Source organism: Actinomycetospora sp. C-140, assembly GCF_054796175.1.
Genome location: NZ_JBTWNF010000007.1, coordinates 1 through 111,059, shown reverse-complemented (window position 1 = coordinate 111,059; position 111,059 = coordinate 1). Strand labels below are relative to the sequence as shown.

The following is a 111,059-nucleotide window of genomic DNA, read 5'->3' as shown; positions in this document are numbered from 1 at the left end:
GCCCGGCGGGGTCGGGGTCGACGGCGACCACCCGGTGGGTCACCGAGTGCCCGCCCTCCGGCGGCCGGAAGGTGACGACGTCGCCCGCCGTGCCCTTGACGGCGGGGCGGGTCAGCACCACCGAGCCCACCGGGGCGGCCGTGCCCATCGAGGGGGTGGAGATGATCTGCCAGCGGCCCCCCGTGGGGTGCCAGGTCAGCGCCGCGCCGAAGACGGCGAGGATCGCGACGGCGACCAGCACGCCCGGCACCCGCGACGACGGTCGCCGGGCGGGGTCCTGCGGGGGGAGCGGCAGCGGGAGGGGAGCGGTCACCGCGTCGGGGTCGGTGCCGGGGTCGCGTGTACCCACAGCTGCTCTCAGTCGTGTCGGGACGTCGGGGTCGAGCTCGCTCTCGCTCCGTCTCCCGTCAGCTGGTGAGCGTCCAGGTGATCGGCTGCGAGGCGGACAGTCCCTGGTAGGTGTTGCCGGCCGTGCTGTCGAGATAGACGGTGAAGGTGAACGGGATCGTCGAGCCGGAGTTGGCGGCCGGGACGAGCGCCGCGGGCAGGGTGACCGTCGTGTTGGCCAGGGCCGAGGCGACCGTGTCGGCCTGCACGACCGTCGCGCCCGAGGTGACCTTGACGTGCAGCTTGCTGCAGAAATCGGTCGCCGTGCCCGCGCCGGCCGGGGCGGCGGGCTGCGTGCAGGCACCGAAGCCCATCGTGAACGCCGTCGCCGGGAGCGTGCCGGTGTTCTTGAAGTTCACCGTCGTGACGATGTTGTTCGTGGTCCCGGTGGCGTTCGACGGCGTCATGGTGGTGCTGCCGCCGTACTTGTTGAACGTCGCGCAGGTGGCGGTGTTGGTGCTGACGCCGCCGCCGTCGGAGCTGTTGCACGGGGTGGTGCCGGCCGCGCCGGACTCCTGCAGGACCAGGGAGCCGGCCGCGGCGGTGTCGTTGCTGTTCGTGATGGTCGCGACGAACGCCGAGAACGTGTTCGTCATCGCCAACGACATGAACAACGCGCCGACGAGACCGGCCCCGACGATCAGCCGGACGAACCGGCGCTGCTGCGGGGACGAGGAGTCCCGTGCCATCTGGATCACCTTCCGCACGACGGTCAGTACTCATCTGTCCGTCAGACGAAAGTCGATCTAGCCTTAACTCGTAAAGCCTAACGAGTGACGATCACGTCGGCGTGTCGCGCACCGACGCGCCCGTCATGCCCCCGCCGGGGTGATCGCCACGGCGAGCGAGAGATCGTCGGAGCGTGCCGCGGCACCCCCGTTGACGGCGCCCTCGGTCATCGACACCGCGAGCACCTCCTCGGCGATCGAACCGGCGTGGGTGCGCACGGCGTCCGCGACGTCGGCGCGGTCGGCGGCCCAGGTCAGCGCGATGCGGTCGGACACCTCGAGGCCGCGGGTCTTGCGGGCCTCCTGCACGACGCGCACGACGTCGCGGGCGAGCCCGGCGGCGCGCAGCTCGTCGGTGAGCTCGGTGTCGAGGCCGACCGAGAGGCCGCCCTCGGAGCGCACCGCCCAGCCCTCGCACGGGGTCTCCTCGACGAGGATCTCGTCGCCGGACAGCGCGATCTCCGCGCCGTCCACGACGACCGTCAGCGTCCCGTCGACCGGCGCGTCGGTGGACGCCTTGACGGCCTCGGCCACCACGGGCGTCTGCTTGCCGAAGCGCTTGCCGAGCGCGCGGAAGTTCGGCTTCACCACGACCTCGACGAGGTCCGACCCGGCCGCCTCGACGCGTCCGACGTTGAGCTCCTCGGCGATCTCGGCGAGCAGGCCCCGCCCCTGATCGTCGGATGCGAGGTCGGCGAACCCGGGAGCGGCCACGACGGCACGCGAGAGCGGCTGGCGCGTGCGCACGCCGCTCGCGGCCCGCGTCGAGCGGCCCAGCTCGACGATCCGCTGCACGAGCGCCATGCGCTCGGCGAGGCCCGGGTCGATCGCGGTCTCGTCGAGCACGGGCCAGTCGGCCAGGTGCACGGAGTCCGGCGCGCCGTCGACGACGTCGCCCTGCAGGAGCGTCCACAGGTAGTCGGTGGCGAACGGCGTGAACGGGGCCATGAGCCGCGAGAGCGTCTCGACGCACGTGTGCAGCGTCGACAGGGCCGCCGGCTCGCCGTGCCAGAAGCGGCGCCGGGAGCGCCGGACGTACCAGTTCGACAGGTCGTCGACGAACGCGGTGATCGCCCGGCCGGCGCTGGAGGAGTCGAAGTCGTCGAGCGCGCGGGTGACCTCGCGGACGCAGGTCGCGAGCTCGCCGAGCACCCAGCGGTCCATGGGGTGGTCGCTCGTGACCCGCTCGCCCGGCGTCCACCCCGACGCGTTCGCGTACGTGACCAGGAACGACGCCGTGTTCCAGTACGTCAGCAGGATCTTGCGGACGATCTCGCGCAGCGCCTCGTGCCCGACGCGGCGGTCGACCCACGGCGAGCCCTGGGCGAGCATCAGCCAGCGGACCGCGTCGGCGCCGTGGGAGTCGAACAGCTCGAAGGGGTCGAGCACGTTGCCCAGGTGCTTCGACATCTTGCGGCCCTGCTCGTCGAGCAACAGGCCCAGGCAGACGACGTTCTCGTACGAGGACCGGTCGAACACCAGCGTGCCGACGGCCATGAGCGAGTAGAACCAGCCGCGGGTCTGGTCGATGGCCTCGCAGATGTACTGCGCGGGGTAGGCCGCCTCGAAGTCGGCCTCGTGGTGGTGCGGCGCGCCCCACTGGGCGAACGGCATCGCGCCCGAGTCGTACCAGACGTCGATGACGTCGGTGACGCGGCGCATCGTGCCCGTGCCGCTCGGCGCCGGGAACGTGACCTCGTCGACGAACGGGCGGTGCGGGTCGAGCTCGGCGAGGTCCCGGCCGACCCACGCACCGAGCTCGGCGAGCGACCCGACGCAGACCATCTCGGACGGGTCGGCGTCGTTGCGCCAGATCGGCAGCGGCGTGCCCCAGTACCGGTTGCGGGAGAGCGCCCAGTCGACGTTGTTCTCGAGCCAGCCGCCGTAGCGGCCGTGCTTGATGTGCGGCGGGTACCAGTTCGTCCGCTCGTTCTCCTCGACCAGCCGGTCGCGGATCGCGGTGGTGCGGATGAACCACGACGGCAGCGCGTAGTAGATCAGCGGCGTGTGGCAGCGCCAGCAGTGCGGATACGAGTGCTCGTAGGACTCCGAGCGCCACAGCACGCCGCGGGCGCGCAGCTCCTCGACCAGCGTCGGGTCGGCCGCCTTGAAGAACATCCCGCCGATCAGGGGGACGTCGTCGTCGAAGTGCCCGTTCGGGCCGATCGGGTTGACCATCTCGAGGCCCTCGGCCTTCGCCACGAGGTGGTCCTCGGCGCCGAAGGCGGGGGCCATGTGCACCAGGCCGGTGCCGGCGTCGGTGGTGACGTGGTCACCGTGCACGACGCGGTGGGCGTCGCCGAAGCGCTCGTCGGGGATCAGGTCGAGCGGGCGGCGGTAGTGGCTGCCGAGCAGGTCGGCGCCGGTCGCGCGATCGACGACCTCGGCGCCCTCCCCGAGGACCGACAGCAGGTCCTCGGCGACGACGAGGTCGTCCCCGTCCCCGGTCGTCGCGCGGACGTAGGCGATGTCGCGGGCGACGGCCACGGCCGTGTTCGAGGGCAGCGTCCAGGGCGTCGTCGTCCAGACCAGCAGGTCGGCGCCCGCCCACGGGCCGTCGGTGAGCGGGAAGCGGACGTAGACCGAGGGGTCGAAGTCGTCCTCGTACCCGAGCGCGACCTCGTGGTCCGAGAGCGGCGTCTCGTCGCGGGGGCAGTACGGGGTGACGCGGTGGTCCTCGACGAGCAGGCCGTCGTCAAAGATCTTCTTGAGCGACCACCAGACGCTCTCGACGTAGCGCGGGGCCATGGTCAGGTAGGCCTCGTCGAGGTCGACCCAGTAGCCCATGCGCTCGGTCATCGCGGCGAAGGCGCTCACGTTGCGCAGCGCCGACTCCTTGCACGCCGCGTTGAACTCGGCGATGCCGTAGGACTCGATGTCGCCCTTGCCCGTGAAGCCGAGCTCCTTCTCGACGGCCAGCTCGACGGGCAGGCCGTGGCAGTCCCAGCCGGCGCGGCGGGGCACGTGGTAGCCGCGCATCGTCTTGAAGCGGGGGAAGAGGTCCTTGAACGCGCGGGCCTCGACGTGGTGGGTGCCGGGCTGGCCGTTCGCGGTCGGCGGGCCCTCGTAGAAGATCCACGGCTCACCGTCCCCGGTGCGCTCGAGGGTGCGACGGAACACGTCGCGGTCGGCCCAGCGGGCCAGGACCTCGCGCTCGATCGCGGGCAGGTCCACGCTCGCGGGGAGGGAGGCGAACGCAGGCTTGCTCCCGTTGCCGGGGGCGGGCGAAGAACTCACGTCTCGATCTTCCTGGTCGTGCGGCTGCCCAACTCACCCAGGCTACCGGGACGCGAGTCCGGGCTCTGACCTGCGGGGCCGTCGCCCCGGTCGGGGGGTGTCGAGTCCGGGGGAGCCGATGTCCTAGACTGGTCGCCGTTGCCGGGCGGGCCGATGTGTCACGCTCGGTGATCGCCATGGGGTATGGTGTAATTGGCAACACGGCTGATTCTGGTTCAGTTGTTCTAGGTTCGAGTCCTGGTACCCCAGCTGCGAGCGGTGGCGGACCGTGATCTAGAGTCGTCGCCGTTCTCCTAGGGCCCCGTCGTCTAGCGGCCTAGGACGCCGCCCTCTCAAGGCGGTAGCGGGGGTTCGAATCCCCTCGGGGCTACATCCACGAACGCGGTGCGCCGGTGACGGTGCACCGCGTTTCGTCGTTGCGGGGGCGGGTCGACCCGGTCAGCAGGTGACGTCCCCGGGCGGACGGGTGCCGTCGACGAGGTAGCGGGTGATCGGGTCGTCGACGCACGGTCCGACCTCGCGGAGGTAGGCCGTGTGGCCGTCCCCGCGGTACGTCACGAGCGTCGCGCCCGGCAAGGAACGCGCCAGGGTCACCGAGTTCTGGTACGGCGTCGCCGGGTCGTTGGTGGTGCCGACGACGATCGGACGGACGGCCGTCGTCGGGGGCGTCGCGTCCAGGGGCTGCGCCGGGGTGGGCCACGCCGCGCAGGTCAACGTCGAGGTCAGCCCGCCGCCCGCGAAGTGCGGCGAACCGGCCTCGATCGCCCGGGCCTGGTCGACGGCCTGGCTCCGGTCCCGTGTCCAGGTCGAGTCCAGGCAGTTCACGGCGTCGAGCAGCTGCAGGTTCGCCTCCTGGTCGTAGCTCAGCGCCAGGGCGGCGAGGGCACGGAAGTCCTGCCGGCGGTCGGCGAGGGCCAGCGACCGCTGCAGCAGCGGCCATTCCTCCTTCTCGTAGAGCGGGGCCCCGAGGGCGATCTCGAACTGGCCCTCGGACAGCGAGGACGGCGCCCCGGGGATCAGCGGGGCGCCGGGCACCGGGACCGGGCCCTGGTGCAGCCGGGCCTGCAGGCGGTTCACGACGCCGATCGGGTCCGGGCCGATCGGGCAGGTCGGGGTGTGCGTGCAGTCCGCGGCGAAGGCGTCGAGCGCGCCTTCGAAGCTGCGGGTCTGCGCGGTGGCCGCGTCCACACCGCTGGCCGACTGGTCCACGACGCCGTCGACGACCCAGGTCCGCAGCTTGTCCGGGTACATGCGGGCGTAGGTCTGGCCGATCGAGGTGCCGTAGGAGAAGCCGAGATAGCTGATCTGCGGCTGGCCCAGCGCGGCGCGGATGCGGTCCATGTCCCGGGCGACGTCGGCGGTCCCCAGGTGCGGCAGCAGGGCGCCGTTGCGCTGCCCGCACGCGGCGGTGTAGCGGTCGACGGCCTGCTCGGTCGCCGTGACGTCAGCGGGATCGTTCGCGTCGGGGTCGCCCTCCTGCAGGCTCGAGGAGGGGATCCCGCAGTCGAGGGCCGTGCTCCGCCCGACGCCGCGCGGGTCGAACCCGACGATGTCGAAACGCTGCCGCAGCTCCGCGGGCCACGGCGTCTGCTCGGCGAAGTCGATGCCGGACCCACCCGGACCGCCCGGGTTGACCAGCAGCGTCCCCACCTTGTGCGCCGGGTCCTGCGCGGGCAGCCGCACGATCGCGACGGGGATGGTGGGCCCGGCGGGATGCGCGGCGTCGACGGGCGCCGGCACGGTCGCGCACTCGAAGCCCGCCTGGTCGCAGGGTCGGAACACCGCGGCGGCCACCGGCGGCGTCGGTGGTGCGGGCTGCGGCGACGACGCCGAGGGTGTCGCCGAGGGGGTCCCGGACGGTCCGGCCGGGGAGCCACCGCACGCGCTCAGCACGGCGACGACGAGCGCGGCGACCGCGGCTCCGAACGGGCGATGGCGCCACACGACGGTCTCCTCTCCGGCGGGCGGAGGGATCCTCGCGCGCTGCCCCGAGGTCCGGCCCACCGGGATCGCGGGTCCTCGACGGAGTTCCCGTGACGACGTTCTGCACCGACCGCGTTCCTGTCCGTGCACCATTCTTCGGTGACGGCATCGGTGGTCGTGGGATACGTAGTCCTCGCGGAGCAGAACGGTCGGCTGCGGGGTCACGATTTCGTCGTCGCGGGCTTTCCGGTCTCCGTCCGGGCGCTACGATTTCCGCCCGGTCGACCATTCGACCCTGTCGCATTCCAGATCATCGGTCACCGTGAGGGGACGGTCCGATGTGGCGTCGCCTCGCACCACTCGTCGCCTTCGTGGCCACGCTGACGCTCACCGCCTGCGCCAACGCGGCCCCCGCGCCGCGCGGTGCCGCATCCGTCACCCCCGTCGCGGCGCCGGGCATGCGCGTGCTCGCCACGGGCCTGGCCGGGCCCTGGGAACTGACCTGGGGGCCGGACGGCTGGCTGTGGGTCACCGAGAAGGTCGGCAAGCGTGTCGACCGGATCAACCCGGCCGACGGCACGCGGACCGTGGCGGTGACGATCGACGACGCCGCCGCCAGCGGTGCGCAGGACGGCGTGCTGGGCCTCGCCTTCGCCGGTGACTGGGCCTTCGTCGCCTCCACCTACACCGTCGCCCACCCGCCGCCGGGCGAGAACCTGGCGGCCAGGATCGTGCGCTACCACCGCGATCCCGGCGGCACCCTGTCCGCGCCCACCGAGGTGCTGCACGGGCTCCCGGCCAGTACGGACCACGATGCGGGACGGCTCATCCTCGGACCGGACCAGAAGCTCTATTACTCCATCGGCGACATGGGCAACAACCAGTTCGACCGCATCTGCCGGCCCATCCGCTCCCAGGACCTGCCGACCGCGCAGGAGGTCGCCGCCCGGGACTGGAGCACCTACGCCGGCAAGATCCTCCGCATCGATCTCGACGGGTCGATCCCGGCCGACAACCCGCTGCTGAACGGCGTGCGCAGCCACGTCTTCACCTACGGCCACCGGAACCCCCAGGGCCTCGTGGTCGGGCCGGGCGGGCGCCTCTTCGCCGACGAGCACGGCCCCAAGAGCGACGACGAGATCAACCTGCTCCGGCCCGGCGGCGACTACGGCTGGCCGGACGTGTCGGGCTTCCGGGACGACCAGGCGTACCGGTACGCCGAGTGGTCGGCGGCGCCGGACTGCCCCCAGCTGTCCTACGACGACTACCAGGAGCCACCGAGCGTCCCGCGCGGACCGCTCGAGACCGACTGGACCGCGCCCGGCTACGTCGAACCGCTGCGCACGATGTACACGGTGCCCACCGGGTACGACTTCCAGGACCCGGCGTGCGGCGCGACCGACTTCTACCTCTGCTGGCCGTCGATCGCCCCGGCCGGCCTCGACTACGTGCCCGCGCAGGGCGCGCCGGACCCGGCGGTGGCCGACTCCCTGCTGGTCCCGGCGCTGAAGACGGGGTCGGTCTTCGTGTTCCGGCTGACCACCGACGGCGGCTCGGTCCGGGGCGACACCACCCAGCTCTTCCGCACCCGGAACCGCTACCGCGACGTCGCCCTCAGCCCGGACCACACCCGGCTCTACGTCGCGACCGACAGCGACGGACTCGCCGGGCCCCAGTCCGGCTCGCGCACCGGCACCCTCGACAACCCGGGCAGCGTGCTCGAGTTCCCCCTGACCGGCCTCAGCGCCGCGAGCCCCTGACGCGTCACACCGCGGCGACCGCGTCGCTCACGGCGGCGTCGACGACCTCGCGCCACGGCGTCGCGGGGCGCCCGAGCAGCCGCGCGAGATCGTCCGAGGGTGCGCTCAGCCAGCCGGCCACCGCGCCGCGGTCGGAGTCGGCGAGCACCGCGGCGAACGCCTCCGGCAGCCCCGCGCCGACGAGGGCCGCGGTGAAGTCGTCGACGGAGAGATCGGTGTAGGGCACGTCCCGGCCCGCCGCCCGGGAGATCTCGGCGGCGAGCTCGGCCCGCGTGAAGCCGGGCCCACCGAGCTCGAGGACGTCCCCGGCGGAGGCGGCGCCGGTCAGGGCCGCGACGGCGGCCTGCGCGTAGTCCGCCCGCGTGGCGGCGTCGAAGCGGCCCTCGCCGGAGGCCCCGACCATCCCCCGCTCGATGTCCCCGGCGATCCCGGCGAGGAAGTTCTCGACGTACCAGCCGTTGCGCAGCAGCACCGACGGCACGGCCGCGTCGGCGAGCATCCGCTCGGTGGCGGCGTGCTCGCCGGCGAGGACCATGTCCGAGGCCTGGGCGTGCAGGATGCTGGTGTACGCCACGAGCTCGACGTCGGTGGCCGCCAGCGCGTCGACCACCGCGCGGTGCTGGTCGAGGCGGGCGCCCGCGTCGCTGCCCGAGACGAACAGCACCCGCGTCGCGCCGGTGAAGGCCTCGGCCAGCGAGGCCGGGTCGTCGTAGTCGGCGCGACGGACGTCGACTCCGCGGTCCGCGAGGTCGGCGAGGGTCTCGACCCGCCGGCCGGTCGCGCGGACCTCGGTCGCGGGCACGCGCTCGAGCAGGGCCTCGACGGCCAGGCGGCCCAGGGCCCCGGTGGCTCCGGTGATGACGTACACGGTGACTCCCTCACGGTCGTGGGCCGCCGTCCGCGGCCCGTGTCCTCGGCAACCGCGCGGCCGGGGCCTCCGTTCCCGATGGAGAGTCAGCACCTTGAAGTACCCTGGGTATCCGAGAGATAGTGTTCTGGTGAGAGGCGACGTGTATGCCGCCGGCTGCCCCAGCCGGCAGATCCTCGACCGCATCGGCGACCGCTGGAGCGTGCTCGTGGTCGGCACCCTGGCCGAGCGGACCCTGCGCCACGGCGCCATCGCCGCGCGGATCGGCGGGATCACCCCGAAGATGCTCACCCAGACCCTGCGAGGCCTCGAGCGCGACGGCCTCGTCTCGCGCACGGCGTACGCGGAGATCCCGCCGCGGGTGGAGTACGCCCTCACCGACCTCGGCCGCAGCCTCCTGGACCTCGCCCGTGCCCTCGACGACTGGGCCGAGACCCACATCGAGGCGGTCGACGCGGCGCGCGCGGAGTACGACGCCCGCGTCGGGGCGCGGTCGCCCGTGATCGACCGGCTAGGGTGAGCGCCGACATCCGCCGGGCACGACGCGAGGACCGAATCTGATGGCCGTCTCGAGCACCGGTGGCGGTCGCGTCCCCGCGAACGTCGACACCAGCGTCGCGAGCATCGCGCGCGTCTACGACTACGCCCTCGGCGGCAAAGACCACTACGAGGCCGACCGGCAGACCATCGAGGCCGTCCGCAAGGTGGCTCCCGAGGTTGAGCTGCTAGCGGTGGACAACCGGGCGTTCCTCATCCGGGCGCTGCGGTTCCTGGCGACGCAGACCGACGTCACCCAGTTCCTCGACTGCGGCTCCGGACTGCCGACCGCGGAGAACACCCACCAGGTCGCGCAGCGGCTCCGGCCGGAGTCGCGCGTCGTCTACGTGGACAACGACCCGTCGGTCGTCGCGCACGGCCGGGCCCTGCTCGAGGACAACGAGTTCACGATGTTCAGCCCGGCGGACATCTTCCATCCCCGCAGCGTCCTCGAGGACCCGGCGGTCCGATCCTTCCTCGACTTCGAGCAGCCGATCGCGCTGATCCAGAACGGCACGCTGCACCACTACGACGACCCGGCCCGGTCGCCGCAGAGCATCATGGAGGAGTACGTCGCGGCGCTGCCGTCGGGCTCCTTCGTCGTGGTGGCGCACTTCTTCGACCCCGAGGACGACGACAGCCTGCTCGCGCGCCGCATGGAGGACGTCTTCGTGCACAGCCCCATGGGTAGCGGCGTGTTCCGCACGCGGGCGGAGATCGAGGGCATGTTCCCGGGCTTGGAGATGGTCGAGCCGGGCGTCGTCGTCTGCGCGAAGTGGTGGCCGGACGGCCCGGCACTCAAGCCCCTCGCCCCCGCCCAGCGGTGCATCGCCGGCGGGGTCGGCCGCAAGCCCTGACCGGGGTCAGGCCGGGTCGGGCGCGGTCGCCCGGAGCACGCTCCCCCGGCTGACGATGCCCGCGAGGCGGTCGCCCGGCCAGCCGACGTCGTGGTGGCCGAGGAAGTGTTCCGCATGGCCACCGCCGACGCGCCCGCATCGTGCGCGCCCGGGCCTGATCCGCGCGGTCGTCCCGACAGATCGGGGGTCCGGCGCAGAGACCCAGCCGCGATCCGGCGGACACCCGCCCTCCACGCATCGGGACCAGGCTGGTCGGACGCGGCAGGCGGGGTCCGCGGGGGACCTGCCGGGCCGCGGTCGGAGGGGGTCCGGCGTGGGCGCGGGGGCGTGCAGGGACGCAGGGCAGGGCAGTGGGCGGGCGAGCGAGATCTCGCGGCGCTCGCTGCTGGGGATGCTCGGGGTGGGGCTCGCGGCCTGGCTGGCGGGCTGTGCCGATCCGGCCGGGGCTGCCGAGCCACCCGTCCCGCCACCCGTCCTGCCCCCGTCCCGCCCGGCGACGGCCGCGGTCCGGGCGACGGCGCCTCCCGGGAGCGGTCCGATCGCCCTGACCGTCGACGACGGCTACGCGCCCGACGTGGTCGCGGGCTATGTCGAGTTCGCCCGGCGTACGGGCATCCACCTGACCTTCAGTCCCAACGGCGTGTACACGGCGGCGTGGGCGCCGCGGGCGCCGGTGCTGCGTCCGCTCGTCGAGGCCGGTCAGGTGCAGATCATGAACCACACGTTCAGCCACCCGTGGCTGACGCGGCTCCCGCCGGCGCGGGTGCGGGCGGAGCTGGAGCGCAACGAGGAGTGGATCGCGGCCACCTTCGGCACGACCTCGCGCCCCTACTGGCGTCCTCCCTACGGCGCGCACGACGCGGCCGTCGACGCGATCGCCCGCGACGCCGGGTTCCCGTCGACCGTGATGTGGACCGGCTCGTACGGCGACGCCACCCTGGTCACCCCCGCGTTCCTGCTCGAGCAGGCGCGCCGCTACCTGACGGCGGGGACGATCGTGCTCGGCCACGCGAACCACCCGACGATCCTGGGCCTGTTCGACCAGATCACCGAGATCCTCCGCGAGCGGGACCTCCGGCCCGCCACGCTCGCCGAGTTCTTCGGGTCGGGGCGGCACTGAGCGGCACCGCTACCCGCCGGGACCTGCCTGGTCCGTCGGGACCGCCGCCGTCGCGCGCAGCACGTCGCCCCGGCTGACGATGCCGGCGAGGCGGTCGTCGGCGTCGACGACGGGCAGCGTCCGCAGGCGGTTGTTCACCATCGAGTGCGCGAGGTCGTGCACCGGGCACGTGTCGCGCACGCAGACCACCTCGGTCGTCATCGCGGCGCCGACGGTGCTCGGCGGCGGGGTGCGTCGCCCCGAGAGGTTGTCGGGCACGAGGTCGGCCTCGCTGAGGATGCCGCGCACGCGGCGGTCGGCGTCGAGCACCGGCATCGCGCTGAAGCGGTGCGCGCGCATCAGGGCGGCCGCCTCCGCGACGGGCATGTCCTCGGTGAGGTCGTAGACGTCCACCGACGGGGTCATGATGTCGGCCGCCGTCGCGCCCGCGCGGACCTCGCCGTCCCAGAACTTCGGCGCGGTCCGGGGCCGCTCCTTCGTGCGCGACAGGATCCGGCCGATCGGCCCGAACGACGGCTCCGGCGTGAGCAGGTCGCCCCGCGACACGACCCCGGCGAGCATCCCGCCCTGCACGATCGGCATCACACGCAGCTCGCCGTAGTGGCGCAGGCGGTGGGCGATCACGGGCACGGTGGCGTCCGGCGCCAGGGAGAGGGGGTCCCGGGTCATCACGTCGCCCACCTCGACGGCCGTGCGCGACGAGCCGTCGGCCCGCAGCAGGTCGTACGTCGTGACGATGCCGACGAGGCGGTAGCGGTCGTCGACCACGGGGAGCGCGCTGAACCGGTTCTCGGTCAGCAGGTACCGGGCGCGCTCGATCGTCGTGTCCGGCCGGACCGACACCACGCGGCTGGTCATCACGTCACGCGCCCGCAGCACCATGCGCTCAGTGTGAGATATCGACACACCGATGTCGCCCGTTCGAGTGGATAAAGATCTCTTGTGCGCACGGATCGTGACACATACCGTGCTGCTCACGGGGGATCGCACTAGTCCGATCGCTCTACTCCACCTTCCTTTCGCCGACGACGCGCGCGTCGTCGCCGCGGCATGCCCCGCCACCGGAGAGGTACCGAGATGACCCACGACGAACTGATGGCCGAGGCGTGCCGACTCGCGAAGGAGTCGGTGGAGAACGGGTGGGGCGGCCCGTTCGGGGCCGTGCTCGCGAAGGACGGCGAGATCGTCGCGCGCGGCCAGAACAGGGTGCTGCTCACCGGCGACGTGACCGCCCACGCCGAGATCGAGACCCTGCGCAAGGCGGCGGCGGTGCTCAACCCCGAGGCGCCGTCCATCGCCGCGAGCCACCGCGACACCTCGACCCTGACGCTCGTGCCGCGGCCCGAGGGCTCGGCCGACGTCGTGCCCGAGCGCGCCCGGATGTTCATGGGCCACGGGATCTACATCAGCGGCGCCCCGTGCCCGATGTGCATGAGCGCCATCTACTGGGCCCGCCTGGACGCGGTGTACTTCGCGAACGACCTCGACGCCACCAAGGCGATCGGCTTCGACGACGCCTTCCAGTACGAGGACTTCACCCGGCCCCTGCACGCGCGGCGCATCAAGATCGAGCAGTTCCGCCCCGACCTGGGCGCCGACGCCTACGCGGCGTGGGCGGAGAAGGCCGACCGCCACCCCTACTGATCGCGCCGTCCCGGACGCAGGTGCCCTGATGAGCGAGACACAGGCGGCGACCCAGGCCGGCCCGGCCACCGTGGTGATCGGGCAGCGGGTGAAGGCCGGCCGCGACGAGCAGTACCGCCGGTGGCAGGACGGCCTCACCGCGGCGGCGGCGACGTTCCCCGGCTACCTCGGGACCGAGGAGACCCCCGCCGACCGGCAGGGCGACGCCACGGTCGTCTACCGCTTCGACGGCGTCGAGCACCTGCGCCGGTGGCTGGACAGCCCGGAGCGCCGGCGGCTCGTGGAGCAGGGCACGGACCTGCTCGACGAGCTCCCGACCCAGCAGGTGCTGGTGGGGGACGGCGAGGTGTCACGGCCCGCGACGGTGGTCGTCTCCCACCCCGTCGCCGCCCGGGACGAGGCGGCGTTCCTCGACTGGCAGCACCGGATGACCGTCGCCGAGAGCCGGTCTCCCGGTTTCCTCGGGTCGGAGCTGTTCCGCCCGGTGCCGGGCGTGCAGGACGAGTGGACGGCGGTCTACCGGTTCGCCTCGGCGGACGACCTCGCGCACTGGCTCGCGTCCGACGCCCGCCGCGACCTGCTCGCGGAGGGCGAACGGTTCCGGGACTTCCGGCTGCGCACGATCTCGGGCGCCTTCGGCAGCTGGTTCCCCGTGGGCGAGGGCGGCGGTGCGGCCGAGGGCCCGCCGTCGTGGAAGCAGGCCCTCTCGGTGCTCGTGGGGCTCTACCCGACGGTCGTGCTGCTGACCCTGGGCCTCGCTGCCCTGTGGCCGTCCGCGCCCCTGTGGGCGGGCCTGCTCGTGGGCAACATCGCGTCGGTCGCGCTGCTGACCTGGGTGGTCATGCCGAGGGTCACAGGGGCGCTGGGGTGGTGGCTCACCCCGCGGCCCGAGTCCGACCGGCCCCGCACCGACGTCCGGGGGCTGGTCGTCGCAGTGGCCTTCCTCGCGGTGGCCGCCGTGGTCTTCTGGCTGGTGACCGTCGTGATCTGGAGCCTGCCGTGAGCGCAGTCGCAGAGCTGCGGGCCGCCCTGGGTCCGCAGGTGCACGAGCCGGGGTCCGCCGGCTACCGCGACCGGCTCGGACGGGTCTTCTTCCCCGCGGCCTCCCGGCGGCACCCGTCGTGCGTCGTCACACCCCGCACCGTCGGCGACGTGGCCACCGCGATGACGGTGGCGACGGCTACCGGAGCCCGGGTCACCGTCCGCGGGGGCGGGCTGAGCTCGAACTGCGTCGCCGACGACGCCGTCGTGCTCGACCTCTCGGCCGGTCTGGACGGCGCCCGCCAGGACGCGGACCGGGTCGTCGTGGAGGGCGGGGCGACGATGGGGACGATGCTCGACGCGCTCGCACCGGCCGGCCGCGTCGTGCCGGTCGGGATCGTCGGCCACGCCGGTCTGGGGCTCGCGACCCGAGGCGGTGTCGGGTACCTGACACGGTCGCTCGGCCTCACGCTCGACCACCTCGTCGAGGTCGAGCTGGTGCTCCCGTCGGGCGACGTCGTGGAGCTGTCGGACCGGAGCGTGGGGGAGGAGTCCGACCTGTGGTGGGCCGTGCGGGGAGGCGCGCCGTCGGTCGGCGTCGTCACCTCCGCGGTCCTGCGGACCCACGAGCTCGGTGCCGTGTGGGTGGACCGGGCCGTGGTCGGGACCGACGCGCTGGCGACCTACTTCCGTGTCGCCCCGGAGCTGCCCCGGGACACCACGATGGGCGCGGTCCTCGGGTGGTCGCCCCTCGCGCCCGACGCCCCGGTGCTGTTCGTGTACACCGCGTGCGCCGGCGAGCAGGAGGCCGTCATCGCGCGGGCCCGCGCGGCGACCTCCGCGGTCGCCGGCACCGACCCGCTCTACCGGTCGGAGACGAGCGGGCGATACCTGGCGGGTCTGCCCGAGTTCGCGATCCCGGGCGCCGGCGGCGCCGAGCCCGATCCCGTCCGCCTGCCCCGGCCCGGCGACGGACCGCGGGGGTCGTTCTTCGGCAAGTCCGTCTTCACCGGCCCGACGCTCGACGCCGCCGTCGCCGACGCCCTCGCCGACCGGATCCGGGCGGCACCCACCCGGGCCTGCCGTATCGACTTCCAGCACACCGGCGGCGCCCTGGCCGACGTCGACGACACCGCCACCGCGTTCCGCGGCCGCTCCGGCGAGTGGAACAACGACGACGCCTGCCGGGGATGGGCCGGGGAGACGGTGCGCGCGCTCGCGGACCACACCCTGGGCGTCTACGGCGTCGAGGTGCGGCCCGGCCCCGACGCGGAGGCCGAGATCGCCGCCGCGTACGGCGACGACCTGCCGCGACTCCGCGCGCTGCAGCGGCGCCACGACCCGGACGGGGTGCTCGGGGTGCTGCGGCTCTAACCGGCCCGCATCCGCCGCACCGACCCCGTGGCGCCGGTCGCGACCATGAGGGCGACCAGCCCGCAGAGCACCGTCGCCACGGCGGGCAGGCCCCAGATCTCGACCGCCACCCCGGCGAGCAGGCTCGAGACCGCGGCAGCGAAGTAGCAGAACAGGTAGATCGCGGCGAGGGTGCCGGCGTGCGTGCCCTCCGGGCTCCGCTCCAACAGGACCCGCATGGCGCCCGCGAACGCCGCGCCGAAGCCCGTGCCGGCGACGACCGCGCCGACGAGGTACACCGCGAAGCTCCCGACGGCGATCGCCACGACGTAGACCGCGACGCCCAGCACGAGCACGGCAGCGCCGCCGGCGAGCGCCCACCCCGGTCGCAGTCGGCTCGACGCCAGCCCGGCCAGGGGCCCGACGAGGTGGAACAGGGCGACGGCCAGCGCGCCGCTGAACAGGTCGTGGCGACCCAGCACCGACACCGCGAGCGAGGGGGCCAGCGCCTGGGTGAAGCCGCCGAGCACGTAGGTCGCGGCGACGAGCAGGCACACCGCGGGGAACACGGCCCGGGCGGTCGGCGGGACCCGGACCACCGGGCGCAGCGAGCGGAGTGCGCCGGCCTTCGGGGAGACCGTCTCGGGCAGGAACGCGACGGCGCCGGCCGCGACGGTGAGGACGGCGGCGGTGACCACGAACGACAGCGCGGGTGCGCGATCGGGGGCGAGCTGCACCGCGACCCCCGAGGTGAGGGCGCCGATCGCGATGCCGCCCGGCGGCGCCCCGCTCGTGATCGCGCCGGGCAGGCCGGGGCGCGACGGGGGCGCCAGGTCGACCACGAACGCGCCGAGCGCGCTGAGGGCGAGCCCGATCGAGAGCCCCTGGATCGCCCGCCCGACGATCAGGGGAGCGGCCGAGTCCACGGTCGCGAGGACGAGGCAGCCGGCCGCGCCGACGAGGAGCGCGGGGACGGACACCCACCGCCGGCCGAGGTGGTCGGAGAGGCTGCCGCAGCAGAGCAGGGCAGCCAGCAGCGGGAGGATGTAGACGGCGAAGGCGCCGGTCAGCGCCACCGTCGAGACGCCGTCGGCCTGCTGGTAGACGACGTAGAGCGGGGCCGGGACCCCGGCCGCGGCGCAGACGGCGACGAGCGAGACGGACGCCGTGGTGAAGGTCGTGCCGGACGGTCGTCGGGCTCTGAGCACGGGCCTCAGGCCGTCCCGTCGTGGGTCACGAGGCTCCAGTCTAGGCCGCCGGAGCGCGTAGGGATCGGTCCGAGGACCTCGTCACGGCGATCGTCCGGCGCGGTCGGCCATGGCATCACTGATCAGAAGGGCGGGGGGTCGTCGGCCGGGTGCGTGACGGCGCCGGCCGGGATCGGCGGGGTGGTCGACGTGGCCGTGGGCCGGTGGCGTCGGTCGAAGGGGTCGCCCTCGTCCGGGTCCCACGTCGGATCGTCGGGCAGCGGGCGCGGGCGGGCGGCGGGACGGGGTGCGGGCAGCGGCTCGATGATGCGTTTCGGCCTGGTCGTGTGGTGGACGCCGGCGCGCGTGCGGATCGCGAAGTGTCCGGGCTGCGGCTGGCGCACCTGCCAGCCGGCGCGGTGCTTGGCGCGGTGGTGGTGCTCGTCCCAGACGCCGAGGTTCCACGACGCGGTCGGGCCACCGAGCGCGCGGTCCAGGGTGTGGTCGAGCTCGGCCTTGTGGGCGGGCTGTCGGCAGCAGGGCGCGACGCAGTGCCGGTCGCGGACCCGGAGCCAGCGGGCGACCTCGGCGCGGGGTCGGCGGCGGGCGAGATCGGCGGCCGACTCGGGCGGCGGCGACCCTGGTGCGCGGTCGCCGAGGTCACGGAGCCGCTGCTGGAGCTCGGTGAGCAGCGGGCCCCAGTCGCCGTGATCGTCGGGATTCAGGGCGGCCAGCACCGTCGTCGGGACCTGGAGCTCGACGATCGTGGTGCGAGGCTGTGCCCCTGTCCCCCGGTGCCGAGCATCATCACGGCTCCCGGGGCCGGGTGGTCGGCGCGGTCGTCGTCGGGCCAGCAGCAGGTGCTCGAGGCGGCCGTCGTCGTCGGTGAGCACGACGCGCCACTCGCCGGCGTGGTGTCGCTCAACCAGCGTCCGCGCGTCGTGGGCCAGCACCGTGCCGTAGCCGGGCACGCAGCCGGGGAACCGGTCGAGCCCGAGGGCGGTGGTGAGCCGCAGCCGGACCTCGCAGGTCCCGGTCCGGATGCCTCCCGGCCCGCGTTCCGACCCGATCACCGTGGGATCGGGGAGATCGGGAAGGTCCAGGACGCCCTGCCCGCGGGCACCCTCGAGCGGATCATCGCTCGGGCCAACGGATGTCGTGCCGTGATCGTCCGAGCCGTCACCGGGGTCGTCACCGGGGCTGTGGTCACCGGGGCTGTCGTCACCGGGGCTGTCGTCACCGGGGCTGTCGTCACCGGGGCTGTCGCCGGCGCCGCTGTCGGCGGCGCCGCCATCGGGGCCGCCGTCCGCGGGTCCGTCATCCGGCCCGGCCGGCCCGTGCGGGCCGTCGTCCGGCCCCTCGTCCGGTCCGTCGTCCGGCCCCTCGTCCGGTCCGTCGTCGGGTTCGTCGTCGTCCGGTTCGTCGCCGCTCGGTCCGTCGTCGCTCGAGTGATCGTCGGCCGGGCCCGGCTCGCCCTGCGCGTGGTACTCGGCGGCCAGGATCAGCGCCACGCGGTGGTCGTCGAGCCCGGCCATGGAGCCGTCGAGCAGGCGCTCGGCCACGGTGGCGCGCAGGGTGCCGACCGGGATGAGCACGCCCAGGGCCCGGACCGCGGCGGCCAGGGCGTCGACACGGTCGCGCATCGCCAGCCCCGCCGGCGCCGAGACGTCGCAGACCGACAGCGTCGCCGTACCCGTCGGGTTGGGCGAGAGGATCACCCGCGCCTGCTTCTCGGCCCGCTTCGCGCGACGCTCAGCCCACTCCGCATCGATGGCCGCGGCACTCTGCTCGATGCGCCGGATCAGCTCGCCGACCGGGAGCTCGGGGGCCTCGGCGAGCAGCTCCTCGCAGACGGCGCGGGCGTGGTCGTCGGCGAGGTCCCGCGTCCACTCGCAGAACCGCGTCGCCTTGGGCTCGTCGAGACGCCCCTCCCAGAGCGCGTCGCCGACCTCCGGGAGCCGGACCGCGAGGTCGTCGGCCAGGTCGAGCTTGCGGTTGGCCATCGTGCGCGACCACCCGAGCACCCCGCAGATCTCGTCGCCCGAGAACTCGTCGGTCGACGCGTGGCGCACGGTGGTGTCGGCGCGGGCGCGGCCCAGGTGGTGCATCGCGTCCAGGACCCGCGCGGTGCCCCGGCTCTGCTCCCGCGCGCAGGCACGCAGGTAGGCCGCCAGATCGTCGCCGGTGAGCGCGGCGGGCGAGAGACCCTCGAGCGCGGCGACCAGCTCAGCCCCGGGGGCGAGAGCGTCCAGCGCGGCCGGGAGGCCGGTCCGGACACCGTGGTCGATGCTCACGAGAAGACGGTAGATCCGACCCCCGACAACGGCGGCCGCGTGACGGCGTCGGAGGCCGGCTCGACGGATCACAGAATGGTGACGATCGAGCCATCACGAAATGCTGATGGGTTCATCGCGAATCCGGTATTGGTGGGGAACGGGAACGCCTCCCTAGGTTCCGTCCCATGACCGCGACGGCGCCGTTGCCACTCGACGATCCCGCATTCCTCACCGGAGATCGTCACGTCGAGTACCGCGCGCTGCGCGACCAGGGGGCGGCCGTCGCGCTCGACGGGACCTGGGTGATCACCCGGCACGAGGACGTCCACGCGGTGCTGCGGGACACGACCGGGCGCATGCAGCCCGCCGGGCAGGACGCGCCCGCCTGGATGGATCCCGGACCCGCGCGCCGGCGACTCCAGGCCAACATGGTGCAGACCGACCGGCCCGTGCACACCCGTCTGCGCGGCGTCGTCGCACCGCTGTTCACCGCCCGCCAGGTCGAGAAGCTGCGCGCCGCCGCGGCCGCGGAGGTCGAGGCCGAGCTCGGCGCGCTGCCGGCGGACGGGTTCGACGCGGTCACCGACCTCGCCGCGCGTGCCGCGGGGCGTGCTCCGCCTGCTGATCGGGATGCCCGACGAGGACCTGGCGCTCGGCTCCGAGGCCGGTCAGACCGGGTACGTCGGGCCCCGCGAGGCGGGGGAGTAGACCTGCGAGATCCCTCCTGCCACGCATCGTCATGGCCGGACAGGTCGACGACCTGCCCTCGTGACCCGTCCCCCGCGGCGCCACGACTTGACCGGGGGGCGGCGCGCCTGGTGTCTTAACCCTCGTTAGAAACATCGACGGGAGGTCGGGGCCGTGAGGACGTTCGCGTCGGTCGGGGAGATCGTCGCCGCGCAGGGCGAGACGCTCGGGCCCGGCGAGTGGATGACCGTCGACCAGCAGACGATCGACACGTTCGCCGACGCGACGGGCGACCACCAGTGGATCCACGTCGATCCCGAGCGCGCGGCCGCGGGTCCGTTCGGGCGCCCGATCGCGCACGGCCTGCTGACCCTCTCGCTGCTCCCCGTGCTGCTCAGCAGGCTCTACGCGATCGAGAACGTCCGCATGGGGATCAACTACGGCTTCAACAAGGTCCGCTTCCCGGCGCCGGTGCCCGTGGGCGCGCGGCTGCGCGCGACGGCACGGATCGCCGAGGTGACCGAGCTCGAGGGCGCCGCGCAGGTCGTGTTCGCGACCGTGCTGGAGATCGAGGGGTCGGACAAGCCGGCGTGCGTCGTCGAGAGCGTCGGGCGGTTCTTCCTCTGAACGCGGCGGCAGGCGCGGGCGGCCGGGGTACGGGAGCCGCGGGCCGGGCGACGTCGGCGTCCCCGACGTTGCCCGATCAGCCCGACGACTGGACGGCCCCCGGCGCGTACCCCGTCACGGCCGGGGTCTGGCGCATCCCGCTGCCGCTGCCCGCGATCGGCCTGCGCGCGGTGAACGTCTATGCCGCCGAGGGGCCGGACGGGATCGTGCTCGTCGACGCCGGGTGGTCGGGTCCCGACGGCCTCGCGGCCCTGCGCCACGGGCTGGGCGAGATCGGACGCTCGCTCGACGACGTCGCCGGTGTCGTGGTCACCCACGCCCACCACGACCACTACACGCAGGCGCTCGACCTCCGGGGCCGGTGCGGGGCGACGGTGTCGCTGGGCCGCGGCGAGCGCCACACCGTCGAGGCCTTCGCCCGCACGCCCGGCGAGCCGCCGCAACCGGCCATGCTGCGCCGGGCCGGCGCGCCGCGGCTGGCGGACCGGATGGCGGCGACGGCCGCGGAGGGCCTCGCCCACGACACCGCGCCCTGGGGCGCGCCCGACCGGTGGCTCGACCACCGTGAGGAGGTCGCCGTCGGCCCCCGCGCGGTCGAGGTCGTCGCGACGCCCGGCCACACCCGCGGGCACGTCGCCCTGCGGGACCCCGGTGCGGGGGCGCTGTTCGCCGGCGACCACGTCCTGCCGCACATCACGCCCTCGATCGGCTACGAACGGGCGCCCGAGCCCGCGCCGCTGCGCAGCTTCCTCGACTCGCTGCGCCTGGTCGGGGACCTGCCCGAGACCCTCCTGCTGCCGGCGCACGGCCCGGTCACGGTCGGCGTGCGGACCCGCGTCGACGAGCTCCTCGCCCACCACGAGCAGCGGCTCGCCGAGGCCGCCGCGCACGTCCGCGCCGGGGCGTCGACCGGGTACGAGGTCGCCGCGCGGATGCGGTGGACACGACGGGAGAAGCGCCTCGACGAGCTGGAGACCGAGCACGCCGCGCTGGCGGTGCTGGAGATCGTGGCGCACCTGGATCTCCTCGTGGAGCGGGAGGTGCTCGCCACCGCGGAGGAGGGCGGCGTCGTCCGGTACGCGGCGTGCCGATGAGCGAGCCCCTCGTCCTGCTCCACGGCGCCGCGATGTCGGCGCGGGCGTGGCGCCCCGTGCTCGGCGAGCTCGCCCGGCACCACGACGTCCACGTCCCGACCCTCGCCGGGCACCGTGGCGGGGTGCCGCTTCCCGACGGCACGCCGGCGAGCGTCGCCGCCCTCGTCGACGCGGTGTGCGCCGAGCTGGACGACGCCGGCCTCGCGACCGCGCACGTCGCCGGGAACTCGCTGGGCGGCTGGGTCGCCCTCGAGCTCGCCCGCCGCGGGCGGGCCCGCTCGGTGGTGGCGCTCTCGCCCGCCGGCGGCTGGGCGCGTCCGCTCGACCTGCGCCGGCTGGTCGGGCTCTTCCGGATCGGCCTCGCGCTCGGGGCGACCGACGGGGCGCGGCGCGCGGTGCACCGGCGCCGCGGACGCCGTGCCCTGCTCCGCACGGTGATGGAGCACGGGGACCGGGTCCCCGACGCCGACCTCGCGACGATGATCGACGACCTCGTCGGGTGCGCCGTCATCCGCCCGCTGCTCGCGGGTGCCGCGGCGCACGGGCCGCTGGGCCCGTTGACCCCCCTGCCGTGCCCGGTCCGCATCGCCTGGGCCGCGCACGACCACGTCGTGCCGTGGCGCCACTACGGCCGCCCGTTCCGGCGGACCGTGCCCGACGCCGAGTTCGTCCGGCTGCCCGGGGTCGGACACGTGCCGATGTACGACGACCCGGAGCTCGTCAGCCGGACGATCCTCCAGGTGACGGCGCCCGCGTGAGCACGTACCGACCGCCCGACGCGCCCCTGAGGCACCCGGTCCGCCGCCTCGCCGCCGACGACTGGCGCGCCGCCCGGGCGATCCGATTGCGGGCGCTCGCCGACGCCCCCGGCGCGTTCGCGTCGACCCTCGCGCGCGAGGAGGCGTTCGACGAGGCGACGTGGCGTACGCGGATCACCGACAACGCCTGGTTCGTGGCGGGCGACCCGGCGGTGGGCCTGGCCTGCGGCATCCCCGAGCCCGGCGACGCCGACGGCCGGCACCTCGTGGGCATGTGGGTCGAGCTCGTCCGCCGGGGAGAGGGCGTCGCCGACCTGCTCGTCGACGCCGTCGTCGCGTGGGCCCGCGCGGACGGCGGGCGACGGCTCGCGCTGTGGGTCGTGGACGGCAACCTCCGGGCGCGTCGCTGCTACGAGCGGCTCGGCTTCGCCCTCACCGGCGAGCGCCAGCCGTTGCCGACCGACCCGGCGGTCACGGAGTCGCGGATGCTGCGCCACCTCGGCTGACCAGGTACTGCAGGAGCGCGGTCGCCGTCGCGGCCCCGAGGATCCGGCCCTCGGCGACGAGCGACGGGATGCGGTCGAGCTCGACCCACGTCGCGACCCCGTCCTCCTCGGGATCGATCGGACCGCCGGTGGGCTCGGCGCCGTGCCACAGGTAGGCGTCGATCCGCGCCCGGACCTGACCGGGCAGGGGCTCGATCGTGATCACGTGCTCGGGCTCGCCGAGCACCCGCCGGCCGGTCTCCTCGGCGGTCTCCCGCGCCGCGGCGTGAGCCGGGTCCTCGCCCGCGTCGACCATCCCGCCAGGCAGCTCGTAGCCCCACTGCGCCACCGGGAAGCGGTACTTCCACAGCAGCAGGACGCGGTCGGCCGGATCGATGACCATGGCGACGGCGATCCGGTTGAGGGCGACGACGTGGTAGTCGAACCGGGCCCCGTCGGGCGCGTCGACGTCGGCGAGCCGCACCCGCACCCAGGGGCTGTCGTAGACCGATCGCTCGCCGTGGACCGTCCAACCGCCGTGGGTCTCGGGCACGCCCGCGACGGTAGGCGATCTACGCCTGGAGCACCGGTCCGGGGAGCACCGGGGCGTCGAACGCGTCCCGGGCGAACGCCGGGTCGCCCCAGCCGCTCTCGGCGCTCTTCGCCGTCCAGGACGCGTACTCGTACATCGAGACGATCGCCCCGTCGACGACCTCGAAGACGAACACGAAGTGGTTGGCGACGTCCTCGCCGCCGAGGTTCCCCTCGACGCGGGCCTCGATCGAGACGAGCGGTCCGTTCGCGGTGACGCGGTGCCCCTCGAGGCGCGCGCCGCGGACCTGCTCCTCGTGGTGGGAGCCGAACATGGCCTCGGCCGTCGCTTTCCCGCGCAGCACGCCCTCGGGGGCACCGGGCTCGGTGGACGGCACCGGGATCATGATCCGCACGTCGTCGGCGAGCAGGTCGACGAAGTCGCCCCACGCGCCGGTCGCGGCGCCGCGCTGCAGGCCGGCGAACGCGGCCCGCGCCGTCTCCAGGGCGCCGGGGTCGGGCGGCTGGACCTCGAGTCGCGGCACGGCCTCTCCTCCGGGTCGGGGACGTCCGGTGGCGACGTCCGCGGTCACGCCACGCTGGCACGGCGGTCGCCGCGTCACGGCGTGCGGATCCCGCTGAGCGGGACGGGTCAGGCCGGCCCGAGATCGGGGTCGGTGAGGTAGCGCGCCAGGGTCGGTCCGATCCAGGCGCGGACCGCGGCGCGGTCCATCGCGACGAGCGCGGGGGCGCCGAGGACGAAGCGCACGAACGCGAAGCCGAGGATCTGCGAGCCGACCAGCGCCGCCCGCTCGGCGGGACGGTCGACCGCGGCCGTCGCGAGCGCGGGGCCGGCCTGCTCGAGCAGGACCGCGAGGAGACGCTCGGCGGCCTCGGCGCTGGTGGCGGCCGCGCGCAGGAGGACCAGGAAGGTCGGGCTGTCGTCGAAGAGCTCGAAGAAGCGGTCGACGAGCGCGTCGGCGATCGCGTCGGGCCCGAGACCCGTCAGGTCGGGCAGCACCACCTCGAGCGCGGCGGCCTCCGCGAACAGCCCGGCCTTGTTCGTGAAGTAGCGCATGACCAGCGCGGGATCGACGCCCGCCTCCGCGGCCACCGACCGGATCGTCACGCGCTCGAAGCCGTCGCGGGCGAACTGCGCGCGCCCCGCGTCGAGGATCACGCGGCGGGTGCCGGCGGCGTCACGGGGTCGCGGAGTCACGGGTCGATCCTAAGTCCACGCATGTTGACTTGCTCGACCGAGCAGGCCTACCGTTCAAGTCAACAAGCGTTGACCCACGAGGAGGGGCCATGGACGTGACCGATGTCGTGGTGGTCGGCGGCGGCCCGACCGGGATGGCGGCGGCGGGGGACCTGGCGCGGGCGGGGCGGTCGGTCGTGGTGCTCGAACGGTGGCCGCAGCGGAACCCGGCGAGCCGCGCGTTCGCCGTCATGGCGCGCACCCTTGAGGTGCTCGACAGCCGCACCGTCGGCGGGCGCAGCGTCACCGCCGCGCTGCTCGACCGGGGTGCGCTCGTGCCGCGGGTCGACCTGTGGCCCGGGGCGGCCGTCCGGCTCGCGGACCTCGACTCCCCGTACGCGGGCGTGCTGGTCACCCCGCAGACGACCGTCGACCGGCTGCTCGAGGACCGCGCCCGGGAGGCCGGGGCGACGATCCTGCGGGGCCAGGAGGTCGTCGACCTCGCGCAGGACGCCGACGGGGTGACCGTGACGGCGCGGGCGGGGGACGGGGCGACGACCTGGCGCGCGTCGTACGTCGTCGCTTCCGACGGCGCGCACAGCACTGTGCGTGGGCTGGTCGGCGTCGACTTCCCGGGCCGCGCGGTGCTGTCGTCGGTGGTGCTCGCCGACGTCCGGCTCGCGCACCCGCCGACCGGCCCCGGCCTGACCCTGGGCAGCACCCCGGACGCGTTCGGGTTCCTCGCGCCCTACGCCGACGGCTGGTACCGGTCGATGACCTGGGACCGCCGCCGGCAGCTACCCGACGACGCCCCGATCGACGACGCCGAGGTCGGCGAGGTGCTCGGCCGGACCATGGGCCGCGACGTCGGCGTCCTCGACGTCAGCTGGCGCTCGCGCTTCCACTGCGAGGAGCGCCAGGTCGCCCGGTACCGCCACGGGCGGGTCCTCCTCGCCGGCGACGCCGCGCACGTGCACTCGCCGATGGGCGGGCAGGGCATGAACACCGGCATCCAGGACGCGGTGAACCTCGCCTGGAAGCTCGACGCGGTGCTCGGCGGCGCCGGCGACGCGGTGCTCCACAGCTACCACGCCGAGCGGCACCCGGTCGGCCGCCGCGTCCTGTTCCAGAGCGGCGCGATGATGCGCGCCGTCACCCTGCACCCGCGCCCGGCGCGGGCGGTGCGCAACGCCGTCAGCGGACGGCTGCTGCGGTGGCGCCCGTTCGCCGACCTCGTCGCGGGCAGCTTCTCCGGCGTCGGCCTGCGCTACCCGCGCCGCCGCGGCGAGCACCCGCTCGTCGGCACGCGCGCCGCGACCGTGCCGCTCACCGACCGCACCGTCGCGGCCCGCCTCCGCGACGGCGGGTTCCTGCTCGTGCGCGAGCAGGGCACGCCGGCGCTCGCCACGACGGCCCTCGCGCAGGCGGAGCGCGCCGACCCGGGGCCCGCCCTGCTCGTGCGCCCCGACGGCTACGTCGCCTGGGCGGGCCGCAGCAGCGACGACGGCTGGCGCCGCGCCCTCGCGGCGTGGACCGCACCGACCACCAGCAGAGAGGCCCTGCGATGACCATCCGCGTGCTCCAGACCGGGCTCGACCCCGCCGTGATCGACTTCGGCTCGCCCGACTTCGCCCGCTTCGAGGGCCTCACGCCGGAGGCCCTGCGCCGCGCCAACGACGACAACGTCGCGGGCCTGCGCGCGGCCGGGTTCGCCGTCGACAACATCCTGATCGACGCCGGCGAGACGGCCGTCGACGTGCTCCGCGACGCCGTACGCGCGACCCCGTACGACGCCGTGCTCATCGGGGCCGGGGTGCGCCTCGTCGCGGCGAACACCCAGCTCTTCGAGGCGATCGTCAACCTCGTGCACGCCGAGCTGCCGCACGCGCGCTTCGTCTTCAACCGCGGGCCGGACTCGACGCCCGACGACATCGCGCGCTGGTTCGCGTCGGCCGAGGCCGCGGGGCCGATCCGCTAGTGACCCGCCGGTCAGGGTGTGGCCGGTGCGACGAGGGAGACCGCGGCCATGGCGGTGTCGATCGTCGGGAGGTCCGCGTGGAGCCATCGGTCGCGCAGCGCGGCGAGGCGGTTCGCGGGCAGGGGCGGGTTGTGGGTGTCCTGCTGCGGCTTCGCCTCGCTGTGGATCGCCCACGCGAGCGCGATGTCACGGACGAGCGCTGTCCAGCGGTCCGCGTCGAGGCCGAGGACGATCATGCCGCGGCTCATCACGTACCAGCGCCGGTAGCCGATGGGCGGGTCGGTCGGACCCGAGATGTCCATCATGTGGACCTTGGCGTCGACAGGCCGGCGGTCGTCGAAGAGGTCGCCGTAGCCGAAGTGCTCGAACGCGAGCTGCAGGTCGTCAGCCGAGGCGAGATGCTTGTCGATGATTGCCAGCTGCGCCGTGGAGAGGGTCCGGAGAGATTCCTTCCTCGGGGAGATGGCGTGCGCGAACGACTGCTCGAACGTGCTCGTGGTCAGGGCGGCCCGGAAGGACGCGAACAGCACGTCGAAGTTGAACCCGAGTGCGACGTACGCCGCGGTCACCTCGTCAGACGGGTTGAAGTGGAACGCGTCGTCGAACTCGAACCAGAACTGCGTGAGCTCCTCGGGTGTGAGCGTCGTGGGCGTCGGCGCGGGCGTCGGGATCGGGTCGGGTGCCGGCAACTCGTTGCGCACGGGCGTCGCCGGGTCCAATGCGTCGATCGCGGCGAGCGTCGCCGCGGCGATGTCCGGGTCGAGGTCGGCCGGGACCTGGTCACCGAGCGCCGCGGTGGCCGCCTCGGCCTCGTGCACGAGAGCACGCAGGATGCGCAGCGTTCCGGCGAGGTCGTGTCCGGGCGCGTATCCCATGCTCAGCGGATCGAACGGCATGCCGACACCGAGGGCGGCGATCGCCTCGCCGAGCGGCAGAAGAGCGGAGGTCATGTTCTGGCGCGACTGGCTCCCGGGCCCCGGGTCCCCGCTCCGGTAGCTGAGGTCGAGGAGCATCAGGACGATCCAGTAGTGCAGGTCGGCGAGCCAGGCGAGCTTCCGTCGGCCCCCCTCGTCGGAGAGCTCCTGCGGGTGACCCGGGATCGCGCTGGGGTTCGAGCCGATGTCGCGGGCGGGGTACTGCGGATCGTCACGCGGCAGCCCCCAGGGGTTCGCGACGCCCGTGAAGCCCGGATGCGTGCCGAGGAAGACGGCCTTGAAGAACTCGAAGTGGCCGTGCTCGCCCTCGTCCCGAATCTTCTCGAGCGTGTCGGGCCACCGGGTCAGATCGGGAAGGCCCGGCGCGCCCGCGTCGATCACGGCCTGGGTCCGAACGATGATGTCGTGGTAGAGGCTGCCGATGTGGTTGAGGTGCTCGCCGGTCAGTAGTCCGTCGAGTGCGTCCAGGAAGGTCTGGGCCTCCGGTGTCGCGTTCCGGGGATCGGTCCGGTCGAGCGCCCAGGCCGGGGCTTCGGCGTAGACGTACTTGGCGAGCGTCACCCGTGACAACGGTTCCAGGGTGAACGCGAACGGATAGATGTCGGGCTCGTAGGGGAAGTCCTGCCGCACGAGATTCGGGGCCGCACCCAGATCGGCGAGCATGCGATTGACCTTCGCCAGGTGCTCCATCTCCTGGATGGCGACACCCATGAGGTGGTTCGCACTGCCGAGCGGGAATCCCTTGATCTTCGGATAGGCCGGGCTCACGGAGAACATCGCGTACAGGTATTGCACGAGCAGCGCATGCTCGATCTCCGAGGCCTCCCGCAGGAGCCGGATGAGCTCGAGGTACGGATCGGTGAAATCGCGGGCGATGGTGACCGTCCATGTCTCGGCTCCCTCGCCGGCAACAGCGGGCGGCGCGGATACAGCCTGGAGATGCAGCACAGCGGGCCTCCTTCGACCCTCGGGCGAGCGCCGGACCTGGCGCCCCGCGGCGGAGTCAGGGCAGCGTGACCGGGATGGGGTCGTTCGGGACGAGCGTCGCCACGGAGACGTGGGGCCAGCTGAGCCCGTTGAAGTTGAGGAGGACCTGCTGGGTGTACTGGATTTGGGTGTAGACGACCTCCTTCTCGGTGGGTGCCGAGGTGCCCTCCGCCGAGGTCACCGAGAAGGTCGCGACGGGGTCCCCGTGGCTCGCGTCGCCGTCGACGATCACCGGCTGGCCGGGATCCAGGGCCGGTACGGTGATCGTCTCCCGGATCACCTCGACCCAGAAGATCGCGCCCATCTGCGCCGCGTTCGCGTTCGCCTTGCTCGCGTCCGTCGCGTCGCCGAGCAGGAACGCGATGTTGTCCGTGCCGCCACCGAAGAGCGGAGCGTTCGGGTTCGTGTCGATGACGATGACCGTGGTCGCCGTGATGTCCTGCTGCTCGGCCCGCTGACGCATCGCGAAGGTCGGATCGGTGAGCAGCTCCTGGGTGATCCGGCCGGTGTCGATGAAGGCCTTCAGGTCCTGGGGGAGCCTGAAGGTGTTCGCGTTCGCGGCGGTCTGGCTCGGGAACTCGATCCCCTGCGTCTTCTGGTCTCCACCGATCGGGAACGGCGTGATGCTCACGGTGGCGATCTGCGGACGGCCAGACGGGGACGGGAAGGCCGTGCCCTGCGCCTCGATCGTGGTGCCGTGCGGGATGGACGCCATGCGCACGAACGACACGGCGTCGACGGCCGGGACCTCGGTGGCCGGCACGGCCAGCCAGACACCCGGCTCGAAGTGGATGCTCAGCGGCGTGTCGGGATCGTTGACGTCATTGATCGTCTGCACGTAGGGGATGCCGTTCAGATCGATGTCCCCCTGGGAGAACCCCCGGTTCGGAATCTTCCCGAGCGCGGGCGAGAACGACAGCAGCTCCTCGGTGAGGTTCAGCTCGAGGATGTTGTCGGCGGGACCTTCGGCGCCGGTCAACGTCGGGGTGGCGGCGTTCTGCGGACGGAAGATCGTGTTGAAGCCGGAACCCCGGAACTTCCCGGAGAAGCTCGAGATGGCGCCCAGGGGCGGCGGCGGGTCCTCCGCGGCCTGTCGGCGTGCGGCACTGTCCTGCGCCACGGGCACGGCGGTCCACTTGAATCCGCGGATCTGGTCGAGAACCGGTTCGGTCGAAACAGGGTTCGTCATGGTCGATCATGTCCTTCGTGGTGGCCGGCATCTCAATGCCGAAGGGCGCGCGAGAGCCCGACAAGAGCCTTTCGTTGCGCGCGCGAAACAACAGGCGCGCTGCGCCGAGAAAATTCCCCCCGTCGGACCGACGATTTCGATCGGTCGCTACGAAGCGTTCTCCCGATCTCGAGAACGCCGCAAGATGGATAACTCCATCGGAGCAGCGGTCGTCGAGAACCCGGCGTCCGGTGTGAACACCGTCGGTGGCGATCTCGTCACGCGTGGCCCCGGACAACGAGGCAATTCGGCGATTGTCGGCACACCGTTCCGCCCACCGGCGGATTCAGTGCGCGAATCGGACGCCGCGAATCAGAAGACGATCGTCGTCCCGCCCGTGACCACGACGCGGTCGTCGCAGTGCGCGGCGACGGCGCGGGCGAGCACCGTGCGCTCGACGTCGGCACCGCGGCGGGTGATGTCGACGACCGTGTCGCGGTGCGAGATGCGGGCGACGTCCTGCTCGATGATCGGCCCCTGGTCGAGGTCCTCGGTGACGTAGTGGGCCGTCGCGCCGACGATCTTCACGCCGCGGGTCTTCGCCTGCGCGTACGGAGCGGCGCCGACGAAGGCGGGCAGGAACGAGTGGTGGATGTTGATGGCCGGCACCCCGAGCGCGTCGAGGAACCCGCCGGTGAGGATCTGCATGTACCGCGCGAGGACGACGAGGTCTACCCGGCCGGCCAGCAGCTCGATCTGCTGCTTCTCGGCAACGTCCTTGGTCTCGGCCGTCACCGGGACGTGGGCGAACGGCACGCCGAAGCGGGCCACCTCGTCGGCGAGGTCGGGATGGTTCGACACGACCTGCACGATCTCCACCCCGAGCTCGCCGCGGCGGTGGCGCCACAGCAGGTCGAGCAGGCAGTGGTCGAGACGCGAGACGAAGATCGCGACGCGGGTGCGCCTTGCGGCCGCGCGCAGGCGGAACGTGATCTCCAGCGGCGTGGCGACCTCGTCGGTGAACTCCCGGGTCAGCTCGTCGAGCCGCGTCAGGAGCCCGGGCAGGCGGAACACGACCCGCGTGACGAACAGGCCGCCCGACGGGTCGGTGGTGTCCTGGTCGGACTGCACGATGTTGGCGCCGCGGGCGTGCAGGAACGCGCTGATCGCCGCGACCAGCCCGGGCCGGTCCCGGCACGAGACCAGCAGCCGGCCGAGGTCGGCGTCGGGAGCATCGGGTGTGGTCACGCGAGCCCCCGGAAGCCGGTGACCTCGAGACCCGGGAGTCGACGACCGGCGTCGAGGAGGGCGTCGGCCAGGTAGCGGCCGGAAGACCGCTCGCAGTGCAGGAGGTAGGAGCGCACCCCGCCATTGTCCGACGCGGCAGCTCCGCTGCGCTGCGTGCCGCCGAGGTCGTCACGCACGACGTCGGTGACCACCCCCGCGACCGACGTGCGGAACGCCGACCCGTCCGGGGTGACGGCGTCGGCGAGGTCGATCGCGCACACGCCCGAGAGCACTGTCGGCGCCGCGGCGCCGTGGAGGCGTACGAGGGCGCGGCCGTGGGTGAGGTCGAGGACCGACGTGAACTCGCCGGTGCCGGCCAGCCGCTGCTCGACCGCCGCCCGCAGCGCGCCGGCCGTCCCGGGGGCACCCAGCACGAGCCACTCGCCGGGCCCGGAACCGACGACCAGCACCTCCCCGGTGCGGAGGTCCACGCGGCGGGTGCGCCGGAAGCCGACGCCGAGCGCCTCCCGGCTCGCCCCGTCGAACGGCGCCCGCACGTGGATCTTCGCGAGCGGCGTCTCGTCGGAGAGGGTCAGCGGGCCGCCGGGCACGCGCGCGTCGACCTCCCAGCCGTCGCGCTCGGTCGCGGGCCCCGGCGGGATCGGGCTGCGGGCAAGGGGACTAGACACGCTGCCGGTCTCCTTCGGGGTCGACGTGGACGAGGCCGGTCACCTCGGCGGCGACGTCCCGTCCGTCGGGCAGGCGCACGGTGACGCGGGTGCCGACCTCGGCGAGCTCGCGGTCGAGCTGCGCCAGGCCGATCGCGCGCCCGAGCGTCGGGGACATGCGGCTGGACGTCACCCGACCCGCGATGCCCCCGTCGGCCCGGAGGATCTGGCTGGCCTCGGGCGGGACCACCGTCCCGTCGAGCGGACGCAGCCCGACCAGGCGCGGGTGGTTGTCGCGGCCCTGCTGCCAGCGCAGCTCGGGGAGCCCGACGAAGTCGTCCTTGTCGAGCTTGATCAGCCCGTCGAGGGCGGCGCTGAAGCCCTGCGTGAGCCCGTCGGTGTCCTGGGCGACGATCGCGTGGCCCTTCTCGAGGCGCAGGATGCGCTGGGCCTCGACGCCGAAGGGGCGCACCCCGAGGTCGGCGCCGTCGGCCACGAGCCGCTCCCACACGTGCAGCCCGTAGGACGCGGGCACGTGGATCTCGTAGGAGAGCTCGCCGGTGAACCCGATGCGCCACAGCACGCAGTCGGCGACCCCGGCCACGGTGCCGGTGCGCACGTTCATGTAGCCGAAGGCGTCCGCGGAGAGGTCGACATCGGTGAGCCGGGACAGCAGTTCCCGGGACCGCGGCCCGGCGACGTTGATGCTGGCGTAGGCGGTGGTGACCGGGGTGACGTGCACCTGCCACTCGGGGTGGGCGGTCTGCAGCCAGTTCTCGACCCACTCCCACACCGTCGCCGCGCCGGAGCTCGTGGTCGACATCAGGTAGTGGTCCTCGCCGAGGCGGCCGGTGACCCCGTCGTCGAGGACGACGCCGTCGTCGGCGCACATGACCCCGTAGCGCACGCGCCCGACGCCGAGCTTCGACCACTTGTTGACGTAGAGCAGGTTGAGCAGCTCCGCGACGTCGGGGCCGCGCAGGTCGAGCTTACCGATCGGGGTGACGTCGATGATCCCCACCGCGGTGCGCACGGCGGTGACCTCGCCCGCCGGGTCGCCGTAGTGCTCGGGGCGGATCCACTGCCCGGCCACCAGCGGCGTCGCGCCGTGGCGCTCGTGCCAGGGCTGCATCGGCGAGTAGCGCACCGGTTCGCGCGGCCGCCCGGCCAGCGCGCCCAGGGTCACCGGGGCGTAGACGGGACGCCAGGTCGTGGTGCCGGTCTCGGCGATGCTGCGGCCGGTGGCGTGCGCGACCAGCGCGACCGCGTTGACGGTCTCGAGCTTGCCCTGGGTGGGGCCCATGGTGACCGTGGTGTAGCGCTTGGCCAGCTCCACCGAGTCGTAGCCCTCGGCGACCGCGGTGGTGATGTCCTTGGCCGAGACGTCCTCGCAGAAGTCGACGAACCCGCCGGTGCCGGCGGCGAACAGCTCGGGGTGGGGGCCGGGTCGCAGACCGGGGACGGTGACGGCGGCGGACCCGCCGGTCGCGCGCCGGGCGGCCTCGCGCCCCACGGCGTCGGCGTGCTCGACGAGCTGGTCGACCGTGCCGTCGCCGACGATGCCGCCGGCGGCGAGGACGTTCGCGGGCATCCGGTCGGGGTCGGGCACGAAGCGGGCGGCGGCCGGGTCGTAGACCGGGCGGTCGCCGGACTGGTTGAGCAGCGAGGTCGGTGCGGTCCAGCCGGTGGCGGTGACCAGCAGGTCCGCCTCGATGCGCCGGCCGTCGGTGGTCTCGACCGCCCGCAGCCCCCCCCGGCCGTGGGCGCGCGCGACCCCCTGCTGGCGGCGGGCGTCGAGGACCGCGGCGACCTCGACGCCGGCGGCCTCGAGGTCGGCGACGGTCGCGTCGCCCTCGGGGTTCGCCGACATCACCACGGCGCGCGCGCCGGGGCGCACGGCGTAGAGGTTGACCAGCCGGCGGGCCGCGGTCGAGAGCATCACGCCGGGCAGGTCGTTGCCGGCGAAGACGTAGGGACGCTCGATCAGCCCCGGCGCCACGACCAGCATGCCCGCGCGGGCCTTGACCAGGCGTTCGGTGATCCCGGGCAGGCTGCGCTGCACGATCGGGATCCAGTTGTCGTCGAAGCGGCCGGTGACCACGGCGTCGGTGAGCACCTCGATGCCCGGCTCGGCCGCGACCTGCGCCCGCAGCTCGCGCAGGCGGGCGAGCGCGGCGCCGTCGCCCCACCGCAGGTGCCCGCCGAGCTGGTGCTCCTCCTCGACCAGCATCACCGACGCCCCGGCTCGCGCCGCGGCGACGGCAGCCGCCATCCCGGCCGGGCCCCCGCCGGCGACCACGACGTCGGGGTGGGCGTGGCGCTTGTCGTAGTACGCGGCACCGGGGTCCGGGGTGATCGCGCCGGCGTGCACGAAGGTCCGCAGGACCTTCTCGTAGAGCGGCCACAACGGCTCGGGCTTGATGAAGGTCTTGTAGTAGAAGCCGGTCGCCAGGAACCGCCCGGCCAGCCCGTTCGCGGCCTTGAGGTCGAAGCGCAGCGAGGGCCAGGTGTTCTGCGACGACACCGCCATGCCGGCCTGCAGCAGCCGGTGCGCGCCGCGCACGTTCGGCTCGTCGCCGACCTGGAGGAACGCGCCCGGGTCGAGGAAGTCGGCGGTCAGCAGGCCCCGCGGCCGGTGGTACTTGTAGCTGCGCGAGAGCACCCGCTCGCCCGCGGCGGCCAGCGCCGAGGCGATCGTGTCGCCCGGGTGCCCGGACAGCGGCCGTCCGTTCCAGGTGAACGACACCGTCCGCGTCCGGTCGATCACCTCGCCCGCGCGGTGTCCCAGGCGCTGCGAGGTCGGGGCCGCGGTGCGACGCGTCGTCGGCAGGATGCTCATCAGGAGATGCCCTCCGCAGTCGTGCCGGTCGCCGTGTCCTTCGCCGCGCGGACTTCGTGGGTCACCGTGTGCCGCTCGACGGTGAGGAACCGGCGGCAGCCCGCGGCGTGGTACCAGGTCTCGGTCGACCAGCCCGCGGGGTTGGTGTGGAAGTACAGGTAGCGCCGCCACTCCTCGGGCGACGCCGTGGCGGGGTCGGGCCGCCGCCCGGCCTCGCCGCCGAAGCGGAACTCGGTGGCGTTGCGGGGCCCGCACCAGGGGCAGGGGAGCAGCATCACGGTGATCGCCTCCGGCGACGCGAGGGGAGGGTGCCTAGTGGCCGACGGCGGCGGCGCCCTTCTCGCCCACCAGCCGGCCCGAGAGGAACCGGTCGAGCCCGAACGACGAGATGATCTCGGGGGGCTTGCCGGTGGCCAGGCACGCGGCCATGGCCTCGCCGGACACCGGTCCGGCCTTGAACCCGTAGGTGCCCCAGCCGACGTCGACGTAGAAGCCCTCCACCGGGGTCGGACCCATGATCGGCGAGTAGTCCGGGGTCATGTCGCACAGCCCGGCCCACTGCCGCAGCAGGCGCATCCGGTGCAGGGCGGGCATCAGCTCGAGCACGTGCCCCGCGATGCCCTCGGTGAACTCCAGCGAGCCCCGCATCGAGTACGACGCGAACGGGTCGACGCTCGCGCCGAACACCAGCTCGCCGCGGTCGGTCTGGGACACGTAGACGTGCAGCGTCCCCGAGACCACCACGGTGTCGAGGAACGGGCGCACCGGCTCGGTGACCGCGGCCTGCAGCGGCGAGGTCTGCACCGGCATCGCCACCCCGGCCATGTCCGAGATCAGCGTCGACCAGCCCGCGGTCGCGTTGAGCACCACCGGCGTCGCGATCCGCCCGCGGTTCGTCTGCACGCCCGTCACCCGGCCGCCGGAGACGTCGATCCCGGTGACCTCGGTCTGCTGGTGGATGTGCGCCCCGTGCGCGTCGGCGCCGCGCGCGTAGCCCCAGACGACGGCGTCGTGGCGCACGATCCCGCCCGGCGGGTGGTAGAGCGCGCCGAGGATCGGGTAGCGGGTCTCGTCGGAGACGTCGAGGTAGGGCACGAGCTCGGCGATCCGGTCCGGCCCGATCACCTCGGAGTCGACGCCCTGGAGCTTGTTGACCTCGGTGCGCCAGTGCATCGTGCGCAGCGAGGCGTCGTTGTGCGCCAGCGTCAGGTGCCCCCGCTGGGAGAACATGACGTTGAAGTTCAGGTCCGCGGCGAGGTGCTCGTAGAGCTTCACCGACCGGTCGTAGAACCGGACGCCCTCGGGCGTGAGGTAGTTCGAGCGCAGGATCGCGGTGTTGCGCCCCGACCCGCCGCCGCCGACGTAGGACTTCTCCAGCACCGCGATGTCGCGCATGCCGTGGTCGCGGGCCAGGTAGTACGCCGTGGCGAGGCCGTGCACCCCGCCCCCGATGATCACCGCGTCGTAGCTCGACCGCAGCTCGTGCTCGTGCCAGGCGCGCGGCCAGTCCTCGTGCGTCAGACCCCGCCGCAGCAGGCTCCACGCCGAGTAGCCGCGCAGCTTGTCGGGATGTCCGTGTCCGTTGCCGCCGCTCAACCGGGTCTCCTCAGGCCTGCGTCAGGTAGCGCCGGACCTCCCAGTCCGAGACCGCCGCGTGGTAGTCGTCGAACTCCTGCTGCTTGACCGCCGCGAAGTAGTCGACGAAGTCGCCGCCGGAGGTCTTGCCGAGCGCGGCGCGCAGGACGTCGTCGGCGACGAGCTCCTCCACCGCGCGGTCCAGGGTCTTCGGGAGGTGCTCGATGCCGCGGGCGCGGACCTCGTCGGTGTGCACCGTGAAGAGGTTGTCGTCGGTGCGCGAGCCCGGGTCGATCTCCCGGTCGATGCCGTCGAGGCCGGACGCGAGCAGCACGGTGGCGGCGAGGTAGGGGTTGGCCGAGCCGTCGACCCCGCGGTGCTCGATGCGCCCGCCCTCGGGGATGCGCAGCATGACCGACCGGTTGTTGCCGCCGTACGCGACGTAGGCCGGCGCCCAGGTCGACCCGGAGGTCGGGGCGCCCACCCCGATGCGCTTGTACGAGTTGACCGTGGGGCAGATGATCCCGGCCGACGCACGTCCGTGCTCGATCAGCCCGCCGAGGTAGTGGTAGCCGAGGCGGGAGAGCCCCATCGCATCGGCGCCGTCGTCGAAGAGCTCCCGGCCGTCCGAGGTCCACAGGCTCTGGTGGATGTGCATGCCGTTGCCGGTGATGTGGCGCAACGGCTTGGGCATGAACGTCGCGACGTAGCCGGCGTCGTGCGCCAGCATGTGGACCATGTAGCGGAAGAAGATCGCGCGGTCGGCCGTGGTCAGCGCGTCGGCGTACTCCCAGTTGTTCTCGAACTGGCCGTTGCCGTCCTCGTGGTCGTTGGCGTAGTTGCCCCAGCCCAGCGCGTTGAGGTTGCGGGACACCGTCGAGAGGTGGTCCCACATGCGGGTCAGGCCCTTGACCTCGTAGCAGGGCTTCTCCGCGGTGTCGTCCGGGTCGGCCGGGCCCAGCGTCCCGTCCTCCCCGCGGCGCAGCAGGCTGTACTCCAGCTCGGTGCCGGTCTTGAACACCCACCCGCGCTTCGCGGAGAGCTCCTCGAGCGCGCGGCGCAGGATGACGCGCGGCGCGTACGGCCACGGCTGCCCGTCGACGTGCGGGTCGCAGTGCACCACCGCGACGCCCGGCTTCCAGGGCAGCGGGGTGTACGACGCCGGGTCGGGCACGGCGAGCACGTCGGGGTCGGCCGGCGACTGGCCGAGGTCACCCGCGGCGAAGCCCGCGAACCCGGCGCCGCCGTCCATGAGCAGGTCGAACGACGAGAACGGCACCGCCTTCGCGCACGGCTTGCCGTGGAGATCGACGAACAGCGCCAGGAAGAACTCGATGCCGTCGGCCTCGGCGCGTTCCCGCAGGTCGTTCCGTGCATCGGCCATGCCGACCTCCCAAGGTTTGGACTTGGAACCATTGGTCAGGCAACACGGCCGCGCGGTCGAGTGTCAACCCCGTCACACCTGCCTGCGGAGCGTGGTCGGCGCTCCAACACGCACGGTGACGGGGCGCGGTACCCTCGCGCCATGGCCCGGCAGGTCACCACCACGACGCTGGCCCAGGCCGTGGCGGATCACCTGCGGATGCGCATCCACCGCGGCGACGTCAGCCCGGGCGAGCGGCTGCCCCCCGAGCGCGATCTCGCCGAGCAGCTGGGCATCGCGAGGATCAGCCTGCGCGAGGCGATCCGGCTGCTCCGCGAGGACGGCTACGTGGAGGTCCGGCGGGGGTCGACGGGCGGCACGTACGTCACCGAGCTGCGCCGCCCGGCGGAGGCCTGGCGGTCCCGGATGCGCGAGCAGGCCGGCGAGATCGACGACATCGTCGACTTCCGCATCGCCCTGGAGACGCGCACCGCCGCGCTGGCCGCCCAGCGGCACACCGAGGCCACGCTGGCCCCGATCCGGGAGTCCCTCGGCGCGCTGCGCGGGGTCATCGGCCGCACCGCCTTCCGCCAGGCCGACTCGCGCTTCCACGTCGCGCTGGCCCGCGCCGCCCGCAACGAGCGCCTCGCCGACGCGGTCGAGACCGCCCGCGGCGAGCTGTTCAGCCCGCGCGACCTGCTGCCGTTCCGGGAGCCGGTCGAGGAGACGCTGCGTGATCACCAGGCGATCTACGAGGCGGTCCGGGCCGGTGACGCCGAGGCGGCGGCCGAGGCGATGCGCGCCCACCTCGAGGGGGCGCGCCGCCAGCTGCGGATCATCGTCTTCGGGGTCGAGGACGGGCTCGAGGACGGGGCCGGGAACGGTGCCGGCGACGACGGCGGGTGGCCGCCCGCCTGACCGGCGGTCCTTCATGTGGGCTTGACACGCTGTGGCGTGGGTCTCGTACTGTCCCTCCGTCCTTGGTCTACCGATGAGACCAAACAACGGACCCGTCCTCGAGCCGTGCCCCACGACGGGCACGGACTGCGACCGCACGACGCCGGAGCACGCCGCCGCGACCGTCCCCGGACGCGCCGCCCGCGGGCAGCCGCCGTCCGCGGGTGCGCAGCGAACGGAGGCACGATGAAGAGCCTCGACGACCGCATCGCGGCGCTGGTCCGCCGCGACCGACTCCTCGCCCTCGGCTGCACCGTCGCCATGTGGGTGGTGCTGGTGTTCGTCCTCGTCGCCGCGGCGCCCACGGTGCCGGGCACCCCCTTGTTCGTGGTGCTCACCGTCGCGCTGGTCGCCCTCGGCGGGCTGAACACCGCCTCGGCCGCGGCGCTGATCCGGCGCTACCGGGCGGCCCGCGACCAGGTCTACCGCCCGGACATCGAGCACCTCGACGCCCGCAAGGCCGCCCGCGCGGGGGGCACGTCGTGAGCGGGGAGGCCGGCGACGCCGGCACCCCGCCCGCACCGCCCACGCCGTCCCGGAGCGCGCCCTACGAGCCGCCCCGGCAGTCCGTGCGCGGCCAGCTCCTCGACGCCGTCGTCGTCCTGGCCCTCATCTTCGTGACGCTCTTCGCGACGACCTACATCAGCGGGTCCGAGGACGAGACCCAGACGCAGACCCGGCCGCTGGCCGAACTGCCGGTGACGCCGGGCGAGCGCACGCAGTACCAGAAGATGATCGACACGGGGGTCGCCGACCTGCCGACGATCTCCGCGGGCGTCGAGGCCAACCAGCCCTCCGCCGACAAGTACGACATCGACGTCCTCGCGCTGCTGGGGACCGTCGTGCTCCTCGCCCTCTACCTCGGCTTCGTCTACCGCGTCTCGTTCCGCGAGTACCGCGAGGTGGTCGAGGAGAAGTTCGGGCCCGGTCCGACGGGAGGCCGCTCATGAGCTCCGTGGCCGTGGTGGAGCTGATCGCGTGGGTGCTCAGCGCGCTCATCGCCGGCTGGCTCGTGCTCGACATGCTGAAGGTCGGCCGCCGGCACGACGAGGCGTCGCTCGTGAACGCCCCCGACCCGCTGGACGACCCGCCCGCCGCTGACGGGACGGAGGTGAGGTCGGCATGAGCGCCACCGAGGACGTCCCGACCACGGCATCGGCGACCGAGGCCGCCCCTGGCGCCGAGCGCCCCGCCCTGCGCAAGGTCCTGGCCCCGATGCACATCTGGGCGCTCGGCGTCGGCATCGTGCTCGTCGGCGAGTTCATGGGCTGGAACTTCGCGGTCGAGAAGGGCGGCATGTACGGCGCCCTGGTCGCCTGCTGGGTGGTCGGCCTGCTCTACACCTGCATCGTCATGATCAATTCCGAGGTCACCTCGGCGATCCCGGCGGCCGGCGGGCAGTACGCGCAGGCCAAGCACACCGTCGGGCCGCTGATGGCGTTCAACGTCGGGCTGTACCTGACGCTCGCCTACACGATGCTCGAGGCGGCCAACGCCAACGTGATGAGCTCGCTGCTCACCGCGCTGTCCGGACTGCTGGGCAGCGAGCAGGAGCTCTCGCCGTACCCCTTCGCGGTGCTCGCGGTCCTCGCGCTCGCGTTCCTCAACTACCGCGGGGTGTTCGCGTCGCTGACGCTCAACCTCGTCATCACGGGGTTCGCCTTCGTGACCATCCTCGTGCTGTTCGTGGGCCTGCAGGGATGGTCGCCGGGCGCCGAGCTCGACCTGGCCGGCCTCGCGGGCGACGTGACGAACTCGCTGCCGTACGGCTGGATCGGCGTCATCGCGGCCTTCCAGTTCGGCATGTGGTTCTACCTCGGGATCGAGGGCACCGCGCAGGCCGCCGAGGAGTGCCGCTCCGCGCCGCGGTCGGTGCCGCTGGGCAGCCTCGCCGGGATCATGACGCTGATCATCGCCGCGTCGCTGACCTGGTACGTCTGCGCCGGGACGCTGCCGTGGCACTATCTCGGGACGGCGATCACCCCGCTGTTCGACGCGGCGCTGGTGTCCGGTCACGGCGTGCTCGTGGTGCTGCTCCTGTTGGGCACGCTGTGCGCGACGCTCGCCTCGGCCAACGGCTGCATCAACGACGCCTCGCGGGCGTGGTTCTCGATGGGCCGCGACCGCTACCTGCCGGAGTGGTTCGGCGCGGTGCACCCGCGCTACCACACGCCGTTCCGGTCGATCGTGTTCCTCGTGCCGGTGGCGATCGCGTTCGCGCTGCTCCCGGTGCTGCTCGACCAGCCGACGCTGCTCTCGACGGTGATCACCTTCTCGATCCTGTCGGGGCTGCTGATGTACAGCTTCATGGGGCCGAGCTTCATCCGGTTCCGGAGGCTGTGGCCGCTCGGCACGATCCCGCGGGCCTACACGCTGCCGCTGCACCCGGCACCGGCGATCGCCCTGGTGGCGCTCGCGGCGGTCGTGTTCTTCGCGACCTTCCTCGGGTACGGCGTCGCGCTGCTCTCGATCCTGTCGTTCTACCTGCTCGCGTCGATCTGGTTCGTGCTGCGCCGGTACAAGTACGTGCGGCGCGGCGGGCAGTTCACCGCCGACCTCCCGCGGCCGCAGGGGTACTGATGGGCACCACGGTTCTGCTGGTGGTCGCGGCGGCGGTCGCGGCCCTGGTCGTGCTGCAGCGCCGCGCGCGGCGGCGCGACGCCGCGGAGCGGATGCGGCTCTTCGACCGGGTCGTGCCCCTGCTCGACGGGGCCCGGAGGCACGGCGACGGCGTCGACGGCCACCCGGTGCTGACCGGGCGCCTCGACGGGCGGCCCGTGACGCTGCGGCCGATCCTCGACTCCGTCGCGCTGCGCAAGCTGCCGGTGCTGTGGGTCGAGGTCGTGGTGCACCGCTCGCTCGACGTCGGGGGCACGCTGAACGTGCTCCTGCGGCCCCAGGGCACGGAGTTCTTCTCGCCCGACGCCGGGTTCGCGCACGAGATCCCCGCGCCGCCGGACGTCCCGCGCCCGGTGCGGGTCTCCTGCGCCGCCCCCGAGGGCGTGCCGCCGACGCGGGTGCTCGCCCCGGCGGCGGGCCTCCTGGCCGACCCCGCGTGCAAGGAGCTCGCCGTCGGGCGGGGCGGGGTGCGGGCGGTGCTGCGCGTCGCGGAGGCCGAGCAGGCGAGCTACCGGACCACCCGCCGGGTGGTCTTCGACCGGCCGCGCCTGGAGCCGCAGGCGCTGGTCGAGGCGGTCGCCGTGCTCGACGCGGTCGGGGACGCGGTCGCCGAGGTGAGCCGCGAGGAAGTGAGGTCGTCATGAGCGTGCGTCCGTGGATGGTGCTGCTCGTCGCCGTCGTGCTGCCGGGCTGCGGCCAGGTCCTGCTCGGGCTGCCGCGGCGCGGGCTGATGTTCGCCTTCTACACCGTCCTGATGGGTGTGATCACCTGGCACCTCGCCCCGCCGACCGCGTCGTTCGTCGGGCACCTCGCCGGCGGGCTCTTCGTCTACGCGATCAGCATCCTCGACGCCTATCTGTGGGCGCAGCGGCGTGCGACGGCGTCCGCTCTCGACGTCTCCCGACAGGCAACGTAGTTTCGTCTCGGTACGCCCATCCCGGTCCTCCGACGCAGGAAGGCTGAGCTCTGCATGTGCGGCATCATCGGTCTCCACCTCCGCGACCCCGCGCTCCGACCGGAGCTCGGCCGGCTGCTCGACGACATGCTCTGCGGTGTCTCCGAGCGCGGACCCGACTCCGTCGGCGTCGCCGTCTACGGCGACGAGACCCGCAACCCTCCGGGGCAGGAGGCGGTCTCGGTCCTGCGGGCGCCGGGCGATCTCGACCGGGCGGTCGCGGCCCTGCTGCCCGGCAGCCCCGCCGTCACGGCGACCCCGGCCGGGGACACGACGGTGCTCACCGCGCCGGTCGGCGGCGAGGCCCTCGCCGCCGCGGTCCACGCCGCCGCCCCCGACGCGCTCGTCGTCGGCCGGGGCGACGACGTCGTGGTCTACAAGGGCGCGGGCCACCCGTCGGACCTCGCCCGGACCTATGGCCTGCGCGACGTCGCGGGCTGGCAGGGCCTGGCGCACACCCGCATGGCCACCGAGTCCGCGATCAACCCCGAGGGCTGCCACCCGTACTCGGTGGGTCCGAACCAGTGCCTCGTGCACAACGGCTCGTTCTCCAACCACGCGACGATCCGCCGCGAGCTCGAGCGCCAGGGCGTCACGTTCGACTCGGAGAACGACACCGAGGTCGGCGCGCGCTTCGTCGCGTCCTGCCTGGCCGAGGGCGACGACCTCGAGAAGGCCCTGCTGCGGCTGGGGGAGACGTTCGACGGCTTCTACACGCTGCTGGTCACCACCGCCGACGGCTTCGCCGTGGTCCGCGACGAGATCGCCTGCAAGCCGGCGGTGATCGCCGAGCACCCGCGCTGGGTGGCGATGGCCTCGGAGTTCCGGGCCCTGGCCGAGCTCCCGGGCATCGGCGAGGCCCGCATCTTCGAGCCCGACCCGGGCAGGGTCTACACGTGGCGGCGCTGAGCCGCGCCGAGGCCGGGGAGCGGGACCCGGCCCGGCCCGTGACGATCGACCTGCACGACGTGGGGGTGCGCGCGCTCAACACCGAGCTGCACGCCCCGAGCGCGTCGTCCTACGAGGTGCTCAACCCGCAGGGCGCGCACTCGATCGCCGCCGGCATCCACGACGAGATCGACGTGCACGTGCGCGGCCACGCCGGCTACTTCTGCGCCGGGATGAACCAGCGCGGTCACGTCGTGGTCGACGGGTCGGTGGGCACGGGCGTCGCCGAGAACATGATGTCGGGCTCGGTGCGGGTCCGCGGCGATGCCTCGCAGTCGGCCGGGGCCACCGGGCGCGGCGGGCTGCTGGTCGTGGGCGGCAGCGCCTCGATGCGTTGCGGGATCTCGATGAAGGGGATCGACATCGTGGTGGGCGGGTCGGTGGGCCCGATGAGCGCGTTCATGGCCCAGGCCGGGCGGCTGGTGGTCTGCGGTGACGCGGGCGACGGGCTCGGGGACTCGATCTACGAGGCGCGCCTCTACGTGCGGGGCAGCGTCGGGGCGCTGGGCGCGGACTGCGTCGAGAAGGAGATGGGCGACGAGCACCGCGCCGAGCTCGCCGAGCTCCTCGCCGCCGCCGGTCTCGACCACGACCCGGGCGAGTTCCGCCGCTACGGCTCGGCCCGGCGCCTGTACCACTTCACCAGCGAGCACACGGGGAGCTACTAGTGCAGGATCCGTCGGAGCGGGGGCTGCGGGAGTCGGCGACGTTCGACCGCGCGAGCATCGCCGCGATCCAGCACGCCGCGCGGACCGGGGTGTACGACATCCGGGGCTGGGGCGCGAAGCGCGCCGTGCCGCACTTCGACGACCTGTTGTTCCTGGGGGCGTCGATGTCGCGCTATCCGCTGGAGGGCTACCGGGAGCGCTGCGACACCGATGTGGTGCTCGGTGATCGGCACGCCACCCGTCCGCTGCACCTCGACATCCCGGTGACGATCGCGGGGATGAGCTTCGGGGCGCTGTCGGCGCAGGCGAAGGAGGCCCTGGGGCGGGGTGCCTCGGAGGTGGGGACCTCGACGACGACCGGCGACGGCGGGATGACCGACGAGGAGCGCGGCGAGTCGAAGACGCTGGTCTATCAGCTGCTGCCCAGCCGGTACGGGATGAATCCCGACCACCTGCGCGCCGCGGACGCGATCGAGGTGGTGCTGGGTCAGGGCGCCAAGCCCGGCGGGGGCGGGATGCTGCTCGGGCAGAAGATCTCCGAGCGGGTCGCGGGGATGCGCACCCTGCCCGCCGGGATCGACCAGCGCTCGGCGTGCCGGCACCCGGACTGGACCGGCCCCGACGACCTCGCGATCAAGATCGGTGAGCTGCGCGAGATCACCGACTGGGAGAAACCGGTCTATGTCAAGGTCGGCGCGACCCGCACCTACTACGACGTCAAGCTCGCCGTCGCTGCCGGCGCCGACGTGGTGGTCGTGGACGGGATGCAGGGCGGCACCGCGGCCACCCAGGAAGTGTTCATCGAGCACGTCGGCATCCCCATCCTGGCCGCCATCCCCCAGGCGGTGACGGCGCTGCAGGAGCTCGGGATGCACCGGAAGGTGCAGCTGATCGTCTCCGGGGGCATCCGCACCGGCGCCGACGTCGCCAAGGCGATGGCGCTCGGCGCCGACGCCGTGGCGATCGGGACCGCGGCGCTGATCGCGCTCGGCGACAACGACCCCCACTACGCCGCGGAGTACGAGGCCATCGGGTCCGCGGCGGGGTTCTACGACGACTTCCAGGACGGCCGCGACCCGGCCGGGATCACCACCCAGGACCCCGAGCTGTCCGCCCGGCTCGACCCGGTCGAGGGCGGGCGGCGGGTCGCGAACTACCTGCGGGTGCTGACCATGGAAGCCCAGACCCTGGCCCGGGCGTGCGGCAAGGCCCACGTGCAGCACCTCGAACCCGAGGACCTCGTCGCCCTGACCATCGAAGCCGCCGCCATGGCCCGCGTCCCCCTCGCGGGCACCGACTGGATCCCGGGCCGGGGGTTCTGACCAGGGCGGTCACGCACCCACCGCGGCGCCGGTCGGACGCCAGACTGTGCCGCGCCGCTCGAGTCGGATGATCTGTTCCACGGCGTGGGCGACCTGCGGGCCGACCTCCCGCTCGAGCAGGTGGAGGGCCATGTCGATGCCGCACGTGACGTTGCCGGCGCTGACCAGGTCGCCGTCGTCGACGACCCGCGCGTCGATCGGCCGGGCCGCGGTGCCCGCGAGGTCGGCGCCTCGCTCGTGGGTGACCAGCGGCCGGCCGTCGGCGAGCCCCGACCACGCGACGATCAGCGACCCGCCGCAGACGGTGGCCACGGTCGTGCCGTCGCGATGCGCGGCCTCGCGCAGGGGGCCGGCGAGCGGGCCCGCCGTGGCGCGGGCGAGCAGCTGCCCGATGCCTCCGTCGGCCTCGGGGTCCAGCGTGATCGTGCCGGCGACGCCGGGGATGACGACGACGTCGGCGGACGGGTCGAGCGCGGCCGTCGCGGCGAGCGCGACCCCGGCCAGCCCGCTCTCGACCTGCCGTGGCCCCTCGGCGCTGACGAGCTCGACGGTGACCGCACCGCCCGACACCCCGGCGCCCGCGCGGAACACCTCGAAGGGACCGAGGACGTCGAGGGGATCGAACCCGTCGATGAGCACCACCTGGACGCGCATGCCGCCTCCCGCTGTGTTTCAGCCTGGCTGGAACTAGTTACAGTGCGACTGTAACCGACGAGCGAGGGACCCGTGAGCGAGCCACCGATCAGCCCGGCGTTCCTGCTGATGAACCTCGGCCGCCACATCCGCGAGCGGGTCGAGGACGGCCTCGCCGCGGAGGGCATCGCGATGCGCCATTTCTCGGCCCTCGGGCACCTCGCCGCGCACCCGGGGGTCTCCTACAGCGAGCTCGCCCGCCGGGCCGGCGTCACGCCGCAGAGCATGCAGTCGACGCTCACCGCCCTGGAGCAGCGCGGTGCCGTCGCCCGCGACACCGACCCGGGCCGCGGACGGACGGCGGCGCTGCACGTCACCGCGGAGGGCCACCGGCTGCGCGAGGCCGGGCGCGAGGTCGTCGCGGGCGTCGACGACGACCTCCGCGCCCAGCTCGACGACGAGCGCCTCCAGGTCATGACGGAGGCTTTGCTCGCGCTGTTCCGCGGCGACGGCGACTGAGCCCGGCGCAGCACGAGCACCGCGAGCCCGGGAAGCGTCGAGACCAGCGTCAGCACCCCGAAGGCGACCGACACCGCGAGCCCGGTCCCCGCGCCGAGCCCGGCGGCGCCGAACGCCACGGCGGCGGTGGCCTCGCGGGGGCCCCACCCGGCGAGGTTCAGGGGCAGCCCCGCCGCGAGGAGCGACAGCACCAGCAGCGGCACCAGCTCCCCGGGCGCCGCCCGCACCCCGACCGCGGACGCCGCGACCGCCAGCAGCCCGACGTGGCCCGTCATGGCGACGAGGGACAGGCCGGCGACGGCCGGCCCGGTCCGCAGGGTGCCGAGGCCCTGCCTCGTCCCGGCCCGCGGGCCGGCGGCGAGGGCGAGCAGGCCGCGCCGCAGGCGGGGGACGCCGGCGAGGCCGAGCAGGGCGACACCGACCGCCGCGACGGCGACGGCCGCCGGCGCCGATCGCCCGATGTCGGCGAGGACGTCGCCCGCCGTCCCGGTCAGCACGTCCCGGACCGGCCCCGGCCTCGCGAGCACGACGGCCGAGCCGACCACGACGACGACCACCTGCCCGGCCGTCCGCTCGAGGACCACGGCCCGGGCCGCGCCGCCCCCGTCACCCACGCGCCGGCCGTGGTCGACGGCGCGGTGCACGTCGCCGAGCGCCCCGCCCGGCAGGACCGCGTTGAGGAACTGGGCGCGATAGCAGTCGCCCAGCGCGGCGCCGAAGCGGATCGGCAGACCCAGCCCGCGGGCGACCACGCACCACCGCGCCGCCGACGCCGCGGTCGTCACCAGTCCGACCCCGAGGGCGGCGACGACCGCGCCGGGTGACACCGCGTCGACGCCCGCGAGCACCGCCCCGGTGCCGAGGTGCGCGACCACGGCCAGGACCACCGCGATCCCGGCGACCAGGTGGAGCACACGGAGCGGCACATCCCTGATCACGGCCTCCGTGCCCCGGTGGTTCAGCGGGGCCGGCGAGCACCGCCCGGGTGGGCGGGCGGGGCCGTCATCGCCCGGTCCCGGTGACGAGCCGCTGCGTGCTGCGGCGGAACGCCCAGAAGACGACGAGGCCGGCGAGCACGGTCAGCGGCAGGCCCATGGCGATCTTGGCGACCGCCAGCCAGCCGGTGGCGTCGGCGAGGTAGAGCCACTGGGTCACGACGAAGCGGGCGGCGAACACCGCGGCCGCGGCGAGGGTAGCGACGTCGTGGGCGCGCCGGGTCGGGCGGTCGTCGCGCCACGCGTGCCGCCGGCCGTGGACGAGGTTCCAGACCACGCCGGTGATCGGGCGCCGGATCAGCACCGAGCCGAGGGTGACGACCGTCCCGGCCAGTGCCGCCCAGATGCCCACGAGGAAGAAGCCCGATGCCGACCCGACCCACGCGGCGATGCCGCTGGCGACGGCGACGGCGAGCACCCCGCCGATCGCGGTCGAGAAGGCCTCGCCACGCAGCAGCCGGATGACCGTGATGAGCACCGCCGCGCCGACGGAGACCGCGATCGCGAGCGTCAGGCCGGCGACCGCGTTGGCCACGGCGAACGCTGCGACCGGCACGTTCGACCAGAAGAAGCCCCACTTCCCGCCGAGCTGGTCGAGCACGGTCGGCCGGGGCGCCGGTATCCGCTCGGTGGCGGCGATCTGGTCGATCGGCGCAGCCGGGACCGCCACGGGCCGGGTGACGTCGGCACCGTCGGGGGAGGGGCAGGCGGTCCGGCGAGCGTCCTGGCAGAGGTCGTGTCCCATCGGTTCCGGCTCCTTCGTGGTCGGCAGGTGAGCTGCGACCAGCGAAAGGTGTGCCGTGGCGGCATGCTCAAGGCCGACGTGACCGCCGTCACCGCAGGAGCGACCGGACGATCAGGGCGGTCCGAGCGGTCCGTCGGGTCCCCGGCCCGCCCACGTCCACGCGTAGCGCCCGTCGTCGGCGGCGAGCCCGCCCTCGCCCAGCTCGAGCGGGCGGAAGGTGTCGACCATGACCGCGAGCTCGTCGAAACGCTCCGCGCCGAGCGCCCGCTCGGTGGCTCCCGGCTGCGGGCCGTGGGAGTGCCCGCCCGGGTGCAGGCTGACCGAGCCGAGCCCGATGCCCGAGCCCTTGCGGGCCTCGTAGTCGCCGCCGCAGTAGAACATGACCTCGTCGGAGTCGACGTTCGCGTGGTAGTAGGGCACCGGCACCGCGAGCGGGTGGTAGTCGACCTTGCGTGGCACGAAGTTGCAGATCACGAGGTTCGCGGCCTCGAACACCTGGTGCACGGGCGGGGGCTGGTGCACCCGCCCGGTGATCGGCTCGAAGTCGGCGACGTTGAACGTGTACGGGTACAGGCAACCGTCCCACCCGACGACGTCGAACGGGTGCGTGGGCACGACGTAGCGGGTGCCGGCGATCCCGCCCCGCGCGTCGCGGTGCTTGACCAGGACCTCGACGTCGGCCTCCTCGACCACCACCGGGTCGTCGGGTCCGTGCAGGTCGCGCTCGCAGTACGGAGCGTGCTCGAGGAACTGCCCGTACCGCGAGAGGTACCGCGCCGGCGGCCGGACGTGCGAGTTCGCCTCGATCACGTAGCAGCGCAGGGGCGCGTCGCCCGACGGCAGCCAGCGGTGCGTCGTCGAGCGGGGGAGCACGACGTAGTCGCCGGCGGTCACCGCCAGCGTGCCGAACACCGTCTCGACCCGGCCCTCGCCGGCCTCGACGTAGACGCACTCGTCGCCGACGGCGTTGCGGTAGAGCGGCGAGGTCTCGCCCGCGACGACGTAGGAGATGCGGACGTCGGCGTTGCCGAGCACGAGGCGCCGGCTCGTCACGGGGTCCGCGGACTTCCACTCCTGGCCCGGGAACAGCTCGTGCAGGGCGAGGTGGCGCGGGAGCAGCGGCTGGTTCATCGAGGTGGTCAGGTCGCCCGGTGTCCACGGCGTCGCGTCGACCACCGCCGAGGGGATCGCGACGTGGTAGAGCAGCGACGAGTCGGAGCTGAAGCCGTCCTCGCCCATGAGCTCCTCGGCGTAGAGGGCGCCCGAGGGGGCACGGTGCTGGGTGTGCCGTTTCTCCGGGACGTCCCCGACCCGTCGGTAGAAGGGCATGTCCGTCTCCTCACCAGCGCAGGGGTAGGCGCGTGACGCCGTGGATGAAGTTCGAGGTGAGCCGGCGGGGCTCCCCGTCGAGGCCCACCTCCGGGAGCGCCCCGACGAACGCCGTGAAGAACGCCCGCAGCTGCAGGCGGGCGAAGTGGGCGCCGAGGCAGAGGTGCGGACCCTGCCCGAACGCGAGGTGGTCGCACGGGTCGCGGGTGACGTCGAAGCGGAACGGGTCCGCGAAGTGCCGCTCGTCGTAGTGGGCCGAGACGTAGTAGACGACGACCTTGTCGCCGGCGGCGATCTCGGCCCCGCCGAGGGTGGTGTCCCGCGCGGCGGTGCGGCGGAAGGTGAGCACCGGCGGGTGCCAGCGCAGCATCTCCTCGATCGCGGTCGGGAGGAGCTCCGGCTCCGTCCGGACACGGCGGTACTGCTCGGGGTGCTGCACCAGCGCCAGCACCCCGCCCGGCAGCGCCGAGCGCACCGTGTCGTTGCCCGCGATCGTGAGCAGGAAGAAGAACATCTGCAGCTCGGTGTCGTCGAGGGATTCCCCGTCGACCCGGGCCTCGACCAGGGCGGTCATGACGTCGTCGGCCGGGTGGCGGCGCTTGTGGTCGGCGAGCTCGCCCGCGTACGCGAACATCTCGGCGAGCATCGCCGGCGACCGCGGGTTCACGGGCTTGCCGTGCTCGTCGCGGACGACGTCGGCGTGCTCGGGGTCCTGGTAGCCGATCACGCGGTTGGTCCAGGCGAGCAGCAGGCCGCGATCGGACTCCGGGACGCCCATGAGCTCGGCGAGGTTGGTCAGCGGGAAGTCGTCGGTGACCTGGGACGGCAGGTCGCAGCGGCCGTCGCCCGCCACCTCGTCGATCAGGCGGCGCGCGCGGGCCGCGACGTCGTCGGCGAAGCGCTCGAGCCGGCGGCGGGTGAACGCCGCGGTGACCAGCTTCCGGAGCCGCCCGTGCTCGGGCGGGTCCATGTTGAGGATCATCCGCCGGATGAACGGGAGGTCGCCGGGCTCGGGGTCGCGGATCTGCGTCGCGCCCAGCGAGGAGCTGAACACCTCGGGCGTGCGCAGCACGGAGCGGACGTCGTCGTAGCGGGTGACGGCCCAGAACCCGGGCCCCGCCGGCCACTCACCGACCGCGTGCTCGTCCTGCCACGCCACCGGCTCCTCGTCGCGCAGCCGCCGCAGCGCCTCGTGCGGGACGCCGCGCGCGAACACCGCCGGGTCGAAGACGTCGACGTCGCTCACCCTGCGATCGTGGCAACTCGCCGACCGAGGAGGAACCCATGAGCGAGAAGGTCGTCACGGCACGCCGGGAGGTCGACGCCGCCCCGGACGCGATCTTCGAGCTGATCGCCGACCCGGCCCGCCAGCCCCTGTGGGACGGCAACGAGAACCTGGCCGAGGCCGCGCCGGGCCAGCGGGTCGGCGCCGTCGGCGACACGTTCACGATGCTGCTGACCAACGGCGGGCTGCGCGAGAACCACGTCGTGGAGTTCGCCGAGGGTCGGCTGCTCGCGTGGCGCCCGTCGGAGGCCGGGTCGCCGCCGCCCGGGCACCTCTGGCGCTGGGAGCTCGAGCCCCTCGGGCCGGGCCGCACCGCGGTGACGCACACCTACGACTGGACGCACCTCACCGACGAGGGCCGGTTCGCGCGGGCCCGGGCCACGACGCCCGAGAAGCTGCAGGCGTCCCTGGACCGGCTGGCCGCGCTGGCCGAGGGCTGCTGAGCCGCGTTCCGCGGTGATCACGAGTGCGCTGTGCGCTCCTGATCTCCACCACGACGGGAACGCCTGTGGTCTAGGAGTCCGCGAGCACGCCCTCGGGCGGGGTCACCGCCACGACCGGGTCCGCGTGCCGGTGCACGATCCGCCAGACGCCCTGCTCACGCCGGAAGACGTGGGTGACGCGCAGCGCGAGCTCCTCGGGCTCGTCGTGGCCGGCGAGCGTGACGTGCCCGCGCTCGATGCCGACCGCGTACCCGAGGTCGCCGCTGGATCCCGAGGTCATCAGCTCGTAGGTGATGTCACCCCCGGCGAACCGCGCCGCGGCCCACCCGAGCCGGCGCACCATCTCGTCGTGTCCGACCACCCCGGCCCCGAAGCCACCGAAGATCGACACGTCGTCGGCGGGCGACAGCAGCGCGACCATCCCGTCCGGGTCGCCGGAGACGAAGCGTGCGGACTCGGCCGCGGTCCGCTCGATCATGTCCTGCAGCGACGGTTCGGTGTCCACGGCGACCCCCCTGGTCGAGCAACCCGACCCGGAACGTACCGCCGGGCCCGCGGGCCGGACCCGTACATCCGTGGCCGGACGATCCCGGCGCCGCGGCTCAGGCAGCGTGGCTCAGGGCAGCGCGGCTCAGGGCAGCGTGGCGATCGCGGCGTAGCCGCCGGTCGGCCGGGCGCCGGGGGCCGGCGTGGGCCAGTCGACGATGTCGACCATGCCGGGCGGGACGAGGTCGTGGCCGCCCAGGAGCTCGTGGATCTGCGGGCGGCTGCGCAGCACGACCTCGGTCGCGCTGCCGCGGTAGCCGTCCTGGATGGCCCGCGTGCTCGCTGCCAGCTCGGGGTCGTCGTGGTCGGCGCTGCCGTGGGTCATGACGTGGACGCTGCCGGGGGCCAGCGCCTCGCGGTAGCGGGCGAGGATCGACGGCAGCTCGGGATCCGGGACGAAGTGCAGCACCGCGACCGTGAGCAGGGCCGCCGGGCGGCTCGTGTCGATCAGGTCGCGGATCCCGGGCGCGTCCAGCACGGCCTCCGGGTCGCGCATGTCGGCACGGGTGACGCTGACGTGCTCGAAGCCCTCGATCATCTCGCGCGCGTGGGCGACGGCGACGGGCTCGAAGTCGACGTAGGCGACCCGGGCGTCGGCGCCGTGGGACAGGGCGACCTCGTGGATGTTCCCGACCGTCGGCACCCCGGAGCCCAGGTCGAGGAACTGCGTGATGCCCTGCGCGAGGCACCACTCGACGGCCCGGCGCAGGAAGTCGCGGTTGGCGCGGCACACGTAGCCCATGTCCGGGTTCTGGGTGAGGATCTTCGCGGCCTGCTCGCGGTCGACCGCGAAGTTGCACGCCCCGCCGAGCAGGTAGTCGTAGATGCGGGCGGCGTTGGCGCGGTCGAAGTCGATCCCCGCCTCCAGCGCCCGTTCCGGCTCCGCCCAGGGAGCGCCGGTCGGGACGTCACCGTCGTCGGATCGCGCGGTCACCCTGCCGCCTCCCTCGCTCGCGCCGGCTCCCCCGATCGTAGGCGGGCCGGCGCGTCAGCCCGACGCCCGCGGCGGGCGCATCGCCGGGGGCGGGGGCGCGTCGGCGTTCTCCCCGTGCTCGAACAGCGAGGCCGCGGGCCCGACGACGTGCGGATCGGGGGTGCCGACGACGTCGTGGTCCTTCTCGGGGTAGTCGAACCGGGAGAGCACCGAGCGCATGGCCTCGAGGCGGGCGCGCTTCTTGTCGTTGCTCTTGACCACCGTCCACGGCGCGTCGGCGGTGTCGGTGTAGAAGAACATCGCCTCCTTCGCCGCGGTGTACTCGTCCCACCGGCCCAGGGACGCGAGGTCGGTCGGGCTGAGCTTCCAGCGCCGCACCGGGTCGACCTGGCGGATGAGGAAGCGGGTGCGCTGCTCGTCGCGCGACACCGAGAACCAGAACTTGACGAGGCTGATGCCGCTGCGCACGAGCATCCGCTCGAGGTCCGGCGCCGCCCGCATGAACTCCATGTAGTCGCGCGCCTCGGTGTAGCCCATGACGCGCTCGACGCCGGCGCGGTTGTACCAGCTCCGGTCGAACAGGACGATCTCACCGGCCGCGGGCAGGTGCTCCATGTAGCGCTGGAAGTACCACTGGGTGCGCTCGCGCTCGGTGGGCTTCTCGAGGGCGACCACCCGCGCCCCGCGCGGGTTGAGGTGCTCCATGAACCGCTTGATCGTGCCGCCCTTGCCCGCCGCGTCGCGGCCCTCGAACAGCACGACGACCTTGTTGCCGGACTCCTTGACCCAGCTCTGGAACTTCAGCAGCTCGATCTGGAGCAGGCGCTTCTGCTCCTCGTAGTCCACGCGCGAGAGGCGCTCGGTGTACGGGTAGCCCTGCCGCCACGTGTCCACCGGGAGGCCGTCGGCGCCCAGCAGCTGCGGGTCGTCGTCGCCGTGGTCCTCCACGGACACCCCGTCGAGGTCGATCACATCGTCGGGGCCGTCGGTGTCGCGGGTCATCGGCGCATCGTCGCCGGGTCGGATGGCGTGCGGGTGAACGGCGGGCAGCTGACCGGGAGTAAGTGATTCGTCGTAGGTGTGCGTATTTCGCTGCTCTATCGAGGTGAAGGAATCGCTCTCGCCATTGGTTCGATCTCACTGCGGGTGCACTCTGTGGCTCAGATCACGTCCGAGTGGGGGGAACCATGGCGACGACGACACGCCGGAACGTGCACGAACTCGGTGACGAGTGGGCCGATCCGATTCTCTGGTACGCACGCGGCGTCCGGGCGATGAAAGCCCGGCCTCTCGACGAGCCGACCGGCTGGCGTTTCTACGCCGCGATCCACGGCATCACCGGGACGCAATGGCGACGCCTCGGAGCGCTGAGCTCCTCGGACGCCATTCCGGACGCGTCGGTGCAGCAGGAGTTCTGGCAGCAGTGCCAGCACGGCAGCTGGTACTTCCTGCCGTGGCACCGCGGCTATCTGCTCGCGTTCGAGGCCGTGGTCCGCGACGCCGTCGTCGGGCTGGGCGGCCCGGAGGACTGGGCGCTGCCGTACTGGAACTACTTCAGGGCGGGCCAGGACGTCCTGCCGCCGGCGTTCGGCTCGCCGGACTGGCCGGACGGCACGGGCGACAACCCGCTGTTCGTGCGGCAGCGCTACGGGCCCTCCGGCGACGGTGACGTCCGTGTCCTGACGGACTTCACGAACCTGGACGCGCTCGGCGAGCCCGTCTTCACGAGCGTCGGGGGCGGCGGGAGCACGGGGTTCGGCGGGATCGACACGGGGTTCCTGCACGGCGGCCCGACCCACGGGCGGATCGAGTCCGAGCCGCACGACAGCGTGCACGGCATGGTCGGCGGCGCGCGGTCCCAGACCGACCAGGGTGTGATGAGCCGCCCGGACACCGCGGGGCTCGACCCGATCTTCTGGCTGCACCACGCCAACATCGACCGTCTCTGGGAGTCCTGGCTGCGGGACACCACGGTCTCGCACCTCGACCCGTCGAACGCGCGATGGCTTGGGGGGCCGACGGTCACCGGCGAGCGGGCGTTCGTGCTCCCCCTGCCGGCCGGGAAGACCCTCACGTACACGCCCGCCGACATGCGCGAGCTCAAGCCCCTGGGCTACGAGTACGACGACCTCACCCCGGGTGAGGCGCCCCCGCCGAGCCCGGTGGTGCGACTGGAGCGGCTGGGTGCCGACGGGCCGACGGCGGCGGCCGCCGGGGGAGGAGAGGCCGTGGCGGGCGGGGACGTGGAGCTGATCGGCGCGAACCGGGAGGCGGTGCGGGTCGTCGGCGACGAGGCGCGCACGTCGGTCCGCCTCGACTCGTCGGCGCGCCGCAAGGTCTCCCGCAGCCTCGAGCGTGCCGCGCGGGACGCCGCGCCGGACCGCGTGTTCCTGGACCTCGAGAACGTCCGCGGGGTCAGCGACGCGACACTGCTGCGCGTCTTCGTCGGCCTGCGCGCCGACGACGACCACACCGAGCGTCACGACCGCCTGGCCGGCGGGGTGTCGCTGTTCGGGGTGAGCGCCGCGAGCGATCCCGCCGGCGAGCACGCGGGGAGCGGGCTCGACATCGTCCTCGAGATCACGAGGATCGTGGACGCGCTGCACCTCGACGACGCGTTCGACGTCGACGACCTCGAGGTGCGGATCGTGCCGGTCACCCCGGTGCCCGAGGACGCCGACATCACCATCGGCCGCGTCGGCCTCTACCGCCAGGGCCGATGACCCCGGCCGCCCGGGGACGCCTCCGGGTCCGGGTCCCGCTCCTCGTCGTCAGCGGGGCCGCGTGGCTGCTGCTGGTCGTCGCCGTCGGCGGGGGTCACGGCGGGTATCCCGCGCCGTCCCACGACGGGACGGACATGGCGATGCCGATGGCGCCGACCACCGGGGTGGGGCTCTCCGCCCTGCTCTCCGGCGCCGTGCTGATGGTCGGCGCCATGATGCTGCCGCTGCTCGTCCGGCCGCTGCGCCACGTCCTCGACCGCAGCCTGGCCCGGCGCCGGTCCCGGGCCGTGGCGGTCTTCCTGCTCGGCTGGGGCGTGGTGTGGATCGCGGCGGGCGCCGCGCTCATGGCGGCGGCGCAGCTCGTGACCACGGCAGCCGGTGTGACCACCGTGCTGCTCGCCGCCGCGGTCTGGCAGTGCTCGCCGGCCAAGGGGCGCTGCCTGACCCGCCTGCACCACCACCCCCGGCTCGCCGCCTTCGGCCCGGCGGCCGACCGGGACGTCCTGGCCTTCGGCACCGGCCACGCGCTCTGGTGCGTCGGTGCGTGCTGGGCCGTCATGCTCCTGCCGATGCTGGCGCCGCAGGGGCAGGTCGCCGCGATGGCGGCGGCCACCTGCTGGATCGCCGCCGAGCGCCTCGAGCGCCCGGAGCCGCCGCACTGGTGCCTCCGGTTCCCGCGCCGAGCCCTCGGCCTCACCCGGCGTCTCCGCGGGCGCCGGTCCGTACCGCTCGTCTTCCTCACGCAGACAGGACCCGGTCATGACCACACCGACCAACCGACCCCGCCGCAACATGTGCTCGACCGTGAGCATGCACCAGATGCTCCTCGAGCAGAATCCGGAGCTCCGTGAGCGCCGAGCGGAGGTCTACACCGAGATCGGACGGGCGATCGAGAGCGGCCGGGCGGCCCGCGTCGCCCAGGAGGTCGTCACGATCCCCGTCGTGGTCCACGTCGTGGCGGCCACCGACGAGCAGGACATCTCCGACAAGCAGGTCGCGAGCCAGATCGAGTCGCTGAACCTGGACTACCGCCGGAAGAACCCCGACGCGAAGCTCGTGCCCGACGTCTGGGCCGACCTCGCCGCCGACACGAGGATCGAGTTCGAGCTCGCGACGAAGGACCCGTCGGGAGCGGCGACGGACGGCATCGTCCGCGTGCACACCGACCGCACCTCGTTCCGCGACGTGGACAACCCCGTGAAGTTCGACGAGACCGGCGGCAGCACGGCGTGGCCCAGCGACCGCTACCTGAATCTGTGGGTGTGCAATCTCGCCGGCGGACTGCTCGGCTACGCGCAGTTCCCGGGAATGCCGGCCGAGACCGACGGCGTCGTCATCCTCTACACGGCGTTCGGGACGATCGGGTCGCTGACGCCGGAATACGACCGGGGCCGCACCGCGACCCACGAGATCGGACACTGGCTCAATCTGCGGCACATCTGGGGCGACGAGAACAACTGCAGCGGCACCGATTTCGTCGCCGACACCCCGAAGGCGCAGCTGCCCAACTACGGGACGCCCTCCTTCCCGCACGTCTCGTGCGGCAACGGCCCGAACGGCGACATGTTCATGAACTACATGGACTACACCGACGACGTGGCGATGTTCATGTTCACCGCGGGACAGTCCGAGCGGATGAACGCCACCCTCGCCGGCCCGCGCAGCAGCTTCCGGGACGCGGCGGCACCCTCTCCTGCATGAGCGCGCCGATCACGCCCGACCGTCTCGTCGGCCGGTGGCTGCACGCGCACGAGGAGGACACCGGGCAGGTCATGGTCTACCGGCCGGCGGACGGTGCCTTCCCGCCCTCTCGCGGGCGGGCGGGGTTCGACCTCCGGCCCGACGGCTCGGCCGCCGACCTCGGCCCGGGCGCCGACGACCGGCCGGGCAGCGTCCCGGGCCGGTGGGCGCTGGAGGACGGGGACCGGCTCGTCGTCGACACGACGGCGGCGGGCGGCGGCCGCCGGGCGCTGGAGGTGGTGTCGGCGACGCCGGAGGCGCTGACGTTCCGCGACCCGCGTCGCTAGGTCACGGACGCCGCGACGTGTCCCACTCGGCGACGTGCACCTCGGCGACCTCGTTGGGGCCGACCTTCCAGCTGGGGTGCCGGTCGAACACGAGGGTGTCGTGGCCCGGCACGATCCGGTCGATGTCCCCGCCGAGGTACTGGTGGATCGCGCCGTAGGTCATGAGCATCGAGTACGTGTTGCCGTTGGTGTAGCCGCTCGGCCACATCTCCTCGACGTTCGAGTACCACATGACGGCGTCGCCGGCGACGACGTAGTGCCCGCCGGAGGTGTCGACCGAGACCCACTGGGTGCCGAAGGTGTGCCCGTCCTTCGAGAGGTGGCCGCGGATGCCGGGCGCGAGCTCGTCGCCGTCGCCGACGAAGAGCAGCCGGTGGTCGCGGGCGAGCTCGCCGAAGACCCGGGCGTCGTCGCGGTCGAACGACGAGGTGATCCAGCTCTCCTCGCCCAGCGGGGTGTAGAGGTCGGGGAGGGCGAGGGCCTTCAGCCAGCCCTGGTACTCGTCCCACTGCACGTAGACCTCGGCGTTGACGAACGCGCCGACGTTGTTGGCGTGGTCGAAGTGCATGTGGGTCAGGAAGACCTTCTCGATCTGCTCCGGCGCCACCCCGACCTTGGCCAGGACGGTCTCGGGCGGCTCCCAGTCGTAGAAGCCGAACCGGTGGATCCACTTGTCGGCGTGGAAGCCCGCGTCGACGAGGTAGTGGTGGACCGTGCCGTCGTCGTCCTGCCCGGAGACGAGGACGTAGATCATCGGCGAGGCGGACACCCCCTCGCCGCTGTGGATCGGGACCCCGCCGAAGAACTCGCGCGGCAGGTCGACGTGCGAGAAGCACAGGGGGCGGATCGAGTAGTCGGGCACGGCGGGCTCCACCTTCCGGTCGGACGCCCCCCGTCCGGGACGAGACGATCCCAGCCCGGGCGGGCCGGTCCAGGCCCGTGTCCGGCGGAGCGGGACACCGACCTCAGCTGACGAGGCCGGTGCGGAAGGCGAGGGCGACGGCCTGGACGCGATCGCGGGAGCCGGTCTTGGCGAGGACGTGCCCGACGTGGGTCTTCACGGTCGCCTCGGAGACCACGTGCTCGGCGGCGATCTCGGCGTTGGTGTAGCCGCGCCCCATGAGCTCGAGGACCTCGCGCTCGCGCGGCGTGAGGGCGTCGATCCCGGCCCCGGCGGGGGCCGTGCCGAGCAGCGGCGCGGCCTGCCGCAGCAGCCGTCGTGTGGAGACGGGGTCGATGACGGCGTCGCCACGGCGCACGGTGCGCACGGCGTCGACCAGTGCCTCGGGCCCGACGTCCTTGAGCAGGAACCCGCTGGCCCCGGCGGCGATCGCGCCGCGGACCGACTCGTCGAGGTCGAAGGTGGTGAGCACCAGGACCCGCAGGTCGGGGTGGGTGGTGATCGCCCGCCGGGTGGTCTCGATGCCGTCGAGGCCCGGCATCCGCACGTCCACGAGCATCACGTCGACCGGCGTGGTGGCGAGCGCCGCCAAGGCGTCCTCGCCGCTGCCGGCCTGGGCGACGACGGTGAGGTCGTCGGGGGTGTCGAGCACCATGGCGAAGCCGGCGCGGACCATCTGCTGGTCGTCGACCACGAGCAGCCGGGTGGGGTCGCCGGTCATGCCGCCGGAGCGTAGGGAAGATCGACACGGACGGCGAAGCCGCCGTCCGGTCGGGGTCCCGCCGCGGCCCGGCCGCCCTGCAGCGCCGCGCGCTCGCGCATCCCGACGAGGCCGAAGCCGCCCTCGGGCGGGCGGACCCGGGCGGGACGGGACGGGCCGTCGTCGTCGACCTCGAGGCGCAGCTCGTCGTCGCCCCACGCCAGCGCCACCCGGGTGGTCGTGCCGGGCCCGGCGTGCTTGATCACGTTGGTCAGGGCCTCCTGGACGGCGCGGTAGACGGTGACGCCCGCGCCACCGGGCAGGGGGCGGGGCGTGCCGGTGACGGTCACCGCGACCGGGAGCCCGCCTGCCCGGACCTGTTCGACCAGCGCCGCCACGTCGTCGACGCCGGGCGCGGGTCCGTCGGCGCCCTCGTCCGGGGTGTCGCGGAGGGTGCCGAGCAGCCCGCGGATGTCGCCGAGGGCCTCGCGCCCGCTGGCCGCGATGCCCTCCAGGACCGGGAGGGCCTGTCGGGGATCGCGCTCGCCGGCGAAGCGGCCGCCGTCGGCCTGGGCGATGATCCCGGACAGGGAGTGCCCGACGATGTCGTGCACCTCCCGCGAGATCCGCGCCCGCTCGGCGAGGAGCTCGAGGCGGACCTCCCGGCGGCGGCCCTCCTCGAGCAGCCGGGCACGCTCGCGTGTCTGCTCGCCCGCGCGGCGCTGGGCCCGGCGCAGGGCCCCGGCGAGCCAGGTGCACAGGGCGACGAGCGCGGCGATCACGACACCGGCGAGCAGCGCGCCCCCGGGAACCTCGCCGCCGCCGAGCACGACGGCGCTGAAGAACGGCAGCATCGCGCCCAGCGCCAGCACCGCGGCGGCGACCGGCCCGATCCAACGGGGCCCGTGGACGATGACCGAGTAGGCCATGACCAGGGCCGGGAGCTCGATGCCGACGCCGTTGACGATCAGGACGGACGCCGCGGCGAGGACCGCGGTGACGATCGCCGCCGGCAGCGGGTAGCGGCGGCGCAGGACGATGGGCACGCAGGTCACGAGGACGGCGACGGTGCTCTCGTCCTGCAGGGCGCGGACGTTGTGGGTGCTGCGGGCCTCCAGCACCCCCAGCAGTGCGACCAGCACCGCCAGCGCCGTGTCGGTCGCGATCGGCCGGGCGCGGGTGGAGTCGAGGAACCGGTCGAGGAGGGTGCGGGGCTCGCCGGACGTCATCGGCGGTCCCCGGCCGCCGCGACCGCCAGGGCGACGTGCGAGGCGACCAGGGCGACGACGCCGACGGCCGCACCGATCCACAGCGTTCCCTCGCCGTGCAGCGGCATCGCGATCCCGAGCGTGAGCGCCACGGAGAGCGGCCAGGCGAGCGTGCCGAGCCAGCGCCACGCGAGGTTCCAGCGGGGCCCGTTCCACAGCAGCGCCACGCCGACGACCCACCCGACGAGCGGGACGACGAGCCCGCCGACCGCCAGGGCGAGGACGGTGCCGACGTCGTAGACGATCTCGGCGGTCGTGCGGGCCGGGCGGGGGAGGGCGGGGTGGGCGTGGATCGCGTCGACCGTGGTCATGGCGGGAACGATGCTCCCGCACCGGCGCCCGCCGCGTCGGAGCACGGGCGGAGATCCCGTCTCCGACCGTGGGTGGAGACGGGCGGGTCAGACCGCCGGCGTCAGCAGCGGGGTGCGCCGGTAGAGGTCGAGCGAGACGAGCGCGAGCCACGTCCACGCGACGATCAGCGCGACCCAGAAGCCGAGCACCACCGTCGGGGTGGCGCTGCCGCTCGCGAGTCCGGCGAAGGCGACGAGGAACAGCACGCCGGTGACGCGGGAGAACCAGGCCATGGCGGTGCGGCCCCGCTCGGCGTAGCCGCGGGCGATCACGAAGCACGCCACGATCAGGGCCAGGAAGCCGAGGCCCCCGAACACGAGGTGTCCGATCCCGCTCGCGGTGACCGTCGTCGCCGGGCCGTCGGGGGTGCCCGGCGGGAAGCCGTTCATCGGGTCGGCGACGAACGCGCCCGCGCCCACCATGCCGACGCCGAAGCCCGCGACCAGGCGGGGACCCCAGACGCTGCCGCGGCCGTCACGCAGGACCCGCATCGCCCGGCGCATGCCCACCGCGGCGGCGATCACCATGAGGCCGGTCAGCACGAGGTTCGCGATCTGGATCCAGCCGAGGGACCCGTTCGCCAGGAGGCTCAGGTCGTGGCGGGTGAGGTCGAAGCCGTCGCGGGTGAAGGCCTGGACCAGCCCGATGACGACGTAGAAGGGGCCGGCGAGCAGCCCGTAGCCGAGCAGCGAGCGGGTGATCGCCGCGGTGCGGTCGGCGTCGCCGCGGCCGACGAGCGGGCTCCCGGACGGTCCGGTGGCGGGAGTGGACTGCCCGGTACTCATGGACCGAACGGTACTGCTCTCGGTACTGTCCGGTCCAGTATCGACCGGGAGGTGGCCGTGACCGATGCCGAGGGGCTGCTCGTCCGGGTCGCCCCGGGCCCACCGGCCGGTCCGGCGCGGGTGCCCAAGCGGGCGGCGATCGTGCAGGCCGCGACCGCCCTGTTCCTGCGCCAGGGCTACCAGGCGACGAGCACCGAGCAGATCGCCGCGGCGGCGGCCGTCTCCAAGCAGACCGTCTACAACCAGTTCGCCGACAAGCAGACGCTCTTCACCGAGATCGTGCTCGGGGTGTCCGCCACCGCCGAGGCGTTCGTCGAGGAGCTGGACGCGGCGTTCGCCGCGGTCTCGGCGGCCGGGAACCTCGAGCAGGCCGTGCGGGCGATCGCGCGGCGCTACCTGGCCGCCGTCGGGCACCCGCAGGTGCTGGCGCTGCGGCGGCTGGTGATCAGCGAGGCCGCGCGGTTCCCGGAGCTCGCGGCGACGTACTACGCGCGGACGCCGTCGCGGGTGCTGGCGGCGCTCGCGGGGCACCTCGCGGAGCTCGACCGGCGGGGCCTGCTGCCGGTGGGTGATCCCGCGGCGGCCGCCGACGATCTCGCGTTCCTGCTCGTCGGTCGGGTGCTCGACGAGGGCATGTTCCACCCCGACGCGCCGGCCCTCGACGACGCCGCGGCGGCGCGGCGTGCGGACCACGCCGTCGACGTGTTCCTCGCCGCGCACCCACCGAGGACGTAGTCGGCGACGACCGGCGGGCCGCGGACCGTGCTGGCGGGCCACGCCGAAGGAAGATCGCTCTGGGTGCTCCTCTGACCCGATGACATCGGGTCAGGGGAGCACCTGGAGCGATCATGCTGTGTTCGGGGCTCCTGACATCTCGCGAGAGCGACCTCCGACGGTCCGCTCCGCGGTGCGCCGCCTCATCGCGCGGCCGGGGGCTCGAGGCCCGGGGGCAGGCCGTACATCGGGTGCTGGACGACGTCGACGACGGCCGGCCCGTCCTGCGCGAGCGCCGCGTCCAGGGCGGGTGCGAGGTCCTCGTCGCGCTCGACCCGCACCCCGAACGCCCCGAGCGAGCGCGCGAACGCGGCGAGGTCGGCGTTGCCGTAGAACACCCCGAGATAGCGGCCGTCGTGGGCCAGGCGCTGGCGGTCGCGGGTGTTGCCGTAGGCGTTGTTGTTCATGACGACGGTGACGACGCCGAGGCCCTCACGGACGCAGGTCTCGAGGTCCTGGGCCACCATCCAGAAGCTGCCGTCGCCGCTGACGCACACCGGGCGCAGCTCCGGGCGGGCGAGCGCGAGGCCCATCGCGGCCGGGAACCCCCAACCCATCGCCCCGCCCGCCGACCCGGCGAACCGGTCGGGCCGGGGGAGCCGCAGGTAGCGGTGGGTCCACGGCCCGAAGCTCGGCGCGTCCTGCACCAGCAGCACGTCGCCGCGGGCGGCGAGCGGGGTGAGCGCCGCGATCGCCGCGCGGCTCGACACCAGGCCGCGGGGCTCGTCGTCGTCGAGGACGGGGGAGTCGGGCGCCGAGGCCTTCTCGTACTCCGCCCGCAGCGCGGTCCGGCGCCGCAGACGCGCGTCGTCGGGTGGCGGGAGCGCCGCCGCCAGCGCCCGGGCGGCCGTCCCGGCTTCGGCCACGAGGCCGACGTCCGGCACGTACACCCGGCCCAGCTCCACGGGGTCGACGTCGACGTGGACCAGCCGGGTGCCGGGGCGGAGCAGCGTCCAGCGCCGCGTCGAGAACTCGGAGAACCGGCACCCGAGAGCGACGACGACGTCGGCCTCCTGGACCGCCCGCCAGGTGACGTCGTGCACGCCGTAGCCGAGGGCGCCCAGGAAGGCCGGGTGGTCGTGGGAGACGGCGCCCTGCCGCAGCCAGGTCGTGACCAGCGGCGCTCCGGCGCGGTCGGCGAGCGCGGTGAGGTCGTCCGGGGCGTGCACGGCGCCGCCGCCGACGATCACCACCGGCCGCGCCGCCGCCGCGAGGACCCCCGCGGCCTCGGCGAGCCCGGACGGGTCCGGCGCCGGCGGGAAGGGGCGCCACCGCCGCGCCGGGACGACGTCGTCGCCGACCGCGTCCTGCAGGACGTCCAGCGGCAGTGACACGACCACGGGACCCGGCCGTCCCGAGACCGCGGTGCGGACCGCGCGCTGGAGCAGCTCGGGGATGCGGTCGGCCCGTCGCACCTCGACCGCCCACTTCGTCATCGGCCGGAAGGTGGCGACGACGTCGGCCTCCTCGAAGGCGCGGCGCTCGACGATCCGGTCGGCGACCTGACCCACGAGCAGCAGCATCGGCACCGACTCGTCGTAGGCGTTCTGCACCGCGATGGCCGCGTTCGCGGCGCCCGGTCCGCGGGACACCAGCACCGCCCCGAGCCGCCCGCCGCGGGACGCGCCGTCGGCGAGGAACCCGGCGACCTGCTCGTGGCGGGTGTGCAGGTAGCGGACGTCGTCGCGCCGCGCGATCGCGTCGATGACCTCCATGACCGTCGTGCCGGGGACGCCGCCGACGAGGTCGACGCCCTCGGCCGCGAGACAGGCGACGACGAGGTCGGCGCCGGTGCGGGGGCTCGCTGTGACGGTTGACACGGGTCGAGCCTGCCAGACACTCTTCTTCACCGCAGAGAAGGTTTCTGCTCTGAATCCGGGGAGCGATCACCGTGTCCATCCACGTCATCGGGATCATCGGTCTCGTGCTGATCTTCGTCATCGGCACGCTGCGCCCGGTCAACATCGGGGTCCTCGCCCTGATCGCCACGTTCCTCGTGGGAACGCTCGTGGCCGGCGAGAGCGTCAAGGACGTGCTGTCGGGCTTCCCGCCCGACCTGTTCGTGCTGCTCGTCGGCGTGACCTACCTCTTCGGGCTGGCCAGCGTGAACGGCACGCTGCAGTGGCTGGTCGACCGGGCCTGCGGGCTGCTCGGCGACCGCCCGGCGCTGGTGCCGTGGATGCTCTTCGTCTTCGCCGCGATCCCGACGATGGCCGGCGCGCTCGGCCCGGCGGGCGTCGCGATGCTCGCGCCGCTGTGCATGGGGATCGGCGAGCGCTACGGCGTCGACCGCAGGCTGTCGGCGCTCATGGTCATCCACGGGTCCTCGGCCGGGAACTTCTCGCCGCTCAACGGCCTCGCGGTGATCGTGAACCGGGCCGCGGGCGCCGCCCACCTCGACCTCTCGGCGGCCGAGCTGTTCTTCGGCAACCTCGCGGCCAACCTCGTGCTCGGCGCCGTCGCCTACCTGCTCTTCGGCGGCCCCGCCCTGATCCGCGAGGGCCGGGCCGAGCCCGCCGTCGACGGCGCGACGGTGACCGGTGCCGGGCCGGGGACGGCGCCGGCGCCGTCGACCCCGCCCGCCGCGCCCGAGGGCGGTGGCGGCACGGCGACGGCGGCCGGGCCCACCGAGACGGTCACGACGGCCACCGCGACCGTCGCCGACGCCCCACTGCGCGAGGCCCTGCGGATCGACCAATGGATCACCCTGATCGTGATCATCGGTGTGGCCGTCGGCGCGCTCGTGTTCGGCGCCGAGATCGGTTTCCTCGCCCTGGGCGCGGCGGCCCTGCTGCACCTGGTCTTCCCCGACCGCGTCGCGGGTGCCGACAAGCGCATCGTGTGGACCGTGGTGCTGCTGATCTGCGGCGTCGTCACCTACATCGCGGCGCTGCAGCGCTTCGGGACGATCGACGTCGTCGGGCACGGCATCTCGTCGCTGGGCACGCCGCTGCTGGTGGCGTTCCTGCTCTGCCTGGTCGGGGCGGCGACGTCCGCCTTCGCCTCGAGCGCGGGGCTGCTCGGGGTGCTCATCCCGCTCGCGGCGCCGTTCCTCCTGAGCGGGCAGATCGCCGCCGGCGGCGTGATCGTCGCGCTGGCGATCTCGGCGACGGTCGTCGACTCCACGCCCTTCTCCTCGGTGGGCGCGCTGACGCTGGCGAACGCGCCGGAGGAGGGGCGACCCCAGGTGTTCCGCACCCTGCTCGCCTGGGGCCTCACGCTGATCCTCGTCGCCCCGGTGGTCACGTGGCTGGCGTTCATCCTCCCGGCGTCGTGAGTCCCCACGTGAGCGAACTTCCGGGCCATAGCCCGGAAGTTCGCTCACGTACACGGGGGATCTTCTGCACAGCAGAGAGTCCGTAGGCTCGGGGCATGGACCGCGCCGCGGCGCCCGAGTTCGGGCCGACGCCGCAGTACCCGATCGACTCGGTGGACAACGCGCTCAAGGTCCTCCTGCTGCTCGGCGACCGCCCGCGGCTGCGGCTCACCGACGTCAGCACCTACCTCGGGGTCGCCACCTCGACCGCGCACCGGCTGCTCGCGATGCTCCAGTACCGCGGGTTCGTGCGGCAGGACGCCGCCACGCGCAGCTACGTGCCCGGCCCCTCGCTCGACGGCGTGGCGCTCGGCATCCTGCGCCGCCTCGACGTCCGCACCCGCGCGCGGCCGGTGCTGGAGAAGCTCAACGTCGAGCTCGAGGAGACCGTGCACCTGGGCCGGCTCGAGGGCGACCAGGTGCACTTCATCGACTCGATCGAGAGCAGCCGGGCGCTGCGGGTCGGGGGCCGCCTCGGGCGCTCGGTACCGGCGCACTGCACGTCGAACGGCAAGGCCATGCTCGCGACGCTCGACGACGAGGAGGTGTGCGCCCTCTTCCCGTCCGAGGAGCTGGAGCGGATGACGGCGCACTCGATCGGCACCCGCACCGAGCTGCTGGCGGAGCTCGCCGCGATCCGCGCCGCCGGCTACGCGACCAGCGCCGAGGAGAGCGAGGAGGGCGTCGGATCGATCGCCGTCGCGCTCACGGGCGCCCGGACCCCGCGCCACGCGATCAACGCCTCGGGCCCGACCGGGCGGCTCGCCGAGCCGCGGTGGTCGGCGATGCTCGAGGCCGTCCGCGAGGCGGCGCGCGAGATCGACACCCTCCTGCTCTGAGCGCCTTGACGGCGCCCGACCGCGCCCGTCAGTCTCTCCTCAGAGGAAAGACCCTCTGCTGAGCAGAGAAGAGGTCGGGATGAGTGACCAGACGGCGGTCCTCGAGGACGTCCGGCGGGGGATGGTGCCCGCGCACATCTACAACGACGACGAGATCTTCGCTCTGGAACGCGAGCGGGTGTTCGGGCGCTCCTGGGTGTTCGTCGCCCACGAGTCGGAGATCCCCCGGCCCGGCGACTACGTCGTGCGCCGGGTCGTCGAGGACTCGTTCATCGTCAGCCGCGACGAGTCCGGCGTCGTGCGGGCCATGTTCAACATGTGCCTGCACCGCGGGATGCAGGTGTGCCGCGCGGAGATGGGCAACGCGTCGCACTTCCGCTGCCCGTACCACGGCTGGTCGTACAAGAACGACGGCCGGCTCGTCGGGCTCCCGTTCCACACCGAGGCCTACGGCGGCGAGGAGGGCTTCCGGCGGAAGGGCCAGACGCTGCTGCCCGCGCCGTCGCTCGGCATCTACAATGGCCTGGTCTTCGTCAGCCTCGACCCGGACGCGCCGCCACTGCGCGAGTACCTCGGCGACTTCGCGTTCTACCTCGACCTCTACACGCAGCAGAGCCCCGAGGGCATCGAGCTCGTCGGCCCGCAGCGCTGGCGCGTGAAGGCGAACTGGAAGATCGGCGCGGAGAACTTCGCCGGCGACAGCTACCACACCCCGCACACGCACTCGAGCGTCGTGGAGATCGGCCTGTTCCGGGAGCCGAAGGCCTCCAAGCGCAAGGAGGGCGCCCTGTACTGGGCGGGCTCCGGCGGCGGGACGACCTACAAGCTGCCGCCCGGCACGCTCGACGAGCGGCTGCGCTACGTCGGCTACCCCGACGAGATGATCACGCGGATGCGTGCGACGTGGAGCGACGCGCAGCTGCGGATGGTCGGCGACGACGGCTTCATGGTCTCGGCGGCCTCGGTGTTCCCGAACCTCTCCCTCGTGCACAACTGGCCCAAGGTCACCGGCGGCGAGGACGACGAGGTCGTGCCCTTCATCTCGCTGCGCCAGTGGCAGCCGGTGTCGGCCGACGAGACCGAGGTGCTCTCGTGGTTCGCCGTCGACCGGAACGCCCCGGAGCGGTTCAAGGAGCTCTCCTACAAGGCGTACCTCATGTGCTTCGGGTCGACGGGGATGTTCGAGCAGGACGACGTGGAGAACTGGGTCTCGATCACCTCGACGGCGGCCGGCTCGATGGCCCGCCGGCTGCGTCTCAACAACCGCATGGGCCTGCTCGCCGACGACAAGCCGGTCTCGCCGCCGCTCGCCCACTTCTCCGGGCCGGGCGTCGCCTACGTCGGCTTCGGCGAGTACAACCAGCGCGCCATGCTGCGGGCGTGGGCCGACGCCCTCGAGACCCCGCCGCCCGCGCCGGGTCCCGTCGACCTCGGAGGTGTGACGTGAGCACGCTCGCCCCCACGCCGCGCACGATCAACCGCTGCCTGCCCTTCGGCGACGCCCGCCACCTCGAGGCGCACCAGTTCCTCGTCGACGAGGCGGCGCTGCTCGACACCCAGGACTACGACACCTGGCTCTCGCTGCTCACCGCCGACGTCCGCTACCTCGCGCCGGTGCGCGTCACGACGGCCCGCGGCGCCGGCTTCGACACCGCGCCGGGCATGTCCCACTTCGACGAGGACCACTACTCGCTGTCCCGGCGCGTCGCCCGCTTCGCCACCGAGCACGCGTGGACCGAGGACCCGCCCTCGCGGCTGCGTCACCACGTGTCGAACGTGCGGACCTTCGCCCTCGACCACACCGACGACGAGGTCATCGTCGAGTCCGCGGTCCTGCTCTTCCGCAGCCGCGGCGACGTCCGCGAGCCCTCGATCATCTCGGCGGGCCGGGAGGACCGGCTGCGTCGCGACCCCGCCCGCCGCGTCGCCTCGGTCGGGCACTGGATGCTCGCCGCGCGCACGGTCAGCCTCGACGAGTCCGTGCTGCGGACCCAGAACCTGGCGATCTTCCTGTGAGCGCGGCACAGGACGACCCGGAGCCCATCACCCTGGCCAACGAGTTCGCCGAGGTCCGCGTGCGGCGGGTGGCGACGCGCAACGGCGCGCGGCTGCTCATCGAGTCGCCGCGCTCGGGGCAGTGGGTGTCGCTGTGCCCGCTCGAGCTCGAGGCGCTGACCTGGCAGTCCGACGCCGTGTTCTCGGCGATGATCGGCAATCCGTACGGGCCGTTGCTGACCGACGACGATGACTGACTGGCTCGACGGGCGGCGCGCGCTGGTCGTCGGCGCCGGGTCGGGCATCGGGCGCGCGGTGGTCGACGCGTTCCGGGCGGAGGGCGCGCGGGTCGCGGTGCTGGAGAAGGACGCCGACAAGGCCGAGGCGCTGCGAGGCGTCGGCGTCCCCGTCGTCACCGGCGACGCCACGACGCGCGAGGACAACGATCGCGCGGTCGCGGCGACGGTCGAGGCCTTCGGCGGCCTGGACCTCTTCGTCAGCTGCGTCGGGATCTTCGACTTCTACCGCGGTCTCGGCGACCTCGACGCCGACGTCATCGACGACGCGTTCGCCGAGATGTTCGCCGTCAACGTCAAGAGCCACCTGCACGGCGTCAAGGCCGCGCTGCCCCAGCTGCGTGCGCACCGGGGCTCGGTCGTGCTGACGACGTCGACGTCCGCCCACCACCCGGGCCGCGGCGGGGTGCTCTACGTGTCGTCGAAGTTCGCGGTGCGCGGCCTCGTCACCAGCCTCGCCCATGAGCTCGCGCCCGAGGTGCGCGTCAACGCCGTCGCCCCCGGCGGGACGCTGCACACCGACCTGCGGGGCGCGGCCAGCCTCGGGCTCGACCGGGAGCGCCTGGACGGCCCGGACCGCGCCGCCGCGCTCGCCGCGCGCACACCGCTGCAGGTCGCGCTCGACGGCGCCGACCACGCCTGGAGCTACGTCTACCTCGCGAGCGAGCGTGCGCGGGGGATCACCGGGGAGGTCAGCCACCCCGACGGCGGGATCGGGGTGAAGGGCTGATGCCCGACGACCCGCGGGCTCTGATCGCCACCGCCTGCCGTGTCCTCGCCCACCGCGGGCTCGCGCCGGGCTATCTCGGCCACGTCAGCCTGCGGGTCGACGACGGGACCTGCCTGGTGCGCTGCCGGGGCCCCGAGGAGCGGGGGCTCGCGTTCACCGAGCCCCGCGACGTGCGGCTCGTGACCCTGGACGGTGAGTTCGCCGACGGCCCGGCCGGCGGGTGGGCCGTGCCGGCCGAGCTCCCGCTGCACACCGAGGTGCTGCGAGCCCGCCCCGACGTGGCGGCCGTGGTGCACGCCCACCCGCCGTCGACCGTCGCCGCCGACCTCGCGGGCCTCGCGATCCGCCCGATCGTCGGCGCCTTCGACATCCCCGGCGCGCACCTGGCCGCCGGCGGGGTGCCGGTGCACCCGCGCGCCGTGCTCGTCCGTACCCGCGCGCTGGCCGCGGAGATGGTCGCGTCGCTGGGCGACCGCCCGGTCGTGCTCCTGCGCGGGCACGGGCTGACGGCGACCGGGGCCTCGGTTCCTGAGGCGGTGCTGCGGGCCCGCAGCGTCGACACCCTCGCCGCGATGGCGCTCGCGGTCGCCCAGGCCGGCGGCACGCCGCGCGACCTGCCCCCCGAGGACCTCGCGGAGCTCCCCGACCTCGGCGCCGGCTTCACCCACGACACCGCCTGGCGCCACGAGGTGGCCGCCCTCCCCACGCATATGTGAGCGAACTTTGGGCCTATAGGCCCAAAGTTCGCTCACATACGCCGGTCAGCCCCAGATCAGCTCGGCCGCCCGGAGCAGGACGTCGAACTTGCGCCACTGGTCGTCGGCGGTGAGGTCGTTGCCCTCGAGCGTCGAGGCGAAGCCGCACTGCGGGCTGATCGCGAGTTGCTCGAGCGGCAGGTAGGCCGAGGCGCGCTCGACGGCGGCGGTCAGCTCGTCGACCGTCTCCACCCGCGCCGACTTGGTGCTCACGACGCCCAGCACGACCACCGCGCCGGGCCGGACGAAGCGCAGCGGGGCGAACGTGCCCGCCCGGTCGGTGTCGTACTCGAGCAGGATCCGCTGGTGGGCGAGGCCCGAGAACAGCTGCTCGGCGATGGCGTCGTAGTGCCCCTCGCGGTGCCAGTGCCCCTGCTCGTTGCCGCGGCACACGTGCACGCCGAACGTCGTGTCCGGGAAGCCGGCCACCACCGCGTTCTCCGCTGCGAGGGTGCGGGTGAGCAGCTCGGCCGGGTCGAGACCCTTGGCCCGGAACCGCTCGATGGACGGTGCGTCGACGTAGGCGGTGAAACCCGGCGCGTCCATGTGGACGTACCGGCAGCCCGCGCCCACGAGGCCCGCGACGATGTCGCGCTCGACGGCGACGACGTCGTCGAGGAACGCCCAGCGATCCGGGTAGACGTCGCGGGAGCCCGCGATGTCGAAGGTCTGGAACACGCGGTCGGGCCCCAGCACCGTCGACTTCACCGGACGATCGGTGCACCCCTGCGCGAACCGGAACTCCTCGAGCGGCACGTTGCGCACCAGCCGCAGCGGCTCGGTGGCGACGGTCGCGCTCGACGCCGACGGCGCCTCCGCCCGCTCCGGGGCGTCCCGGTCGAGCGCGCGGCGGGCGTGCGCCCGCCACAGGTTGTCGCCGAGCTCGGTGTAGCCCGCGACCTCGGCGAAGCTCTCCATGAACGTCGAGCGCCGGAACTCGCCGTCGGTGAGCACCGGCAGCCCGACCTTCTCCTGCTCGCCGATCACGTCGCGCACGGCCTCGTCCTGGGCGACGTGCAGCGCGGCGTCGTCGATCTCCCCGCGGCGGTGCCGGGCGAACGCCTCGCCGAGCGCGGGCGGGCGCAGCAGGCTGCCGACGTTGTCGACCCGCAGCGCGTCGAGCGCTCCTGTCACCGCAGGCCCGCCTCGACGATCATCGGGTAGACCTCCTGCTGGAAGCGCCGCATGTCCTGCACGTACCGGGGGAACGACAGGATGATCCCGTCGAGCCCGGTCGCCACGAGGTCGCCCAGCGCGCCGACGATCTGCTCGCCGGTCCCGACGATCGGGTAGCCCGCCCAGCCGGCGATGAAGTGGCGCTTCATGTCCTCGATGGTCGACAGGTCGTAGGACTGCGAGTTCACGCCGAGCGACGTGACGAGGTTCGACGCCGCCTCCCAGTCGCCGAGCTCGTCGACGTAGTGGTGGAGGAACCGCTGCGCGTCGGCCTCGGTGTCGCCCTGCACGATGTAGGCGTTGATCCAGACCTGGATCTCGCGCCCGTACTCGGTGCGGGCCAGCTCGCGGAACTGGTTGACCTTGTCCTTCATGCCCTCCGGGGTCTGGTTCTTGATGTCGGAGGACGCGAACACGACGTCGCAGTTCTTCGCCCCGAAGTGCCGGCCCTTGGGTGAGCTGCCGGCGTTCATCGTCACGGGGTAGGGCGACTGCACGGGCAGCGGCGAGATGCGCGCGTCGACGACGCGGTAGAACTCGCCGTCGTAGTCGAACGTCTCCTCGGCGGTCCAGAGCCGCTTGACGATGTCGAACCACTCCTGCGACATGTCGTAGCGCTTGTCGTGCTCGAGCTGGGCCGCCCCGAACATCTCGATCTCGGGTGTGTGCCAGCCGGTGACGATGTTGAGCGCGACGCGGCCGTTCGTGATGTGGTCGACGGTCGCGGCCTGCTTCGCGGCCATCAGCGGGTGGATCGTCGGGACGTGCGAGGTGACGAACACGCCGGCCTCGCGCGTCGTCGCGCCGATGCCCGCGGCCCAGGTGAAGCACTCGAACCCGGTGCCGTTGAAGTTCGTCGGGCCGCCGAAGCCCCGCCAGCGCCCGACGGGCACGAGGGCCTCGAAGCCCATCTCGTCGCCCATCTGCGCGAGCGTCGACGTGTTCTCCCAGGTGGCCTCGAGCGCACCCTCGACGGTCGAGATCGAGCACCCTCCCGACAGGTTCGTCGAGAACGTGCCGAGGTGGAGCTTGCGGTCGTTGTAGACGGGGTGCTTCGCCGCGCGCAGCTGGTCGGCGCGGGTCTCGGTCGTGGTCATGCGGGTCCTCGCCAGTGTCCGGGGTGTCAGCGTCCGTAGTTGATGTGCACGTTCTTGAGCTGCGTGTACGAGAGGAGCTCGTCGAGGTCCTCCTCGCGGCCGATGCCGCTGTCCTTGACCCCGCCGAAGGGCGTGCCGGGGACGTGGCGCCCGACCTCGTTGACCCAGACGTAGCCCGCCTCGAGCTCGTCGGCGAAGCGGTGCGCGGTCGCGAGGTCGCGGGTGAATACGCTCGCGGTCAGGCCCAGCGAGACGCCGTTCGCGATCCGCAGCGCCTCGTCGGCGTCGCCGAACGGCATGACGGCGAGGACGGGTCCGAAGATCTCTTCCTGGGCGAGGCGCGAGCCCGGGTCGACGCCGTCGAAGACGGCCGGGCGGACGAACAGCCCGTCGCCCAGCGCCCCGTCGGTGACGCGGTCGCCGCCGGTGCAGAGCCGGGAGCCCTCGTCCTGGCCGAGGCGCACGTAGGACAGGACCTTGTCGAGCTGCCCGGGGTTGACGATCGCGCCGGTGTCGGCGTCGGGGTCGTCGGGCAGGCCGGGACGCAGGGCGCCGACCTTCGCCACGAGCCGTTCGACGAAGGCGTCGTGGACGTCGCGGTGCACCACGACGCGCGACAGCGATCCGCACGACTGGCCCTGCCACGTGAAGTTCATGCCGCGCACGGCCGCCGCGACGACGGTGTCGAGGTCGGCGTCGGGGAAGACGACAAGCGGGTTCTTGCCGCCGAGCTCGAGCGTGACGGTCTTGACGCCGACCTCGGCCGCCCGGCGCTGGATCGCGCGACCCGTGGCGGCGGAGCCGGTGAACGCGAGCCGGCGCACCCGCGGGTGGGCGACGAGCGCGTCACCGGCCCGCGCGCCCGTGCCGGTGACGACGTTCAGCACCCCCGGCGGCACGATGTCGGCGGCGAGCTCACCCAGGCGCAGGGCCGACAGGCTCGTGTACTCGCTCGGCTTGATCACCACGGCGTTGCCTGCCGCCATCGGCGCCGCGATCTTCGACGCCGCGAACATCAGCGGGTGGTTGAACGGGATCAGCCGGCCGACGACGCCGTAGGGCCGGCGCAGCGAGTACGTCAGCGTGCCCGGCTCGCTCGGCACGGTGTCGCCGTGCATCTGGAGCGTCAGCCCGGCGTAGTAGCGCAGGTAGAACTCGGCCATGTCGACGTCGCGGCGCATCTCGCGCAGCAGCGAGCCGTTGTCGTCGGCGTCGATGCGGGCGAGCTCGTCGGCGTGCGCGGCGACGACGTCGGCCAGCGCGGTGAGCACGGCGGACCGCTCGCCCGGCGCGACCCGCCGCCAGGAGTCCGACGCGGCCTCGGCCGCGACGACCGCGTCGTCGACGTCGGCGGGCGACGCGTCCGGGAACGTCGCGAGGCTCAGTCCCGTGGCGGGGTTGGGGGTGTCGATGACCGCGCCGTCGGCGGCCGGGCGGAGCTTGCCGTCGATGAGCATGCCGGGGCTGTTCATGCCGGGTCCTCCAGCGCACGGACGAGGTGGTCCCACACCGCGGTCAGCGCGCCGCGGGAGTAGATGTGCTCGCGCTTGGCGAGCGATTCCTCCGGGCCGGACCAGGTCGGCCACCCGCCCGCGGAGTGGGTGAGGATCTGCTGGGCGCAGGCGCGCTCGAGCAGGACGGCCGTGACGACCGCCGTCGGCAGGTCCGGCCCGACGGTGACGATGCCGTGGTTGACGAGGAAGAGGGCGTGGTGGCCGCCCAGCGCCGCCGCGACGCGCTTGCCGAGCTCCTCGGTGAGGATCAGGTCGGCGGTGTCGGTGAAGCGCGGCACCTCCGGCGGCACGAAGTGGTTCGCCGCGTGGCTCACCGGCCGCAGGGCCTGGCCGGTCGCGGCGAGCGCGACGGCGTGGGGCGGGTGGGTGTGCACGACGCCCCCGACGTCGGGGCGGGCCGCGAGGATCTCGGTGTGGATCGGGTACTCGCTGTGCCGCTGGCCGCCCGAGCCGTCGACCACGGCGCCGGCGTCGTCGACGCAGTGCACCCGGTCGGCGGTGACCTCCGCGAGGCTCCACTCCCCGGTCTTGAGCCAGGCGCCGCGGCCGTCGGGGTCCCGCACCGAGGCGTGGCCCCAGATGAGGTCCGCGTGGCCGTTGGCCGCGAGCACCCGGGATGCGGTGGCGACCAGGTCCGCGATGTCCTGCATGCCTCTCCTCCGTCGTGCGACGTGGGTCACGTCCGCTGAGGAGAGTTGTAGTCCGCCCACCAGACACCGTGGGCATGGATTCTGCTGAGAAGAACAGCGATCCGGAGAGCGGGACCTTAGGATCGCCGCGTGGCGTCACCCGAGGAGCGTCGGCCGCCGCAGTACCCGATCGAGGCCGTCGACCGGACGCTGCGGGCTCTGACGTTGCTCGGCGAGCGCCCGGAGGTGCGCCTCTCCGAGGTCCGCGCGCACCTCGACGTCGGCCAGTCCACGGCGCACCGGCTGATGGCGATGCTCGTGTTCCACGGGTTCGCGGTGCAGGACCCGGCCTCGCGCACGTACCGCGCCGGGTCCGCGCTCGCCGACCTCGGCATCCGGGCGCTGCGCGCCGACCTGTGGCCGGTCGCGCGACCGACCCTCGTCGCCCTGGCCGCGTCGAGCGGCGAGACCGTGCACCTGGGGCGGCTCGAGGGCGCGACGCTCCGCTACGTCGACGCCGTCGAGAGCGAGGCGATGCTGCGGATCGGCTCGCGCGCCGGGCGCACCAATCCCGCCCACGCCACCAGCCTCGGCAAGGCGATGCTCGCCGAGTGCTCCGACGCGGAGATCCTCGCGCTCTACCCGGACCGCGAGCTGGAGCGCGTCACCGACCGGACCACGGCCGACCGCGACGCGCTGCTCGCCGAGCTCGCCGCGATCCGTACCCGGGGCTGGGCGCGCAACGACCAGGGCGCGGAGCGCGGCGTCTGCTCGGTCGGCATGGCGGTGGTGCACCCGGTGCGCGGGCTGCTCGGCGCTCTCTCGATCGCCACCCCCAGCGCCCGCTCCGACGCGGGCACCGAGGAGAAGCACGCGGCGCTGCTGGGCGACGCCGTGCGCGCGGTGCTGGCCGCCTTGCCGTAGACCTGCCGTGGCGATCAGGCGCCCAGCTCGGCCAGGAACCGCGGTACGCGGCCCGTGCCGAACTCGAACCAGCGCGCCCACCGCGGGACCACCGTGATGCGGACCATCTGCCGGTAGAGCGCCCGCACCGCCTCCTCGAACCCCGCGTACTCGTCGCCGGTCATGCCCTTCGCCGCCGCGGCGAGGTACTCGGGCGCGACGCCCTCGACGGTCTCGAGGGTCGCCGTGCCGCGTACCGAGACGCTGCGGGCCGTGGCGGGCGTGTCGCCGGCGTCGATCACCAGCGCCACCTCGGGCCGCCGCGCCAGCGCCGTGACCTTCGGCGAGGTCGGGACCGTGCAGACGACGATCGCGGTGCCGGTCCACAGGAAACCGATCGGGATCACGCGCGGCAGCCCGTCGGGCCCGTCGTAGGCGAGGCGTGCCAGCTGACCGGTCTCCAGCAGCTCCCGGGCCCCCGGCTGCGCCAGCTCGGTCGCGACGTCCTGCTCGTCCATGATCGTTCCCTTCTCCGTGCTGCTCCGTCGTCCCCGGGGACGGAGCCGGCGCCGCGTTCTCGACACGACCGGCACGTCGGGCGGGCGGTCCGCGAAGATCAGCAGCGCCGCAGGCACTTCCGGCGGCCCGCGCAGGTGCGTGGCGCGCTCCTGATCTCCCGACGCTCAGCCCGGTGCCTCGAGGTCCCGCCCGATCCGCCGGGCCGTGGCCGTCAGCAGGCCGGCCCACTCGGTGAGGCGGCGGCGTTCGTAGCGCGCGGTGGGCATCGAGATCGAGATGGCGCCCGCCGAGCCGCCGGGCACCGCCGCGCCGACGGCGGTCACTCCGGTCTCGGTCTGCTGGTCGTTGAGCGCGAAGCCCTGACGCCGGATGCGGCGCAGGTCGCGGAGGAGCGCCTCGACGTCGTCGACGGGGGAGTCCGGGCCGGCGTAGAGCGCGCGGACGTCGTCCTCGTCGCGGGCGGCCAGGGCGGCACGCCCGCCCGAGGCCAGGTGGGCGGGCAGGATGCGCCCGCCGCGGTCGCCGACGCGCAGCACCTGGCCGCACTCCACCGAGGCCACGAACCGCGCCTGGTCGCCGACCACGAGCAGGAGGTTCGTGGTCTCGTCGACCCGCTCGGTCAGCTCCTCGAGGTGGGGCAGGGCGGCGCGGCGCAGGTCGGCGGCCGGTTCGGGCAGGGCCTGGCGGCGCAGTACCGGGCCCGCCACGTAGCGGCGCTCCTCGTCCTGCTCGGCGAAGTCGCGGTAGACGAGCATCGCCAGCAGCCGGTGTGCCGTCGAGCGCGCGACACCGAGCCGTTCGGCGGCGTCGCGCAGCCGCAACGGGCCCTCCTGCTGCAGCAGCGTCGCCAGGTGCAGCGCGTGATCCACCGACTGGATCCCGTAGGAGGGCATGTTCTTCACAGCAGAAGGCTAACGTCCCGCGCTGCGGAATCTCTCTAGTCTGCCGTCATGGCCCAGTTCTACGTCGACGGCTACCGCGTCGGCGACCCGTTCGTCGCCGAGCCGCACCCCGCGGTGGCCGAGCGCCCGGACGGCCTGCCGGAGAGCGCGGACGTGCTGATCGTCGGCTGCGGGCCCGCGGGCCTGGTGCTCGCCGCGCAGCTCGCGCAGTTCCCCGAGCTGCGCACCGTGGTCGTCGACCGGCACGAGGGTCCCCTGCAGGTCGGGCAGGCCGACGGGGTCGCGTGCCGGACCGTCGAGATCTTCGAGGCGTTCGGTCTCGCCGACCGGGTGGTGGCCGAGGGGTACCGGGTGAACGAGGTCGCGTTCTGGCGCCCCGACCCCGCGGACCCGTCGCGCATCGTGCGGACCGGGCGCGTGCAGGACGTCGAGGACGACCTGTCGGAGATGCCGCACGTCATCGTCAACCAGGCCCGGATGCTGGCCTACCTGCGCGAGCACATGGCGCGCTCGGCCGCGCGCCTGACGCCCCACTACGGGCTGGCGCTGACCGGTCTGACCGTCGGCGACGACGACGTCACCGTCACCCTCGCCCACCGGGCGGACGGCACCGAGACCGGCGAGACGTCGACGATCCGGGCGCGCTACGTCGTCGGGTGCGACGGGGCGCGCAGCGCGACCCGCGCGGCGATCGGGCGCCGTCTCGTCGGTGACGCCGCGGACGTCTCGTGGGGCGTCATGGACGTCCTCGCGGTCACCGACTTCCCCGACATCCGCCTGAAGTGCCCCATCCAGTCCGCGACCGAGGGCAGCCTGCTGATCATCCCGCGGGAGGGCGGCTACCTGGTCCGGCTCTACATCGAGCTCGACAACGAGCGCGACGCCGCGATGCTGCGCGACCGCAGCGTCACCCCGGAGAAGCTCGCCGCCGTCGCCAACCGGATCCTCCACCCGTACACGCTGGAGGTGCGCGACGTCGGGTGGTCGTCGTACTACGAGGTCGGCCAGCGGCTGTGCGCGCGGTTCGACGACACCCCCGACGACACCGAGGACGACGACGCCGAGCCCCGCGTCTTCATCGCCGGGGACGCCTGCCACACCCACAGCGCGAAGGCAGGCCAGGGCATGAACGTCTCGATGGCCGACGCGTGGAACCTGGGGTGGAAGCTCGCCGGCGTCCTGCGGGGCACGGCCCGCCCGGAGCTGCTGGGCACCTACTCGCGCGAGCGTCAGGCCGTCGCGCAGGAGCTGATCGACTTCGACCGCGAGTTCGCGGCGATGTTCTCCGGTCACGGGCACGCCGACGATGCCGAGCCCGACCCCGAGAAGTTCCAGCGCTACTTCCGCGACCAGGGCCGCTTCACCGCCGGCGTGGCCGTCCGCTACGCCCCGTCGATGATCACCGGCGATGCGACGTCCCAGCACCTCGCCACCGGCCTGGAGATCGGGACCCGCTTCCACTCCGCGCCGGTCGTGCGGCTCGCCGACGCCCGGCCACTGCACCTCGGGCACGTCGCCCGCGCCGACGGGGCCTGGCGGCTGTACCTGTTCGCCGACCGGACGCGGCGCCGCCTGGACGCCCTGTGCGACCACCTCGGACCGGTGCTCGCCCGCTTCACCCCGGCCGGCGCCGAGCCCGACGCCGTGGTCGACGTCCGCGCCGTGCTCCAGCAGCACCACCGCGAGGTCTCCGTCGCCGACCTGCCCGCCGCGCTCCTGCCGCGCAAGGGCCGCTTCGGTCTGGTCGACTACGAGAAGGTCTTCTGCCCCGACCCGGCGGCGCCCGACGTCTTCGACCTGCGCGGCATCGACCGCGACGCCGGGGCCGCCGTGCTCGTGCGTCCCGACCAGTACGTCGCGCACGTGCTGCCGCTCGACGGCCACGACGAGCTCGCCTGCTTCCTCGGGAACGTCCTGCGGGAGGCCCGCTAGCCGGTGCGGTGCGCGTCGCCCACGAGCGACCGCAGGTAGGTGAAGGCGTCGCGCACGGCCCCGTCGGTGTCGAGGGAGTACCAGCGGTTCCGCCCGTCGCGGCGCTCCCGCACGATGCCCGAGGTGCGCAGGATGCGCAGGTGGCTCGAGATCGTCGTGCGCCCGACCGTGCCCACGCGCTCGGTGATGCCGGTGACGGTGAGCTCGCCCTCCTCGCCCAGGGCGCTGAGGATGCGGCGCCGCACGCGGTCCGCCAGGGCGTCGAACGCGAGGTCCTCGTTCGGCTCCACGCCCGGACGATAGCACCAGTCGATGACTGTCGACATCTCGCCGTGCGACAGGGCTCTTGACGGTGTCGTCCATACCGTCTAAAAATCGACGCCATCGTCAAACGCGTGGCTCGGGTCACGCGCGGAACTCAGCGAGGAGCAGGCGCATGGCCTACGTGATCGGCGTGGACGTGGGCGGGACCTTCACCGACGCGGTGCTCGACGACGACTCCGGGTCCGTCATCGCCGCCAAGGCCCCGTCGACCCCTCCGGACTACTCGCGGGGCGTGCTCGACGTCCTGGAGCTGCTCGCCGAGCAGCTGGGGCGGTCGGTGGAGGAGATGCTCGCCGACACCCACCACGTCGCCCACGGCACCACGTCGAGCCTCAACGCGCTCGTGACGCGCCAGGTCCCCGACGTCGGGTTCCTCACTACCCGCGGCCACCGCGACTCGATCTTCATCATGAACGTCGAGGGCCGCTACCTCGGCCGGAGCCCGCACGAGCTGCAGCACGTCCTCGCCCAGGACAAGGACCACCACCTCCTGCCCAAGCGGCACGCCCTCGAGGTCACCGAACGCGTCGACCGCGACGGCGACGTCATCGTCGCCCTCGACGAGGACGAGGTCCGCCGCCAGGTGGAGGTGCTGCGGGCCGACGGCATCCGGGCCATCGCCGTCTCGCTGCTGTGGGCGTTCCGCAACCCCGTCCACGAGCGGCGGATCCGCGAGATCGTGCACGAGATCGACCCCGACATCTACGTCGCGCTCTCCAGCGAGGTCAGCCCCCGGATCCGCGAGTTCGCCCGCCACTCCACGACGATCATGAGCACGCAGGTCGGTCCGGGCCTGCGCGACTACCTCACCAACCTCGAGACCAGCCTCAAGGACCGCGGGCTCTCCGGCCCCCTGCTCGTCATGCAGTCCAACGGGGGCGCGGTGGCCGCCTCCGAGGCGCCGGCCCAGGCCATCTCGACCGTCGGGTCCGTCCTCACCGGCGGCGTCGTCGGATCGTCGCAGCTGGGCCGCCGGCTCGGCCACGAGAACATCATCTCCACCGACGTCGGCGGCACGACGTTCCTCGTCGGGCTCATCGTCGGCGGCGAGCCCGAGCGCGACACCACGACCGTCATCAACCACCACCCGATCAACGTCCCGACCCTCAAGGTGCACGCCATCGGCTCCGGCGGCGGCGCCATCGCGTGGGTCGACCCCGGTGGCAACCTGCGCATCGGCCCGCACAGCGCCCAGGCCGTGCCCGGCCCGGCGTGCTACGACCAGGGCGGCACCGAGCCGACCAACACCGACGCCAACCTCGTCCTCGGCATCCTCCCGGCGTCCGGGCTGCTCGGCGGCCGCAAGGCGCTCGACGTCGGACGAGCGCGCGAGGCGATCCGCACGAGGGTCGCCGAGCCGCTCGGGCTCTCCGTCGAGGACGCGGCCGCCGCCATCCACGCCGCCCAGAACGCCCAGACCGGCGACCTGCTGCGCAAGAGCGTCGTCGAGGCGGGCCACGACCCGCGCGACTTCGTGCTCTACGCCTTCGGCGGCTCCGGCCCGGCGTTCTGCGCCAAGTACGCGACCCACCTCGGCGTCTCCGAGGTCGTCGTGCCGCTCGGTCCCGTCGCCTCCGCGTTCTCCGCCTACGGCCTCGCCGCCTCCGACATCGCGCTCGCCGGAGAGCTCTCCGACCCCGCCCAGCTCCCGGTCGACCCGGTGCGCGCGGAGAAGAACTTCGCGCAGCTCGAGGACCAGGTCCGCCAGGGCCTCGACCGGCAGGGCCTGACGTTCGACCGCGTCGAGATCGTGCGCGAGGTCGACATGCGCTACGCCATGCAGCTCGCGGAGGTCACCGTCGGCGTCGGCGACGGCCCGCTGGACGAGAACGCGATGAACGACGCCGCGCAGCGGTTCGAGCAGAAGTACGCCGAGCTCTACGGCCAGGGCTCCGGGTTCAGCGCCGCCGGCATCCAGGCCATCACCTACCGCGTCCGCGGCCGCGGCGTCCTCCCGTTCAGCCCGGAGCTGCCGCCGCTGGAGAAGGCCGACGGCGCGCCGCCCGCCAGCAGCCGGCGTCCCGTCTATCTCGAGATCGGGCAGGGCTTCGTCGACACCCCGATCTACGACTACACCGCCCTGCGCGCCGGCCACGTCCTCACGGGCCCGGCGGTCATCGAGGTGCCGACCACCACCGTCGTCGTCCCCGACGGCCGCACCGGCACCGTCGACGACCTCGGCAACCTGCACATCACGCACACCCAGCAGACCGGAGCCTGAGAGATGACCATGGCCGTCCCCGGCTCCGAGAGGTTCTCGAGCCGCCCGATCGACCCCGCCACGCTGGCCGCCGGTCTCCCCGCGAGCCTGCCGGTCCACACCGTCACCCAGGAGCAGATCGACGCGGTCGACCCGCTGACCTACGAGGTCGTCCGCCACCGCCTCTGGTCGGTCACCGACGAGATGGGCGAGGCGCTCAAGCGCATGTCCGGCTCGCCGATCGTCACCGACGCGAACGACTTCGACTTCGCGGTCAGCGACGAGCTCGGCCAGGAGGTGCAGGTCGGGCTCTACAACACGATGCTCGTCGGCGCCGTCGACCTCGCCATCTACTGGACGCTGCAGCACCGCGCGACCAACCCCGGCATCGCCGAGGGCGACATGTTCCTCACCAACGACCCGTGGGTCGGCGGCGGGCTGCACCAGAACGACGCGATGGTCTACCAGCCCGTGTTCTGGGAGGGGGAGCTCTTCGGCTGGACCTCGGCGATCGCGCACCAGCCCGACCTCGGCGGCGTCGGCCTCGGGTCGTTCTCCCCGGCGGCGCAGGACGTCTTCTCCGAGTCGCTGCCCACCCCGCCGATCAAGGTCGTGCGCGACGGGCTGCTGCAGGACGACGTCGCCGATGTCTGGGTCCGCCGCTCGCGCGTGCCGATGATGATCGGGCTCGACCTGCGCGCGAAGGTCGGCGCCAACACCGTCGGCCGCGACCGCCTCCTCGCCGTCATCGAGCAGTACGGCGCCGACACGGTCAAGGCCGTCATGAAGCGGATGATGGCCGACGCCGAGTCGCGCCTGCGGGGCAAGCTCACGACGCTGCCCGACGGCACCTGGCGGGCCACCGGCTACCAGGACCAGTCGCACACCGGCGACCGCGAGCTCCACAAGATCACCGTCGCGATGACGAAGACCGACGACCACATCACCTTCGACTTCACCGGCACCGACCCGCAGTCCGGCGTCGTCAACTGCACCTACGCCGGCATGCGCGGCGGGGTGATGCTCGCGCTGCTGCCGATCCTCGCGGGCGACATCCCGTGGTCGGCCGGCGGCCTGATGCGCTGCTTCGACCTCGTGTCGGAGGAAGGCACGATCAACAACGCGAGCTTCCCGGCCGCCGTGGGCCGCGGGCCCATCGGCCCGGCCTGGCTGACCGGCAACCTCGTCGCCGAGTGCCTGTCCCAGATGCTCGACCAGGCACCGAACCTCGACGCGCACGTCCAGGCCACCTGCTGCGGGACGTGGGACACCGCCGTCATCGCCGGGCTCGACCAGCGCGGCGCGGTCCCCACCCCGTTCCTGTCGATCATCATGGACCCGATGGCGGGCGGCTACGGCGCCCAGCCGCAGGCCGACGGCATGGACACCGGCGGGCTGTTCTGCATCCCGCTCGGCCGCGTGCCCGACGTCGAGATGACCGAGTTCCTCTACCCGGTCCTCGCCCTGTGGCGCCGCGAGGAGCCGGACTCGGGCGGGCCCGGACGCCGGCGCGGTGGTGTCGGCGCGTCGCTCGCGATCACCCCGCACGGCACGAGCTTCCCGATCGGGCTCGTCCTCGCCTCCAACGGCAAGGCGGTGAGCCAGAACAACGGCCTCGCCGGCGGCTACCCCGGCAACACCGGGGTCGAGTGGATCGCCCGCGGCGGCGACGTGAACCAGCTCCTCGGGGCCGGCCGGATGCCGACCGAGCTGGCCGACGTCGGCGGCACCGCCGAGCTCCAGCCCTGCTACGGCGAGACGTACGTGGCGCCCGGCGAGGTGTTCACCATGTTCTGGCAGGGCGGCGGGGGCTACGGCGACCCGCTGGTGCGCGACCCCGCCGACGTCGCCCGCGACGTGCGCGAGGAGAAGGTCACCGCGTCCACGGCCGCGCAGGCCTACGGCGTCGTGGTCGACGCGTCGGGCACGGTCGACACCGCGGCGACCGAGGCCCGGCGCGCCGCGCTGCGGGACGGCCGTCGGGCGCGGTCGGAGAGCGACGGCGACCGGTCCACCGTCGACCTCACCGACAGCCGGCGCCTCGACGACAACCTGGTGGCGGTGGGCGACCAGGTCGCGTGCCGGCACTGCGCGACCGTGCTGAGTCATCGGTCCGGGGGGTCGGGCGCGGTCGGCGAGCTCGACCTCGTGCGCTACGAGGGCCCGGTGTCCGACGCGGGCCCCCAGGTCGTCGACGGCGCGGGAGAGTACGTCGACCGGGAGGTCCACTTCCGGCAGTACTGCTGCCCGGGATGCTTCACGGCGGTCTCGACCGCGGTGGTGCCGGTCGACCACGTCGACGACGTCACCCGCACGAGCCGCGTGCTCGCGGACGCCCGGCGGTAGGGCCCTCGATGCGACTGAACCGTGTCGCCGTGCTCGGCGGGGGACCCGGAGGTCTCTACGCCGCGCGGCTGCTGAAGCTCGCCCAGCCCGAGTGCGAGGTCGTGGTGCACGAGCAGGGCGTGCCCGACGAGACGTTCGGGTTCGGCGTCGGTCTCGCCGCGCGCACCCAGCGCCGGCTGGCCGAGGCCGACCCCGCCTCGCTCGACGACATCCTGGCCGCGTCCTGGTCCCACGACATGCGGATGCGCGTCGGGGGCCGCGAGGCCGGCATGAGCGTGGCGAGCCTCGTGGCGGTCGGGCGCGCCGAGCTCCTGCGGGTGCTCCAGCGCCACGCCGAGAGCGCCGGGGTGAAGCTCGAGTTCGGGGTGCGGCGCTCCGCCGACGAGCTGGACGCCGATCTGGTGATCGCGGCGGACGGGGTCGGGAGCGCGACGCGGACCGGGGCGAGCGCAGCGACGGGGTCCGGGCCCGCCGGCGACTTCGGCGCCGAGGTCGAGACCGGCTCCGGCTGGTACCTCTGGGCCGGCGTGGACGTCGCGCTGCCGCACGCGCTGTTCGCGCCGGAACCCACCGAGCACGGGGTGTTCGTGACGCACGCCTACCCCTACGCGCCCGACCGCAGCACGTTCCTCGTCGAGACCGACGAGGCGACGTGGCGGGCCGCCGGCTTCGACCGGACGACGGCGTCGCTGTCGCCCGACGAGTCCGACCAGGTGGCGCTCGACCACCTGTCCGACGTCTTCGCCGACCACCTCGGCGGCCACCGGCTGATCGGCAACCGGACGCGCTGGCTGCGGTTCCGGACGGTGCGGTGCGCGCGCTGGCACGCCGGCCGGGTGGCGCTGCTCGGCGACGCCGCGCACACCGCGCACTACTCGGTGGGCTCGGGCACGAAGCTCGCGATGGAGGACGCGATCGCGCTGGTCTCGGCGGTGGGCGACGCGAGCGAGCTGGAGGCGGCGCTGACCGCCTACGAGGAGGCCCGCCGGCCCGCCGTCACGCGCATCCAGGACATCGCGGAGCGCTCCCGCCGCTGGTGGGAGACGTTCCCGCAGCGCCTCGACCTGCCCGTCGAGCAGCTCCTCGTCGCCTACATGAGCCGCGCGGGCAACGTGCCCCTCGAGCGGTTCGCCGCCGGGACGCCAGGGGTCGTGACCTCCGCGCTGCAGCAGTGGGCGGGCGAGGAGCCGCCGGCCGACGTGACCGGGGGCGGCGGATCCCTCGTGGAGTGGGCGCTCGAGCGCGCGCTGCGCGCGTCCGCGCCGGGACAGGAGCCCGACCCGGCCGCGGCGGACGCCCCGGTCGGGCCCCGCGGGTTCGACGCGCGGATCGTCGCCGACGACCCGGACGCGCTCGGCGCGACCGTGCTCGACCTCGGGACCGACGACCGGCCGTCCGGGTCCGAACGGGCCGTCGAGGACGCCGTCCGCCGGGGGGCGGCCGTGATCGACACGGTGTGGCTCACCGGCGGCGACGACCGGTCCAGCGTCCTGACCCGCCTCGAGGTCGCCGAGCGGCTGCGCCGCGCCACACCGGCCCTCGTGGTCGTCGCCGGGCCGCACGCGCTGCGCGAGGACTTCGCCGACGGTCTGGTGGCCGACCGCACGCACCTGGTGGCCCTGCGATGACGGCGGGGACGAGCCCGGGGACGACGACGGCCGGTTTCCCCGCCGCGCTCGCCGACCGCTACCGGGCCGAGGGTCTCTGGGGCACGCGCACGCTCGCCGAGGAGCTCCACGCCGTCGCCCGCGCGCACCCCGACCGCGACGCCGTCGTCGCGGCCCAGGGCCGGCTGACCTACGCCGAGCTCGACGCGCGCACCGACCGGATCGCGGTCGGGCTCGCCGGTCTCGGGCTGCGACCGGGCGACCCGGTCATCGTGCAGGTCACCAACCGCCTCGAGACCGTCGTCGCCTGGTACGCGCTGCTCAAGGCCGGCCTGGTGCCGGTGGCGACCCTCGCCGCCCACCGCGGGCACGAGATCGCCCACATCAGCCGGGCGGTCGGCGCCCGCGCGCACCTGGTCGAGGCGGGCACCGCGGGCACCGACCTCGTCGCCTTCGCCCACGAGCAGGCCCGCGACCACCCGACGCTGCGCCACGTCCTCGTCCTCGGCGACCTGCCCACGGCCGGCGTCGAGGCGGACGAGGCACGGCGACGCGTCGAGGAGATCCAGCACGGGATCGACGCCGACGACGTCGCGGTCTTCCAGCTCTCCGGCGGCACCACCGGGGTGCCGAAGCTGATCCCGCGGTCCCACGCCGAGTACTGGTACAACGCCCGCGCCTACGCCGAGGTCCTGGGCTGGACCGCGGACGACCGGGTCGGCCACCTCATCCCGGTGATCCACAACGCCGGGGTCGTGTGCGGGGTGCACGGCCCCCACACCGTCGGCGCCTGCCTCGTGCTCACCGACCACGATCTCGAGACCGCGATGCCCCTGCTGGTGGCCGAACGCACCACGTCGGTGCTCTTCGGCCACGTCCACTACCGGGCGCCGGAGCACCCGCTCTACGACGAGCTCGCGGCGACGCTGCGCGTCGTCGTGCTCTCCGGGGCGAAGGTCTCGGAGGACCTGTTCGCCGCGGCCGGTCGGGGCGGGGCGTGGGTCGGCCAGCTGTTCGGCATGGCCGAGGGCATGTTCCTGGTGACCCCGAGGGGCAGCTCCGCCGCCCTGCGCCGCACCACGGTCGGGGTGCCGATCTCGCGGCGCGACGAGGTGCGCATCCTCGCGCCCGGCACCGAGGAGGAGGTCGCCGACGGCGAGGTCGGCGAGCTCTGCTGCCGCGGCCCGTACACGCTGCGCGGCTACCACGGGCAGGACCGGCCGGAGGCGTTCACCTCCGAGGGCGCCTACCGCACGGGCGACCTCGCGGCCGTCCGCCTGCTGGACGGGTACCGCGCGATCTCGATCGAGGGCCGCATCAAGGACCTCATCAACCGCGGCGGCGAGAAGATCAACGCCGAGGAGGTCGAGCTGCTGCTGCTCGCGCACCCGCACGTCGTCGAGGCGGCGCTCGTGGCGATGCCCGACCCGCGCCTCGGGGAGCGCGGCTGCGCGTACGTCGTCACCGACGGCGCCCCGGTCACGCTCGAGGACCTGCGGGCGCACCTGACCGCCCTCGACGTCGCCAAGTTCAAGTGGCCCGAACGCGTCGAGCTCCGGGAGGCGCTGCCGCGCACGAAGGTCGGGAAGCTCGACAAGAAGGCCATGGCCGCGGAGATCACCGGCAAGCTCGCCACCGAGGGAGTCACGTGACCCACCACCGCATCGGGATGATCGTCCCCAGCTCCAACGTCACGGTGGAGACCGAGATCCCGGCCCTGCTGGCGCGGCACGCGAGCGCCACGTTCTCGTTCCACGGCAGCCGCATGCGGATGCACACGGTCTCGCCCGAGGAGCTCGTCGCCATGAACGCGCAGCGCGGCCGGTGCGTGGACGAGCTCGCCGACGCCGGCGTCGACGCCCTGCTCTACGCCTGCCTCGTCGCCGTGATGGCGCAGGGGCCGGGGGAGCACCGCCGCGTCGAGGCGGAGGTGGCCGGGCAGCTCACCGGGCGCGGTCTGGACGCGGGGCTCGTGTCGAGCGCCGGCGCCCTCGTCGACGCGCTCGCGGCGGCGTCGCACGGCCGGGTCGCCCTCGTCATGCCCTACATGAAGCCGCTGGCGGCGCAGGTCGTGGCGTACCTGGAGGCCGAGGGCGTCGCGGTCGTCGACTGGGTGGCGCTCGAGGTCCCCGACAACGCCGACGTCGGCTGCATCCCGGGTGACCGCGTGGTCGAGGCCGCACGCACGCTCGACCTCGGGCGCGCGGACGCCCTGGTGATCTCCGCCTGCGTGCAGATGCCCTCGCTGCCCCTGGTGCCCGTGGTCGAGCGCGAGCTCGGCCTCCCGGTCCTCTCCGCCGCCACGGCGGGGGCGTTCTGCCTGCTCCGCGCCCTCGGGCTGCCCACCGAGATCCCCGACGCCGGGTCGCTGCTCGGCGCTCCCGCCACCGTGTCCTGACCCCCCAGGGAGACGCCATGACCACCACCGACTCCTTCGACCCCCTCGCCGGCGGCCCGCTGGCCGAGGTCCGCGACGGCCTCACCGGCGTCCGCGCGTCCGGGTGCCCCGTCCACCGCGTCGCGCCCGGCCTCGGCTTCGTCGGGCACCACGAGCTGGTCCGCGAGGTCCTGCTCGACCCCACGACGCACAGCAACCAGGGCAACTTCGTGCTCGACGGCGACGACACCGGCGAGCCGCCGCCCGCGTTGATCACCCAGAGCGACCCGCCCGAGCACACGGCCCTGCGCGCGCTCCTGCGCCCCGGCTTCGCGCGGAAGGCGATCACCGAGGCGTCGCCGTGGGTCCGGGAGTTCGCCGACGAGCTGATCGACGCCCTGCCCGCCGGCGGGCCGGCGGACCTCGTCGGCGACGTGGCGCTGCCGCTGACCGCGCGGGTGATCGCCCGGCTGGTCGGGGTGCCGCCGGAGGACTCCGACGAGCTGGCGCGGCTGTCGCTCGCGATCACCGCGATCCTGCCCGCGAGCTTCGTCGGCACCGACGAGTGGCGCCGTCTCGAGGAGTACTTCACGGCGGCGGCCCGCGAGCGCCGCGCGGTGCCCGAACCACCGGACGACCTCGTCACGCGGCTGGCGCTGGGCAGCGTCGACGGGCGGGCGCTGAGCGAGAAGGAGGTCGCGTTCCACGCCTGGCAGCTCTTCGTCGCCGGGCTGGAGAGCACCGCGTACACGATCGGCGCGACGCTCTGGGCGCTCCTGTCCGACCGCAGCCGGTGGGAGCGGCTGCTCGCGGACCGGGAGACGGAGCGCAGCGGAGCTCGACCAGCAGGGACGAGCTCGCTGCTCGACGAGGCCCGCGAGGAGGGCCTGCGGTACGCGTCGGCGATCCGCTGGGTGCTGCGCACGGTCACGACGGACACCGACGTCCGCGGGGACGGGCTGGCCGCCGGCGACCGCGTGATCGTCGGGCTGGAGTCGGCGAACATGGACACCGCGGTGTTCGGCGACGACGCCGGCACCTTCGTCCTCGGGCGTCCCACGGCGCGACGCCACGTCTCGTTCGGCCACGGCGTGCACCTCTGCCTCGGCGCGGAGCTGTCCCGCATCGAGATCTCGACGGCACTGGGCGCGCTGCTGGACCGTCTGCCGACGCTCGCGCTGGCGCCCGGGGCGAGCTACGACGACGTCACGAGCCCGATGTTCTGCGGGCCGCAGCGGGTGGACGTCGTGTGGTGACCGTCCGGCGAGCCGGGGACGGCGCCCCCCGCCGGTATCGTCGCCGCCCATGAGCCAGGCGAACGGCCGGGGATCGGCACGGCGCGAGCTCGTCGAGGCCCAGATCTACGAGCAGGCGACCCGGCTGTTCGCCGAGCGCGGGTTCGCGGGCACGAGCCTGCAGGACATCGCGGACGCCATGGGCATGACCCGCCCGGCGCTGTACTACTACGTCAAGAACAAGGACCAGATCCTCGCCCAACTCGTCACCGAGATCACCGAGGGGCCGGCCGACGCGGCGGCCGGGATCGCCGCCGAGGACCTCGGCGCCACCGAGAAGCTGCGGCGGCTGGTCCACCTCATCGCGTCCCGCCAGGCCCACCACGCGGCGCGGTTCCGGCTGGTCATCCGCTCCGAGTCTGAGCTGCCGCCGGAGCTCGCCGCGGCGCACGAGACGGCGAAGCGCCGGGTGCTCGACGGGTTCGTCTGCGTCATCGACCAGGGCGTGCGCAGCGGCGAGTTCCGGCCCCGCGCGGTGCGCACCACGGCGCTCGGGCTCATCGGCATGTGCAACTGGATCGCCTGGTGGTTTCACCCCGGCGGGGCGCAGTCCGCCGACGAGGTGGCCGACCAGATGGCGGAGATGGCGGTCGCGCTCGTCGCCCAGTCCCCGGACCGCACCCCGGCGAGCCCCCGTCCCGACGACCCGGCGGCCGCGCTCTCGCTCCTGCGCCAGGACCTCGACTACCTCGAGCACGTCATCTCCGGCTCGTCGGGATCGTCGAAAGATTGACGCTCGCGTCGAAGACGGCGTAACCTCGCGGCCATGACGCTCGAGCACAAGGTCCGCGGCGTGGACCACGCCGCCTTCCCGACCTTCGACCCCGCGGGCACCGTGCGCTTCTACCGCGACGTGCTCGGCTTCCCGGTCGTCCACTCGATCTGCGCGGCGGGGTGGGGCCCGGAGGACCACCCGGACTTCATCCACTTCTTCTTCGACATCGGCAACGACGACCGTATCGCGTTCTTCTACTACTTCGGCCTCGAGCCGCAGCACGCGCACGAGCGGGGCGACGTCTACGCGGGCTTCGGCCCGGAGGTCCCGGAGTTCTTCGTGCGGTCGCGCCACCTGGCGATCCACGTGGACGACCAGGACGACCTGCTGGAGTACCGGCGCCGCCTCGACGACTCGGCGTGGCCGGTCGAGATGCAGATCCAGCACGAGACCATCGAGTCGATCTACACCCACGACCCCAACGGCTACATGGTCGAGCTCACCCGCGCGATGCGCCCCGTGACGCCGCAGGAGGACCTCGACGCCAACCTGACGATCGACGCCCTCCTCGACGTCGTCGCCGAGCCGGAGCCGAGCTTCGGCAAGCTCCTCGCGCGCAAGGCCGAGCTGATCGTCGAGCGGGCGGCCGACTGGGAGTCGGCCCAGCAGGAGCTGAGCACGCCGTGACCGCGCTCTACGTCCTCGACGTCCCCGAGAACACGACGGTCGCCAAGGTCGCCGGCGAGGACCCCGGGGTCACCGTCGGGAAGGTCGGCCCGTACTTCGAGATCACGGCCGACGGCGCGATCGTCGTCGACCGTCGCGCGACCGGCTGCCGGCACGCGGTCTGGTACTCGTGCGTCGCCGGCGTGTCCGGGGGCAGCATCACGCAGCACGACAAGGACGCGCTGCGGGTCGACCCGGCATGAGCAGCCCGACCACGCAGCGGCTCGGCGCGGGCCGGTACGTCGCGGTCGACGAGCGCCCCGCCGCCACCGTCACGAGCGTCCACGAGCTGACCACCGCCGACGGCGCGACGGTCCGCGGGGTGCTGGCCACGGTGCCGGGCGCCCGCACGGTCGTCGTCCTCATGCACCCGCGCCAGGACGTCACCCACCACGCGCTGGTGCCGCACCTGCTGGCCGCCGGCGCCGCGGTGTGGACCCAGCACACCCGGTCGGTGAACAACGACCTCACCCTCGTGCACGAGCAGGCGCTGCTCGACGTCGCCGCGGGCCTGGGCTTCCTGCGCGAGCGCGGCTTCGACGCGATCGTGCCGCTCGGGCACTCCGGCGGCGGGACGCTGTTCGCCTTCTACCTCGAGCAGGCCGGGCTCGCGCCCGCCGACCGGATCGCCACGACGCCCGGCGGCCGCCCGACGACGCTCGCCGACGCCGAGCTGCCGGGCGTCGACGGCGTCGTGTTCCTCGCCCCTCATCCCGGGCAGGGCCGGCTGCTGCTCGGCTGCATCGACCCCTCGGTGGCCGACGAGCAGGACCCACTGGCCGCGGTGCCCGCGATCGACCCGTACGACCCGGCGAACGGGTTCGCCGAGCCGCCCGCGAGCTCGGCGTACGCCCCGGACTTCCTCGCGCGCTACCGCGCCGCCCAGCGCGACCGCGTCGCGCGCCTCGACGCCCACGCCCGCGAGCTGCTCGCCCGCACCGCCGAGGCCCGCGCGGCCCACCGGAGGACCGGCGCGGCGGCCGACCGCCGGCGCGCGCTGGCGCCGCAGATCCTCACCGTGTACCGCACGGACGCCGACCCGCGCACCGTCGACCTCTCGCTCGACCCGAGCGACCGGCCGTACGGCTCGCTGTTCGGCGCGCGGCCCGACCTCATCAACTACGGCCAGGTCGGCTTCGGGCGCCTCACGACGCCGGAGGCGTGGCTGTCGACGTGGTCCGGGCTCTCGTCGAACGCCGACTTCGTGCGCTGCGCGCCCGGCGTCACCGTGCCGACGCTGTTCGTGGAGCTCACCGGCGACCAGGCCGCGTTCCCCGCCGACTCCCGCCGCATGGTGGGCGCGCTCGGCGCCGCCGACCTGACCCACGTCGCCGTGCGCGGCACCCACTTCGGCGGGGCCGTGGCGAGCGGCGAACCGACCGGCAACGAGCTGGCCGCCGAGCGGATCGGGCGCTGGCTCGGCGACCGGCACGAGCTCGCGCCGCCCGCCCGCTGACCGCGCCGGCGCGGCCGGGCGTCCCGCGTTCGTCCCACCCGTCACTCCGGCCACCGGCCGCACACCCCGGCCACCGACGGATGTCGTCGTCTCGTCGTGACGTGCCCGTCACCGCGGTTGCCCCTGCTCGTCGGAGGGAATTCGCTGGGTGATCCGGCGACCGCGGACCGCGACCAACACCTCGGCGTGCCCGTCGTCGGGAATCACGACGCCGAAGGGGTCCCCCGTGCTGGACGAACGCGAGCAGCGCATCCTGGCCGACATCGAGCGGGAGATCGAGGTCAGCGATCCCTCGCTGGCCCGCATGGCCCGTCCCAAAGACGACCGCCGGTCCTACTGGTGGTCGGTCGCTGCGCTCGTCGTCGGCGCGGTGCTCGGCGTGGCGATCGCCGCGCTGGGCCCGGTCGGCCACGGGCTCCTGCTGATCGTCGTCTCCGCGGTGCCGATGGTGCTCTGGCACTGGCGTCGGCCGGGGTCGGACCACCCCTGGCCGTCGGTGTTCCGCACCCGCCGCGACCACTAGCGCACTGGCGCGCGGCGTCAGCCCGCACCGTCAGCCCGCACCGTCTCGCTCCCATCGCGCGTCGAGCACGCCGTCGCGGTAGGTGGTCAGGCGTTCGGCGACGTCGCGGGCGTCCGGGAGGGCGTCGCGGTCGATGGCGACGGTCGGCGGATCGATAGCACCCGGCACCAGGTGGGCCCGTGGCTCCCGCTGCGGCAGGCCCGCGTCGGTGGTGTCCAGGCCCTGGGGATCGACGGCGGCCCGCGCGGCCGCGTCCCCGGGATCGGCGGGCGACGTCCAGCGCGTGGGCTCGCGGCCGAACTCGGAGAGGTCGGCGAACCAGGCCGACACCTGGTCGTAGATCGGTTCGAGCGACCCCGAGGCGCGGTGGACCCCCTCGGTGCGCGGCCCGCCGGGCGGCGCGTCCCCGATGCGCGGCGTCGGGATCCACGGGCGCGAGCGGATCGGCTGGTGGATGCGGGCGAGGAGCTCGGTGAGCTCGCCGGCCTCGTAGTCGAACACGGTGACGACGGGCAGCCGGAACCGGCGGACACGGCATCGGACCTCCTCGGGCAGGTCGGAGAATCGCAGCCCGTGCAGTCGCGCCACCTCGCCGTGGGTCGGGGTGGTGCCGCCGTCGCAGGCCAGGTCGTCGTGGAAGAAGCGCGCGATGGTGATGAGCCGCTCGTGGCCGTCGAGGACGACCTCCGGCGCGCCCGGTGGGGCGCCCGCCACGTGCACCGCCGGCACCGACCAGTTCCGCAGGATCGAGTCGATGAGCCGCTGCTGGTGCGCCCGGCCCCAGCTGCGGAACGGCGGGCGGTCGGGGCGGTGGTCCAGCTCGCGGCGGTCGATGCGCGCCACGAGCAGCTCGAGCTCCAGCTCAGTGCGTTCGACGTACATCGTGGCCTCCCTCCGTCGGTGGCGGGCGCGACGGCGGTCCCGGGGTGTGGCCGTCCGGGTCGTCGAGGTGCGTGCGGGACGTGAGGTCCGGGGGAGTCGGCAGCGGCGCGCCCGCGACCAGCGAGTACACGGCGATGCCCGCGGCGGTGAGCAGGTCGCCGGCCAGCAGCACGAGGGTCAGCCGCGAGCGGCGGCGGTCGGAGCGGGGGGACACGCGCACGTCGGTCACCGCGTCCGACTCAGGGCGTGAGCGCCAGGGCGTGCTCGACCAGCGAGACGAGCATCGCCTTCGCCGAGCCGCGCCGGCGCGCGTCGCAGGTCAACAAGGGGGTCGAGGCGGGGAGCTCCATCGCCTCCCGGATGTCGGCGTCGTCGAAGCGTCGCGCGCCGTCGAAGGCGTTGAGCGCGACCAGGTAGGGGAGCCGCCGGTCCTCGAAGAAGTCCATCGGCGCGAAGCACGCGTCGAGCCGCCGGGTGTCGGCGAGCAGGACCGCGCCGATGGCCCCGCGCACGAGGTCGTCCCACATGAACCAGAACCGCTCCTGCCCGGGGGTGCCGAACAGGTAGAGCACCAGGTCCGAGGTCAGCGAGATCCGGCCGAAGTCCATGGCCACCGTCGTGGTGGCCTTGTCGCCGGCCAGGGAGAGGTCGTCGTGGGGCGCGGAGGCCTCGGTCATCACCGCCTCGGTGACCAGCGGGTCGATCTCGGAGACCGCGCCGACGAAGGTGGTCTTGCCGACGCCGAACCCGCCGGCGACCACGATCTTCGCCGACGCCGGGGCGCTCTCAGAGTCGCTGGAGTCCATCGAGCACCCTCTCCAGCAGCGCGCGGTCGGGGCGGTCGGCCGTCGCCCCGTGGAGGACGACGAGCCCCGCCCCCGCCATGTCGTCGAGCAGCACGCGGACCACGCCGAGCGGCAGCGCCGCGCGGGCCGACACCTCCGCCACCGAGATCGGGCGCAGGCACAGCTCGCAGATCGTCCGTCGCTCCCCGGACAGGGTGCGCAGCTCGGCGGCCCGGTCCGTGTGCACGAGGGTCTCGAGCGCGAGCGCGACCCGGGTGCGGGTGCGCCCGCCGGTGATCGCGTACGGCCGGACCCGCGCCGGTCGGCCGCCCGGGGCGCTCACGGCGACGACGACGCCCCGAGCTCCCCGAGCTCACGGCGCACCTCGGGGGTGAGGGCCTTGCCCACCCGGTCGGCCAGCAGGGTCATCTCGTAGCCGACGAGGCCACGGTCGCACCCGGGGGTCGCGAGCGCCACGAGGCTGGAGCCGTCGCGGACCGTCATGAGCAGCACGACGCCCTGCTGCATCTCCACGACGGTCTGAACGACGCCGCCCGCGTCGAAGCAGCGCGCCGCGCCGCCGGCGAGGCTGACCAGGCCGGACGCGACCGCCGCGAGCTGCCCCGCGCGCTCGTGCGGGAGGTGCCGGGAGCGGGTCAGCAGCAGCCCGTCGGCCGACACGACGACGGCGTGGGCGACGCCGGGCACCGAGTCGACGAAGTGCTCGACGAGCCAGGAGAACCGCTGCATCGGGTCGGTGGTGGTCATCGTGGCCGCCCGGCGGTCTCGTCGTCGCGGACCGGCAGGCCCTCGGGATCGGTGTCGACCTCGCGGCGGCCCCGGTGCGTCCCGGCCTGGAACGAGCCCATCCGCGCGCGCAGGGCGCCGGCGTCGACCGTCCGCCGCGGCTCCGGGACGTCGGCCCCGACCGCGCCGGGCACCAGCTCCTCGCCGCGGCGGCGCCGCGGCAGCCCGGCCTCGGTGTGCTCGCGCTCGGGAGCCACGTCCCGCGCGGCCTCGCGCGCCGCGACGGCGTCCCACCCCTCGTCCGCGGTCGACCACCAGACGGAGCCCTCGGGGACGGTCTCCTCGCGCGGGGTCGGGATCGCGCCGTCGCTGCCGTGGTCCCCGTTCTCCCGGAACCAGGCCGAGCACATCTCCTGGTAGATCGGCTCGAGGACGCCGTCGTCGGCGGCCGGGTCGGCCGGGAGGTCGTCAGCCGTCCCGTCGCGGGTCCCGTCGCCGTCGATCGAGGCCGTGGGAGCGGTCACGGGGTCGGGCTCCGCGTCGGCCGTCTCCTGCGGCGCCCGCGGGGACAGGGCCCGCACCAGCAGCGTGGGCGGGACCTGCACGACCGCCGTGAGCCCGGCGTCCTCACCCGCCACCAGCCCGGCCACGATGTCGTGGCGGCGCGCGAGCGCACCGACCACGAACAGGCCCATCTGGCGGGGCACCGAGGCGTCGAGGAGCACGGCCCGCTCGAGGCGGGAGTTCGCGTCGGCCAGGTCCTCGGCGTCCATGCCGATGCCCTCGTCGGTGATCTCGATGATGAGGCCGCCGTCGGGGGCCCGGGAGCCGCTGACCACGACCGGTGTCTCCGGGGACGAGTAGGTGGTCGCGTTGTCCATGAGCTCGGCGAGCAGGTGGGTGAGGTCGTCGGCCGGGCCGCCGGGGAGGTGGACGCCGGGCATCGGGCGCACCTCGATGCGCCGGTAGTCCTCGATCTCGGCGACCGCCGCCCGGACGAGGTCGACGGCCGGGACCGGCTCGGACGTGCCGCGGGCCGGCGCGGAGCCGCCGAGGACGAGCAGGTTCTCGCCGTTGCGGCGCATGCGCGTGGCGAGGTGGTCGAGCGCGAACAGCTCGGCGAGGACGTCCGGGTCCTCCTCGCGGCCCTCGAGGGTGTCGATGAGGGTGAGCTGGCGCTCGACCAGGCTCTGGGAGCGCCGCGAGAGGTTGACGAACAGGGCGTTGAGGTTGGTGCGCAGCCGGGCCTGCTCGCCGGCGAGCCGGACCGCCTCGCGGTGGACCGTGTCGAACGCCCGCGCGACCTCGCCGACCTCCTCGTCGGTGTCGATGGCGACCGGGGCGATCTCGTCCTCGCCGTCCTCGGGGACACCGTCCACGTTCTCGAGCCGGTGCACCGCCGCCGGGAGCCTGCGCTCGGCGATGTCGAGCGCCGAGAACCGCAACCGTCGCAGCGGCGTGATCAGCGACGCGGCGATCGCCACGGCCAGCACGACCGCGAGGACCACACCGAGCGCCACGAGGAGCCCGACGACCACCGCCGCGGTGGTGGCCTCCGCGACGAGCCGGTCGGCCGTCGTCCGCAGCTCGTCGAGCATGCCGGTCTCGACGGTGCGCAGGGCCTCGCGCGTGGCTCCGGCGGCCCGGTCCCAGGCCCCGGGGTCGGCGGCGAGCGGCTGGCTGGCCGCGTCCCGGAGCAGCGTGGTCTGCAGGATGCGGACGCGCTGGTCGACGTCCGGCCCGGCCACGGTGTCGTCGAAGGCCTGGACCTGCGCCGGGGTGGCGCCGGCCTCGAACTCCGCGGTGGCGGCGGTCTGCTCGGCGTCGGCGCTGCGCAGCTCCCCGGCGTCGTCGGCGGACAGCGCGCCCGTGGTCGCACCGAGCAGGAGCACGGCGTGCTGGATCTCCGCCTGCTCCTTCGCGCGGCCCAGCGCCGCCAGCGCGGTGGCCGGACGCACGACCGCGGTCTGTCCCGCGGCCCCGGCGATGTCGCGGTCGAGGGCCAGCAGCGGCTCGATGAGACCCGTGTAGGCCGTGATCACGCTCGAGGCGGGGTAGCGCGACGCGATCGCCGTGCTGCGCAGGGCCCCGAGGCCGTCGAGGCGGGCGAGGGCCACGCCGTAGCGGTACTGCACGCCGGGGTCGAGGTCCGCGACGGCGGGGCCGGCGGCACGCAGCGCGGCGACGTCGGCGTCGACACGGTCGGCGGTGATGTCCAGCGGCGCGCGGTCCCCGCGGCGGTCGCCGGCGACGTACGCCGCGGTCTGGCTGCGCTCGACCTGGAGGTCGTCGACCAGCGCCGCGACGGTGCCGTCCACCCGGGTGCCCGCCGCGACCTGGGCGAGTGCCGTGCGCTCGGCGATCTGGCCGCGCACGACCACCGCGGCCAGGACGAGCGCCAGCACCAGCGGGACGAGGACCGCCGCGACGACCTTGGTGGCGACCCTCCACCGGCGCGGCGACCGGGCCTCCCGGACGGAGGCCCACCACCCACGCGGCGACGACTCCCGCTCGGGGCGCGGAGCCCCGGGCGCGTCGAACTCGGACACGGACGATCCCCCAACCGCCGGATGTCGAATGATGATCGGACGCCGCACGGAACGATTCCGTCACGGCCCGGATGAAGCGATCTGCGCATTCGCGTCGCGTCCGAGTGGCGCTGGTTGCCTCTCCGACTCCGCGACCATCTGTGACATTGCCGTAGCGGACGTTAGCTTGTTCGTGAGAGACATGACACCCGAACGCGACTCTCCCGACGCTGATTACGACGAAGAGGGGATCGGGTAGCGCGGTGTTCTCACCCGAAAGGTTGTTGATTGTGCGCGACAGGACCAGTTCATGGGCCGCGCGGCGGGGGCGGTCGACAATTCTCCGCATACTGACGGTCATCGCTCTGCTGGGTCTCACCGCGTGCAGCGCCCTCGGGGGACCGAGCTCCGGGGGAGATCCGCAGTCCGGCGGGCTGGAGCGGCCCACCCTGCGGGTCGGCATGCTGACGATCGTCGACACGGCCTCGTTCTACCTCGCCCAACAGCGGGGGTTCTTCCGCGACGAGGGCCTGACCGTCGAGCCCGTGACCGCCCAGGGCGGCGCCGCCTCGATCCCGGGGCTCGTCGGCGGGAGTCTCGACGTCGCTTTCGGCAACTACGTCTCGTTCTTCCTGGCCGAGAGCCAGGGCGTCGGCCGGTTCCGACTGATCTCGGACGGATATCAGGCCGCGCCGAACACCTTTCTCCTCCTTGCTCGCCCGGACGGGTCCGTCCGCACTCCGCGGGATCTGGCCGGACGACGAGTCGCTGTCAACACATACCGCAACATCGTGGAACTGAACGCACGATCTGCCCTCCAAACGAACGGCGTCGATCTCACGTCCGTGCAATTCGTGGAGGTCCCGTTCCCGGACATGGCGGCGGCTCTGCAGTCCGGGCGCGTCGACGCGGCCGCGATGGTCGAGCCGTTCATCACCTCGGCCGAGCGCACGATCGGCGCGGTCCCGGTGCTGGACACGGCGTCCGGCCCCACCGCCGACATCCCGGTCGCCGGCTACGGCACGACCGAGGAGTTCGCCCGCCAGAACCCGCGCACGGTCGCCGCCTTCCAGCGCGCGATGGCCCGCGGCCAGGAGGCGGCCTCGGACCGGCGCAACGTCGAGCAGATCCTCCCGACCTACGTCCGGATCGACCAGTCGACGGCGTCACTGATCAACCTGGGCACCTTCCCGCGGTCCCTCGACGCGACGCGGCTGCAGCGGGTCGGCGACCTGATGCTGCAGTTCGGGCTCGTGCCCACCCGCGTCGACGTGCAGCCGCTCCTGGCGACGAACTGACGTGGGGGTGAACCCGGCCGCCGAGCGGCGCCGCGCCACCACGATCGTGGTGCGTGGCGCCGTCGGGCTGCTCGCCTTCCTGGCCGTCGGCGAGGTCATCGGGCGGTCCGGGCTGGTGGCGCCGGAACTGCTCCCGCCCTCCTCGGTGGTCCTCGCGCGACTGGCGGAGATCGTGGGCGACCCGGCCTTCCGGGCCGACGTCGTCGCGACGGTCCTCGCGTGGGTGATCAGCATCGGGCTCGCGCTGGCGATCGCGCTGCCGGCCGGCCTGCTGCTCGGCAGCGTGCCCGGTGTCCGCACCGCGACCCGGGCCCTCGTCGAGTTCCTGCGCCCGATCCCGTCGGTGGCCCTCATCCCGCTCGCGGTCGTCCTCATCGGGCAGGGGCCCGGCAGCAAGATCGCGCTCGCGGTCTACGCCGCGGTCTGGCCGATCATGTTCAACACGATCTACGCCGTCGCCGAGGTCGACCCGGTGCTGCGGGAGACCGCCGCGGTCTTCCGTGTCGGGCGCGGCCGGTTCGTCGCGCGGGTGCTGCTGCCGGCCGTCGCGCCGTTCGTGCTCACCGGCGTGCGGCTCGCCGCGGCGATCGCCCTCATCCTGCTCGTCTCCACCGAGCTGCTCGTAGGGGGTGCCCGGGGGATCGGGGAGTTCATCACGCAGGCGGGCTCCGGGGGCGGGCGCATGGACCTGGTCCTGGCCGCCACGGTCGTCGCGGGCCTCGTCGGGCTGGGGGCCAACGCGCTCTGTACGGCGGTGCGACGGCGCTGGCTGTCCTGGAGCGACGTCGCGTGAGCGCCCGCCTGCGCCGGGCGGCGGCGCGCTGGAGCGTGCTCGTCGTCGTGGTGGCGGCCTGGGAGGTCGCGGCGCGGGCGGCGCCGAGCCCCTTCTTCCCGCCGCCGTCCGCGATCGCCGGCGCGGGGTGGCAGGCATGGTTCTCGGGGCCGTGGTTCCTCACCGAGGAGGCCCGCACCGATGTGCTGCCGAGCCTCGCCCGCCTGCTCGGCGGGTGGGCGCTCGCCGCGTGCGCCGGCGTCGCCCTCGGGCTCGCCATCGGGCGGTCGCGGCGTACGAGCGACTACGTCGCGCCGCTGCTGGCGTTCGGCCGCGCGGTGCCGCCGCCGGTGCTGGCGCCGGTGTTCCTCATCCTGTTCGCCGTCGGCACGCCGATGCAGCTCGCCACGATCGTCGTCGGGGTGGTGTGGCCGGTGCTGCTCAACACCGCGGACGGCGCCCGCGACGTGGACCCGGTCAAGATCGACGTGGCCGTCGTCCACCGCGTCGCCGGCCTGCGGCGGCTCCGCGAGGTGATCCTGCCCGCGGCGGCGCCGCGCATCCTCGCCGGCCTGCGGGTGAGCCTGTCCCTCGCGCTGATCCTCATGGTCGTCTCGGAGCTCGTCGCCTCCACCGACGGGCTCGGCCACCGGCTCGTCGTCGCACAGCGCTCGTTCGACTTCACCGCGATGTGGGCGGCGATCGTCCTGCTCGGCGTCCTCGGCTACGCGCTCAACGCGGCCCTGCTCGGGGTCGAGCGACGGGTGCTCGTGTGGACACGCTGATCACCGGGGGAGGGCGCGTGGCGCCGATGCTGGAGGTCCGCGACCTCGTCGTGGACTACGGGGACGGCACGCGGGTGCTCGACGGCCTCGCGCTCACCGTCGCGCAGGACGAGGTGGTGTGCCTGCTCGGCCCCTCCGGGTGCGGCAAGTCGACGCTGCTGCGCACGGTCGCGGGCCTGCGACCGCCCGACGGGGGCACGGTCCGGGTGCGCGGCCGGCCGGTGGACGGTGTCCCGGACGGGCTGGCGGTGGTGTTCCAGGACTACGGGCGCTCGCTCATGCCCTGGTCGACGGTCGCCGGCAACGTCGCCTTCGGCCTGCCGCGCGACCTCGACCGGCCCACCCGCGCCGCCCGCGTCCGGGAGGCGCTGGGCTCGGTGGGCCTCGCCGACGTCGCCGACCGCCGGCCCGGGCAGCTCTCCGGCGGGATGGCGCAGCGGGTCGCGATCGCCCGGGCCCTGGCCTGCCGCCCCACCCTGATGCTGATGGACGAGCCCTTCGCGTCGGTCGACGCGCAGACGCGGGCCGACCTCGAGGACCTCCTGCTGCGGGTGCGGCGGGAGTACGGCACCACGGTCCTGCTCGTCACCCACGACATCGACGAGAGCGTCTACCTCGGCGACCGCGTGCTCGTCCTGTCGCCGCGCCCGGCGGCGGTGGTCGACGACCTCACCGTCGACCTCCCGTCACCGCGCGACCAGATCACGACCCGCGAGGACGACGGCTTCGTGCGGCTGCGCACGCGCGCGGCGGAACGGCTGCGGTACCCGGACGGCGCCCCCGAGACCCCGCGCGCCTAGGGCTCCCGGCGGGCGCCCCACCCGGCGAGGAGCGCCGCCGCGGCGTCCTCGGCCAGCGCGCCGGGCAGGTCGGTGCCGAGGCGTGCGTGCGCGAGGCCCCGCAGCCGCATCCCGCCGACGGCCGCGCCCAGTGCGGCGCCGACCGCGACCAGGGCCCCGGGCCCGACCTCGCACCCGTCGCGGTGCGCCGCGGCGCCGGCCGACGTCGCGGCGAGCCCGAGTCGCGGGGCCAGGCCGGCGGGGTCGGTCCGCGGGGGGACGGCGGGGTGCTTGTCGGCGGCCGCCTCGCCGAGGGCGGCGAGCACCGCGGCGCCGCGGACGGACCGGCCGCGCGCGCCGCGCAGGGCCAGCGCCGTGACCCCGAACGTGCTGCGTGCACCCGTGGCCGCACCCAGGGCCGCGGCGCGCGCGAGCGTCCCGGCGGTCGCCGGGCGCGGGGCGCGCTCCGGGTGCTCGGCGCGCTCGCGGTCGTCGGCGCGGTACGTCGCCGCGAGCGTCGCGTGCGTGGTGAGGCCGTAGGCCAGGTGCGGGACGACGTCGGCGGCCCAGTCCGCGGTGGCCCACCGGCGCGGGTCGGTGAGCTCCAGTCGGGCGGCCGGGAGGTCCGAGGCCAGCATCGCCGCCGCGCCGAGCAGGGGGCCGCCGACGACCGCCGGCAGTCGGACGCCGGTGCTGCGCAGGACGCCCGCGACGCCGCCGACGGCCAGGCCGGTGGCGGTGCCGGCGAGTCCGCCCAGCCCCTCGAGGCGGTGGCGGCGGGCCCGGCGCCCGCCGGGGATCGCCACGTCGGCGCGGTCGGCGAGGGCGGCGACGGCCTCGGTGGGCGTCCCGCTCGCCGGCCGGGCGCGCAGCGCCATGTCGGCCTGGGTCGCGACGTTCAGCGCGGTCGTCCCGGCGGCCCCGGCGGCCGTGCCGCGCAGGAGCCCGCTCAGCAGTGATGCCATCGCGGCGGACTACCCGACGAGCGGTCGGTGGACGCCCCTGAGAGCGCGTTCGGCCGTTCGGAGTACGGCGGCGTGCGGCTCACCGTGCGCCATCCGCCGTTGATCTCCGTGGTCCGGCCGTCGTTCTCAGGTCCGGGCGATCGACGGGGTGATCATCCCTAGCGTCGCCCGCGTGTCGAAGCGCGCGAGACGGACCCTGTGGTCGGCGGCCTTCGCCCTGCTGCTGCTCGGGCCCCCGGCGGCGTACCTGGCGCGGGAGGGGGTCGACCCCGGCAAGCTCCTGGGCCTCGCGATCGTCCTGTCCGGGATCGTCGCCTCCGTCGCGATGGTCCTCGCGACGATCGGGGCCTCGCGGATCCGGGCGCTGACCACGGCGATCGGGATCGACCGCGTGATGAGCGGGCACCGGTGGCTGGGCGTCGCCGCGTTCGCGCTCGTGGTCGTCCACCTCGTCGTGGCGATCGTGCGGAGCCCGAAGCTGCTGAACCCGCTCGCCTCGTCGCTCGCCATCCAGTTCGGGTGGCTCGCCTTCGTCGGCATGATCGTGCTGTCGGTCGCCGCGGCGTGGGGGCGGCGGCGCGGGACCCGCTACGAGTGGTGGGCGCGCCTGCACGTGGTCGGGGCGGCGCTGGCCCTGGCGCTCGCCGGCCTGCACATCGTCTGGCTCGGCGACCTGCTCGAGGATCCGGTGATGCGGGTCGTCTGTTCCGTGCTCGCCGCCGCGCTGCTGGTGGTGCTCGCCCGCCGGTGGGTGTGGCAGCCGCTGTTCTCGCAGCGCGGGGCCTACGTCGTGTACGGCGTCCGCGACGAGGGTGGCGACGTCGCGACCCTGGCGCTGACCCCGGTGTTCCGGCGGCGGGCGCTGCGCTTCGCGCCCGGGCAGTTCGTGTGGCTGCGGCTGCACCGCCGGGTGGTCGGCGTGCAGGAGCACCCGTTCACGATCGCGTCGAGCGCCGAGCTCACCGACCGCCTCGAGCTGACCATCCGGGCCAGCGGCGACTTCAGCCGGGCCCTCGCGCGGATGCAGCCGGGCCGCAAGGTCTGGCTCGACGGCCCGCACGGCAGCTTCACCCCGGACACCCCGGAGCGCGTCGACGGTCTCGTGCTCATCGCCGGCGGCGTCGGCATCACGCCGATGATGAGCATGCTGCGCACCCTCGCCGAGCGCGGCGACCGGCGCCTGCACCGCCTCGTCCTCGCCGAGCGCCCCGACCAGCCGCTGTTCGGTCCCGAGCTCGAGGTGCTCTCGCGGCGCCTGGAGCTCGACGTCCTGCGCACCGCCGGGCGCCGCGTCGACGCCGACCTGCTCGCCGGAGCCCTGCCCCGCGCTCGCGGCCGCCTCGAGTACTACGTGTGCGGGCCGCCAGGACTGCTGTCCGGATCGCTCGCGGCCCTCGAGGAGCTCGGAGTCCCGCCCGCGCGCATCCACAGCGAGCAGTTCGGGTGGACGGGACCGCTGCCGGTGACACCGCCGACCTCGCCCTCCCCGGCGGCGTCGACGGGTGACGTGCCCCGCCCGCGCCGCCCGCGGACCGGCCCCGTGCCGACGCCGTCCTCGGCACAGGCGCGCACCGCCCAGTCGCCGGCCGACCGGTTCCCGACCCATCCGTCCATCCCGCTGCCGGCGGTGGACGCGACCCCCGACCGGCGGGAGCGCGCCGGCGGCGGCGTCAGACGGCGATCGGCGGCGGGTCGGGGCGCAGGGCGCTGAGGAGGCGCTCGACGGCCGTGTCGAGGCGGTGCTCGGCGTCCCGGTCGCCGAGGCGCCGCGCGGCGAGCCCGCGCCCCGCCTCGTGCCGCAGCGCGTCCGCGGCGACGAGGGCCCGTGCCCGGCCGCCGGCGACGACGTCGGCGACGGTCCCGCGCCGGCGCCGTGCCCGTCGCACCGCCGCCACGCCGGGGTGCAGGGAGCCGAGGTGCTCGGTGGGCAGCGCGTGCACCGGTACCCCGTACCGCTCCGCGAGCGCGCGGCGCACGTCCGCGCCGAGGGGCCTGAGGTACGGGCCGGTCCGCCCGCGGAACGTCGCGCGACGGGAGGCCGACGCCATGGCGTCGAGCACCCCGGGCCGCGTCTCGCCGGCCGGGACGAACAGCACCAGGGGGTACGCCCGCGCGGCACGCCAGCCCCCGCTGCCCTCGACCACGCGGCCCCAGAGGGCGGTGCACCCGACGACCGCGGGAGCACCGACGTACCCGGCGACCGCGTCGAGGTCGGCCGCGGCGTAGAGGCCGCAGGTGCAGTGCCAGGTGGGCGGCTCGCGGCACCCGGCCGGGCACGTCGCCGTGACCGCGCGCCGCGGCGACCAGGCCAGCGGGCGCAGTGGCGAGACGAGGAGCGGCCCGTCGTGGTCCTCTCCCAGGTGCCAGAGCCGCCACCCCGCGACGGGGCTCGCGAGGTCCGGCGCCTCGCTCACGCGTCGGCGGCCGTCGGCTCCGGACGGGTCGGCTCGTCCGCCGTCCCCGACCGCGGGGTGGGCCGCGGCGCGGGCGCGGGCACGTCGGCGAACCGGTCCGGGAAGTCGCCGTCGGGCACCGGATCGACGATCGGCTCGACGTTCAGGATGCGGACCTGCTCACCGATGTTCATGCGTTCGCCTTCCGTCCGGTCCCCGACCAGCCCGCCCGCCGTCGTGGTGGCGTGTCTCTCACTCGGATGGGTGAACACCCGACTGTACGCCACCCTCGTCGAGGGCGGTCCACCAGTCCACGACCTGCTCGCGGTGCACCAGGGCGATCTCCGGCTGGTCGGCGACGTGGGCGAGGAAGTCGCGCACGGCCGCCGCCCGGGCGGCCTGGCCGCTCCAGCGCGGGTGCAGGCCCACGCTCATCAGCCGGGCCCCGGCGCCGTGGCGGGCCTCGTCGACGAGGAAGTCCGCGGCACCGATCAGCGTCTCCGCGAAGTGCCGCGGGGTCGCGTAGGTCGGCGGGAGGAAGTAGCGCGTGTCGTTGTGGACCTTGGTGTAGGGCACGACGAGCCAGCGCCGGCCGTCGACCTCGGTCCAGTAGGGCAGCTCGTCGTTGACGGCGTCGCTGTCGTAGTCGAGATCGGGGTGCGCGGCCGCGAGCCGGCGGGTCCGCTCGCTGGGGAACGACCGGACGTACCAACCCCGGACGGGCCGGCCGATCAGCTCGGGCAGCACGCGCATCGCCTGTTCGAGGTCGTCGCGCTCCTCGTCCTCGGTCATGCCGGTCACCTCGGCCCAGCGGTAGCCGTGGCCCATCACGTCGTGCCCGCTGGCGCGCAGCCACGCGGCGAACGGCGGGTTGCGCTCGAGGGCCCGCGCGCAGACGCCGAACGTCACCGGTGCGTCGTACCGCTCGAACAGCCGCACCAGGCGCCAGATGCCGACGCGGCTGCCGAACTCGAAGTGCCCCTCGGTGCCGAGGTCGCGGACGGCCGGGTCGATCGGGATCGCGTACTCGCCCCACGCATCGTTGCCCTCGCCGTCGGGCCACGCCGCCTCCGCGCCCTCCTCGACGTTGACGACGATGTTGACGGCCACCCGCGCGCCGTTCGGCCACCGCTCGAGAGGGGCGGCCCGGCCGCGTCCGACGAAATCGCGCTCCATGGGGACACCTTCCCGGCTCAGAGCCCGAGGAGGTTGACGGGCAGGAGGACGGTGAACGCGACGAGGAACCCGGCGAGCGTGCAGGGGAGGAGGACCGCCGCGCACCGCACCCAGGACGTGCCCCAGAACCAGGCCCAGACGCGGGCGAGGTACACGTACATCGGCACGGCGAGCAGGAGCAGGAGGAACGGCCCGACCACGGGTAGTACGCCCAGCGCCATGCCCGGGTAGGTGAACCCGAGGGTCAGGCAGAGGAAGGCGAGGAACTCGCGGCTCGTGCGGCGGGCCGGTGCGATCCGGCGCATCCAGCGGTAGTAGAGCGAGTACGTCGTGCCCCAGGCCAGGAACGGGACGACCGCGGCGAGCACCACGCGGGTGAACTCGTTCTGCCCGAGACCGTCGCTGCCGGCGGACGCGAGGCAGATGAAGTACAGGCCGGCGCTGATCTCGAAGAACTTCACGGCGTCGCTGAGGCGGCCGAGCCGGAAGCCCCGCAGCGTCTCCGGGTACGGCGCCTTGAGCATGGTCCAGAACAGCACCGCCCACCGCCGGAGGGCGCCGAGCTTGAGGAACGTCTCGGCGACGAGGTGGGTCGGGCTCGCCGTCGACCCCATGGGCCAGCCGCAGCGGCTGCAGAACTCGCCGCGGTCGACGGCTCCGCAGCTGTCGCAGGTCGCCGGCGCGATCGGCGCGGCCGGGCGCCAGACCCCCGTGCTCCCGTTGCCCGGGGCGGGCGCGGCGTGCCGGGGCGGGCCCCAGACGGGGCGGGCGGCGAACGGCATGCCGCCCGCCGGGACGGTGGGGTGGTCGCGGTGGGCGTACACGGTCGGTCCTCCTCGTCGTGTGTCGGTCGACACGACGTGGACGACGGGACGGCAGCCACCCGGTGCAGGCCGCCCCGATTCACACCCGAACCGAGGCCCGTGTGGCACTGCGTCACCGGCTACCGAGCAGTCGGGTGATGCGTCACGGAACCGACGTCCTCCGGACGGCCCACGCCACGCAGGCGACCCTCGAGACGCGCGGCTGCCGCGAGCAGAGCATCGGCCCACTTCGGGCCCGGACGGCGGCCGATGCGGTCCACCGGCCCGGACACCGAGACCGCGGCGACGACGCCGCCGTCGGGCGCGCGGACGGGCGCGGAGACGCTCGCGACGCCGGCCTCGCGCTCGGCGACGCTCTGCGCCCAGCCGCGACGCCGGACCTCGTCGAGCACCGGCTCGCCGAACGTGGAGGGCTCGCGCGACCAGGCGGCGAGCACCTTGGCCCCGGACCCGGCCGCCATCGACACCCGCACGCCGACCGGCACGGTGTCGCGCAGCCCGCTCGCCGGCTCCGCGGCCGCGACGCACACGCGCAGTGTCGGGTCCGAGTCGTCGCGGCGGTAGAGCTGGATGCTCTCGCCGGTGAGGTCGCGCAGCCCGGGCAGGACCTCCTCGGCGGCCGCGAGCAGCGGGTCGCCGTGGCCGTGGGCGAGCTCGCCGAGCGCGGGCCCGGGGCGCCAGCGGCCGTCGGCGTCGCGGGTCAGCAGCCGGTGGGACTCGAGGCCGACGGCGAGCCGGTGCGCGGTGGCGCGGGGCAGCCCGGTGCGCTCGCAGAGCTCGCTGAGCGCGCACGGGGTGGCGGCCGCCGCCCGGAGGACGACCACCGCCTTGTCGAGCACGCCGATACCGCTACTCTGTCCCACAGGACGACATCGTAGTCCCAGGATGTGGGAAAGAGGCAGAGCAGTGGGACGCACACTCGCGGAGAAGGTCTGGGACCAGCACGTGGTCCGGCACGGGGAGGGTCAAGAGCCCGATCTCCTCTACATCGACCTCCACCTCGTGCACGAGGTGACGAGCCCGCAGGCGTTCGACGGCCTGCGCCTGGCCGGCCGCCCCGTGCGCCGCACCGACCTCACCGTCGCCACCGAGGACCACAACGTCCCGACCCGCGACCTCCACCTGCCCATCGCCGACGAGACCTCGGCGACCCAGGTGTCGACCCTGCGGAAGAACTGCGAGGAGTTCGGGGTCCGCCTGTTCCCCATGGGCACCGAGAACCAGGGGATCGTGCACATGATCGGCCCCGAGCAGGGGCTGACCCAGCCGGGCACGACCGTGGTCTGCGGCGACTCGCACACCTCCACCCACGGGGCCTTCGGGGCGCTCGCCTTCGGCATCGGCACCTCCGAGGTCGAGCACGTGATGGCCACCCAGACGCTGCCGCTGCGGCCGTTCAGGACGATGGCCATCGAGATCTCCGGCTCGCTGCGCCCCGGCGTGACCAGCAAGGACGTCATCCTCGCGGTGATCGCCCAGATCGGCACCGGCGGGGGCGCGGGCTACGTGCTCGAGTACCGCGGCGAGGCCGTGCGCGAGATGTCGATGGAAGCCCGCATGACCATGTGCAACATGTCGATCGAGGCCGGCGGCCGGGCGGGCATGGTCGCGCCCGACGAGACGACGTTCGAGTACCTGATGGGCCGCCCGCACGCCCCGCAGGGCGAGATGTGGGACGCCGCCGTCGCGGCGTGGCGCGAGCTGCGCACCGACGACGACGCCGAGTTCGACACCGTCGTCCACATCGACGCCGACGCGCTGACCCCGTTCGTCACGTGGGGCACCAACCCCGGCCAGGGCCTGCCGCTCGGCGAGACCGTGCCCGACCCCGCGACGATGAATGACGACGACGCGGCCGCCACGCGCAAGGCGCTGCACTACATGGCCCTCGAGCCCGGCACCAAGCTGCGCGACATCGCCGTCGACGTCGTCTTCCTCGGGTCGTGCACCAACGCGCGCATCGAGGACCTGCGCGCGGCCGCCGACGTCCTGCGCGGCCACCACGTCGCCGACGACGTGCAGATGCTCGTCGTCCCCGGGTCCATGCACGTCAAGGCGCAGGCGGAGGCCGAGGGCCTGGACGCCGTGTTCACCGAGGCCGGCGCGGAGTGGCGCTCGGCGGGCTGCTCGATGTGCCTCGGCATGAACCCCGACCAGCTCTCCCCGGGGCAGCGCTGCGCGTCGACGTCGAACCGCAACTTCGAGGGCCGCCAGGGCAAGGGCGGGCGCACGCACCTCGTGTCGCCGCTCGTCGCCGCGGCCACGGCCGTGCGCGGCACCCTCTCCTCGCCCGAGGACCTCACGCCCACCACGCTGCAGTTCGCCTGAGGAGACCGGGAATGGACGCCTTCACCACCCACACCGGCATCGGCACGCCGCTGCGCGTGTCGAACGTCGACACCGACCAGATCATCCCGGCCGTCTACCTCAAGCGGGTCACGCGCACGGGCTTCGAGGACGGCCTGTTCGCGACATGGCGGTCCGACCCGCAGTTCGTCCTCAACGTCGAGCCGTTCTCGCGCGGCAGCGTGCTGGTCGCGGGCTCCGACTTCGGCACCGGCTCCTCGCGCGAGCACGCCGTCTGGGCATTGATGGACTACGGCTTCCGCGTCGTGATCTCCTCGCGCTTCGGCGAGATCTTCAAGGGCAACTCGTCGAAGGCCGGGCTGCTCGCCGCGACCGTCGAGCAGTCCGACGTCGAGCTGCTGTGGAAGAAGATCGAGGAGCGGCCGGGCCTCGAGCTGACCGTCGACCTCGAGGCGAAGACGGTGACCGCCGACGACCTCGTCGTGCGGTTCACCGTCGACGACTACACGCGCTGGCGGCTGATGGAGGGCCTCGACGACATCGGCCTGACGATGCGCCACGCCGACGACATCGACGCCTACGAGGCGACGCGCCCGGCGCACAAGCCCGTGACGATCTGAGGTCTACCAGGGAATCGACCCGGCGTCCTCGAAGTAGCCGCCGGTCGGCCCGTCGTCGGGGATCTGCGCGAGCTTCACGGCGATCGCGGCGCCCTGCTCCGGCGTGCGCACGCCGTGGAACCCGTTGAGGTCGGTGGCGACGTAGCCCGGGCAGGCCAGATTGATCTTGATGTTCGTGTCCGCCAGTTCCCGCACGTACTGCACCGTGACGGCGTTGAGGTAGGTCTTCGTGGGGGAGTAGCCGGCGGCGATCGGGCCGGCGCCGGTCCCCGCGCTCTGGCGGGCCAGCGACCCGACGCTCGACGACATGGTGACGATCCGCGGGTGGGCCGAGCGGCGCAGCAGCGGCAGCATCGCGTTGGTGACCCGGACGACGCCGTAGACGTTGACCTCGACGGCCTCGCGCATCGTGTCGATGCTGATCCGCGTCGGCTCCTGGGGCGCGCCGCCGGTGATGCCGGCGTTGTTGACCAGCACGTCGAGCCGGTCCAGCGAGGCCGCCGCCGCCGCGACGCTCGCGTCGTCGGTGACGTCCAGCGGCACGCCGAACGCGTCCGCGCCGCCGGCCCGCAGCTTCGCGACGGCCTCCTCGCGGCGGGTGTCGTCGCGCGCGCCGACGCCGACCCGCCATCCGAGCGCCCCGAGCCCCGCCGCGATCTCGTAGCCGATGCCCTTGTTCGCCCCGGTGACCAGGGCGGTGGTCTTCTCGTCGCTCATGGCATCGATCATCTGCCCGCCCGTGGAGCACCGTCCAAGACCGTCTCGGTGCTCGCCGATACCCCAGCGGTATCACTGAAGCGGTATCAAGGACGGGTGGAGACGCGGGAGCTGAGGTACTTCGTCGCGGTCGCCGAGGAGCGGCACTTCGGGCGGGCGGCCGAGCGTCTCGGCATCGCCCAGCCGCCGCTCTCGCGGGCGATCCAGCAGCTCGAGCGGCGCGTCGGGGCCCGGTTGCTCGACCGCACCACCCGCGAGGTGGCGCTCACCGAGGCGGGGTCGGTGCTGCTGGCCGAGGGCCGGGCCGCGCTGGATGCGGTCGAGGCCGCCGAGCGCCGCGCCCGCCGCGCCCACGACGGCGCGGGGCTGGTGCTCGTCTCCAAGGCGGGGGCGTCGGAGGAGCTGCTGGCCAAGCTGCTCGACGCCTACGCGGCGGAGCCGGGGGCGGTCGAGGTCGACGTGCAGCTGTGCGGGCCCGCGCAGCAGGAGCGGTTCCTGCGCGACGGGCGCGCCGACGTCGCGCTGCTGCACCGTCCCTTCGACGCGACGGCGGGCTTCGACGCCGAGGACCTCACCACCGAGGGCCAGTCGCTGTTCGTCCCGGCCGGGCACCCGCTCTCCGCCCGCGCCGAGCTGCGGATGGCCGACGTCGCCGACCTGCCGCTGCCGCGCTGGCCGCTGCCCGACGGCGGCTACCCCGACGGGCCGGGTCCCCGGGTCCGCGACAGCGCGCAGCTGCGCCAGCTCGTCTCCCTCGGGCGTGCCGTCGCCGTGCTGCCCGACTCCGCCCGTCACGGGCTGGCCGACGACGTCGTCGCGGTGCGGCTGGCCGACGCCCCGATGGTCACCACCGTCATCGCGTGGCCGGCGCACAGCCGGTCGCGGGCCCTGGCCGACCTGGTCCGCGTCGCGGGCCGCCTCTGACTTCTTAGGGTCTCCTAAGTTGCGGGGGTAGGGTCGGGGCCATGGCTGCTCCCGACACCCAGGCCCCCGCCCGCCGATCCAAGGGCGGTCCCGGCCACCGGTTGCGCGTGCTGCGCTCCGAGCGGCTGACCCCGCACCTGGTGCGGGTCGTCCTCGGCGGCCCCGGCCTCGACGGCATCGTCGACAACGGCTGCACCGACAAGTACGTCAAGCTCGCCTTCCCGCGGCCCGGCGTGGCGTACCCGACGCCGTTCGACGTCGCCGCCATCCGCGAGTCGATGCCGCGCGAGGACTGGCCGATCGTGCGCACCTACACCGTCCGGTCGCTCGACCACGCCGCGGGCGAGATGGCGATCGACTTCGTCGTCCACGGCGACACCGGCATCGCGGGCCCGTGGGCGCTCGCCGCGGCGCCGGGCGACGAGATCACGCTGATGGGCCCCGGTGGTGCCTTCCGGCCCTCGCCCGAGGCCGACGCGCACGTCCTCGTCGGCGACGAGGCCGCGCTGCCCGCGATCGCGGCCGCCCTCGAGCGCGTCGCGCCGGGCGTCCCCGTCCACGCGTGGGTGCAGGTCGACGGGCCCGACGACGAGCTCGCCCTGCCGACCGCCGCGGACCTGTCGCTGCGCTGGCTCCACCGCGACGCGGGCGAGGACCTCGTCGACGCGGTGAAGGCCGCCGACTGGCCGGCCGGCGTCGTGCACGCGTTCGTCCACGGCGAGACCGGCGACGTCAAGGCGCTGCGCGGCCACCTGCTCGACGAGCGTGGGCTGGACCGCGCGTGGCTCTCGATCTCGGGGTACTGGCGCCGGGGTGCCGACGAGGACACGTTCCAGGCGGAGAAGCGGGCCGAGGTGCGCTGACGCGCATGTGAGCAGTTTCGCGTGCTCCAGCACTCCGAAGTGCTCACATGCGCGCTAGCTGTACCCGGCCGTCACGTTGGTGACAGGCGTGTGGTCGGGGCTCGGCCGCGGCAGGCG

112 protein-coding genes, 2 tRNA genes and 1 pseudogene (1 of these 115 running past the window's edge) are annotated in these 111,059 nt (G+C 73.9%); 61 read left to right on the top strand and 54 right to left on the bottom strand.

Annotated elements, in window-relative coordinates:
* From ACR9E3_RS13810 to ileS, 3 genes are all read right to left on the bottom strand, one after another.
* Positions 1-313, bottom strand: the 5' end (the start) of a protein-coding gene (locus ACR9E3_RS13810) for a LamG-like jellyroll fold domain-containing protein (protein ID WP_460380856.1). 1,493 nt of this gene lie to the left of the window's left edge; only the first 313 of its 1,806 coding nucleotides appear in the window; its start codon is at positions 311-313; the stop codon falls past the left edge of the window.
* Between the two features lie 94 nt (positions 314-407).
* Positions 408-1,076, bottom strand: coding sequence for a hypothetical protein (locus ACR9E3_RS13805; protein WP_460380855.1), 669 nt, complete (start codon positions 1,074-1,076; stop codon positions 408-410).
* A gap of 123 nt (positions 1,077-1,199) precedes the next feature.
* Positions 1,200-4,352 (bottom strand): isoleucine--tRNA ligase, encoded by a 3,153-nt coding sequence (gene ileS / locus ACR9E3_RS13800; RefSeq protein ID WP_460380853.1) that lies wholly within the window; start codon positions 4,350-4,352, stop codon positions 1,200-1,202.
* A 177-nt stretch (positions 4,353-4,529) separates the two neighbouring features.
* Between ileS and ACR9E3_RS13795 the strand changes: the two genes are divergently transcribed.
* A tRNA-Gln gene (locus ACR9E3_RS13795) sits at positions 4,530-4,601 on the top strand.
* Between the two features lie 48 nt (positions 4,602-4,649).
* Positions 4,650-4,722, top strand: a tRNA-Glu gene (locus ACR9E3_RS13790).
* 68 nt (positions 4,723-4,790) lie between these two features.
* Here the strand turns inward: ACR9E3_RS13790 and ACR9E3_RS13785 are convergent.
* Positions 4,791-6,296, bottom strand: coding sequence for an alpha/beta hydrolase (locus tag ACR9E3_RS13785; protein ID WP_460380851.1), 1,506 nt, complete (start codon positions 6,294-6,296; stop codon positions 4,791-4,793).
* A 317-nt stretch (positions 6,297-6,613) separates the two neighbouring features.
* On the opposite strand from ACR9E3_RS13785, the gene ACR9E3_RS13780 reads away from it, so the two are divergent.
* On the top strand, positions 6,614-8,035 hold the full coding sequence (locus tag ACR9E3_RS13780) for a glucose/sorbosone family PQQ-dependent dehydrogenase (protein WP_460380850.1): 1,422 nt from the start codon (positions 6,614-6,616) through the stop codon (positions 8,033-8,035).
* Between the two features lie 4 nt (positions 8,036-8,039).
* Here the strand turns inward: ACR9E3_RS13780 and ACR9E3_RS13775 are convergent, their stop codons facing one another.
* Positions 8,040-8,903, bottom strand: coding sequence for an NmrA family NAD(P)-binding protein (locus ACR9E3_RS13775; RefSeq protein ID WP_460380848.1), 864 nt, complete (start codon positions 8,901-8,903; stop codon positions 8,040-8,042).
* Positions 8,904-9,033: 130 nt separating this feature from the next.
* Here ACR9E3_RS13775 and ACR9E3_RS13770 point away from each other — a divergent pair, with 130 nt between their 5' ends.
* The 3 genes from ACR9E3_RS13770 (at position 9,034) to ACR9E3_RS13760 (ending at position 11,417) form a co-directional block, all read left to right on the top strand.
* Positions 9,034-9,423, top strand: coding sequence for a winged helix-turn-helix transcriptional regulator (locus ACR9E3_RS13770; RefSeq protein ID WP_460380845.1), 390 nt, complete (start codon positions 9,034-9,036; stop codon positions 9,421-9,423).
* A 40-nt stretch (positions 9,424-9,463) separates the two neighbouring features.
* Entirely contained in the window at positions 9,464-10,297 is an 834-nt protein-coding gene (locus tag ACR9E3_RS13765; RefSeq protein WP_460380844.1) for an SAM-dependent methyltransferase, read from the top strand.
* A gap of 391 nt (positions 10,298-10,688) precedes the next feature.
* A complete protein-coding gene (locus tag ACR9E3_RS13760) occupies positions 10,689-11,417 on the top strand; it encodes a polysaccharide deacetylase family protein (protein ID WP_460380843.1) in 729 nt (242 codons plus the stop codon).
* A gap of 9 nt (positions 11,418-11,426) precedes the next feature.
* On the opposite strand, the gene ACR9E3_RS13755 is transcribed toward ACR9E3_RS13760, so the two are convergent.
* Positions 11,427-12,299, bottom strand: a complete 873-nt coding sequence (locus ACR9E3_RS13755; protein WP_460380842.1) for a CBS domain-containing protein — start codon at positions 12,297-12,299, stop codon at positions 11,427-11,429.
* A 195-nt stretch (positions 12,300-12,494) separates the two neighbouring features.
* On the opposite strand from ACR9E3_RS13755, the gene ACR9E3_RS13750 reads away from it, so the two are divergent.
* The 3 genes from ACR9E3_RS13750 to ACR9E3_RS13740 are packed head-to-tail and all read left to right on the top strand — an operon-like array spanning position 12,495 to position 15,416.
* On the top strand, positions 12,495-13,061 hold the full coding sequence (locus ACR9E3_RS13750; RefSeq protein WP_460380841.1) for a nucleoside deaminase: 567 nt from the start codon (positions 12,495-12,497) through the stop codon (positions 13,059-13,061).
* Positions 13,062-13,089: 28 nt separating this feature from the next.
* Entirely contained in the window at positions 13,090-14,064 is a 975-nt protein-coding gene (locus ACR9E3_RS13745) for an antibiotic biosynthesis monooxygenase (RefSeq protein WP_460380840.1), read from the top strand.
* Positions 14,061-15,416, top strand: a complete 1,356-nt coding sequence (locus ACR9E3_RS13740) for an FAD-binding oxidoreductase (protein ID WP_460380839.1) — start codon at positions 14,061-14,063, stop codon at positions 15,414-15,416. The genes ACR9E3_RS13745 and ACR9E3_RS13740 overlap by 4 nt, the downstream gene beginning before the upstream one ends.
* Here ACR9E3_RS13740 and ACR9E3_RS13735 read toward each other — a convergent pair.
* The 3 genes from ACR9E3_RS13735 to ACR9E3_RS13725 form a co-directional block, all read right to left on the bottom strand.
* The gene (locus tag ACR9E3_RS13735) at positions 15,413-16,603 is read right to left on the bottom strand and encodes an MFS transporter (protein ID WP_460380838.1); all 1,191 of its coding nucleotides are present in this window, start codon (positions 16,601-16,603) and stop codon (positions 15,413-15,415) included. The genes ACR9E3_RS13740 and ACR9E3_RS13735 overlap by 4 nt on opposite strands.
* A gap of 122 nt (positions 16,604-16,725) precedes the next feature.
* On the bottom strand, positions 16,726-18,876 hold the full coding sequence (locus ACR9E3_RS13730; RefSeq protein WP_460380837.1) for an HNH endonuclease signature motif containing protein: 2,151 nt from the start codon (positions 18,874-18,876) through the stop codon (positions 16,726-16,728).
* Positions 18,877-18,944: 68 nt separating this feature from the next.
* Positions 18,945-19,187, bottom strand: coding sequence for a hypothetical protein (locus ACR9E3_RS13725; RefSeq protein ID WP_460380835.1), 243 nt, complete (start codon positions 19,185-19,187; stop codon positions 18,945-18,947).
* A 532-nt stretch (positions 19,188-19,719) separates the two neighbouring features.
* On the opposite strand from ACR9E3_RS13725, the gene ACR9E3_RS13720 reads away from it, so the two are divergent.
* The 4 genes from ACR9E3_RS13720 to ACR9E3_RS13705 all read left to right on the top strand — a co-directional run bounded on the left by ACR9E3_RS13720 (position 19,720) and on the right by ACR9E3_RS13705 (position 22,530).
* Positions 19,720-20,172, top strand: coding sequence for a MaoC family dehydratase (locus ACR9E3_RS13720; protein WP_460380834.1), 453 nt, complete (start codon positions 19,720-19,722; stop codon positions 20,170-20,172).
* A 68-nt stretch (positions 20,173-20,240) separates the two neighbouring features.
* Positions 20,241-21,266: an MBL fold metallo-hydrolase gene (locus ACR9E3_RS13715; protein ID WP_460380833.1), complete on the top strand. Its 1,026-nt coding sequence runs from the start codon at positions 20,241-20,243 to the stop codon at positions 21,264-21,266.
* A complete protein-coding gene (locus ACR9E3_RS13710) occupies positions 21,263-22,024 on the top strand; it encodes an alpha/beta fold hydrolase (protein WP_460380832.1) in 762 nt (253 codons plus the stop codon). The genes ACR9E3_RS13715 and ACR9E3_RS13710 overlap by 4 nt, the downstream gene beginning before the upstream one ends.
* Positions 22,021-22,530, top strand: a complete 510-nt coding sequence (locus ACR9E3_RS13705; RefSeq protein WP_460380831.1) for a GNAT family N-acetyltransferase — start codon at positions 22,021-22,023, stop codon at positions 22,528-22,530. Before ACR9E3_RS13710 ends, ACR9E3_RS13705 begins: the two co-directional genes overlap by 4 nt.
* Here ACR9E3_RS13705 and ACR9E3_RS13700 read toward each other — a convergent pair.
* The 3 genes from ACR9E3_RS13700 to ACR9E3_RS13690 form a co-directional block, all read right to left on the bottom strand.
* Positions 22,496-23,062, bottom strand: a complete 567-nt coding sequence (locus tag ACR9E3_RS13700) for an NUDIX hydrolase (RefSeq protein ID WP_460380830.1) — start codon at positions 23,060-23,062, stop codon at positions 22,496-22,498. The genes ACR9E3_RS13705 and ACR9E3_RS13700 overlap by 35 nt on opposite strands.
* Positions 23,063-23,081: 19 nt before the next feature.
* Positions 23,082-23,585 carry a nuclear transport factor 2 family protein gene (locus ACR9E3_RS13695; RefSeq protein WP_460380829.1) on the bottom strand — a complete coding sequence of 168 codons (504 nt, stop codon included), beginning with the start codon at positions 23,583-23,585 and terminating at the stop codon, positions 23,082-23,084.
* Positions 23,586-23,692: 107 nt separating this feature from the next.
* A complete protein-coding gene (locus ACR9E3_RS13690) occupies positions 23,693-24,259 on the bottom strand; it encodes a TetR/AcrR family transcriptional regulator (protein ID WP_460380828.1) in 567 nt (188 codons plus the stop codon).
* 89 nt (positions 24,260-24,348) lie between these two features.
* Here ACR9E3_RS13690 and ACR9E3_RS13685 point away from each other — a divergent pair, with 89 nt between their 5' ends.
* Complete coding sequence (locus ACR9E3_RS13685) at positions 24,349-25,806, top strand: FAD-dependent oxidoreductase (RefSeq protein WP_460380827.1); 1,458 nt, start codon at positions 24,349-24,351, stop codon at positions 25,804-25,806.
* Positions 25,803-26,216: a hypothetical protein gene (locus ACR9E3_RS13680; RefSeq protein WP_460380826.1), complete on the top strand. Its 414-nt coding sequence runs from the start codon at positions 25,803-25,805 to the stop codon at positions 26,214-26,216. Before ACR9E3_RS13685 ends, ACR9E3_RS13680 begins: the two co-directional genes overlap by 4 nt.
* Before the next feature lie 11 nt (positions 26,217-26,227).
* On the opposite strand, the gene ACR9E3_RS13675 is transcribed toward ACR9E3_RS13680, so the two are convergent.
* The 8 genes from ACR9E3_RS13675 to glnT all read right to left on the bottom strand — a co-directional run bounded on the left by ACR9E3_RS13675 (position 26,228) and on the right by glnT (position 36,999).
* Complete coding sequence (locus ACR9E3_RS13675) at positions 26,228-28,099, bottom strand: ferritin-like domain-containing protein (RefSeq protein ID WP_460380825.1); 1,872 nt, start codon at positions 28,097-28,099, stop codon at positions 26,228-26,230.
* 55 nt (positions 28,100-28,154) lie between these two features.
* Positions 28,155-29,327 (bottom strand): heme-binding protein, encoded by a 1,173-nt coding sequence (locus ACR9E3_RS13670; protein ID WP_460380824.1) that lies wholly within the window; start codon positions 29,325-29,327, stop codon positions 28,155-28,157.
* 351 nt (positions 29,328-29,678) lie between these two features.
* Positions 29,679-30,554 (bottom strand): formyltetrahydrofolate deformylase, encoded by an 876-nt coding sequence (gene purU, locus ACR9E3_RS13665; protein WP_460380823.1) that lies wholly within the window; start codon positions 30,552-30,554, stop codon positions 29,679-29,681.
* Entirely contained in the window at positions 30,551-31,222 is a 672-nt protein-coding gene (locus ACR9E3_RS13660) for a sarcosine oxidase subunit gamma (RefSeq protein WP_460380822.1), read from the bottom strand. Before ACR9E3_RS13660 ends, purU begins: the two co-directional genes overlap by 4 nt.
* Entirely contained in the window at positions 31,215-34,040 is a 2,826-nt protein-coding gene (locus ACR9E3_RS13655; protein ID WP_460380821.1) for a 2Fe-2S iron-sulfur cluster-binding protein, read from the bottom strand. The genes ACR9E3_RS13660 and ACR9E3_RS13655 overlap by 8 nt, the downstream gene beginning before the upstream one ends.
* On the bottom strand, positions 34,040-34,315 hold the full coding sequence (locus ACR9E3_RS13650) for a sarcosine oxidase subunit delta (protein ID WP_460381008.1): 276 nt from the start codon (positions 34,313-34,315) through the stop codon (positions 34,040-34,042). Before ACR9E3_RS13650 ends, ACR9E3_RS13655 begins: the two co-directional genes overlap by 1 nt.
* A gap of 37 nt (positions 34,316-34,352) precedes the next feature.
* On the bottom strand, positions 34,353-35,636 hold the full coding sequence (locus tag ACR9E3_RS13645; RefSeq protein ID WP_460380820.1) for an FAD-dependent oxidoreductase: 1,284 nt from the start codon (positions 35,634-35,636) through the stop codon (positions 34,353-34,355).
* Between the two features lie 10 nt (positions 35,637-35,646).
* Positions 35,647-36,999 carry a type III glutamate--ammonia ligase gene (gene glnT / locus ACR9E3_RS13640; protein ID WP_460380819.1) on the bottom strand — a complete coding sequence of 451 codons (1,353 nt, stop codon included), beginning with the start codon at positions 36,997-36,999 and terminating at the stop codon, positions 35,647-35,649.
* A 141-nt stretch (positions 37,000-37,140) separates the two neighbouring features.
* On the opposite strand from glnT, the gene ACR9E3_RS13635 reads away from it, so the two are divergent.
* The 10 genes from ACR9E3_RS13635 (at position 37,141) to ACR9E3_RS13590 (ending at position 44,447) form a co-directional block, all read left to right on the top strand.
* Positions 37,141-37,896 carry a FadR/GntR family transcriptional regulator gene (locus ACR9E3_RS13635; RefSeq protein ID WP_460380818.1) on the top strand — a complete coding sequence of 252 codons (756 nt, stop codon included), beginning with the start codon at positions 37,141-37,143 and terminating at the stop codon, positions 37,894-37,896.
* Positions 37,897-38,121: 225 nt separating this feature from the next.
* Positions 38,122-38,421 (top strand): hypothetical protein, encoded by a 300-nt coding sequence (locus ACR9E3_RS13630; protein WP_460380817.1) that lies wholly within the window; start codon positions 38,122-38,124, stop codon positions 38,419-38,421.
* The gene (locus ACR9E3_RS13625; RefSeq protein WP_460380816.1) at positions 38,418-38,885 is read left to right on the top strand and encodes a hypothetical protein; all 468 of its coding nucleotides are present in this window, start codon (positions 38,418-38,420) and stop codon (positions 38,883-38,885) included. The genes ACR9E3_RS13630 and ACR9E3_RS13625 overlap by 4 nt, the downstream gene beginning before the upstream one ends.
* Positions 38,882-39,061 carry a hypothetical protein gene (locus ACR9E3_RS13620; RefSeq protein WP_460380815.1) on the top strand — a complete coding sequence of 60 codons (180 nt, stop codon included), beginning with the start codon at positions 38,882-38,884 and terminating at the stop codon, positions 39,059-39,061. Before ACR9E3_RS13625 ends, ACR9E3_RS13620 begins: the two co-directional genes overlap by 4 nt.
* Complete coding sequence (locus tag ACR9E3_RS13615; RefSeq protein ID WP_460380814.1) at positions 39,058-40,515, top strand: APC family permease; 1,458 nt, start codon at positions 39,058-39,060, stop codon at positions 40,513-40,515. The genes ACR9E3_RS13620 and ACR9E3_RS13615 overlap by 4 nt, the downstream gene beginning before the upstream one ends.
* Positions 40,515-41,198 carry a hypothetical protein gene (locus tag ACR9E3_RS13610; protein WP_460380813.1) on the top strand — a complete coding sequence of 228 codons (684 nt, stop codon included), beginning with the start codon at positions 40,515-40,517 and terminating at the stop codon, positions 41,196-41,198. Before ACR9E3_RS13615 ends, ACR9E3_RS13610 begins: the two co-directional genes overlap by 1 nt.
* Positions 41,195-41,470, top strand: coding sequence for a hypothetical protein (locus ACR9E3_RS13605; protein ID WP_460380812.1), 276 nt, complete (start codon positions 41,195-41,197; stop codon positions 41,468-41,470). Before ACR9E3_RS13610 ends, ACR9E3_RS13605 begins: the two co-directional genes overlap by 4 nt.
* Before the next feature lie 54 nt (positions 41,471-41,524).
* On the top strand, positions 41,525-42,418 hold the full coding sequence (locus tag ACR9E3_RS13600; RefSeq protein WP_460380811.1) for a class II glutamine amidotransferase domain-containing protein: 894 nt from the start codon (positions 41,525-41,527) through the stop codon (positions 42,416-42,418).
* Positions 42,406-43,125, top strand: coding sequence for a glutamate synthase (locus tag ACR9E3_RS13595; protein ID WP_460380810.1), 720 nt, complete (start codon positions 42,406-42,408; stop codon positions 43,123-43,125). The genes ACR9E3_RS13600 and ACR9E3_RS13595 overlap by 13 nt, the downstream gene beginning before the upstream one ends.
* On the top strand, positions 43,125-44,447 hold the full coding sequence (locus ACR9E3_RS13590) for an FMN-binding glutamate synthase family protein (protein WP_460380809.1): 1,323 nt from the start codon (positions 43,125-43,127) through the stop codon (positions 44,445-44,447). The genes ACR9E3_RS13595 and ACR9E3_RS13590 overlap by 1 nt, the downstream gene beginning before the upstream one ends.
* Positions 44,448-44,456: 9 nt before the next feature.
* On the opposite strand, the gene ACR9E3_RS13585 is transcribed toward ACR9E3_RS13590, so the two are convergent.
* Positions 44,457-45,101, bottom strand: a complete 645-nt coding sequence (locus tag ACR9E3_RS13585; RefSeq protein ID WP_460380808.1) for a DJ-1/PfpI family protein — start codon at positions 45,099-45,101, stop codon at positions 44,457-44,459.
* A gap of 108 nt (positions 45,102-45,209) precedes the next feature.
* On the opposite strand from ACR9E3_RS13585, the pseudogene ACR9E3_RS13580 reads away from it, so the two are divergent.
* Positions 45,210-45,377, top strand: a pseudogene (locus ACR9E3_RS13580) (MarR family transcriptional regulator); the annotation flags it as partial.
* Here the strand turns inward: ACR9E3_RS13580 and ACR9E3_RS13575 are convergent.
* From ACR9E3_RS13575 to ACR9E3_RS13560, 4 genes are all read right to left on the bottom strand, one after another.
* Positions 45,323-46,513 (bottom strand): lysylphosphatidylglycerol synthase domain-containing protein, encoded by a 1,191-nt coding sequence (locus tag ACR9E3_RS13575; RefSeq protein WP_460380807.1) that lies wholly within the window; start codon positions 46,511-46,513, stop codon positions 45,323-45,325. The pseudogene ACR9E3_RS13580 and the gene ACR9E3_RS13575 overlap by 55 nt on opposite strands.
* A gap of 88 nt (positions 46,514-46,601) precedes the next feature.
* A complete protein-coding gene (locus ACR9E3_RS13570; protein ID WP_460380806.1) occupies positions 46,602-47,339 on the bottom strand; it encodes a DUF3159 domain-containing protein in 738 nt (245 codons plus the stop codon).
* A gap of 111 nt (positions 47,340-47,450) precedes the next feature.
* Entirely contained in the window at positions 47,451-48,668 is a 1,218-nt protein-coding gene (locus ACR9E3_RS13565) for a cupin domain-containing protein (protein WP_460380805.1), read from the bottom strand.
* Positions 48,669-48,678: 10 nt separating this feature from the next.
* Positions 48,679-49,914: a cytochrome P450 gene (locus tag ACR9E3_RS13560; RefSeq protein ID WP_460380804.1), complete on the bottom strand. Its 1,236-nt coding sequence runs from the start codon at positions 49,912-49,914 to the stop codon at positions 48,679-48,681.
* A 38-nt stretch (positions 49,915-49,952) separates the two neighbouring features.
* Between ACR9E3_RS13560 and ACR9E3_RS13555 the strand changes: the two genes are divergently transcribed.
* A complete protein-coding gene (locus ACR9E3_RS13555; protein ID WP_460380803.1) occupies positions 49,953-50,396 on the top strand; it encodes an SRPBCC family protein in 444 nt (147 codons plus the stop codon).
* A 70-nt stretch (positions 50,397-50,466) separates the two neighbouring features.
* Here the strand turns inward: ACR9E3_RS13555 and ACR9E3_RS13550 are convergent, their stop codons facing one another.
* The 3 genes from ACR9E3_RS13550 to ppk2 form a co-directional block, all read right to left on the bottom strand.
* The gene (locus ACR9E3_RS13550; RefSeq protein WP_460380802.1) at positions 50,467-50,901 is read right to left on the bottom strand and encodes a YybH family protein; all 435 of its coding nucleotides are present in this window, start codon (positions 50,899-50,901) and stop codon (positions 50,467-50,469) included.
* Positions 50,902-51,027: 126 nt separating this feature from the next.
* Positions 51,028-51,876, bottom strand: a complete 849-nt coding sequence (locus tag ACR9E3_RS13545) for an SAM-dependent methyltransferase (RefSeq protein ID WP_460380801.1) — start codon at positions 51,874-51,876, stop codon at positions 51,028-51,030.
* A 54-nt stretch (positions 51,877-51,930) separates the two neighbouring features.
* Complete coding sequence (gene ppk2 / locus ACR9E3_RS13540) at positions 51,931-52,878, bottom strand: polyphosphate kinase 2 (protein ID WP_460380800.1); 948 nt, start codon at positions 52,876-52,878, stop codon at positions 51,931-51,933.
* Between the two features lie 185 nt (positions 52,879-53,063).
* Here ppk2 and ACR9E3_RS13535 point away from each other — a divergent pair, with 185 nt between their 5' ends.
* From ACR9E3_RS13535 to ACR9E3_RS13520, 4 genes are read left to right on the top strand one after another with little or no spacing between them, the layout of a single operon-like run.
* Complete coding sequence (locus ACR9E3_RS13535) at positions 53,064-54,599, top strand: tyrosinase family protein (protein ID WP_460380799.1); 1,536 nt, start codon at positions 53,064-53,066, stop codon at positions 54,597-54,599.
* Positions 54,596-55,450 (top strand): copper chaperone, encoded by an 855-nt coding sequence (locus ACR9E3_RS13530; RefSeq protein WP_460380798.1) that lies wholly within the window; start codon positions 54,596-54,598, stop codon positions 55,448-55,450. The genes ACR9E3_RS13535 and ACR9E3_RS13530 overlap by 4 nt, the downstream gene beginning before the upstream one ends.
* Positions 55,359-56,300 (top strand): zinc metalloprotease, encoded by a 942-nt coding sequence (locus ACR9E3_RS13525; protein ID WP_460380797.1) that lies wholly within the window; start codon positions 55,359-55,361, stop codon positions 56,298-56,300. The genes ACR9E3_RS13530 and ACR9E3_RS13525 overlap by 92 nt, the downstream gene beginning before the upstream one ends.
* The gene (locus tag ACR9E3_RS13520; RefSeq protein ID WP_460380796.1) at positions 56,297-56,626 is read left to right on the top strand and encodes a hypothetical protein; all 330 of its coding nucleotides are present in this window, start codon (positions 56,297-56,299) and stop codon (positions 56,624-56,626) included. The genes ACR9E3_RS13525 and ACR9E3_RS13520 overlap by 4 nt, the downstream gene beginning before the upstream one ends.
* Position 56,627: 1 nt before the next feature.
* On the opposite strand, the gene ACR9E3_RS13515 is transcribed toward ACR9E3_RS13520, so the two are convergent.
* From ACR9E3_RS13515 to ACR9E3_RS13495, 5 genes are all read right to left on the bottom strand, one after another.
* A complete protein-coding gene (locus ACR9E3_RS13515) occupies positions 56,628-57,488 on the bottom strand; it encodes an MBL fold metallo-hydrolase (protein WP_460380795.1) in 861 nt (286 codons plus the stop codon).
* Between the two features lie 103 nt (positions 57,489-57,591).
* Positions 57,592-58,248, bottom strand: coding sequence for a response regulator (locus tag ACR9E3_RS13510; RefSeq protein ID WP_460380794.1), 657 nt, complete (start codon positions 58,246-58,248; stop codon positions 57,592-57,594).
* A complete protein-coding gene (locus ACR9E3_RS13505) occupies positions 58,245-59,456 on the bottom strand; it encodes a sensor histidine kinase (protein ID WP_460380793.1) in 1,212 nt (403 codons plus the stop codon). The genes ACR9E3_RS13510 and ACR9E3_RS13505 overlap by 4 nt, the downstream gene beginning before the upstream one ends.
* Complete coding sequence (locus ACR9E3_RS13500; protein WP_460380792.1) at positions 59,453-59,806, bottom strand: hypothetical protein; 354 nt, start codon at positions 59,804-59,806, stop codon at positions 59,453-59,455. The genes ACR9E3_RS13505 and ACR9E3_RS13500 overlap by 4 nt, the downstream gene beginning before the upstream one ends.
* Positions 59,807-59,893: 87 nt before the next feature.
* Positions 59,894-60,631: a DUF998 domain-containing protein gene (locus tag ACR9E3_RS13495; protein WP_460380791.1), complete on the bottom strand. Its 738-nt coding sequence runs from the start codon at positions 60,629-60,631 to the stop codon at positions 59,894-59,896.
* A gap of 57 nt (positions 60,632-60,688) precedes the next feature.
* On the opposite strand from ACR9E3_RS13495, the gene ACR9E3_RS13490 reads away from it, so the two are divergent.
* Positions 60,689-61,366 carry a TetR/AcrR family transcriptional regulator gene (locus tag ACR9E3_RS13490; RefSeq protein WP_460380790.1) on the top strand — a complete coding sequence of 226 codons (678 nt, stop codon included), beginning with the start codon at positions 60,689-60,691 and terminating at the stop codon, positions 61,364-61,366.
* 182 nt (positions 61,367-61,548) lie between these two features.
* Here the strand turns inward: ACR9E3_RS13490 and ACR9E3_RS13485 are convergent, their stop codons facing one another.
* On the bottom strand, positions 61,549-63,225 hold the full coding sequence (locus ACR9E3_RS13485) for a thiamine pyrophosphate-binding protein (protein WP_460380789.1): 1,677 nt from the start codon (positions 63,223-63,225) through the stop codon (positions 61,549-61,551).
* 71 nt (positions 63,226-63,296) lie between these two features.
* Between ACR9E3_RS13485 and ACR9E3_RS13480 the strand changes: the two genes are divergently transcribed.
* The 7 genes from ACR9E3_RS13480 to ACR9E3_RS13450 all read left to right on the top strand — a co-directional run bounded on the left by ACR9E3_RS13480 (position 63,297) and on the right by ACR9E3_RS13450 (position 69,297).
* Positions 63,297-64,682 (top strand): SLC13 family permease, encoded by a 1,386-nt coding sequence (locus ACR9E3_RS13480; RefSeq protein WP_460380788.1) that lies wholly within the window; start codon positions 63,297-63,299, stop codon positions 64,680-64,682.
* A gap of 95 nt (positions 64,683-64,777) precedes the next feature.
* Positions 64,778-65,560, top strand: a complete 783-nt coding sequence (locus ACR9E3_RS13475) for an IclR family transcriptional regulator (RefSeq protein WP_460380787.1) — start codon at positions 64,778-64,780, stop codon at positions 65,558-65,560.
* A gap of 79 nt (positions 65,561-65,639) precedes the next feature.
* The gene (locus tag ACR9E3_RS13470) at positions 65,640-67,007 is read left to right on the top strand and encodes an aromatic ring-hydroxylating dioxygenase subunit alpha (protein WP_460380786.1); all 1,368 of its coding nucleotides are present in this window, start codon (positions 65,640-65,642) and stop codon (positions 67,005-67,007) included.
* Positions 67,004-67,576, top strand: a complete 573-nt coding sequence (locus ACR9E3_RS13465; RefSeq protein WP_460380785.1) for a 3-phenylpropionate/cinnamic acid dioxygenase subunit beta — start codon at positions 67,004-67,006, stop codon at positions 67,574-67,576. Before ACR9E3_RS13470 ends, ACR9E3_RS13465 begins: the two co-directional genes overlap by 4 nt.
* The gene (locus ACR9E3_RS13460; RefSeq protein WP_460380784.1) at positions 67,573-67,812 is read left to right on the top strand and encodes a hypothetical protein; all 240 of its coding nucleotides are present in this window, start codon (positions 67,573-67,575) and stop codon (positions 67,810-67,812) included. The genes ACR9E3_RS13465 and ACR9E3_RS13460 overlap by 4 nt, the downstream gene beginning before the upstream one ends.
* Positions 67,805-68,581, top strand: coding sequence for a 3-(cis-5,6-dihydroxycyclohexa-1,3-dien-1-yl)propanoate dehydrogenase (hcaB, locus tag ACR9E3_RS13455; protein WP_460380783.1), 777 nt, complete (start codon positions 67,805-67,807; stop codon positions 68,579-68,581). Before ACR9E3_RS13460 ends, hcaB begins: the two co-directional genes overlap by 8 nt.
* A complete protein-coding gene (locus tag ACR9E3_RS13450; RefSeq protein ID WP_460380782.1) occupies positions 68,581-69,297 on the top strand; it encodes a class II aldolase/adducin family protein in 717 nt (238 codons plus the stop codon). The genes hcaB and ACR9E3_RS13450 overlap by 1 nt, the downstream gene beginning before the upstream one ends.
* A gap of 45 nt (positions 69,298-69,342) precedes the next feature.
* Here ACR9E3_RS13450 and ACR9E3_RS13445 read toward each other — a convergent pair whose 3' ends face one another.
* The 4 genes from ACR9E3_RS13445 to ACR9E3_RS13430 are packed head-to-tail and all read right to left on the bottom strand — an operon-like array spanning position 69,343 to position 73,773.
* Entirely contained in the window at positions 69,343-70,470 is a 1,128-nt protein-coding gene (locus ACR9E3_RS13445) for a cobalamin-independent methionine synthase II family protein (RefSeq protein WP_460380781.1), read from the bottom strand.
* Positions 70,467-71,609 (bottom strand): LLM class flavin-dependent oxidoreductase, encoded by a 1,143-nt coding sequence (locus ACR9E3_RS13440; RefSeq protein ID WP_460380780.1) that lies wholly within the window; start codon positions 71,607-71,609, stop codon positions 70,467-70,469. Before ACR9E3_RS13440 ends, ACR9E3_RS13445 begins: the two co-directional genes overlap by 4 nt.
* 26 nt (positions 71,610-71,635) lie before the next feature.
* Positions 71,636-73,081, bottom strand: coding sequence for an aldehyde dehydrogenase family protein (locus tag ACR9E3_RS13435; protein ID WP_460380779.1), 1,446 nt, complete (start codon positions 73,079-73,081; stop codon positions 71,636-71,638).
* Positions 73,078-73,773 (bottom strand): class II aldolase/adducin family protein, encoded by a 696-nt coding sequence (locus ACR9E3_RS13430; RefSeq protein ID WP_460380778.1) that lies wholly within the window; start codon positions 73,771-73,773, stop codon positions 73,078-73,080. The genes ACR9E3_RS13435 and ACR9E3_RS13430 overlap by 4 nt, the downstream gene beginning before the upstream one ends.
* Before the next feature lie 129 nt (positions 73,774-73,902).
* On the opposite strand from ACR9E3_RS13430, the gene ACR9E3_RS13425 reads away from it, so the two are divergent.
* The gene (locus tag ACR9E3_RS13425; protein ID WP_460380777.1) at positions 73,903-74,676 is read left to right on the top strand and encodes an IclR family transcriptional regulator; all 774 of its coding nucleotides are present in this window, start codon (positions 73,903-73,905) and stop codon (positions 74,674-74,676) included.
* A gap of 14 nt (positions 74,677-74,690) precedes the next feature.
* On the opposite strand, the gene ACR9E3_RS13420 is transcribed toward ACR9E3_RS13425, so the two are convergent.
* Together ACR9E3_RS13420 and ACR9E3_RS13415 are read right to left on the bottom strand one after the other, a co-directional pair.
* Positions 74,691-75,173, bottom strand: coding sequence for a pyridoxamine 5'-phosphate oxidase family protein (locus tag ACR9E3_RS13420; protein ID WP_460380776.1), 483 nt, complete (start codon positions 75,171-75,173; stop codon positions 74,691-74,693).
* 165 nt (positions 75,174-75,338) lie between these two features.
* Complete coding sequence (locus ACR9E3_RS13415) at positions 75,339-76,067, bottom strand: IclR family transcriptional regulator (RefSeq protein ID WP_460381007.1); 729 nt, start codon at positions 76,065-76,067, stop codon at positions 75,339-75,341.
* 57 nt (positions 76,068-76,124) lie between these two features.
* On the opposite strand from ACR9E3_RS13415, the gene ACR9E3_RS13410 reads away from it, so the two are divergent.
* Positions 76,125-78,008, top strand: coding sequence for an FAD-dependent monooxygenase (locus tag ACR9E3_RS13410; RefSeq protein ID WP_460380775.1), 1,884 nt, complete (start codon positions 76,125-76,127; stop codon positions 78,006-78,008).
* On the opposite strand, the gene ACR9E3_RS13405 is transcribed toward ACR9E3_RS13410, so the two are convergent.
* Complete coding sequence (locus ACR9E3_RS13405) at positions 78,005-78,298, bottom strand: ArsR/SmtB family transcription factor (RefSeq protein ID WP_460380774.1); 294 nt, start codon at positions 78,296-78,298, stop codon at positions 78,005-78,007. The genes ACR9E3_RS13410 and ACR9E3_RS13405 overlap by 4 nt on opposite strands.
* A 146-nt stretch (positions 78,299-78,444) precedes the next feature.
* Here ACR9E3_RS13405 and ACR9E3_RS13400 point away from each other — a divergent pair, with 146 nt between their 5' ends.
* The 11 genes from ACR9E3_RS13400 (at position 78,445) to ACR9E3_RS13350 (ending at position 91,577) form a co-directional block, all read left to right on the top strand.
* Positions 78,445-80,553 carry a hydantoinase/oxoprolinase family protein gene (locus tag ACR9E3_RS13400; RefSeq protein ID WP_460380773.1) on the top strand — a complete coding sequence of 703 codons (2,109 nt, stop codon included), beginning with the start codon at positions 78,445-78,447 and terminating at the stop codon, positions 80,551-80,553.
* 3 nt (positions 80,554-80,556) lie between these two features.
* The gene (locus tag ACR9E3_RS13395; RefSeq protein WP_460380772.1) at positions 80,557-82,878 is read left to right on the top strand and encodes a hydantoinase B/oxoprolinase family protein; all 2,322 of its coding nucleotides are present in this window, start codon (positions 80,557-80,559) and stop codon (positions 82,876-82,878) included.
* 8 nt (positions 82,879-82,886) lie between these two features.
* The gene (locus ACR9E3_RS13390) at positions 82,887-84,506 is read left to right on the top strand and encodes an FAD-dependent monooxygenase (protein WP_460380771.1); all 1,620 of its coding nucleotides are present in this window, start codon (positions 82,887-82,889) and stop codon (positions 84,504-84,506) included.
* Positions 84,503-86,137, top strand: a complete 1,635-nt coding sequence (locus ACR9E3_RS13385) for a (2,3-dihydroxybenzoyl)adenylate synthase (RefSeq protein WP_460380770.1) — start codon at positions 84,503-84,505, stop codon at positions 86,135-86,137. Before ACR9E3_RS13390 ends, ACR9E3_RS13385 begins: the two co-directional genes overlap by 4 nt.
* Positions 86,134-86,883: a maleate cis-trans isomerase family protein gene (locus ACR9E3_RS13380; RefSeq protein WP_460380769.1), complete on the top strand. Its 750-nt coding sequence runs from the start codon at positions 86,134-86,136 to the stop codon at positions 86,881-86,883. Before ACR9E3_RS13385 ends, ACR9E3_RS13380 begins: the two co-directional genes overlap by 4 nt.
* Positions 86,884-86,900: 17 nt before the next feature.
* Positions 86,901-88,118, top strand: coding sequence for a cytochrome P450 (locus ACR9E3_RS13375; RefSeq protein WP_460380768.1), 1,218 nt, complete (start codon positions 86,901-86,903; stop codon positions 88,116-88,118).
* A gap of 49 nt (positions 88,119-88,167) precedes the next feature.
* The gene (locus ACR9E3_RS13370; protein WP_460380767.1) at positions 88,168-88,890 is read left to right on the top strand and encodes a TetR/AcrR family transcriptional regulator; all 723 of its coding nucleotides are present in this window, start codon (positions 88,168-88,170) and stop codon (positions 88,888-88,890) included.
* Positions 88,891-88,923: 33 nt separating this feature from the next.
* Positions 88,924-89,559, top strand: a complete 636-nt coding sequence (locus ACR9E3_RS13365) for a VOC family protein (RefSeq protein ID WP_460380766.1) — start codon at positions 88,924-88,926, stop codon at positions 89,557-89,559.
* Positions 89,556-89,801 carry a hypothetical protein gene (locus tag ACR9E3_RS13360; RefSeq protein WP_460380765.1) on the top strand — a complete coding sequence of 82 codons (246 nt, stop codon included), beginning with the start codon at positions 89,556-89,558 and terminating at the stop codon, positions 89,799-89,801. The genes ACR9E3_RS13365 and ACR9E3_RS13360 overlap by 4 nt, the downstream gene beginning before the upstream one ends.
* Positions 89,798-91,054: an alpha/beta fold hydrolase gene (locus ACR9E3_RS13355; protein ID WP_460380764.1), complete on the top strand. Its 1,257-nt coding sequence runs from the start codon at positions 89,798-89,800 to the stop codon at positions 91,052-91,054. Before ACR9E3_RS13360 ends, ACR9E3_RS13355 begins: the two co-directional genes overlap by 4 nt.
* Positions 91,055-91,280: 226 nt before the next feature.
* Complete coding sequence (locus ACR9E3_RS13350; protein WP_285658183.1) at positions 91,281-91,577, top strand: DUF3040 domain-containing protein; 297 nt, start codon at positions 91,281-91,283, stop codon at positions 91,575-91,577.
* Positions 91,578-91,607: 30 nt separating this feature from the next.
* Here ACR9E3_RS13350 and ACR9E3_RS13345 read toward each other — a convergent pair whose 3' ends face one another.
* The 6 genes from ACR9E3_RS13345 to ACR9E3_RS13320 are packed head-to-tail and all read right to left on the bottom strand — an operon-like array spanning position 91,608 to position 96,540.
* Positions 91,608-92,459 carry a DUF262 domain-containing protein gene (locus ACR9E3_RS13345; RefSeq protein ID WP_460380763.1) on the bottom strand — a complete coding sequence of 284 codons (852 nt, stop codon included), beginning with the start codon at positions 92,457-92,459 and terminating at the stop codon, positions 91,608-91,610.
* Positions 92,440-92,679, bottom strand: a complete 240-nt coding sequence (locus tag ACR9E3_RS13340; RefSeq protein WP_460380762.1) for a hypothetical protein — start codon at positions 92,677-92,679, stop codon at positions 92,440-92,442. The genes ACR9E3_RS13345 and ACR9E3_RS13340 overlap by 20 nt, the downstream gene beginning before the upstream one ends.
* Positions 92,680-92,698: 19 nt before the next feature.
* Complete coding sequence (locus ACR9E3_RS13335; RefSeq protein ID WP_460380761.1) at positions 92,699-93,265, bottom strand: GTP-binding protein; 567 nt, start codon at positions 93,263-93,265, stop codon at positions 92,699-92,701.
* Positions 93,246-93,587 carry a DUF742 domain-containing protein gene (locus ACR9E3_RS13330; RefSeq protein ID WP_460380760.1) on the bottom strand — a complete coding sequence of 114 codons (342 nt, stop codon included), beginning with the start codon at positions 93,585-93,587 and terminating at the stop codon, positions 93,246-93,248. The genes ACR9E3_RS13335 and ACR9E3_RS13330 overlap by 20 nt, the downstream gene beginning before the upstream one ends.
* Positions 93,584-94,012 (bottom strand): roadblock/LC7 domain-containing protein, encoded by a 429-nt coding sequence (locus ACR9E3_RS13325; RefSeq protein WP_285658176.1) that lies wholly within the window; start codon positions 94,010-94,012, stop codon positions 93,584-93,586. Before ACR9E3_RS13325 ends, ACR9E3_RS13330 begins: the two co-directional genes overlap by 4 nt.
* Positions 94,009-96,540, bottom strand: coding sequence for a sensor histidine kinase (locus ACR9E3_RS13320; protein ID WP_460380759.1), 2,532 nt, complete (start codon positions 96,538-96,540; stop codon positions 94,009-94,011). Before ACR9E3_RS13320 ends, ACR9E3_RS13325 begins: the two co-directional genes overlap by 4 nt.
* 242 nt (positions 96,541-96,782) lie before the next feature.
* Between ACR9E3_RS13320 and ACR9E3_RS13315 the strand changes: the two genes are divergently transcribed.
* The 4 genes from ACR9E3_RS13315 to ACR9E3_RS13300 are packed head-to-tail and all read left to right on the top strand — an operon-like array spanning position 96,783 to position 100,174.
* The gene (locus tag ACR9E3_RS13315; protein WP_460380758.1) at positions 96,783-97,817 is read left to right on the top strand and encodes an ABC transporter substrate-binding protein; all 1,035 of its coding nucleotides are present in this window, start codon (positions 96,783-96,785) and stop codon (positions 97,815-97,817) included.
* 1 nt (position 97,818) lies between these two features.
* Positions 97,819-98,610 carry an ABC transporter permease gene (locus tag ACR9E3_RS13310; RefSeq protein ID WP_460380756.1) on the top strand — a complete coding sequence of 264 codons (792 nt, stop codon included), beginning with the start codon at positions 97,819-97,821 and terminating at the stop codon, positions 98,608-98,610.
* A complete protein-coding gene (locus ACR9E3_RS13305) occupies positions 98,607-99,374 on the top strand; it encodes an ABC transporter permease (RefSeq protein WP_460380755.1) in 768 nt (255 codons plus the stop codon). The genes ACR9E3_RS13310 and ACR9E3_RS13305 overlap by 4 nt, the downstream gene beginning before the upstream one ends.
* Positions 99,375-99,400: 26 nt before the next feature.
* Positions 99,401-100,174, top strand: a complete 774-nt coding sequence (locus ACR9E3_RS13300; protein ID WP_460381006.1) for an ABC transporter ATP-binding protein — start codon at positions 99,401-99,403, stop codon at positions 100,172-100,174.
* On the opposite strand, the gene ACR9E3_RS13295 is transcribed toward ACR9E3_RS13300, so the two are convergent.
* The gene (locus ACR9E3_RS13295) at positions 100,171-101,118 is read right to left on the bottom strand and encodes a hypothetical protein (protein WP_460380754.1); all 948 of its coding nucleotides are present in this window, start codon (positions 101,116-101,118) and stop codon (positions 100,171-100,173) included. The genes ACR9E3_RS13300 and ACR9E3_RS13295 overlap by 4 nt on opposite strands.
* Positions 101,119-101,290: 172 nt before the next feature.
* Between ACR9E3_RS13295 and ACR9E3_RS13290 the strand changes: the two genes are divergently transcribed.
* A complete protein-coding gene (locus ACR9E3_RS13290) occupies positions 101,291-102,829 on the top strand; it encodes a ferredoxin reductase family protein (RefSeq protein ID WP_460380753.1) in 1,539 nt (512 codons plus the stop codon).
* Here the strand turns inward: ACR9E3_RS13290 and ACR9E3_RS13285 are convergent.
* From ACR9E3_RS13285 to ACR9E3_RS13265, 5 genes are all read right to left on the bottom strand, one after another.
* Positions 102,789-103,532, bottom strand: coding sequence for a hypothetical protein (locus tag ACR9E3_RS13285; RefSeq protein ID WP_460380752.1), 744 nt, complete (start codon positions 103,530-103,532; stop codon positions 102,789-102,791). The genes ACR9E3_RS13290 and ACR9E3_RS13285 overlap by 41 nt on opposite strands.
* Complete coding sequence (locus tag ACR9E3_RS13280) at positions 103,529-103,705, bottom strand: hypothetical protein (protein WP_285658157.1); 177 nt, start codon at positions 103,703-103,705, stop codon at positions 103,529-103,531. Before ACR9E3_RS13280 ends, ACR9E3_RS13285 begins: the two co-directional genes overlap by 4 nt.
* A 58-nt stretch (positions 103,706-103,763) precedes the next feature.
* Positions 103,764-104,687, bottom strand: coding sequence for a polysaccharide deacetylase family protein (locus ACR9E3_RS13275; protein WP_460380751.1), 924 nt, complete (start codon positions 104,685-104,687; stop codon positions 103,764-103,766).
* 17 nt (positions 104,688-104,704) lie between these two features.
* The gene (locus ACR9E3_RS13270; RefSeq protein WP_460380750.1) at positions 104,705-105,511 is read right to left on the bottom strand and encodes a hypothetical protein; all 807 of its coding nucleotides are present in this window, start codon (positions 105,509-105,511) and stop codon (positions 104,705-104,707) included.
* A gap of 119 nt (positions 105,512-105,630) precedes the next feature.
* A complete protein-coding gene (locus tag ACR9E3_RS13265) occupies positions 105,631-106,374 on the bottom strand; it encodes an IclR family transcriptional regulator (RefSeq protein ID WP_460380749.1) in 744 nt (247 codons plus the stop codon).
* A 43-nt stretch (positions 106,375-106,417) separates the two neighbouring features.
* On the opposite strand from ACR9E3_RS13265, the gene leuC reads away from it, so the two are divergent.
* Together leuC and leuD are read left to right on the top strand one after the other, a co-directional pair.
* Complete coding sequence (leuC, locus tag ACR9E3_RS13260) at positions 106,418-107,839, top strand: 3-isopropylmalate dehydratase large subunit (RefSeq protein WP_460380748.1); 1,422 nt, start codon at positions 106,418-106,420, stop codon at positions 107,837-107,839.
* Positions 107,840-107,850: 11 nt separating this feature from the next.
* On the top strand, positions 107,851-108,438 hold the full coding sequence (gene leuD / locus ACR9E3_RS13255) for a 3-isopropylmalate dehydratase small subunit (RefSeq protein WP_460380747.1): 588 nt from the start codon (positions 107,851-107,853) through the stop codon (positions 108,436-108,438).
* A gap of 3 nt (positions 108,439-108,441) precedes the next feature.
* Here the strand turns inward: leuD and ACR9E3_RS13250 are convergent, their stop codons facing one another.
* Complete coding sequence (locus ACR9E3_RS13250) at positions 108,442-109,155, bottom strand: SDR family NAD(P)-dependent oxidoreductase (RefSeq protein WP_460380746.1); 714 nt, start codon at positions 109,153-109,155, stop codon at positions 108,442-108,444.
* Positions 109,156-109,251: 96 nt separating this feature from the next.
* On the opposite strand from ACR9E3_RS13250, the gene ACR9E3_RS13245 reads away from it, so the two are divergent.
* Positions 109,252-110,079 (top strand): LysR family transcriptional regulator, encoded by an 828-nt coding sequence (locus tag ACR9E3_RS13245; RefSeq protein ID WP_460380745.1) that lies wholly within the window; start codon positions 109,252-109,254, stop codon positions 110,077-110,079.
* A gap of 41 nt (positions 110,080-110,120) precedes the next feature.
* Positions 110,121-110,942 carry a siderophore-interacting protein gene (locus ACR9E3_RS13240; RefSeq protein WP_460380744.1) on the top strand — a complete coding sequence of 274 codons (822 nt, stop codon included), beginning with the start codon at positions 110,121-110,123 and terminating at the stop codon, positions 110,940-110,942.
* The last annotated feature ends 117 nt before the right edge of the window (positions 110,943-111,059 follow it).

Bases quoted from the DNA above. Each gene is read 5' to 3' on its own strand.
- ACR9E3_RS13565 (WP_460380805.1), bottom strand. From the start codon at position 48,668: ATGCCCTTCTACCGACGGGTCGGGGACGTCCCGGAGAAACGGCACACC.
- ACR9E3_RS13450 (WP_460380782.1), top strand. From the start codon at position 68,581: ATGCCCGACGACCCGCGGGCTCTGATCGCCACCGCCTGCCGTGTCCTC.
- ACR9E3_RS13555 (WP_460380803.1), top strand. From the start codon at position 49,953: ATGAGCGAGAAGGTCGTCACGGCACGCCGGGAGGTCGACGCCGCCCCG.
- ACR9E3_RS13750 (WP_460380841.1), top strand. From the start codon at position 12,495: ATGACCCACGACGAACTGATGGCCGAGGCGTGCCGACTCGCGAAGGAG.
- glnT (WP_460380819.1), bottom strand. From the start codon at position 36,999: ATGGCCGATGCACGGAACGACCTGCGGGAACGCGCCGAGGCCGACGGC.
- ACR9E3_RS13440 (WP_460380780.1), bottom strand. From the start codon at position 71,609: ATGACCACGACCGAGACCCGCGCCGACCAGCTGCGCGCGGCGAAGCAC.
- ACR9E3_RS13250 (WP_460380746.1), bottom strand. From the start codon at position 109,155: ATGAGCGACGAGAAGACCACCGCCCTGGTCACCGGGGCGAACAAGGGC.
- ACR9E3_RS13345 (WP_460380763.1), bottom strand. From the start codon at position 92,459: ATGTACGTCGAACGCACTGAGCTGGAGCTCGAGCTGCTCGTGGCGCGC.
- ACR9E3_RS13760 (WP_460380843.1), top strand. From the start codon at position 10,689: ATGCTCGGGGTGGGGCTCGCGGCCTGGCTGGCGGGCTGTGCCGATCCG.
- ACR9E3_RS13500 (WP_460380792.1), bottom strand. From the start codon at position 59,806: ATGACCACGGTCGACGCGATCCACGCCCACCCCGCCCTCCCCCGCCCG.
- ACR9E3_RS13470 (WP_460380786.1), top strand. From the start codon at position 65,640: ATGAGTGACCAGACGGCGGTCCTCGAGGACGTCCGGCGGGGGATGGTG.
- ACR9E3_RS13630 (WP_460380817.1), top strand. From the start codon at position 38,122: ATGAAGAGCCTCGACGACCGCATCGCGGCGCTGGTCCGCCGCGACCGA.
- ACR9E3_RS13395 (WP_460380772.1), top strand. From the start codon at position 80,557: ATGACCATGGCCGTCCCCGGCTCCGAGAGGTTCTCGAGCCGCCCGATC.
- ACR9E3_RS13635 (WP_460380818.1), top strand. From the start codon at position 37,141: ATGGCCCGGCAGGTCACCACCACGACGCTGGCCCAGGCCGTGGCGGAT.
- ACR9E3_RS13685 (WP_460380827.1), top strand. From the start codon at position 24,349: ATGGACGTGACCGATGTCGTGGTGGTCGGCGGCGGCCCGACCGGGATG.
- ACR9E3_RS13335 (WP_460380761.1), bottom strand. From the start codon at position 93,265: ATGGACTCCAGCGACTCTGAGAGCGCCCCGGCGTCGGCGAAGATCGTG.
- ACR9E3_RS13615 (WP_460380814.1), top strand. From the start codon at position 39,058: ATGAGCGCCACCGAGGACGTCCCGACCACGGCATCGGCGACCGAGGCC.
- ACR9E3_RS13755 (WP_460380842.1), bottom strand. From the start codon at position 12,299: ATGGTGCTGCGGGCGCGTGACGTGATGACCAGCCGCGTGGTGTCGGTC.
- hcaB (WP_460380783.1), top strand. From the start codon at position 67,805: ATGACTGACTGGCTCGACGGGCGGCGCGCGCTGGTCGTCGGCGCCGGG.
- ACR9E3_RS13670 (WP_460380824.1), bottom strand. From the start codon at position 29,327: ATGACGAACCCTGTTTCGACCGAACCGGTTCTCGACCAGATCCGCGGA.
- ACR9E3_RS13680 (WP_460380826.1), top strand. From the start codon at position 25,803: ATGACCATCCGCGTGCTCCAGACCGGGCTCGACCCCGCCGTGATCGAC.
- ACR9E3_RS13365 (WP_460380766.1), top strand. From the start codon at position 88,924: ATGACGCTCGAGCACAAGGTCCGCGGCGTGGACCACGCCGCCTTCCCG.
- ACR9E3_RS13240 (WP_460380744.1), top strand. From the start codon at position 110,121: ATGGCTGCTCCCGACACCCAGGCCCCCGCCCGCCGATCCAAGGGCGGT.
- ACR9E3_RS13655 (WP_460380821.1), bottom strand. From the start codon at position 34,040: ATGAGCATCCTGCCGACGACGCGTCGCACCGCGGCCCCGACCTCGCAG.
- ACR9E3_RS13710 (WP_460380832.1), top strand. From the start codon at position 21,263: ATGAGCGAGCCCCTCGTCCTGCTCCACGGCGCCGCGATGTCGGCGCGG.
- ACR9E3_RS13745 (WP_460380840.1), top strand. From the start codon at position 13,090: ATGAGCGAGACACAGGCGGCGACCCAGGCCGGCCCGGCCACCGTGGTG.
- ACR9E3_RS13585 (WP_460380808.1), bottom strand. From the start codon at position 45,101: ATGCGCGTCCAGGTGGTGCTCATCGACGGGTTCGATCCCCTCGACGTC.
- ACR9E3_RS13765 (WP_460380844.1), top strand. From the start codon at position 9,464: ATGGCCGTCTCGAGCACCGGTGGCGGTCGCGTCCCCGCGAACGTCGAC.
- ACR9E3_RS13520 (WP_460380796.1), top strand. From the start codon at position 56,297: ATGAGCGCGCCGATCACGCCCGACCGTCTCGTCGGCCGGTGGCTGCAC.
- ACR9E3_RS13525 (WP_460380797.1), top strand. From the start codon at position 55,359: ATGACCACACCGACCAACCGACCCCGCCGCAACATGTGCTCGACCGTG.
- ACR9E3_RS13280 (WP_285658157.1), bottom strand. From the start codon at position 103,705: ATGAACATCGGTGAGCAGGTCCGCATCCTGAACGTCGAGCCGATCGTC.
- ACR9E3_RS13475 (WP_460380787.1), top strand. From the start codon at position 64,778: ATGGACCGCGCCGCGGCGCCCGAGTTCGGGCCGACGCCGCAGTACCCG.
- ACR9E3_RS13805 (WP_460380855.1), bottom strand. From the start codon at position 1,076: ATGGCACGGGACTCCTCGTCCCCGCAGCAGCGCCGGTTCGTCCGGCTG.
- ACR9E3_RS13390 (WP_460380771.1), top strand. From the start codon at position 82,887: ATGCGACTGAACCGTGTCGCCGTGCTCGGCGGGGGACCCGGAGGTCTC.
- ACR9E3_RS13275 (WP_460380751.1), bottom strand. From the start codon at position 104,687: ATGGAGCGCGATTTCGTCGGACGCGGCCGGGCCGCCCCTCTCGAGCGG.
- ACR9E3_RS13430 (WP_460380778.1), bottom strand. From the start codon at position 73,773: ATGCAGGACATCGCGGACCTGGTCGCCACCGCATCCCGGGTGCTCGCG.
- ACR9E3_RS13375 (WP_460380768.1), top strand. From the start codon at position 86,901: ATGACCACCACCGACTCCTTCGACCCCCTCGCCGGCGGCCCGCTGGCC.
- ACR9E3_RS13510 (WP_460380794.1), bottom strand. From the start codon at position 58,248: ATGACCGGCGACCCCACCCGGCTGCTCGTGGTCGACGACCAGCAGATG.
- ACR9E3_RS13355 (WP_460380764.1), top strand. From the start codon at position 89,798: ATGAGCAGCCCGACCACGCAGCGGCTCGGCGCGGGCCGGTACGTCGCG.
- ACR9E3_RS13535 (WP_460380799.1), top strand. From the start codon at position 53,064: ATGGCGACGACGACACGCCGGAACGTGCACGAACTCGGTGACGAGTGG.
- ACR9E3_RS13410 (WP_460380775.1), top strand. From the start codon at position 76,125: ATGGCCCAGTTCTACGTCGACGGCTACCGCGTCGGCGACCCGTTCGTC.
- ACR9E3_RS13295 (WP_460380754.1), bottom strand. From the start codon at position 101,118: ATGGCATCACTGCTGAGCGGGCTCCTGCGCGGCACGGCCGCCGGGGCC.
- ACR9E3_RS13325 (WP_285658176.1), bottom strand. From the start codon at position 94,012: ATGACCACCACCGACCCGATGCAGCGGTTCTCCTGGCTCGTCGAGCAC.
- ACR9E3_RS13610 (WP_460380813.1), top strand. From the start codon at position 40,515: ATGGGCACCACGGTTCTGCTGGTGGTCGCGGCGGCGGTCGCGGCCCTG.
- ACR9E3_RS13530 (WP_460380798.1), top strand. From the start codon at position 54,596: ATGACCCCGGCCGCCCGGGGACGCCTCCGGGTCCGGGTCCCGCTCCTC.
- ACR9E3_RS13400 (WP_460380773.1), top strand. From the start codon at position 78,445: ATGGCCTACGTGATCGGCGTGGACGTGGGCGGGACCTTCACCGACGCG.
- ACR9E3_RS13370 (WP_460380767.1), top strand. From the start codon at position 88,168: ATGAGCCAGGCGAACGGCCGGGGATCGGCACGGCGCGAGCTCGTCGAG.
- ACR9E3_RS13420 (WP_460380776.1), bottom strand. From the start codon at position 75,173: ATGGACGAGCAGGACGTCGCGACCGAGCTGGCGCAGCCGGGGGCCCGG.
- ppk2 (WP_460380800.1), bottom strand. From the start codon at position 52,878: ATGACCCGCGACACCGACGGCCCCGACGATGTGATCGACCTCGACGGG.
- ACR9E3_RS13570 (WP_460380806.1), bottom strand. From the start codon at position 47,339: ATGGGACACGACCTCTGCCAGGACGCTCGCCGGACCGCCTGCCCCTCC.
- ACR9E3_RS13605 (WP_460380812.1), top strand. From the start codon at position 41,195: ATGAGCGTGCGTCCGTGGATGGTGCTGCTCGTCGCCGTCGTGCTGCCG.
- leuD (WP_460380747.1), top strand. From the start codon at position 107,851: ATGGACGCCTTCACCACCCACACCGGCATCGGCACGCCGCTGCGCGTG.
- ACR9E3_RS13505 (WP_460380793.1), bottom strand. From the start codon at position 59,456: ATGACGTCCGGCGAGCCCCGCACCCTCCTCGACCGGTTCCTCGACTCC.
- ACR9E3_RS13650 (WP_460381008.1), bottom strand. From the start codon at position 34,315: ATGCTGCTCCCCTGCCCCTGGTGCGGGCCCCGCAACGCCACCGAGTTC.
- ACR9E3_RS13435 (WP_460380779.1), bottom strand. From the start codon at position 73,081: ATGAACAGCCCCGGCATGCTCATCGACGGCAAGCTCCGCCCGGCCGCC.
- ACR9E3_RS13780 (WP_460380850.1), top strand. From the start codon at position 6,614: ATGTGGCGTCGCCTCGCACCACTCGTCGCCTTCGTGGCCACGCTGACG.
- ACR9E3_RS13385 (WP_460380770.1), top strand. From the start codon at position 84,503: ATGACGGCGGGGACGAGCCCGGGGACGACGACGGCCGGTTTCCCCGCC.
- ACR9E3_RS13415 (WP_460381007.1), bottom strand. From the start codon at position 76,067: ATGCCCTCCTACGGGATCCAGTCGGTGGATCACGCGCTGCACCTGGCG.
- ACR9E3_RS13620 (WP_460380815.1), top strand. From the start codon at position 38,882: ATGAGCTCCGTGGCCGTGGTGGAGCTGATCGCGTGGGTGCTCAGCGCG.
- ACR9E3_RS13495 (WP_460380791.1), bottom strand. From the start codon at position 60,631: ATGAGTACCGGGCAGTCCACTCCCGCCACCGGACCGTCCGGGAGCCCG.
- ACR9E3_RS13600 (WP_460380811.1), top strand. From the start codon at position 41,525: ATGTGCGGCATCATCGGTCTCCACCTCCGCGACCCCGCGCTCCGACCG.
- ACR9E3_RS13300 (WP_460381006.1), top strand. From the start codon at position 99,401: ATGCTGGAGGTCCGCGACCTCGTCGTGGACTACGGGGACGGCACGCGG.